98 protein-coding genes and 2 pseudogenes (1 of these 100 cut by a window edge) are annotated in these 106,309 nt (G+C 73.4%); 31 read left to right on the top strand and 69 right to left on the bottom strand.

What is annotated here, in order from left to right:
- Window positions 1–240: 240 nt before the first annotated feature.
- The 4 genes from AB0I89_RS17260 to gltB all read right to left on the bottom strand — a co-directional run bounded on the left by AB0I89_RS17260 (window position 241) and on the right by gltB (window position 8,589).
- Window positions 241–756: a hypothetical protein gene (locus tag AB0I89_RS17260; protein ID WP_357127103.1), complete on the bottom strand. Its 516-nt coding sequence runs from the start codon at window positions 754–756 to the stop codon at window positions 241–243.
- A 58-nt stretch (window positions 757–814) separates the two neighbouring features.
- Window positions 815–2,200: an MFS transporter gene (locus AB0I89_RS17255; protein ID WP_357127100.1), complete on the bottom strand. Its 1,386-nt coding sequence runs from the start codon at window positions 2,198–2,200 to the stop codon at window positions 815–817.
- Between the two features lie 172 nt (window positions 2,201–2,372).
- Complete coding sequence (locus tag AB0I89_RS17250; protein WP_357127097.1) at window positions 2,373–3,893, bottom strand: glutamate synthase subunit beta; 1,521 nt, start codon at window positions 3,891–3,893, stop codon at window positions 2,373–2,375.
- Window positions 3,886–8,589 carry a glutamate synthase large subunit gene (gene gltB / locus AB0I89_RS17245; RefSeq protein WP_357127094.1) on the bottom strand — a complete coding sequence of 1,568 codons (4,704 nt, stop codon included), beginning with the start codon at window positions 8,587–8,589 and terminating at the stop codon, window positions 3,886–3,888. The genes AB0I89_RS17250 and gltB overlap by 8 nt, the downstream gene beginning before the upstream one ends.
- A gap of 154 nt (window positions 8,590–8,743) precedes the next feature.
- On the opposite strand from gltB, the gene AB0I89_RS17240 reads away from it, so the two are divergent.
- Window positions 8,744–9,580, top strand: a complete 837-nt coding sequence (locus AB0I89_RS17240; protein WP_357127342.1) for a GNAT family N-acetyltransferase — start codon at window positions 8,744–8,746, stop codon at window positions 9,578–9,580.
- Between the two features lie 43 nt (window positions 9,581–9,623).
- On the opposite strand, the gene AB0I89_RS17235 is transcribed toward AB0I89_RS17240, so the two are convergent.
- The 5 genes from AB0I89_RS17235 to trpC all read right to left on the bottom strand — a co-directional run bounded on the left by AB0I89_RS17235 (window position 9,624) and on the right by trpC (window position 15,114).
- Window positions 9,624–10,811: an NAD(P)/FAD-dependent oxidoreductase gene (locus AB0I89_RS17235; RefSeq protein ID WP_357127090.1), complete on the bottom strand. Its 1,188-nt coding sequence runs from the start codon at window positions 10,809–10,811 to the stop codon at window positions 9,624–9,626.
- 14 nt (window positions 10,812–10,825) lie between these two features.
- Window positions 10,826–11,992 (bottom strand): prolipoprotein diacylglyceryl transferase, encoded by a 1,167-nt coding sequence (gene lgt / locus AB0I89_RS17230; protein WP_357127087.1) that lies wholly within the window; start codon window positions 11,990–11,992, stop codon window positions 10,826–10,828.
- A 237-nt stretch (window positions 11,993–12,229) separates the two neighbouring features.
- Window positions 12,230–13,033: a tryptophan synthase subunit alpha gene (gene trpA, locus AB0I89_RS17225; protein ID WP_357127084.1), complete on the bottom strand. Its 804-nt coding sequence runs from the start codon at window positions 13,031–13,033 to the stop codon at window positions 12,230–12,232.
- Window position 13,034: 1 nt separating this feature from the next.
- Window positions 13,035–14,273 carry a tryptophan synthase subunit beta gene (trpB, locus tag AB0I89_RS17220; RefSeq protein WP_357127081.1) on the bottom strand — a complete coding sequence of 413 codons (1,239 nt, stop codon included), beginning with the start codon at window positions 14,271–14,273 and terminating at the stop codon, window positions 13,035–13,037.
- Window positions 14,274–14,310: 37 nt separating this feature from the next.
- Window positions 14,311–15,114, bottom strand: a complete 804-nt coding sequence (gene trpC, locus AB0I89_RS17215; RefSeq protein ID WP_039906616.1) for an indole-3-glycerol phosphate synthase TrpC — start codon at window positions 15,112–15,114, stop codon at window positions 14,311–14,313.
- A gap of 486 nt (window positions 15,115–15,600) precedes the next feature.
- Between trpC and AB0I89_RS17210 the strand changes: the two genes are divergently transcribed.
- Window positions 15,601–15,894, top strand: a complete 294-nt coding sequence (locus AB0I89_RS17210; protein ID WP_357127078.1) for a hypothetical protein — start codon at window positions 15,601–15,603, stop codon at window positions 15,892–15,894.
- On the opposite strand, the gene AB0I89_RS17205 is transcribed toward AB0I89_RS17210, so the two are convergent.
- From AB0I89_RS17205 to AB0I89_RS17190, 4 genes and pseudogenes are all read right to left on the bottom strand, one after another.
- Window positions 15,895–16,461, bottom strand: coding sequence for a Trp biosynthesis-associated membrane protein (locus AB0I89_RS17205; protein WP_357127075.1), 567 nt, complete (start codon window positions 16,459–16,461; stop codon window positions 15,895–15,897).
- A complete protein-coding gene (locus AB0I89_RS17200) occupies window positions 16,458–18,011 on the bottom strand; it encodes an anthranilate synthase component I (protein ID WP_357127073.1) in 1,554 nt (517 codons plus the stop codon). The genes AB0I89_RS17205 and AB0I89_RS17200 overlap by 4 nt, the downstream gene beginning before the upstream one ends.
- Before the next feature lie 46 nt (window positions 18,012–18,057).
- The gene (gene hisI, locus AB0I89_RS17195; RefSeq protein ID WP_357127339.1) at window positions 18,058–18,489 is read right to left on the bottom strand and encodes a phosphoribosyl-AMP cyclohydrolase; all 432 of its coding nucleotides are present in this window, start codon (window positions 18,487–18,489) and stop codon (window positions 18,058–18,060) included.
- Window positions 18,490–18,669: 180 nt separating this feature from the next.
- A pseudogene (locus tag AB0I89_RS17190) lies at window positions 18,670–18,993 on the bottom strand (phosphoribosyl-AMP cyclohydrolase); the annotation flags it as partial.
- Window positions 18,994–19,549: 556 nt separating this feature from the next.
- Here AB0I89_RS17190 and AB0I89_RS17185 point away from each other — a divergent pair.
- From AB0I89_RS17185 to AB0I89_RS17175, 3 genes are all read left to right on the top strand, one after another.
- Window positions 19,550–20,290, top strand: coding sequence for an ABC transporter ATP-binding protein (locus tag AB0I89_RS17185; protein WP_357127070.1), 741 nt, complete (start codon window positions 19,550–19,552; stop codon window positions 20,288–20,290).
- The gene (locus AB0I89_RS17180; RefSeq protein ID WP_357127067.1) at window positions 20,287–21,042 is read left to right on the top strand and encodes an ABC transporter permease; all 756 of its coding nucleotides are present in this window, start codon (window positions 20,287–20,289) and stop codon (window positions 21,040–21,042) included. Before AB0I89_RS17185 ends, AB0I89_RS17180 begins: the two co-directional genes overlap by 4 nt.
- A gap of 83 nt (window positions 21,043–21,125) precedes the next feature.
- Window positions 21,126–21,722 (top strand): TetR family transcriptional regulator, encoded by a 597-nt coding sequence (locus AB0I89_RS17175; protein ID WP_357127064.1) that lies wholly within the window; start codon window positions 21,126–21,128, stop codon window positions 21,720–21,722.
- A 12-nt stretch (window positions 21,723–21,734) separates the two neighbouring features.
- Here the strand turns inward: AB0I89_RS17175 and AB0I89_RS17170 are convergent, their stop codons facing one another.
- The 3 genes from AB0I89_RS17170 to AB0I89_RS17160 all read right to left on the bottom strand — a co-directional run bounded on the left by AB0I89_RS17170 (window position 21,735) and on the right by AB0I89_RS17160 (window position 26,246).
- Window positions 21,735–22,484 carry a DUF2470 domain-containing protein gene (locus tag AB0I89_RS17170; RefSeq protein WP_357127061.1) on the bottom strand — a complete coding sequence of 250 codons (750 nt, stop codon included), beginning with the start codon at window positions 22,482–22,484 and terminating at the stop codon, window positions 21,735–21,737.
- Between the two features lie 94 nt (window positions 22,485–22,578).
- Window positions 22,579–24,354: an ABC transporter ATP-binding protein gene (locus tag AB0I89_RS17165; protein ID WP_357127336.1), complete on the bottom strand. Its 1,776-nt coding sequence runs from the start codon at window positions 24,352–24,354 to the stop codon at window positions 22,579–22,581.
- Window positions 24,355–24,362: 8 nt separating this feature from the next.
- On the bottom strand, window positions 24,363–26,246 hold the full coding sequence (locus tag AB0I89_RS17160) for an ABC transporter ATP-binding protein (protein ID WP_357127058.1): 1,884 nt from the start codon (window positions 26,244–26,246) through the stop codon (window positions 24,363–24,365).
- A gap of 170 nt (window positions 26,247–26,416) precedes the next feature.
- On the opposite strand from AB0I89_RS17160, the gene AB0I89_RS17155 reads away from it, so the two are divergent.
- The 3 genes from AB0I89_RS17155 (at window position 26,417) to AB0I89_RS17145 (ending at window position 30,087) form a co-directional block, all read left to right on the top strand.
- On the top strand, window positions 26,417–27,046 hold the full coding sequence (locus AB0I89_RS17155) for a TIGR03085 family metal-binding protein (protein WP_357127055.1): 630 nt from the start codon (window positions 26,417–26,419) through the stop codon (window positions 27,044–27,046).
- Window positions 27,047–27,175: 129 nt separating this feature from the next.
- On the top strand, window positions 27,176–28,123 hold the full coding sequence (locus AB0I89_RS17150; protein WP_357127053.1) for a terpene synthase: 948 nt from the start codon (window positions 27,176–27,178) through the stop codon (window positions 28,121–28,123).
- Between the two features lie 137 nt (window positions 28,124–28,260).
- Entirely contained in the window at window positions 28,261–30,087 is a 1,827-nt protein-coding gene (locus AB0I89_RS17145) for a long-chain fatty acid--CoA ligase (RefSeq protein ID WP_357127050.1), read from the top strand.
- 62 nt (window positions 30,088–30,149) lie between these two features.
- Here the strand turns inward: AB0I89_RS17145 and AB0I89_RS17140 are convergent, their stop codons facing one another.
- Window positions 30,150–31,607 (bottom strand): PLP-dependent aminotransferase family protein, encoded by a 1,458-nt coding sequence (locus AB0I89_RS17140; RefSeq protein WP_357127047.1) that lies wholly within the window; start codon window positions 31,605–31,607, stop codon window positions 30,150–30,152.
- A gap of 59 nt (window positions 31,608–31,666) precedes the next feature.
- On the opposite strand from AB0I89_RS17140, the gene AB0I89_RS17135 reads away from it, so the two are divergent.
- Window positions 31,667–32,341: a hypothetical protein gene (locus AB0I89_RS17135; RefSeq protein ID WP_357127044.1), complete on the top strand. Its 675-nt coding sequence runs from the start codon at window positions 31,667–31,669 to the stop codon at window positions 32,339–32,341.
- 102 nt (window positions 32,342–32,443) lie between these two features.
- Window positions 32,444–32,905, top strand: coding sequence for a hypothetical protein (locus AB0I89_RS17130; RefSeq protein ID WP_357127041.1), 462 nt, complete (start codon window positions 32,444–32,446; stop codon window positions 32,903–32,905).
- Between the two features lie 64 nt (window positions 32,906–32,969).
- Here the strand turns inward: AB0I89_RS17130 and AB0I89_RS17125 are convergent, their stop codons facing one another.
- Window positions 32,970–33,512 carry a GNAT family N-acetyltransferase gene (locus AB0I89_RS17125; protein WP_357127038.1) on the bottom strand — a complete coding sequence of 181 codons (543 nt, stop codon included), beginning with the start codon at window positions 33,510–33,512 and terminating at the stop codon, window positions 32,970–32,972.
- Window positions 33,513–33,572: 60 nt separating this feature from the next.
- Entirely contained in the window at window positions 33,573–33,884 is a 312-nt protein-coding gene (locus AB0I89_RS17120; protein ID WP_357127035.1) for a hypothetical protein, read from the bottom strand.
- A gap of 380 nt (window positions 33,885–34,264) precedes the next feature.
- On the opposite strand from AB0I89_RS17120, the gene AB0I89_RS17115 reads away from it, so the two are divergent.
- Both AB0I89_RS17115 and AB0I89_RS17110 read left to right on the top strand, forming a co-directional pair.
- On the top strand, window positions 34,265–34,957 hold the full coding sequence (locus AB0I89_RS17115) for a helix-turn-helix transcriptional regulator (protein WP_357127032.1): 693 nt from the start codon (window positions 34,265–34,267) through the stop codon (window positions 34,955–34,957).
- A 10-nt stretch (window positions 34,958–34,967) separates the two neighbouring features.
- The gene (locus AB0I89_RS17110) at window positions 34,968–35,675 is read left to right on the top strand and encodes a 5-formyltetrahydrofolate cyclo-ligase (RefSeq protein WP_357127029.1); all 708 of its coding nucleotides are present in this window, start codon (window positions 34,968–34,970) and stop codon (window positions 35,673–35,675) included.
- A 116-nt stretch (window positions 35,676–35,791) separates the two neighbouring features.
- On the opposite strand, the gene hisF is transcribed toward AB0I89_RS17110, so the two are convergent.
- From hisF to hisD, 12 genes are all read right to left on the bottom strand, one after another.
- Window positions 35,792–36,559 (bottom strand): imidazole glycerol phosphate synthase subunit HisF, encoded by a 768-nt coding sequence (hisF, locus tag AB0I89_RS17105; protein ID WP_357127026.1) that lies wholly within the window; start codon window positions 36,557–36,559, stop codon window positions 35,792–35,794.
- Between the two features lie 73 nt (window positions 36,560–36,632).
- Window positions 36,633–37,631, bottom strand: a complete 999-nt coding sequence (locus tag AB0I89_RS17100) for an NADP-dependent oxidoreductase (protein ID WP_357127023.1) — start codon at window positions 37,629–37,631, stop codon at window positions 36,633–36,635.
- 47 nt (window positions 37,632–37,678) lie between these two features.
- Window positions 37,679–38,110 carry an organic hydroperoxide resistance protein gene (locus AB0I89_RS17095; protein ID WP_357127020.1) on the bottom strand — a complete coding sequence of 144 codons (432 nt, stop codon included), beginning with the start codon at window positions 38,108–38,110 and terminating at the stop codon, window positions 37,679–37,681.
- A gap of 5 nt (window positions 38,111–38,115) precedes the next feature.
- Window positions 38,116–38,562 (bottom strand): MarR family transcriptional regulator, encoded by a 447-nt coding sequence (locus AB0I89_RS17090; RefSeq protein WP_357127017.1) that lies wholly within the window; start codon window positions 38,560–38,562, stop codon window positions 38,116–38,118.
- Between the two features lie 79 nt (window positions 38,563–38,641).
- Window positions 38,642–39,031: a RidA family protein gene (locus tag AB0I89_RS17085; RefSeq protein ID WP_357127014.1), complete on the bottom strand. Its 390-nt coding sequence runs from the start codon at window positions 39,029–39,031 to the stop codon at window positions 38,642–38,644.
- The gene (gene priA, locus AB0I89_RS17080; protein WP_357127011.1) at window positions 39,028–39,753 is read right to left on the bottom strand and encodes a bifunctional 1-(5-phosphoribosyl)-5-((5-phosphoribosylamino)methylideneamino)imidazole-4-carboxamide isomerase/phosphoribosylanthranilate isomerase PriA; all 726 of its coding nucleotides are present in this window, start codon (window positions 39,751–39,753) and stop codon (window positions 39,028–39,030) included. Before priA ends, AB0I89_RS17085 begins: the two co-directional genes overlap by 4 nt.
- A 14-nt stretch (window positions 39,754–39,767) precedes the next feature.
- The gene (locus tag AB0I89_RS17075; protein WP_357127008.1) at window positions 39,768–40,091 is read right to left on the bottom strand and encodes a hypothetical protein; all 324 of its coding nucleotides are present in this window, start codon (window positions 40,089–40,091) and stop codon (window positions 39,768–39,770) included.
- 39 nt (window positions 40,092–40,130) lie between these two features.
- On the bottom strand, window positions 40,131–40,766 hold the full coding sequence (hisH, locus tag AB0I89_RS17070; protein WP_357127005.1) for an imidazole glycerol phosphate synthase subunit HisH: 636 nt from the start codon (window positions 40,764–40,766) through the stop codon (window positions 40,131–40,133).
- The gene (locus AB0I89_RS17065; protein WP_266244462.1) at window positions 40,763–40,936 is read right to left on the bottom strand and encodes a hypothetical protein; all 174 of its coding nucleotides are present in this window, start codon (window positions 40,934–40,936) and stop codon (window positions 40,763–40,765) included. Before AB0I89_RS17065 ends, hisH begins: the two co-directional genes overlap by 4 nt.
- Window positions 40,937–40,994: 58 nt before the next feature.
- A complete protein-coding gene (gene hisB, locus AB0I89_RS17060) occupies window positions 40,995–41,606 on the bottom strand; it encodes an imidazoleglycerol-phosphate dehydratase HisB (protein ID WP_355049484.1) in 612 nt (203 codons plus the stop codon).
- Window positions 41,606–42,676, bottom strand: a complete 1,071-nt coding sequence (locus tag AB0I89_RS17055; protein ID WP_357127000.1) for a histidinol-phosphate transaminase — start codon at window positions 42,674–42,676, stop codon at window positions 41,606–41,608. Before AB0I89_RS17055 ends, hisB begins: the two co-directional genes overlap by 1 nt.
- The gene (gene hisD, locus AB0I89_RS17050; protein WP_357126997.1) at window positions 42,673–43,995 is read right to left on the bottom strand and encodes a histidinol dehydrogenase; all 1,323 of its coding nucleotides are present in this window, start codon (window positions 43,993–43,995) and stop codon (window positions 42,673–42,675) included. Before hisD ends, AB0I89_RS17055 begins: the two co-directional genes overlap by 4 nt.
- A gap of 106 nt (window positions 43,996–44,101) precedes the next feature.
- Between hisD and AB0I89_RS17045 the strand changes: the two genes are divergently transcribed.
- The gene (locus AB0I89_RS17045; protein ID WP_357126994.1) at window positions 44,102–44,806 is read left to right on the top strand and encodes an LON peptidase substrate-binding domain-containing protein; all 705 of its coding nucleotides are present in this window, start codon (window positions 44,102–44,104) and stop codon (window positions 44,804–44,806) included.
- Here the strand turns inward: AB0I89_RS17045 and AB0I89_RS17040 are convergent.
- From AB0I89_RS17040 to mraZ, 25 genes and pseudogenes are all read right to left on the bottom strand, one after another.
- A complete protein-coding gene (locus AB0I89_RS17040; protein ID WP_357127333.1) occupies window positions 44,721–45,515 on the bottom strand; it encodes a DUF2567 domain-containing protein in 795 nt (264 codons plus the stop codon). The two genes, AB0I89_RS17045 and AB0I89_RS17040, sit on opposite strands and share 86 nt — an antisense overlap.
- A gap of 95 nt (window positions 45,516–45,610) precedes the next feature.
- Window positions 45,611–47,281, bottom strand: a complete 1,671-nt coding sequence (locus tag AB0I89_RS17035) for an AAA family ATPase (protein ID WP_357126991.1) — start codon at window positions 47,279–47,281, stop codon at window positions 45,611–45,613.
- Between the two features lie 74 nt (window positions 47,282–47,355).
- Window positions 47,356–48,384 carry a hypothetical protein gene (locus AB0I89_RS17030; protein ID WP_357126988.1) on the bottom strand — a complete coding sequence of 343 codons (1,029 nt, stop codon included), beginning with the start codon at window positions 48,382–48,384 and terminating at the stop codon, window positions 47,356–47,358.
- A gap of 42 nt (window positions 48,385–48,426) precedes the next feature.
- Window positions 48,427–49,371, bottom strand: coding sequence for an RluA family pseudouridine synthase (locus AB0I89_RS17025; RefSeq protein ID WP_355049478.1), 945 nt, complete (start codon window positions 49,369–49,371; stop codon window positions 48,427–48,429).
- Window positions 49,368–49,982 carry a signal peptidase II gene (gene lspA / locus AB0I89_RS17020; RefSeq protein ID WP_357126984.1) on the bottom strand — a complete coding sequence of 205 codons (615 nt, stop codon included), beginning with the start codon at window positions 49,980–49,982 and terminating at the stop codon, window positions 49,368–49,370. Before lspA ends, AB0I89_RS17025 begins: the two co-directional genes overlap by 4 nt.
- Window positions 49,983–50,048: 66 nt before the next feature.
- On the bottom strand, window positions 50,049–50,468 hold the full coding sequence (locus tag AB0I89_RS17015) for a TraR/DksA C4-type zinc finger protein (RefSeq protein ID WP_355049476.1): 420 nt from the start codon (window positions 50,466–50,468) through the stop codon (window positions 50,049–50,051).
- 224 nt (window positions 50,469–50,692) lie between these two features.
- Window positions 50,693–52,192, bottom strand: coding sequence for a potassium/proton antiporter (locus AB0I89_RS17010; RefSeq protein WP_357126980.1), 1,500 nt, complete (start codon window positions 52,190–52,192; stop codon window positions 50,693–50,695).
- Between the two features lie 22 nt (window positions 52,193–52,214).
- Window positions 52,215–52,526, bottom strand: coding sequence for a DUF167 domain-containing protein (locus tag AB0I89_RS17005; protein WP_357126977.1), 312 nt, complete (start codon window positions 52,524–52,526; stop codon window positions 52,215–52,217).
- Between the two features lie 6 nt (window positions 52,527–52,532).
- Window positions 52,533–53,264 (bottom strand): hypothetical protein, encoded by a 732-nt coding sequence (locus AB0I89_RS17000; RefSeq protein WP_357126974.1) that lies wholly within the window; start codon window positions 53,262–53,264, stop codon window positions 52,533–52,535.
- Between the two features lie 80 nt (window positions 53,265–53,344).
- Window positions 53,345–54,148: a DivIVA domain-containing protein gene (locus AB0I89_RS16995; protein ID WP_357126971.1), complete on the bottom strand. Its 804-nt coding sequence runs from the start codon at window positions 54,146–54,148 to the stop codon at window positions 53,345–53,347.
- 44 nt (window positions 54,149–54,192) lie between these two features.
- Window positions 54,193–54,498, bottom strand: a complete 306-nt coding sequence (locus AB0I89_RS16990) for a YggT family protein (RefSeq protein ID WP_355049471.1) — start codon at window positions 54,496–54,498, stop codon at window positions 54,193–54,195.
- A gap of 30 nt (window positions 54,499–54,528) precedes the next feature.
- Window positions 54,529–55,260 carry a cell division protein SepF gene (sepF, locus tag AB0I89_RS16985; RefSeq protein WP_357126967.1) on the bottom strand — a complete coding sequence of 244 codons (732 nt, stop codon included), beginning with the start codon at window positions 55,258–55,260 and terminating at the stop codon, window positions 54,529–54,531.
- Window positions 55,261–55,448: 188 nt separating this feature from the next.
- Window positions 55,449–56,192, bottom strand: coding sequence for a YggS family pyridoxal phosphate-dependent enzyme (locus tag AB0I89_RS16980; RefSeq protein ID WP_357126964.1), 744 nt, complete (start codon window positions 56,190–56,192; stop codon window positions 55,449–55,451).
- A 9-nt stretch (window positions 56,193–56,201) separates the two neighbouring features.
- Window positions 56,202–57,317 (bottom strand): cell division protein FtsZ, encoded by a 1,116-nt coding sequence (ftsZ, locus tag AB0I89_RS16975; protein ID WP_357126961.1) that lies wholly within the window; start codon window positions 57,315–57,317, stop codon window positions 56,202–56,204.
- A 247-nt stretch (window positions 57,318–57,564) separates the two neighbouring features.
- Window positions 57,565–58,383: an FtsQ-type POTRA domain-containing protein gene (locus AB0I89_RS16970; RefSeq protein WP_357126958.1), complete on the bottom strand. Its 819-nt coding sequence runs from the start codon at window positions 58,381–58,383 to the stop codon at window positions 57,565–57,567.
- Window positions 58,380–59,942, bottom strand: coding sequence for a UDP-N-acetylmuramate--L-alanine ligase (gene murC / locus AB0I89_RS16965; protein ID WP_357126955.1), 1,563 nt, complete (start codon window positions 59,940–59,942; stop codon window positions 58,380–58,382). Before murC ends, AB0I89_RS16970 begins: the two co-directional genes overlap by 4 nt.
- The gene (gene murG / locus AB0I89_RS16960) at window positions 59,939–61,045 is read right to left on the bottom strand and encodes an undecaprenyldiphospho-muramoylpentapeptide beta-N-acetylglucosaminyltransferase (protein WP_357126952.1); all 1,107 of its coding nucleotides are present in this window, start codon (window positions 61,043–61,045) and stop codon (window positions 59,939–59,941) included. The genes murC and murG overlap by 4 nt, the downstream gene beginning before the upstream one ends.
- Window positions 61,045–62,457 (bottom strand): putative peptidoglycan glycosyltransferase FtsW, encoded by a 1,413-nt coding sequence (locus tag AB0I89_RS16955; protein ID WP_357127330.1) that lies wholly within the window; start codon window positions 62,455–62,457, stop codon window positions 61,045–61,047. Before AB0I89_RS16955 ends, murG begins: the two co-directional genes overlap by 1 nt.
- 399 nt (window positions 62,458–62,856) lie before the next feature.
- Window positions 62,857–63,981, bottom strand: a complete 1,125-nt coding sequence (gene mraY, locus AB0I89_RS16950; protein ID WP_357126949.1) for a phospho-N-acetylmuramoyl-pentapeptide-transferase — start codon at window positions 63,979–63,981, stop codon at window positions 62,857–62,859.
- Window positions 63,978–65,375, bottom strand: a complete 1,398-nt coding sequence (gene murF, locus AB0I89_RS16945; RefSeq protein WP_357126946.1) for a UDP-N-acetylmuramoyl-tripeptide--D-alanyl-D-alanine ligase — start codon at window positions 65,373–65,375, stop codon at window positions 63,978–63,980. Before murF ends, mraY begins: the two co-directional genes overlap by 4 nt.
- On the bottom strand, window positions 65,372–66,934 hold the full coding sequence (locus AB0I89_RS16940) for a UDP-N-acetylmuramoyl-L-alanyl-D-glutamate--2,6-diaminopimelate ligase (protein WP_357126943.1): 1,563 nt from the start codon (window positions 66,932–66,934) through the stop codon (window positions 65,372–65,374). Before AB0I89_RS16940 ends, murF begins: the two co-directional genes overlap by 4 nt.
- Before the next feature lie 52 nt (window positions 66,935–66,986).
- The gene (locus AB0I89_RS16935) at window positions 66,987–69,215 is read right to left on the bottom strand and encodes a penicillin-binding protein 2 (protein ID WP_357126940.1); all 2,229 of its coding nucleotides are present in this window, start codon (window positions 69,213–69,215) and stop codon (window positions 66,987–66,989) included.
- Between the two features lie 3 nt (window positions 69,216–69,218).
- Window positions 69,219–69,824 carry a hypothetical protein gene (locus AB0I89_RS16930; protein WP_357126937.1) on the bottom strand — a complete coding sequence of 202 codons (606 nt, stop codon included), beginning with the start codon at window positions 69,822–69,824 and terminating at the stop codon, window positions 69,219–69,221.
- Window positions 69,814–70,923 (bottom strand): annotated as a pseudogene (rsmH, locus tag AB0I89_RS16925) (16S rRNA (cytosine(1402)-N(4))-methyltransferase RsmH). The gene AB0I89_RS16930 and the pseudogene rsmH overlap by 11 nt, the downstream one beginning before the upstream one ends.
- A 206-nt stretch (window positions 70,924–71,129) precedes the next feature.
- Window positions 71,130–71,561, bottom strand: coding sequence for a division/cell wall cluster transcriptional repressor MraZ (gene mraZ, locus AB0I89_RS16920; RefSeq protein WP_355049459.1), 432 nt, complete (start codon window positions 71,559–71,561; stop codon window positions 71,130–71,132).
- 355 nt (window positions 71,562–71,916) lie between these two features.
- On the opposite strand from mraZ, the gene AB0I89_RS16915 reads away from it, so the two are divergent.
- The 3 genes from AB0I89_RS16915 to AB0I89_RS16905 are packed head-to-tail and all read left to right on the top strand — an operon-like array spanning window position 71,917 to window position 74,553.
- Window positions 71,917–73,164 carry a MurT ligase domain-containing protein gene (locus AB0I89_RS16915; protein ID WP_357127327.1) on the top strand — a complete coding sequence of 416 codons (1,248 nt, stop codon included), beginning with the start codon at window positions 71,917–71,919 and terminating at the stop codon, window positions 73,162–73,164.
- A complete protein-coding gene (locus tag AB0I89_RS16910) occupies window positions 73,154–73,873 on the top strand; it encodes a glutamine amidotransferase (protein WP_357126932.1) in 720 nt (239 codons plus the stop codon). Before AB0I89_RS16915 ends, AB0I89_RS16910 begins: the two co-directional genes overlap by 11 nt.
- The gene (locus AB0I89_RS16905; RefSeq protein WP_357126929.1) at window positions 73,870–74,553 is read left to right on the top strand and encodes a VTT domain-containing protein; all 684 of its coding nucleotides are present in this window, start codon (window positions 73,870–73,872) and stop codon (window positions 74,551–74,553) included. Before AB0I89_RS16910 ends, AB0I89_RS16905 begins: the two co-directional genes overlap by 4 nt.
- Before the next feature lie 142 nt (window positions 74,554–74,695).
- Here the strand turns inward: AB0I89_RS16905 and leuS are convergent, their stop codons facing one another.
- Window positions 74,696–77,536 carry a leucine--tRNA ligase gene (gene leuS, locus AB0I89_RS16900; protein WP_357126926.1) on the bottom strand — a complete coding sequence of 947 codons (2,841 nt, stop codon included), beginning with the start codon at window positions 77,534–77,536 and terminating at the stop codon, window positions 74,696–74,698.
- Between the two features lie 403 nt (window positions 77,537–77,939).
- On the opposite strand from leuS, the gene AB0I89_RS16895 reads away from it, so the two are divergent.
- Genes AB0I89_RS16895 through AB0I89_RS16885 form a run of 3 tightly spaced genes read left to right on the top strand, consistent with a single transcriptional unit; the run spans window position 77,940 to window position 82,783 of the window.
- Entirely contained in the window at window positions 77,940–78,992 is a 1,053-nt protein-coding gene (locus tag AB0I89_RS16895; RefSeq protein ID WP_357126923.1) for a MoxR family ATPase, read from the top strand.
- Window position 78,993: 1 nt separating this feature from the next.
- Complete coding sequence (locus AB0I89_RS16890; protein ID WP_357126920.1) at window positions 78,994–80,292, top strand: DUF58 domain-containing protein; 1,299 nt, start codon at window positions 78,994–78,996, stop codon at window positions 80,290–80,292.
- A gap of 16 nt (window positions 80,293–80,308) precedes the next feature.
- Window positions 80,309–82,783, top strand: a complete 2,475-nt coding sequence (locus AB0I89_RS16885; RefSeq protein ID WP_357126917.1) for a transglutaminaseTgpA domain-containing protein — start codon at window positions 80,309–80,311, stop codon at window positions 82,781–82,783.
- Between the two features lie 436 nt (window positions 82,784–83,219).
- Here AB0I89_RS16885 and AB0I89_RS16880 read toward each other — a convergent pair whose 3' ends face one another.
- The 6 genes from AB0I89_RS16880 to AB0I89_RS16855 form a co-directional block, all read right to left on the bottom strand.
- Window positions 83,220–83,615, bottom strand: coding sequence for a DUF3040 domain-containing protein (locus AB0I89_RS16880; protein ID WP_234590673.1), 396 nt, complete (start codon window positions 83,613–83,615; stop codon window positions 83,220–83,222).
- A gap of 115 nt (window positions 83,616–83,730) precedes the next feature.
- The gene (locus AB0I89_RS16875; RefSeq protein ID WP_357126912.1) at window positions 83,731–84,990 is read right to left on the bottom strand and encodes a DNA polymerase IV; all 1,260 of its coding nucleotides are present in this window, start codon (window positions 84,988–84,990) and stop codon (window positions 83,731–83,733) included.
- Window positions 84,991–85,052: 62 nt separating this feature from the next.
- Window positions 85,053–86,312 (bottom strand): nucleotide pyrophosphatase/phosphodiesterase family protein, encoded by a 1,260-nt coding sequence (locus AB0I89_RS16870; protein ID WP_357126909.1) that lies wholly within the window; start codon window positions 86,310–86,312, stop codon window positions 85,053–85,055.
- Entirely contained in the window at window positions 86,309–87,079 is a 771-nt protein-coding gene (locus AB0I89_RS16865; RefSeq protein WP_357127324.1) for a methyltransferase domain-containing protein, read from the bottom strand. Before AB0I89_RS16865 ends, AB0I89_RS16870 begins: the two co-directional genes overlap by 4 nt.
- Window positions 87,076–87,255, bottom strand: a complete 180-nt coding sequence (locus AB0I89_RS16860) for a hypothetical protein (protein WP_355049450.1) — start codon at window positions 87,253–87,255, stop codon at window positions 87,076–87,078. Before AB0I89_RS16860 ends, AB0I89_RS16865 begins: the two co-directional genes overlap by 4 nt.
- A 93-nt stretch (window positions 87,256–87,348) precedes the next feature.
- Window positions 87,349–90,714: an error-prone DNA polymerase gene (locus AB0I89_RS16855; protein WP_357126905.1), complete on the bottom strand. Its 3,366-nt coding sequence runs from the start codon at window positions 90,712–90,714 to the stop codon at window positions 87,349–87,351.
- On the opposite strand from AB0I89_RS16855, the gene AB0I89_RS16850 reads away from it, so the two are divergent.
- Together AB0I89_RS16850 and AB0I89_RS16845 are read left to right on the top strand one after the other, a co-directional pair.
- Window positions 90,703–90,879, top strand: a complete 177-nt coding sequence (locus tag AB0I89_RS16850) for a hypothetical protein (protein WP_357126902.1) — start codon at window positions 90,703–90,705, stop codon at window positions 90,877–90,879. The genes AB0I89_RS16855 and AB0I89_RS16850 overlap by 12 nt on opposite strands.
- Complete coding sequence (locus AB0I89_RS16845; RefSeq protein WP_357126899.1) at window positions 90,876–91,028, top strand: hypothetical protein; 153 nt, start codon at window positions 90,876–90,878, stop codon at window positions 91,026–91,028. Before AB0I89_RS16850 ends, AB0I89_RS16845 begins: the two co-directional genes overlap by 4 nt.
- A gap of 1 nt (window position 91,029) precedes the next feature.
- Here the strand turns inward: AB0I89_RS16845 and AB0I89_RS16840 are convergent, their stop codons facing one another.
- The 3 genes from AB0I89_RS16840 to AB0I89_RS16830 form a co-directional block, all read right to left on the bottom strand.
- Window positions 91,030–92,694 (bottom strand): DNA polymerase Y family protein, encoded by a 1,665-nt coding sequence (locus AB0I89_RS16840; protein WP_357126896.1) that lies wholly within the window; start codon window positions 92,692–92,694, stop codon window positions 91,030–91,032.
- On the bottom strand, window positions 92,691–93,416 hold the full coding sequence (locus AB0I89_RS16835; protein WP_355049446.1) for a hypothetical protein: 726 nt from the start codon (window positions 93,414–93,416) through the stop codon (window positions 92,691–92,693). The genes AB0I89_RS16840 and AB0I89_RS16835 overlap by 4 nt, the downstream gene beginning before the upstream one ends.
- Window positions 93,417–93,512: 96 nt before the next feature.
- A complete protein-coding gene (locus AB0I89_RS16830; protein ID WP_234589090.1) occupies window positions 93,513–93,962 on the bottom strand; it encodes an SAV_6107 family HEPN domain-containing protein in 450 nt (149 codons plus the stop codon).
- Between the two features lie 453 nt (window positions 93,963–94,415).
- Here AB0I89_RS16830 and AB0I89_RS16825 point away from each other — a divergent pair, with 453 nt between their 5' ends.
- The 6 genes from AB0I89_RS16825 (at window position 94,416) to crtI (ending at window position 99,763) form a co-directional block, all read left to right on the top strand.
- Window positions 94,416–94,904 (top strand): YbaK/EbsC family protein, encoded by a 489-nt coding sequence (locus tag AB0I89_RS16825; RefSeq protein WP_357126892.1) that lies wholly within the window; start codon window positions 94,416–94,418, stop codon window positions 94,902–94,904.
- 161 nt (window positions 94,905–95,065) lie between these two features.
- Complete coding sequence (locus AB0I89_RS16820) at window positions 95,066–95,734, top strand: monooxygenase (protein WP_357127321.1); 669 nt, start codon at window positions 95,066–95,068, stop codon at window positions 95,732–95,734.
- A complete protein-coding gene (locus AB0I89_RS16815; RefSeq protein ID WP_355049443.1) occupies window positions 95,731–96,282 on the top strand; it encodes a GNAT family N-acetyltransferase in 552 nt (183 codons plus the stop codon). The genes AB0I89_RS16820 and AB0I89_RS16815 overlap by 4 nt, the downstream gene beginning before the upstream one ends.
- The gene (locus AB0I89_RS16810) at window positions 96,279–97,127 is read left to right on the top strand and encodes a carotenoid biosynthesis protein (RefSeq protein WP_357126888.1); all 849 of its coding nucleotides are present in this window, start codon (window positions 96,279–96,281) and stop codon (window positions 97,125–97,127) included. The genes AB0I89_RS16815 and AB0I89_RS16810 overlap by 4 nt, the downstream gene beginning before the upstream one ends.
- Entirely contained in the window at window positions 97,124–98,263 is a 1,140-nt protein-coding gene (locus AB0I89_RS16805; protein WP_357126885.1) for a glycosyltransferase, read from the top strand. The genes AB0I89_RS16810 and AB0I89_RS16805 overlap by 4 nt, the downstream gene beginning before the upstream one ends.
- A gap of 12 nt (window positions 98,264–98,275) precedes the next feature.
- Window positions 98,276–99,763: a phytoene desaturase family protein gene (gene crtI, locus AB0I89_RS16800; protein ID WP_357126882.1), complete on the top strand. Its 1,488-nt coding sequence runs from the start codon at window positions 98,276–98,278 to the stop codon at window positions 99,761–99,763.
- Window positions 99,764–99,855: 92 nt separating this feature from the next.
- Here crtI and AB0I89_RS16795 read toward each other — a convergent pair whose 3' ends face one another.
- Together AB0I89_RS16795 and metF are read right to left on the bottom strand one after the other, a co-directional pair.
- The gene (locus AB0I89_RS16795) at window positions 99,856–100,569 is read right to left on the bottom strand and encodes a CDP-alcohol phosphatidyltransferase family protein (RefSeq protein ID WP_357126879.1); all 714 of its coding nucleotides are present in this window, start codon (window positions 100,567–100,569) and stop codon (window positions 99,856–99,858) included.
- 21 nt (window positions 100,570–100,590) lie between these two features.
- Window positions 100,591–101,508 (bottom strand): methylenetetrahydrofolate reductase [NAD(P)H], encoded by a 918-nt coding sequence (gene metF, locus AB0I89_RS16790; RefSeq protein ID WP_355049438.1) that lies wholly within the window; start codon window positions 101,506–101,508, stop codon window positions 100,591–100,593.
- A 241-nt stretch (window positions 101,509–101,749) separates the two neighbouring features.
- Here metF and AB0I89_RS16785 point away from each other — a divergent pair, with 241 nt between their 5' ends.
- Window positions 101,750–102,139, top strand: coding sequence for a helix-turn-helix domain-containing protein (locus tag AB0I89_RS16785; protein ID WP_357126875.1), 390 nt, complete (start codon window positions 101,750–101,752; stop codon window positions 102,137–102,139).
- Window positions 102,140–102,148: 9 nt separating this feature from the next.
- Window positions 102,149–103,231 (top strand): polyprenyl synthetase family protein, encoded by a 1,083-nt coding sequence (locus AB0I89_RS16780; protein WP_357126872.1) that lies wholly within the window; start codon window positions 102,149–102,151, stop codon window positions 103,229–103,231.
- A gap of 149 nt (window positions 103,232–103,380) precedes the next feature.
- Here the strand turns inward: AB0I89_RS16780 and AB0I89_RS16775 are convergent, their stop codons facing one another.
- Entirely contained in the window at window positions 103,381–103,755 is a 375-nt protein-coding gene (locus tag AB0I89_RS16775; protein WP_357126869.1) for an Rv2175c family DNA-binding protein, read from the bottom strand.
- A 191-nt stretch (window positions 103,756–103,946) separates the two neighbouring features.
- On the opposite strand from AB0I89_RS16775, the gene pknB reads away from it, so the two are divergent.
- On the top strand, window positions 103,947–105,935 hold the full coding sequence (pknB, locus tag AB0I89_RS16770) for a Stk1 family PASTA domain-containing Ser/Thr kinase (RefSeq protein WP_357126866.1): 1,989 nt from the start codon (window positions 103,947–103,949) through the stop codon (window positions 105,933–105,935).
- Window positions 105,935–106,309, top strand: partial view of a deoxyribonuclease IV gene (locus tag AB0I89_RS16765; RefSeq protein WP_357126863.1) — the 5' end (the start) only. The gene runs 501 nt beyond the window's last position; 375 of the gene's 876 nt are visible here — the first part of the coding sequence; the start codon lies at window positions 105,935–105,937; its stop codon lies beyond the right edge, outside the window. Before pknB ends, AB0I89_RS16765 begins: the two co-directional genes overlap by 1 nt.

The raw sequence follows: 106,309 nt of genomic DNA, 5'->3' as shown, positions 1-106,309 counted from the left end.
CGCGGGCACGAGCGCGGGCACAGCGCGACCGCCGTGCGGAGAGCAGCCGTCCCGGCCATTGCCCCACATTCGGGGCAGCTCGACAGGCACCGCACGGGCACAGGCGCGGGCACGAGCGCGGGCACAGCGCGACCGCCGTGCGGAGAGCAGCCGTCCCGGCCATTGCCCCACATTCGGGGCAGCTCGACAGGCACCGCACAGGTAGTGCTCACCCGCCCGGCGGCGTCCGTGCGCGACCGATCACACGGTCGCTGGCAGGCCTGTCGCTTCGACACGATTCGCCTCGACGGCGCGGATGTGCCGGTAGGCGAACCAGAGCGGCGGGAACGCCCCGACCGCGAAGGACAGGTCGACGAGCGTCCAGAACCACGGGATGTCCCGGATCGGGCCGCAGATCAGCGCCAACGGGACGATGCCCACGCAGGCGATCATGCCGACCTGGACCACCCACACGTTGCGCACCGGGTCACGCAGCGGCCCCCAGAACGCGACCGCCAGCACCAGGTGGGCGAAGGCCAGCCAGTCGGTGCCGTAGAGCAGGAACGGGTAGTCCCGGTCCGCCGTCACCAGACCGCTGTGGACCCGTTCGATCCAGTCGACGAGCGCCGGGAACTGGCCGGCGAGCGGGTCCAGCGCACGCAGCAGCCAGCGCACCTCGATCTCCAGTGGAAACGCGGTGGCCCCGCTCAGGAAGAGGCCGATCAGCACGATCCACAGCCACCGGCGGGTACGCCGCAACCGCTCCGCGTTGTCCATGATCGCAGCGTAACGATGATCTTCGTGTCGCCCGGTCCCGGAATCGGTGACCGCTGTCTCAGTGCCGCGCGGTCTCGCCCGCGAGGGCCAGCTCGCCCAGTCGGAGCGGACGCGTGGCGGTGCCACCGGTGGCGACGACGCACACCGCGCCGGCGGGCCGTACGACGCGGGCCGCCCGCCACGCCGCTCGACGTACCGGATGGCGCGGCCGTGGGACGACCAGCGTGAGGGGCGCGGCGCGGCCGTGTTGCCGGTCCAGGGCGACCGCCGCCGCCGTGGTGGCGATCGCGGCGACCGAGCCGGCCAGGACGAGCGTCTGCCGTGGCCCGGCATGCTCGGCCAGCCAGCCCAGCAGCGGGGCGCCGACCGCGGCCGAGATCGAGCCGGTGACCGCGAGCGCGGCGAGCACCCGGCCGCGCATCGCGCCATCGGTGTCGAGTTGGGCACGGGTGCCGACGGTGGTGTCGATGACGACCGCGGCGGCGGCGATCGGGAGGATCACCGCGGCGAAGCTCCAGACGCCCGGGACGAGACCCGCGACGATCTGCAGACCGCTGGCCAGCAGGCCGGCGCCGACCAGGGTCCCGTAGCTCAGCGACCGCCTGCGCGCGGCGGCGAGCGCGCCCACCACCGTCCCGACCGCGAACACCGTGGACAGCAGGCCATAGCCGGAAGCGCCGGCGGCCAGCGGTCCGTCGCTCATCGCCGCCATCGTCACCTGGTAGTTGCGACCGAGGCTGCCCAGCACGAACGACAGGGCGAGCGCGAGCAGCAGGACCGGTTGTCCGCGCAGGTAGGAGAACCCGGCGCGGACACCGTGGCGGGTCGGGCCACCGGGAGCCTCCGCGCCGGCCACGACCCCCGGCCGTACGGCGAACAGCGCCACCACCACGGCGGCGAAGCTCGCCGCGTTGATGCCGAAGAGCAGCGCCGGGCCGACGACGGCGACGCCGACGGCCCCGAGGCTCATGCCGAGGATGCGTCCGGCGGAGTTGGTGAGCGACCCGAGCGCCAACGCGTTGCCCAGCGTCTCGCGGTCCACCAGGGTCGAGGACCAGCGGCCCATGACCGGCCCCTCGATCGCCGAGACAGCGCCGCTGGCCAGGGAGATCGCGAAGATCAGCGGGAGGCCGCCGACCCCGGTCAGGGCGACCGCCGCGAGGCCCGCGGCGAACGCGGCGTGGGCCACCTGGGCGGTGATCAACAGTGGACGGGCGGGGAGACGATCGGCCAGCACACCGCCCCAGACGCTCAACAGCAGCGTGGGGGCCGCCTGGAGCAGCACGGCAATGCCCATCGAGGTCGCCGAGCCGGTCTCCTTCAGCACGTACCAGTTGACTCCGAGCACCTGCATCCAGGTTCCGATGACGGAGACGAAACCGGCGAGCGCCCAGATCCGGTAGTTACGGTGGCGCAGCGCGGCGAAGGTGGCACCCGTGGCCACGACGAACCTCCAGCGATCGACGACAGAACAGCGAGCCGATCGCGGCGCGGTTCGGCAGTCGACAAGTCTTGCCGGCCTAAACCTTTTTGCCCAGATTTGTGAAGGGTCTCACCTCGGGGAATGTCCGGTCGGCACGGCGACTCGCCGTCGCGCCGACCGGACCCCCCTCAGCTCAACGGGCGGCCAGTGGCTGCGCGGCCGGCCCGACCGGGGCGGGCAGCGCGCCGACACCACCGAGGTAGCCGTGGATCGCGGCGGCAACCGCGCGCCCCTCGGCGATGGCCCACACGATCAGCGAAGCGCCCCGGTGCATGTCCCCGGCCACGAACACGCCGTCCGCGTCGGTCTGCCAGTCGTCCCGGGCGTCGACGGCGCCCCGGGCGTTGCGGGCCACCCCGAACTGCTCCAACAGCGGCTGCTGCTCGGTGCCCTCGAACCCGATCGCCAGCAGCACCAGGTCGGCGGGCAACTCCCGCTCGGACCCCGGCACCACGGTCAGCACCCGCCGGCCGTCCACCTTCTCGACCGTCACCTCGGCGATCCGTACCGCACGCACCTGACCGGTTCCGTCGTCCACGAACTCCTGCACCGCCACGGCGAAGACCCGCTCTCCGCCCTCCTCGTGCGCCGGGTAGTTGCGCAGCAGCCACGGCCAGGTCGGCCACGGATCCCGGGCCTCGTCGCGCTCGGTCGGCGGCTGCGGGTACAGGTCGAGCTGGTGCACACCGGCGGCGCCCTGCCGGTGCGCGACGCCGAGGCAGTCCGCCGCCGTGTCACCGCCACCGAGGATCACCACGTGCTTGCCGGCCGCGTCGATCGGGGTGCCGTCCGGCAGCACCGCCTGCGCCAACCGACGCTCGGCGGCCTCCTCGGTGGTCGCGGTCGCGACCGCCCGGTTCGCCGCGACCAGGTGCGCCATCGCCTGGTGTACGCCCCGAAGCGCCCGCCCCGGCGTCTCCGGCGTGTCCCGGCCCTGCAACGCCCCACAGGCCAGCAGCACCGCGTCGTGCTCGGCGCGCAACTGCTCGGCGGTAACGTCGACGCCGACGTGCACGCCGGTGCGGAAACGCACCCCCTCGGCGGTGAGCTGGGCCAACCGGGCGTCGATGTGCCGCTTCTCCAACTTGAAGTCGGGGATGCCGTACCGGAGCAGGCCACCGATCGCGTCGTCGCGCTCGTACACCGTCACGGCGTGACCGGCGCGGGCGAGCTGCTGGGCGGCGGCGAGCCCGGCGGGCCCGGAGCCGACCACGGCCACCGACCGGCCCGACGGCGTCGGGATCGGGCGCGGGGTGAACCCGCGGGCGGCCGCCGCGTCGGCGATCTCCACCTCGACCTGCTTGATCGTCACCGGTTGGCCGCCGGCGATGCCGAGTACGCACGCCGCCTCGCAGGGCGCCGGGCAGAGCCGCCCGGTGAACTCCGGAAAGTTGTTGGTGGCGTGCAGCGACTCGACGGCGGCGTCCCAGTTGCCGGTCCGCACCAGGTCGTTCCAGTCTGGGATGCGGTTGCCCAGCGGGCAGCCGTCGTGGCAGAACGGGATGCCGCAGTCCATGCACCGGGTGGCCTGCTCGCGGACCAGCTCCTCACCGGCCGGCGGGTAGACCTCCCGCCAGTCGCTGATCCGCACCGGCACCGGACGGCGGGCCGGCAGACGCCGGTCGTAACGCAGGAAACCGTTCGGGTCAGGCACGGGCCACCTCCGGGGTGGCCGCCCGCGGCGCGGGCGGCACGGACGCGGCCGGCGCGCTGAGCGCGCTCATCACCGCGTCGTCGACGTCGTGGCCGGCGGCTTCGGCGGCCTTCATGATCTCCAGCACCCGGCGGTAGTCGCGGGGCACCACGGCGGTGAACTCGGCCACCGCCTCCGGCCAGCGCTTGAGCAACTCCTCGGCGACCGCCGAACCGGTCTCGGCGACGTGCCGCTGGATCAGCTCGTGCAGCAGCGTCTGCTCCTGCTCGCTCAGCGGCGCCAGGTCGACCAGCTCCGCGTTGACCCGGGACCGGTCCAACCGGTGCACGAACGCGGTTCCGCCCGACATGCCGGCGGCGAAGTTGCGGCCGGTCGCGCCGAGCACCACCACGGTGCCGCCGGTCATGTACTCACAGCCGTGGTCGCCGACGCCCTCGACGACGGCGACCGCGCCGGAGTTGCGCACCGCGAACCGCTCCCCCACCCGGCCGCGCAGGAAGACCTCGCCCGCCGTCGCGCCGTACAGGATGGTGTTGCCGGCGATGATCTGGTCCTCCGCGCGCTGCCCCGGCTCGGCGTCGGGGTCGAGGAACGGCGCGGCGGCGTCCGGACGGACGACGATGCGTCCGCCGGAGAGGCCCTTGCCCACGTAGTCGTTGGCGTCGCCGTGCAGCCGCAGGGTGACGCCCCTCGGCAGGAAGGCGCCGAACGACTGGCCGGCGGTGCCGTGCAGCACGAACTCGATGGTGTCCTCGGGCAGGCCGTCGCCGCCGAAGCGGCGGGTCACCTCGCCGCCGAGCATCGCGCCGACGCTGCGGTGCTCGTTGCGCACCGCCACCTCGACCCGCACCGGCGCGCCCTCGGCGAACGCCGGGGCGGCCAGCGCGATCAGCTCGTTGTCCAGGGCATGCTCCAGGCCGTGGTCCTGGGCGCGGACCCCGCGTCGGACGGTGCCGGCGGGCAGCTCCGGCAGGTGCAGGACGGGAGCCAGGTCGAGACCGTGGGCCTTCCAGTGCGACAGCGCCGGGGCCACGTCGAGCAGCTCGCTCTGCCCGATCGCCTCCTCGATGGACCGCAGGCCCAGCTCGGCCAAATATCCCCGGACCTCCTCGGCGAGGAACAGGAAGAAGTTCTCGACAAACTCCGGGGTGCCCGTGTACCGCTCGCGCAGCACCGGGTTCTGGGTGGCGATGCCGACCGGACAGGTGTCCAGGTGGCAGACCCGCATCATCACGCAGCCCGAGACGATCAGCGGCGCGGTCGCGAAGCCGAACTCCTCGGCCCCGAGCAGCGCCGCGACCAGGACGTCCCGGCCGGTCTTGAGTTGGCCGTCGACCTGCACGGTGACCCGGTCACGCAGCTTGTTGAGCAGCAGCGTCTGCTGCGCCTCGGCCAGGCCAAGCTCCCACGGGGTGCCGGCGTGCTTGAGCGAGTTCATCGGGGACGCGCCCGTGCCACCGTCGTGACCGGAGATCAGGATGACGTCGGCCTTGAGCTTGGCCACACCTGCGGCGACGGTGCCGACGCCCACCTCGCTGACCAGCTTGACGTGCACCCGGGCCGCCGGGTTGACGCACTTCAGGTCGTGCACGAGCTGCGCCAGGTCCTCGATCGAGTAGATGTCGTGGTGCGGCGGCGGCGAGATGAGGCCGACGCCGGGGGTGGCGTGCCGGGTACGGGCGATCCACGGCCAGACCTTGTTGCCGGGGAGCTGGCCGCCCTCGCCGGGCTTCGCGCCCTGGGCCATCTTGATCTGGAGGTCGTCGGCGTTGACGAGGTATTCGCTGGTCACGCCGAACCGGCCGCTGGCGATCTGCTTGACCGAGGAGCGGCGCAGCGGGTCGTGCAGCCGATCGACGTCCTCGCCGCCCTCACCGGTGTTGGACTTGCCGCCGAGGCGGTTCATCGCGATGGCGAGCGTCTCGTGCGCCTCGGCCGAGATCGAGCCGTACGACATGGCACCGGTGGCGAACCGCTTGACGATCTCGGTGGCCGGCTCGACCTCCTCGATCGGCACTGCCGGACGGACCCCGGTGCGCAGGGTGAACAGGCCCCGCAGCGAGCCGGCCTGCGCGGCGAGCCCGTCCACCTTGGACGTGTACTGGCGGAAGACGTCGTACTGCCGGCTGCGGGTGGCGTGTTGCAGCAGGAAGACCGTCTCCGGGTTGAACAGGTGCAGCTCACCCTCGCGACGCCACTGGTACTCGCCACCGACCTCCAGCCGGTCCGAGTCGGCGGTGCCCGCCGGCGGCCAGGCCAGCGCGTGCCGGGCGGCCACCTCGGCGTGCACACCGGCCAGCCCGACGCCGCCGATCCGGCTCGGGGTGCCCCGGAAGTACCTGTCGATGAGCCGGCTGTCCAGGCCGACCGCCTCGAAGACCTGCGCGCCGCAGTACGACGAGACCGTCGAGATGCCCATCTTGGACATGATCTTGAGGACGCCCTTGCCGAGCGCCTTGGCGTAGTTGCGCACCGCTGCGGCCGGCTCGACCCCGGCGAGCGCACCAGTGGTGATCATGTCCTCCACGGACTCGAACGCCAGGTACGGGTTGACCGCCGCCGCGCCGTACCCGATCAGGACCGCCGCGTGGTGCACCTCGCGGCAGTCGCCGGACTCCACGATCAGCGCCGCCTGCGTACGCGTCTGCTCGCGGACCAGGTGCTGGTGCACGGCGGCGGTGAGCAACAGCGACGGGATCGGCGCGAGATCGGCGTTGGAGTCCCGGTCGGAGAGCACCAGGATGCGCACGCCGTCCTCGATGGCCTCGGAGACGTGCCGGCAGATCTCGATCAGTCGCGCCTTGATCCCGGCCGCGCCGTCGCGCAGGCGGTACAGGCCGGACACCCGAACGGCCTTGAAGCCGGGCAGGTCACCGTCCTCGTCGATGGAGAGGATCTTCGCCAGCTCGTCGTTGTCGATGATCGGGTGCGGCAGCACGATCTGCCGGCAGCTCGCCGCGGTCGGGTCGAGCAGGTTGCCCTCCGGCCCGATCGTCGACGCCAGGCTGGTCACCAGCTCCTCGCGGATGGCGTCCAGCGGCGGGTTGGTGACCTGTGCGAAGAGCTGGTGGAAGTAGTCGTAGAGCAGTCGCGGCCGCGTCGACAGCGGCGCGATCGGGGTGTCCGTGCCCATCGAGCCCAGCGGCTCCGCGCCGGTCCGCGCCATGGGCGCGAGCAGGACCTTCAGCTCCTCCTGGGTGTAGCCGAAGGTCTGCTGACGGCGACGCACCGAGTCGTGGGTGTAGACGGTGTGCTCGCGGGCCGGCAGGTCGTCCAGCTCGATCAGCCCGGCGTGCAGCCACTCGGCGTACGGCTCGGCGGCGGCCAACTCGGACTTGATCTCGTCGTCGTGCACGATCCGGCCGGCCACGGTGTCGACCAGGAACATCCGGCCCGGCTGGAGCCGGCCCTTGGCCACCACGTGGGCGGGGTCGAGGTCGAGCACGCCCGCCTCGGAGCCCAGCACCACGAGACCGTCGTCGGTCTGCCACCAGCGCCCCGGGCGCAGCCCGTTGCGGTCCAGCACCGCGCCGACGATCTCGCCGTCGGTGAAGGCGACCGACGCCGGCCCGTCCCACGGCTCCATGAGGCTCGCGTGGAAGCGGTAGAACGCCCGCTTGTCCGGCTGCATGCCGGGGTCGTTCTCCCACGCCTCCGGGATCATCATGAGCACCGCGTGCGGCAGGCTCCGACCGGCCAGGTGCAGCAGCTCCAGCACCTCGTCGAAGTTCGCCGAGTCCGAGGCGGCGGGGGTGCAGACCGGGAAGACACGCCGGATGTTGCCCGGCACGTTCGGCGAGCGCAGCAGCGCCTCGCGGGCCTGCATCCAGTTCCGGTTGCCGCGGATCGTGTTGATCTCGCCGTTGTGGGCGATGAACCGGTACGGGTGCGCCAGCGGCCACGAGGGGAACGTGTTCGTGGAGAAGCGGGAGTGCACCAGCGCGATCGCGCTGTCGACCCGCTCGTCGCGCAGGTCCGGGTAGAACGCCGGCAGCTGGTCGGGCGTGAGCATGCCCTTGTAAACCATCGTGCGGCTGGACAGCGACGGGAAGTACGCCGGCACGCCCCGCTCGGCGGTCTCCCGCTCGGCCTGCTTACGAAGGCAGAACGCCACCCGGTCCAGCTCGATGCCGCGCAGCGGGGAGCCGGCCGGTCCGGCGGGCGAGTCGGTGAGGCGGTGCGCGGCCACGAAGACCTGGCGGACCCGGGGCATGGCCGCCAGGGCGGTGTCGCCGAGCCCGTCCGGCGCGATCGGCACGTCCCGCCAGCCGAGCAGGTCCGCGCCCTCGACCAGCGCGTACTTCTCGACCACCCGACGGGCGCGCGCCTCGGCGGCGTCGTCGTCGGGCAGGAAGACCAGGCCGGTGGCGTACTCGCCGGCCGGCGGCAGCGGAATGCCGGCGACGGCGCGCAGGAACGCGTCCGGTACCTGGATCATGATGCCGGCGCCGTCGCCGGTGTTGGGCTCCGCGCCCCGGGCACCCCGGTGGTCCAGGCGGCAGAGCGCGCCGAGCCCGTTGGCGACGACGGAATGGGACCGTCGGCCGTACAGGTCCGCCACGAAGGCGACCCCACAGGCGTCGTGCTCCTGCGCCGGGTCGTAGAGGCCCTGGGCCTCGGGGCGGGGGCCGGGCGTCGGGGACGCCTGCGGGCTGTGCGGGTGCGGCTGTGTCGAATCCGCGTACGGCTGAGCCACCGGGCCTCCTGTCGTCACTCAGGTTGGATCATGGGTGGGGACGACGTCGGCCCGTGGGTCTATTGAGTCTACGTTAGGGCTGGGGGGACAAGGCCACTCAAGATTGATCACACCGTCCAGAGTCTGGGACGTGTAGTCTCGCGCGGTGGATTCGGTGCACAAAGACATCTTCGACCAGTTGGAACGTTTCTACGACGCGGTGCCCCGCGACGTCGCCGGTGTCGAGGAGCACGGCGGGTTGGCGCTGTTCGTCCGCGAGGGTGCCGGCTGGCCGTTCTACGCCCGCCCCCGGATCGACGCCACCGAGCCGCCGTCGCTGGCCGACGTGACCTCGGTACGGGAACGCCAGCGCGAGCTGGGCCTGCCGGAGGCGTTCGAGTGGGTGCACGAGACGACGCCGGAGCTGCTCGCGGTGGCCCGCTCGGCCGGGCTGTCCGTGCTGGAGGCCCCGCTGATGGTCCTCGACCCGGCCGCCCTGCCCGACCCGGCGACGCTCTCCGACGTACCCGTGCGGGTGCTGGCGGCGGACTCACCCGACTTCGCCGCGGACGTGGCCGCCCGGCGGGCCGTGGCGGCCGTGGCGTTCGGCGTCCCCGGCACCGCGCCCGGCGAGGCCGGACCGGCCGAGCGGGACGCGGCCGTCACCGAGCTGGAGGTGGCCGCGCTCGACGAGGAGCGGACCCGCATCGCCGACGGTCGACGGATCTCCGCGCTGGCCGGCACGCCGACCGAGGGTGCGCTGGCCAGCGGCATGGCGATGCGCGTGGATGATGTCGCCGAGATCGCCGGAGTGGCCACCCTGCCGGCCGCCCGCCGACGCGGAATGGGCGCCGCGCTGACCGCCACCCTCGCCCGGGAACTGCTCGCCGCCGGGACCGGGCTCGTCTTCCTCTCCGCCGGCAGCGAGGAGATCGCCCGGGTCTACCTGCGGGTCGGCTTCCGCCGCATCGGCACCGCCTGCATCGCCGAACCCGCCGCCCTGATTCCCTGAGCCGCCCGGCCGGCGCCAAGCCGGCCGGGCCAGCGCGAGTCGGTCAGGCCGGCGGACGCCACTGGGCCGCGGAGGCGGCGGCGCTGGAGAGCAGCCGCGAGTTGATCGTGCCGAGCGCGGCGTCACGGGCACGCAGCGCCAACCGGCCCCGGGTCTGCAGCACCGCGGACATCCGCCGGGTCTGCCGGACCACGGTCGCCGCCCGGGGACGGCGCACGCGGTCGTACGTCTGCACGGCGTCGGGTAGCCGGGCCTCGCGCAGCAGGGAGGCGAGGGTGGCGGCGTCCTCGAACGCGAGGCAGGCGCCCTGCCCGAGGTGCGGCGGCATGGCGTGCGCCGCGTCGCCGAGCAGCACCACCCCGCCCGGCCCGACCCCGAAGCCGTACGCGCGCGGCAGCGGGCGGAGCTCGCGCACCTCCTGCTGGACGAGGTCGCTCGGGTCGGTGGCGTCGAGCAGCGCGCCGATCGGCGCGGGCCAGCCGGCGTACCAGCGGCGCAGGAGAGCGAGCTGGGTCTCCGGCGGCTCCGGGCGGGGAGCGCCGGCCGCCGTGGCCACCCAGTAGATGCCACCGCGCGTGGAGCCACCCGAGGAGCCCCGCTCGCCCAGCGAGGCGGCCACGAAGCGGTAGCCCGCGCCGAGCACCTCGCCGCCGATCGGCTGGTCGGCGGGCAGCCGGGGCGCCCGGTACCAGGGGATGACGGCACGCCAGGCGGCGCAGCCGGAGCTGACCACCCGGGACTCGGGGGCCAGCTGGCGGCGGATGACGCTGTCCGTGCCGTCCGCCGCGACCACCAGGTCGGCTTCGATGGTGTGCCGTCCGTCGTTCACACCCGGTCGTTCGCCCGGATCGACGCGGACGTGGCGTACGGTCACCCCGGTTCGCAGCTCGACCCGGTCGCCGAGGCCGGCGATCAGGGCGTCGTGCAGGTCCTCGCGGTGCACCACCACCGGCATCCGGTCGGCCGGCGTCGGCCGGGGCTGCACGAGCCAGTGCCCGTCCGGACGGCGTACCCCGCCATCGGGCAGCGGTGTGGCGATGGCGGCCAGACCGGCGCCCAGGCCGAGGGCCTGCAGGGCGCGCACACCGTTGGGCCAGAGCACCACGGCGGTCGGCTCGGGTCGAACCCGCTCGGCACGGTCCAGCAGGGTTACCTGCCACCCGGACCGGGCCAGCGCGCCGGCGACCGCGAGGCCCCCGACCCCGGCGCCGACCACCACCGCGCTTCGCATCGGGCCGCCCCCGCTCAGCTGTCCCGGTCGGCGGGGCGTACGCCGGTGGCGTCGGCCCGGGCCCCGTCGCGCCCCTCGGGCGTACCGTCCGTCGACTCGGCGGCGCCGTCCCCGTCGGCTGGTGACTCGGCGCCCTCCGGGAGCACGTCGTCGGCCGGCTCCGGTGGCGCCACACCGGTGTCCCGCCAGGTGGCGTACTGCTCCTCGCTGACCACCCGGTAACCCTCGGGGGCGGCGGCGCGTGCGCCGGTCTCGCGTGCGGAGACGTCGACCTGCGACAGGTCGGACGTCGTGGGCGGCGTGGCGGTGGCCGCCGCGCCGATCGGGATCAGGAACTCCCGGGGGCCACGAACCCGCACGAAGTAGGCCAGCGCGCCGAGGAAGACCAGGGCCGCGGTCCACACGTTGAGCCGTACGCCGAAGATCTGGTTCGCCTCGTCGGTACGCATCAGCTCGATCCAGAACCGGCCGGCGGTGTAACCCATGACGTACAGCGCGAACGCCCGGCCCCGCCCGAGCTTCAACCGCCGGTCCAGGACGAGGACCAGCCCGGCCACCCCGACGTTCCACAGCAACTCGTAGAGGAACGTCGGGTGGTAGAGGCCCGGTTCGAGAATCGGCTGGCCGGCGTCGTCGCGCAGGGCGTGCCCGGGGCTGTCCGGGTCCATCCGGTGGATCTCCAGACCCCACGGAAGGGTCGTCCGGCCGCCGAACAGCTCGTTGTTGAACCAGTTGCCCAGCCGGCCGACCGCCTGGGCCAGCGGCAGCCCGGGGGCCAACGCGTCGGCCACCACGCCGAGCGGGATGCCGAGCTGGCGGGCCGCGATCCAGGCGCCGACCGCGCCGCCCGCGACCGCGCCCCAGATGCCGAGGCCGCCCTCCCAGATGTAGAACGCCTTCAGCGGCTCGCCGCCGGCGCCGAAGTACTTCTCCGGCGAGGTGATCACGTGGTAGACCCGGGCGCCGATGATGCCGGCGGGCACCGCCCAGACGGCGATGTCGAGCACCGCCCCGGGCGCGACGCCACGCTGGCGCAGCCGACGCTCGGTCACCCAGCAGGCCAGCACGATGCCGGCGATGATGCACAGCGCGTACGCCCGCAGCGGGAACGGCCCGAGCTGCCAGACGGCGGTGCTGGGACTGGGCAGGGCCGCCTGGGGAGATAGCGAGGCGATGGTCACGGGTGCACACGCTACCGCTGCGCACCCCCGCAGCGGCACCCCGGGCCGCCGTACCGCGCTCGGAATGACGTCTGGTTCGCGGTGCCGGAGCCGCCGGAGAGGCCGGGCGACGGACGGGCGGCACCCGGTCGAGCGTGATGCCTGTGCGTCATCAAGATGACGCACAGGCATCAGAGTTGTCGCACCCGTGCCGCAGAAGCGGCGAGCGACGCGGGCCGGGTCGGCCCGCGGCGGCGCTCAGCGGGCCGGGTTGCGGACGCCCTCGGCGAGTTCGGCGCTCAGGGTACGCAGCGCGGCCAGCCCTTCGGCCTCGGACGAGGCGTCCAGGACGCACCGCACCAGCGCGCTGCCGACGATCACCCCGTCGGCGTACCCGGCGACGGTGCTGGCCTGCGCGCCCGTGCCCACGCCCAGGCCGACCCCGACGGGCAGGTCGGTGGCCCCGCGCACCCGCGAGACCAGGGTGGGAGCGGCGTCGGAGGTACGCGCCCGCGCGCCGGTCACCCCCATCACCGCCGTGGCGTAGACGAAGCCCCGGCAGTGCTCGACGGTCATCGCGAGCCGCGCGTCGGTGGACGACGGCGACACCAGGAAGGTGCGGTCCAGCCCGTGGGCGTCCGAGGCGGCCAGCCACTCCGCCGCCTCGTCGGGAATCAGGTCCGGCGTGATCAGGCCGGTGCCACCGGCGGCGGCCAGGTCACGGGCGAACACGTCCACGCCGTACCGCTCGACGGGGTTCCAGTAGGTCATCGTGACGACCGGCGCGCCGGTCGCCGCGACGGCCTCGATGATGCGCATCGTGTCGGCCGTACGGACCCCGCCGGCCAGCGCGATGTCGCTGGCCTTCTGGATGACCGGCCCGTCCATCACCGGATCGGAGTACGGGATCTCCACCTCGATGACGTCGACGCCGGCCTCGACCATCGCCGTCATGGCCGCGATGCTGCCCTCGACGGTCGGAAACCCGGCCGGCATACAGCCCACCAGCACGGCCCGCCCGTCGGCCCGGGCCTTGTCGAAGGCCACCCCGATGCGACTCACCTCAGCGCTCCTTGTCGAGGATGCCGAAGTAGTCCCCGGCGGTGTGCACGTCCTTGTCGCCCCGGCCGGAGAGGTTCACCACGATGGTGGGCTCCCGGCCCAGCTCGGCGGCGAGCTTCGGGGCCAGCGTCACGGTGCCGGCGAGCGCGTGCGAGCTCTCGATCGCCGGAATGATGCCCTCGGTGCGGCAGAGCAGTTCGAAGGCGGCCATCGCCTCCTCGTCGGTCACGGGCAGGTAGCTGGCCCGGCCGGTGTCGTGCAGCCAGGCGTGCTCGGGCCCGACGCCCGGGTAGTCCAGGCCGGCGGAGATCGAGTGCGACTCCAACGTCTGCCCGTCGGCGTCCTGCAACACGTACGTGCGGGCACCGTGCAGCACGCCCGCCGACCCGCCGGTGATGCTGGCCGCGTGCCGACTGGTGGTCACCCCGTCGCCGCCGGCCTCGAAGCCGTACAGCCGCACGTCCTCGTCGGGAACGAAGGCGTGGAAGATGCCCAGCGCGTTGGAGCCGCCGCCGACGCAGGCGGTGACCGCGTCCGGCAGCGCGCCGGTCAGGTCGAGGCACTGCTGCCGGGCCTCGTCACCGATGCCCCGGACGAAGTCCCGCACCATCGCCGGGAACGGGTGCGGCCCGGCGGCGGTGCCGATCAGGTAGTGGGTCCCGTCGACGTTCGCCACCCAGTCGCGCATCGCCTCGTTCATCGCGTCCTTGAGGGTGCGCGAACCGGTGGTGACCGGTACGACGGTGGCGCCGAGCATCCGCATCCGGGCCACGTTGAGCGCCTGCCGCTCGGTGTCGACCTCGCCCATGTAGACCACGCACTCGAGGTCGAACAGGGCGGCGGCGGTCGCGGTGGCGACGCCGTGCTGGCCCGCCCCGGTCTCGGCGATCACCCGGGTCTTGCCCATCCGCTTGGTGAGCAGCGCCTGGCCGAGCACGTTGCGGATCTTGTGCGCGCCGGTGTGGTTGAGGTCCTCGCGCTTGAGCAGCACCCGGGCGCCGACCTTCGCGGAGAACCGGCGGGCCTCGTAGAGCAGCGACGGCGTGCCGGCGTAGTCGCGCAGCAGCGCGCCGAACTCGGCTCGGAAGGACTCGTCCGCGATCGCCGTCCGCCACGCCCCGTCGAGCTCGTCCAGCGCGGCCACCAGGGCCTCGGGCACGAACCGACCGCCGAAGCGGCCGAAGTGGCCGGCGGAGTCGGGCTGCGAACCGGCCACCGGGGCCAGCGCGTCGGCGCTCATCGGACAATCCTCTCGGTGGGGCGGCACACCGGCGCGGTCAGCGCACCGGCCGGGGCGTCGCCGGGTGGTTACCGGCGTTGACCAACTCGGCCACCGCCTCGCGTGGGCTCTTCTGGGTGACCAGTCCTTCGCCGACCAGGACCGCGTCGGCGCCGGCGGAGGCGTACCGGATCAGGTCGTGCGGCCCGCGAACGCCGGACTCGGCGATCTTGACGACGCTGCTCGGCAGGCCCGGCGCGATCCGCTCGAACACCGAGCGGTCCACCTGAAGGGTACGCAGGTCACGGGCGTTGACCCCGATCACCTGCGCGCCGGCCTCCAGGGCCCGGTCGGCCTCCTCCTCGTCGTGGACCTCGACGAGCGCGGTCATGCCCAGCGACTCGATCCGCTCCAGCAGGCCCATCAGCACGTTCTGCTCGAGGGCGGCCACGATCAGCAGCACCAGGTCGGCGCCGTGTGCGCGCGCCTCGTGCACCTGGTAGCTGGAGACCACGAAGTCCTTGCGCAGCACCGGCACGGTGACGGCGGCCCGGACGGCGGCGAGGTCGTCCAGCGAACCGCCGAACCAGCGCCCCTCGGTCAGCACGCTGATGGCCCGCGCGCCACCCGCCGCGTAGTCGACGGCGAGGTCGGCCGGATCGGCGATCTCCGCCAGCCGGCCCTTGGACGGCGAGGAGCGCTTGACCTCGGCGATGACCGCGACACCGGGCTTGCGCAGCGCGGCGTACGCGTCCAGCGGCGGCGGCGCCGCCGCGGCCAGTTCACGGATCCGTTCCAACGGAACCTGCTCCTGGCGACGGGCGACGTCCTCGCGCACGCCAGCCAGAATCTCGTCGAGCACGCTTACGGACGCCGCCTGACCGGCCTCGTCCCCCTCCGCGTGCGCATGCTCAGCAGTCACCAACGGACTCCCCTCTCCGGGTGTCATGGGCCGATGCTAGGGGCACCCGACCGAGGCCGGGAGCCGGGGGTATGGCGCTGCTCACGAAAAGGCCTGCGGCATAATGGCCGACTTGCCGTGAAGGGGATGTCACGCAGCGCCACCTCCGTATCGACCGCCGTCACACGACGACAACCCGGCGGCTCCGGTTGAACCGGGCCGACCCATCGATCATGCCACCCACCGCCGATCGCCGCCCGATGACAGCGACAGCAGTCGATGTTGTGAGCAAGCTCAAGGCCGAACGGCCCCTCCCAGGTCGCGGGCGCGGCGGGACAGTTGACGGGGTGGTCACCCGGACGAAACGTCGGCCGGTGAGCATCGTCCTCGGGCAGACTCGATGACGCGCCTGCCCGACCGTCGCCGACTCCTCGTGTGGAGTGAGCCATGAACACTGCCGAGTCGAACTCCAGCATCGGACTGACCACCATCTCGCGGACCATGGCGTCGTTCGCCGTCGGGGTGGTGCACACCCTGGAACGGGCCGTCGTCGGTGAGGGCCGGATGCGCACGGCACGCGGTAACGCCTGGGAGGCGGTCTGCGCCGACCGGGCCCGCGCCGACCGACGCGCCGAGCTGGACCGCCTGGTGGCCGAACTGACCGCCACCCGCGCCGCCGCGCGCCCGCAGCGGGACCGTCAGCCGGTCGTCCGGGAGCGGGACCGTCAGCCGGTCGGCTGATCAGCCGGCCGTGGGGTCCTCGCCCCGGTCCAACGCGTCCCACGCCTCGGTGGTCCGCCGACCGGCCATCGGGCCCGGGGCGGCAGCCGTGCTCGGCCTACTCTCCGTGACGGTCCGCGTCGGCCGTTCGTACCGGGCGCCCATCGCCGGCCACCCGCCGCCGCGCAGTGCCGTCCACCCACCACCCACGGCGACGAGCAGACCGCCGACCAGGCAGAGCGCCGGCCACTGCCGACTCACCACACCGTCGAGGTCGGCGACCAGTCCGTAACCAGCGCCGGCCGACACCGCCAGGCCCAGCGCGCCGAGCAGCACACCCAGCAGCCGCCGTACCCGACCCCGGGTGGCCAGCACCGCGCCGCCACCGGCCAACGCCACCACGGCCAGCGCCGGCAGCCACGGCAGCAGGGCGGCCCCGCTGCGCGCCTCGCGCACCGGCGGCAGCGGCGCCGGCCGCGCGGTCAGCTCGACCGACCAGCCCCGGGTCGCCATCCACAGCGCCAGGCCCGCGCCGGCGAGACAGAGCAGCATCGCGTACGTCAGCTCGCGCCGACCCTTCACGTTCATCGGGCCGCCCGCAGCGTTTCGGCGGCGGCGATCGCGGCCAGCACGGCGGCGGCCTTGTCGCGGGTCTCCTGCTCCTCGGCGGCCGGATCCGAGTCGGCGACCACTCCGGCCCCGGCCTGCACGTAGGCGCGGCCGTCACGGATCAGCGCGGTCCGGATGGCGATCGCCATGTCCAGGTCGCCGCCGAAGCCGAAGTAGCCGACCGTCCCTCCGTAGACGCCACGGCGTACCGGCTCCAACTCCTCGATGATCTCCATGGCGCGCACCTTGGGCGCGCCGGAGAGCGTCCCGGCCGGGAAGGTCGCGGCGAGCGCGTCGAACGCCGAACGGTCGTCACGCAGCGTGCCGGTCACGGTGGAGACGATGTGCATCACGTGGCTGTACCGCTCGATGGTCGCGAACTCGGGCACCTGGACGCTGCCCGGCTCGCAGACCCGGCCCAGGTCGTTGCGGCCCAGGTCGACCAGCATGACGTGCTCGGCGCGCTCCTTGGGATCGGCGAGCAGCTCGGCGGCGAGGCCCGCGTCGGCCGCCGGGGTGCCGCCGCGCGGGCGGGTGCCCGCGATCGGGTGCAGCAGCACCCGCCGCCGCCCGTCCGCGCCGGCGGTGACCTTCAGGTGCGCCTCCGGCGACGAGCCGACGATGTCGAACCCGTCGAAGCGCAGCAGGTACATGTACGGGCTGGGGTTGCTGGTGCGCAGCACCCGGTAGACGTCCAGCGGGTCGGCGTGCGTGGCCCGCTCGAACCGCTGGGACAGCACGATCTGGAAGCACTCGCCCGCCCGGATCGCCTCCTTGGCCGCCTCCACGGCCTTGACGTAGCCCCCCTCGGGCGTACGACAGACGACCTCGCCGGCCGGTGGACGCGCGACCGTCGAGATCATCGGCGGGATGGGTCGGGACAGCGCGGTGGTCATCGCGTCGAGGCGACCCACCGCGTGGTGGTACGCGGCGGTGACGTACGCGGCGCGGTCCGTCGCGTCCAGCGGTGGCAGTACCGCGTTGGCGACCAGGATCGCGGAGCCGTCGTAGTGGTCGAGCACCACCAGGTCGGTCGCGAGCATCATGCCCAGCTCCGGCACGCCGAGGTCGGACTCGGTCAGCTCGGGCAGCCGCTCGAAGCGACGGACGAGGTCGTACCCGAGGTAGCCGACCATGCCCCCGGTCAGCGGTGGCAGGCCGTCGCCGGGGCCGGGCGGCGGCCCGGCGAGCGCCGCCACGGTGTCCCGCAGCACCCGCACCGGGTCGCCGTCGGTGGGCAGCCCGGCCGGGGGCTGCCCGAGCCAGGTCGCCGCGCCGTCGCGCTCGACGAGGGTGGCGCTGCTCCGGACGCCGATGAACGAGTACCGCGACCAGGCCATGCCCGCCGAGCCGACCCCCTGCTCGGCCGATTCGAGCAGGAAGGTGCCGGGCCCGCCGGCGAGCTTGCGGTAGACCCCCACCGGAGTCTCGGCGTCGGCCAGCAGCCGGCGGGTGACCGGTACGACACGCCAGCCGGCGGCCAGTTCGGTGAAGGTGGCCAGGTCGGGGCTCACCGCGCCGTCGGTCATGCGTCGGCCCGCCTCTCGGTCCCGGCGGGGCTCCGCCGCACCGTGCTCACCGGGCGTCCGGCGCGGTGACCGGCAGCTCGGTGAAGAAGCACGTCCGGTGCCCGGTGTGGCAGGCCGCGCCGACCTGGTCGACGCTGACCAGCAGGGCGTCGCCGTCACAGTCCAGGGCCACCGAGCGCACGTACTGGTGGTGCCCGGAGGTGGCGCCCTTGACCCAGTATTCGCGGCGGCTGCGCGACCAGTAGGTGGCCCGGCCGGTGGTGAGGGTGCGGTGCAACGCCTCGTCGTCCATCCAGGCGACCATCAGCACCTCGCCGGAGTCGTGCGCGCGTACCACCGCGGCGACCAGGCCGTCGGCGTTGCGGCGCAACTGGGCCGCGATGGCCGGATCGAGCCGGGACGGACGGACCGGCGTCGAGGCCACCGGGCCGCTCGGTTCGCTGGGGACGCCGGTCACCGGCGCGTCAGGTACGGGCACAGTTGCCCATTGTCCCGCACGTGGGGTGGGCACCGGCGACGGCTCCCGCCGAGGGTTCGGCCGGTCGGCCACGGGCCGCGCGAGCTGGGCCACGTAACGGTCGAGGCGGCCGTCGACCAGGGCCTCGGCCAGGTCGGTGCCGGAGGATTCGGCGATCTCCCCGGCGTACGGGCGGATCAGCGCCACGGTGCCGGCGACCAGCCGCACGGCGGCGGCCCAGAGCTGGCCGGTGGCGCCCGGGCGCAGGCCGAGGCAGCGGAGCATGTCCTCGCGGTAGCCGGCCGGGGCGACCGGCAGCTCCAGGGCCGCCGCGAACGCCGCGCGGCGGGACGACACCCGCACCGACGGGTTCGCCGGGCGCAGCACCGACGGGCAGATCCGGGCCAGGTCCGCCACGGCGAGCCGGACCCCGAGGCGGTCGGTGGCGGCGCGGGCGGCAGCGGCCTTGCCGAGCAGGGCGATCAGCTCCTCCAGCCGGGGCGGCTCGGCGGGCTGGCAGAGCACCGGCAGGTCGATCCGGGGCCGCCAGTGCGGGTCCGCCCAGAGCAGCCGGGCCGGCGCGGTGACCGGCAGTCCGAACGCCCAGTCGGCCGGCTCGCCGAGCCGGTGCACCCAGGAGCGGACGTCCCGCGCCGCCACCGACACGTGGGTGACCCGACCGGCGGTTTCGGCCAGGTACGCGCGACGGGCGGCGTACGGCGAGCCACCGACGAGCACGTCGAGGTCGACGTCGCTGTGCGCGGTGGCCGCCCGCCGGGCGTGACTGCCGCGCAGCAGGATGCCGACGACCGGCCGTTCGGCGGCGTCCCGCAACCGCGCGGCCCAGTCCTCGAGAAATCCGCTGTGCGGTAACGGAGCGTGACCCACGGCGTCATCGTGCCGTACGTCCGATCGGCACGCAATGCCCGTTGCCGGACCTGCTGTCCGGTCCGAAGCCTACTGCCCGTTGTCACGCTGGGCGCGAGGGCGGGCACCAGAGGACAGGCCGGCCGTTGCGCGGGCCGCACACTCCTCTCTAGCGTTGGAATTCAACGAGCGATGAGTTTCTTGGAGGTGCGCGATGGACGACGCGATAGGCGTCCACGACCTGGTGGTCGATCGGGGCGGGCGGCGGGTGCTGGACGGCATCACCTGCGCCGTCCCGCGGGGCGCCGTCACCGGTCTGCTGGGGCCCAGCGGCAGCGGCAAGACCACGTTCATGCGCGCCGTGGTCGGCGTGCAGGTGGTCACCTCGGGGACGGTGACCGTGCTGGGCCAGCCGGCGGGGGCCCCGGCGCTGCGGCACCGGGTCGGCTACCTCACGCAGGCGCCGAGCGTCTACGCCGACCTGACCGTGCGGGAGAACGCCCGCTACTTCGCGGCCCTGTACGGGCGTGGGCGGGCCGAGGCGGACGAGGCGGTGAGCGCCGTCGGGCTGGCCCAGGCGGCCGGTCAGCTGGTCGCCACCCTCTCCGGCGGCCAGCGCAGTCGGGCCTCCCTGGCCTGCGCCCTGGTCGGCGACCCGGAGCTGGTCATCCTCGACGAGCCGACCGTCGGTCAGGACCCGGTGCTGCGGGCCGACCTGTGGGCCCGGTTCCACGCCATGGCCGCCGCCGGCACCACCCTGCTGGTGTCCAGTCACGTGATGGACGAGGCGGCCCGCTGCGACCGGCTGCTGCTGATCCGCGAGGGCCGGCTGATCGCCGACGACAGCCCGGACGCGATCCGGGCCGCCGCCGGTGTGGACGACCTCGACGAGGCGTTCCTGCGGCTGATCCGGGCCGGCGAGACGAAGGCGTCAGCCGGGCGGGAGAACTCATGAACGTGCGGATCCTGGCGGCCACCATCGGCCGCGTCCTGCGCCAGCTCCGGCACGACCGGCGGACGATCGCGCTGCTCGTGGTGGTGCCGACCGTCCTGCTCACGCTGGTCTACTACATGTACGCCGACAAGCCGACACCGCTGGGGCAGCCGTCGGTGTTCGACCGGGTCGCGCTGGTGATGCTGGGAACCTTCCCCTTCGTGATCATGTTTCTCGTGACCAGCATCGCGATGCTGCGCGAGCGCACGTCCGGCACCCTGGAGCGGCTGCTCACCACCCCGCTGGGCAAGCTCGACCTGCTCTTCGGGTACGGCATCGCGTTCGGGCTGGCCGCCGCCGTGCAGGCCACGTTGGCGGCCGGTCTGGCGTACTGGGTCTTCGATCTGCGGACTCTCGGCAGCAGCGGTCTGGTGATCGGGATCGCGGTGCTCGACGCGGTGCTCGGGGTCGCCCTCGGCCTGCTGTGCAGCGCCTTCGCCCGCACCGAGTTCCAGGCAGTACAGTTCCTCCCGGTCGTGGTGATCCCGCAGCTCCTGCTGTGTGGGCTGTTCGTGGCCCGGGACGAGATGGCCGGCTGGCTCCAGGGCCTCAGCGGCGCCCTGCCCCTGACGTACGCCATCGAGGCGTTGCAGGAGGTCGGCGCCCACGCCGAGCCGACCGCGACCATGTGGCGGGACGTGGGCGTGGTGTTCGGCGCGGTGGTGTTGGCGCTGGTGCTCGCGGCGGCGACCCTGCGTCGGCGCACCGGCTGACCGACCGGCGGCGACCCGCGCGGGGCGGGTCGCCACCCGCCGCCGGGAGACCGGCGGCGTCAGCGGACGAACGAGGGGCGGCGATGACGCGGCGTACCGGCCGGCGACCCGGCAACCCGGACACCCGGGAGGCGATCCTCGACGCGGCGCGGGCGACGTTCGCCGAACGGGGTTTCGACGCCGCCCCGATCCGCGCCATCGCCGCCACCGCCGGGGTGGACCCGGCTCTGGTGCACCACTACTTCGGCACGAAGGACCAGCTCTTCCGGGCCGCGATGAACTTCCCCGTGGACCCCGCCGAGCTGCTGCCGGCGGTGCTCGCCGGTGACCAGGACGGCGTCGGCGAGCGGCTGGTACGGGCCTTCATCGGCATCTGGGACTCACCGGCCGGCAGCGCCGGAGTGGCGCTGGTGCGCTCCGTCCTCAGCAGCGAGTGGACCGCTCGGCTGCTGCGGGAGTTCGTCACCACGCAGGTGTTGCGCCGGGTGCTCGACCAGCTCGACGTCGACCCGGCCGAGGTCCCGCTGCGCGGCTCGCTGGTCGCCACCCAGCTCATCGGCCTCGCCATGATCCGACACGTGGTACGGCTGGAGCCGGTCGCGTCGGCCGATCCGGAGCTCCTGGTCGCCACCATCGGCCCCAGCGTCCAGCGGTACCTCACCGGGTCGCTGCCGATCTAGGGCCGGGCACGGTCAGCGGGGCGGGTGCACGTCGGCGGGGCGGCGCAGCGGCGGGAGCAGCCGGCCCAGCTCGTCGGGGCCGGTGAGCGGGCACGGGAACGCCAGCCGGACGCGCCGCCGTGCGCCGGGGCGTCCGAGAGCGACCACCAGCCCGTAGCGGTCGACCCGCACCACGCGCGGCGGGCCGTCCGGGGCCTCTTCGGTCAGGCCGAGCTGCCGGCACAGGTAGTCGGTGACGGCGGCGGGCTCGCGCTGGGCGAAGTCGGCGAGCAGCAGGGCCTCGAAGGGGTGCACCGGATCCGGCTCCGCCTCGGCGTACTCCACCGGGTCGATCCGGTGCACGACGCCGGCCCGCTCCCAGCGGACCTCGGCCACCTCGAAGCGGAACAGCCGGAACCGGGCGCCGACGTCGAGCAGGTCGCCGGTCGGCTCGACGGCCGCGAAGTCGACCGCGGCGCGGCGTGCCTCGTCGTCGTGCAGTTCGGCGGCCCAGCCGGAGACCCAGGCCCGCCCGAGCCCGGGAGCGCCGGCCGCGGGCGGCAGGTCGAGGACGTCCAGGACCACCGCGACGTCGTCGACCCCGGCGGCGGGCTGTAGCGCGGCGCCCAGGTGGCTGGCCACCGGCACCAGCAGCAACACGCGGCCGTCGGGGTCGGTCACGTGCCGGGCGTGGTGCGGACCCGGGCGGCGAGCCAGGTGGACGAGGCCGGGCAGGCGACCGGCGACGAGGGTACGGACGATCTCGGCGGGGCTGGGCCGCATGGCGCAACCTCCTTCAAAGGTTAGCCTTACCTAACCGGAGCGTAGAGCACCAGCACCACCGCGTCCACCAGCCGATGCCATGGACATCGACCCGTTACCTGGTCTGCTCCAGCCAGGAGGCGTACAGCAGCCCGTAGACCGAGTCGGCGTCGCGCACCAACTCGTCGTGCGGGCCCCGCTGCACGACGCGCCCCCGGTCCACCACGATGACCTCGTCGGCGGCCTGGGCGGTGGAGAGCCGGTGCGCGATGGCGAGGGTCGTACGCCCCCGCGTGACCGCGTCCAGGGTGCGCTGCAAGCGCACCTCGGTCGCCGGATCCACCGCGCTGGTCGCCTCGTCCAGCACCAGCAGGTCGGGGTCGGCCACGTACGCGCGGGCCAGCGCGACGAGCTGCCGCTCCCCCACGCTCAGCGCCTCGCCGCGCTCCCCGACCGGGGTGTTGAGGCCGGCGGGCAGACCGTCCAACCAGTCCGCCAGGCCCAACTCCGTAAAGGCGGCCCCCAGCTCCTCGTCGGTCAACTCCGGCCGGGCGAACCGCACGTTGTCCCCCACCGTCGCGTCGAAGAGGAACCCGTCCTGCGGGACCATCACCACCCGGGCGCGCAGCGAGTCGAAACGCACCTGCGCCAGCGGCACCCCGGACAGCAGCACCGCCCCCGCCGACGGATCCATCAGTCGGGTCAGCAGCTTCGCGAAGGTCGTCTTGCCGCTGCCCGTCTCGCCGACCACCGCCACCCGGCTCTTCGCCGGGATCTCCAGGTCGATGTCGTGCAGCACCGGCGGGCCGCCGGGATAGGCGAACCGTACGCCCGAGAACCGGATGTCCAACGGACCGATCGGCAGGTCCCGGCCCTGCTCCCCGGGATCCGCGACGTCCGGGGCGACGTCCAGCACGTCCAGCACCCGGCGCCAGCCCGCGATCGCGTTCTGCGCCTCGTTGAGCACCTCGGTGGCGATCTGCACCGGCTGGATGAACAGCGTCACCAGGAAGAGGAACGCGGTCAGCTGACCGATCGACAGCGTGCCGTCCACGCCCAGCGTCACCCCGAGCACCACCACCCCGGCCAGCGCCAACCCGGCCGCCAACTCACCGACCGAGCTGCCCACGATGCTGATCCGGATGGCCCGCTGCTGCGCCATGCGCTGCGCGTCGATGGCCTCGTCCAGCCGCCGCTCGGTACGCCCCGCGATGCCGTACGCCCGGATCACCGGCGCGCCCACGACGCTCTCGCCGATCGCGCCCAGCAGCGCGCCGGTGCGCTGGCGCACCGTCGCGTACGCCGCGCCGAGTCGGCGCTGCAACTGCCGGATGACGAGCACCGCCGGCAGGAACGCCACCAGCACCACCAGGGTCAACTGCCAGGAGTACGCCAGCATGACGGCCGTCGTCACCACGAGCTGGCCCAGGTTGACCAGCAGGATCACCCCGCCCCACTGGAGGAACTGGGTGATCTGGTCGACGTCGCTGGTCACCCGCGAGACCAGCGAGCCGCGGCGCTCCGACTGCTGGTGCAGCATCGACAGGTCGTGCACGTGCCGGAACGCCCGCGTCCGCACGTTCGCCAACGCGGTCTCGCTGACCGTGAACAGCCGGCGCATCATCAGGTAGCCGCAGGCCGTGGTGACCACGAGGATCGCCGCGGTGACCGCCACCACCCACCAGACGACGTCCAGCCTCAGGCCGCCGACGATGCCGCGGTCGATGCCCTGCTGCACCGCCACCGGAACGGCCACCCGGCCCACCATGTAGACCAGCGCCAGGGCCAGGGTGGCGGCCAGCCCGGTCCGCAGCTCGGGCGAGAGGGCCAGCCCCCGCCGCAACGTCCGCCAGGTCGTCTCCGGCCGCTCGTCGCGCTCGTCGGTCGTCACCGTCGTACTCAATGGTCCACCTCGATCTCCAGGCCCGACGGCAGCGGCGCCACCTCGTCGTCGTACGCGCGCTCCTGCGCGCGGTCGACCTCCGCCTGCTCGTAGGCGGTGACCAGGTCCACGTACCCGGGCACGGTGGCCAGCAGCTCGGTGTGCGTGCCCCGCGCGATCACCCGCCCCTGCTCGACGTAGATGACCTCGTCGGCGAGGGCGATGGTGGCCCGGCGGTACGCCACGACGAGGATCGACGCGGCGGGAACCCCCGGCTCGCCGGCCGAGGAGCGCAGGCCGGCGAGGATGGCCGCCTCCACGCGCGGGTCCACGGCGCTCGTCGCGTCGTCGAGCACCAGCAGGCGTGGCCGCCCGGCGAGGGCGCGGGCCAGGGTGAGCCGCTGCCGCTGCCCGCCGGAGAGCGAGGTGCCCCGCTCGCCGACCATCGTGTCCAGCCCGTCGGGCAGCGCCGCGACGAAACCGTCCGCCTCGGCCAGGCGCAGTGCCGCCCACACGACCTCGTCGTCGATGCCCGGCCGGTCCAGGGCGATGTTGGCCCGTACGGTGTCGTCGAAGACGAACGGCACCTGCGCCACGAGCGCGACCGTGCCGGCCAGCGACGCGGCGGTCAGGTCGCGCGTGTCCACGTCGTCCAGGGTGACGGTGCCCGAGTCCGGGTCGACCAGGCGTACGGCCAACGAGGCGATGGTGGACTTGCCCGCGCCGGTCGGCCCGACCAGGGCGACCGTGCGGCCCGCCGGGACGGTGAAGCCGACCTCGCCGAGCACCTGCGCGCCGGGCTGGTGAGCCTCGGCGGGCGGATAGGAGAAGTGCACGTCGGTGAAGGTGAGGCTGGCCGGGCCCGGGGTGGCCGGGTCGAGCACCCGCTGTCCGTACGGCATCTCGCCGGTGGCGTCGAGGACCCGGCGCACCCGGTCCCAGCCCGCGACGCTGCGCGGCAGCTCGGCGAGCACCCAGCCGATGGCCCGTACCGGGAAGGCCAGCACGGTGAAGAGGAAGGCGACGCTGACCAGCTCGGTGACGCTGATCGCGCCCTGGCGCAGCCGGAACGCCCCGACCACCAGGACGGCCAGGGTGCCGAGGCTGGGCAGTGTCTCCAGCAGCGGGTCGAAGACGCCCCGCAGCCGGCCGACCGCGATGAGGGCGTCGCGCAGCTCACCGGCGCGGCCGGCGAACCGGGCGGTCTCCTGCGCCTCGCGGCCCATGGTCTTGACCACCAGCGCGCCGTCGAAGCTCTCGTGCGCGATGCCGCTGACCTCGGCGCGCAACCGCTGCGCGCGGGCCTGGCGGGGCGCCATCCGGCGGGAGTAGACCACGTTGAGCGCGAACAGCGCGGGGAACACCGCGAGGCCGACCAGGGCCAGGGCCCAGTCGGTGGCGAACAGCGAGACGATCGCGCCGACCAGCATCACCAGCGTGCCCACCGCGAAGGGCAGCGGGGCGATCGGATACCAGGCCGCCTCCACGTCGGAGTTGGCGTTGGACAGCAGCGTGCCGGTGGCGTTGCGGTGGTGCCAGGACAGCGGCAGGTCCAGGTAGCGGCGGGTGACCCGACGGCGGTAGGCGGCCTGGAGCCGGTACTGCATGTAACCGGCGCCGAGCCGGCGGCCGAAGATGCCGACCACCCGCAGCACGCTGATCCCGAAGAGGGCCACCGCCGCCAGCACCAGCGCGCCGACGCCGACCTCGCCCCGGGCGATCGCCGGCACCACCACGTCGCCGACGACCGCGCCCACCACGTACGCGCTCACGATGACCATCGAGCCGAACAGCACGCTGCCGACCACGGCGACCGTGAAGATCCGTGGCTGCTCGCGGATCGCCTGCCGCAGCACCCCCAGCCCTCTGCCGAGCACGTCCCGGCTTGTCCTGCTCGCCACGCTCTCCCCCGCCGTAAGCCACAATTATCTACCTCATCCTTACCGGTGCGGGCCTGCGCCGCCGACCCGGACGGGATATGTCGACCATCACGTATTCCACGCCCGCGCCAGCGGTACGACCCGGTCCCGCTCGCCGCGCGGCCGCCAGGGTCCGGGCCTACGATCGGCCCATGTCGCGGTACGCCCGAGCCGAGCGCGAGACGCTGGCCGATCTCCTCCTGGCCCTCGGGCCCGACGCACCGACGATCAACGAGGGCTGGGCGACGCGCGACCTCGCCGCGCACCTGGTGCTGCGCGAGCGCCGTCTGGACGCCGCCGGCGGGATCCTGCTGCCGCCTCTGCGGGGGTACGCCGAACGGGTCCGCCGCCGGCTCGCCGCCGGGCCCTACCCGGAGCTGGTGGCGAAGGTACGCCGGCCACCGGTGTGGAGCCCGGTCAGCAACCCGCTGACCGACGAGCTGGTCAACACCATGGAGTTCTTCATCCACCACGAGGACGTTCGGCGGGCCGTCGGGGGATGGCAGCCGCGTGAGTTGCCGCGTGGCCTGCAGGCCACCCTGTGGAAGCGGGCCGCACCGATGGCCCGGCTGACGCTGCGGCGCTTCCCGGCGGACCTCTACGTGCAGGCGCCGGGGTACGGCGAGGTCTCCGTCGGCCGTGGCGGCGAACGACTGCGCCTGGTGGGTGCCCCGGCCGAGTTGGCCCTGTTCCTGTCCGGACGGCAGCGGGTGGCCAGGGTCCAGCTGGACGGCCCGGCGTCGTCCGCGCGGCAGCTGCGCAACGCCAGCCTGGGCATGTGACTTTCTGCGCCTAATCGGTCACAGCAACGTCGGACGAATGCCCCAGTCCCAACGATGCATACCGATACCTCCTCCCGTACGCTTCACCGCGCCGTTCCGCGCCGGGGCGGCACGATGTGGGGGCACACGATGCGAAGTTTCGCAATCTCGGCGCTACGGGAACCCTCCTTCACGGCGGGGCGCCACAAGTCCACAGATCTGGTAGCCAACGAGAGCGTCGATTGGGCGCGCGCTTTCGGCCTGGTCAACTCCGGTCAAATTCATCGACTGCAACGGGCGGACGCCGCCGGCCTGGCGGGCCGAGCCTGCCCGGACGGGCCGGCACGGGGGCTGCGACTCCTCACCGACCTGATCTCCTGGCTGTTCGTCATGGACGACGCCTGCGACGAGGACGGCCTCGGGGCCGATCCGAGCCGGCTGGCGCCGGTCATCGCCGCCCTGCTCAACGTGTTGGACCGGGCCGGCGACCCGCGCGCCGTACCACCGCCGGAGGCCGGCCCGCTGGGCGCCGCGCTGCACGACCTGTGCCGCCGGACCCGGGCCGAGGGCCGGGCGCCGATGCTGCTGCGGTTCGTCAGCCAGGTCCGCCAGTACCTGCTGGCGCTGCTCTGGGAGGCCAGCAACCGGGAGCGCCGCCGGGTACCGGGGGTCACGGAGTACGTCCAACTGCGTCGGCACATCGGCGGCGTACACCCCTGTCTCACCCTGACCGACCTCGCGTCGGAGCAGCCACCCGGGCCGGCGCGGCGGGCCGATCCGGCGCTGACCGCCCTGGACCTGCTGGCGGTGGACCTGGTGTGCTGGTGCAACGACCTCTTCTCGTACGGCAAGGAGAGCCGGTCCGGCCCGGACGCGCACAACCTGGTGACGGTCATCGCCCAGGAGAGCGGCCTCGACGAGGCGGGCGCGTTACGGGCCGCCGCGGAACGCTTCAACCGGGGGTTGGCGGCGTACCAGGCGGCGGAGGAGGGCCTGCTGGCGAGCGGTGTCGCGGCGTTGCGCTCGCCGCTGGCCACGCGGCGCAACTGGGTCCGGGCCACCTACGACTGGTCGGTCGTGGCTGCCCGCTACGCCTGATTCAGGGCGCCGGTCGGCGCGGCAGGGTCGCCGGACGATCACCGGCACTAGCCGATGCCCGGTATCAGGCAATACTCTTCGGTAACCACTATGACGTGACGACCGTCACGTCGCCACCCCCGAAGGCGGCTACAGCGATGGCTCTCGATGTACCGTACCGTTCCATCCCGGACATGTTCCTCAAGCGCGTGGCGGCCACCCCCGACCGGCACGCGTTCGCGTCCCCGACCCCTGACGACTCGGGGCCCAACTGGTTGACCTGGGCGCAGGTCGGCCAGCGCGCCAAGGCCGTCGCCGCCGGCCTGCACGCGCTCGGCGTCGGCCAGGAGAACCCGGTCGCGATCCTCGCCAACACGCGACTGGACTGGGTGGTCGCCGACCTGGGCATCATGTGCGCCGGCGGGGCGACCACCACCGTCTACCCGACCACCGAGCCGGCGGACGCGACGTACATCATCGCCGACTCCGGCTCGCGGGTCCTCTTCGCGGAGAACCCGGCGCAGGCGGCCAAGATTGCCGGAGCGGAGCTGCCGGCGCTGACCCACGTGGTGCTCTTCGACGGCGCCCCCGACCCGAACGCCGCGATCCCCCAGCTCACCCTCACCGAGCTGGAAGAGCGGGGCAGCCGGGCGCTGGCCGCCGAACCCGATCTGATCGACATGCTCGTGGCCGGCATCGGCCCCGACCACCTGGCCACGCTGATCTACACCTCCGGCACCACCGGCCAGCCCAAGGGTGTCGAACTGTTGCACGGTGGGTGGTGCTGGGAGGCGGTGGCGCAGGCCGACGGCGGGCTGCTGCGCGACGACGACCTGCAGTACCTGTGGCTGCCGCTGGCGCACTCGTTCGGCAAGACGCTGCTCTGCGGCGCGATCCACGTCGGCCTGCCGACGTACGTGGACGGGCGGGTGGAGAAGCTGGTCGACCTGCTCGCGGTGATCCGCCCGACGCTGATGTGTGGCGCCCCCCGCGTCTTCGAGAAGGTCTACAACCGGGCGGTCACCACCGCGCAGGGCGCCGGCGGCGCGAAGGCGAAGATCTTCGCCTGGGGTGTCCAGGTCGGTAAGGAGAAGGTCGCGCTGGAGCAGGCCGGCAAGCCGGTGCCGGCCGGGCTCAAGCTGCGCTACGGGCTGGCCGAGAAGCTGGTGTTCAGCAAGCTCCAGGCCCGCCTGGGCGGCCGGATGCGGGTGCTGGTCTCCGGCGCCGCGCCGCTCAGCCCGGAGATCGCCACCTTCTTCGCCGCGGCCAACCTGCCGATCTCGGAGGGCTACGGCCTCACCGAGACCAGCGCCGGCAACTTCGTCAACCCACCGGACGGGCTGCGCATCGGCACGGTCGGGAGGGCGATGGGCGACCTGGAGTGCCGGGTCGACACCGACGGCGAGATCCTCGTGCGGGGTCGCCCGGTGATGCGCGGCTACCACAACCTGCCCGAGGAGACCGCCGCCGCGTTCACCGAGGACGGCTTCTTCCGCACCGGCGACATCGGCACGCTCGACGAGCAGGGCTACCTGCGGATCACCGACCGCAAGAAGGACCTGGTCAAGACCTCGGGCGGCAAGTACATCGCGCCGTCGCACATCGAGGGCATGTTCAAGGCCATCTGCCCGTACACCTCGCAGGCGGTCGTGATCGGGCAGGCCCGCAACTTCTGCACGATGCTCGTCACGCTCGACGCGGACGCCATCCGCGGCTGGGTGGCCGGCGGCCCGCTGGAGGGCCGCGACTACACCGAGATCGTCGCCTCGCCGGAGGCGCAGGCGATGGTCGAGGAGTACGTCGCCCAGCTCAACGCCAAGCTGAACCGCTGGGAGACGATCAAGAAGGTGGCGATCCTGCCGCGTGACCTGACCATCGAGGACGGCGAGGTCACCCCGTCGTTGAAGATCAAGCGACGGGGCGTGGAGAGCAACTTCGCCGCCGAGATCGACAAGATGTACGCCGGCTCCCTCGCCGAGCTCTAGGAACGTGTCGTCGTGGCCCCGCACCCGCCCAGGTGTGGGGCCACCGGCGTCCTCGGGTCCGCTCAGGCGATGACCGACGGCTCCGGCCACCGCTGGCGGCCGCTGCGGTCCAGGTCGTAGCGGACCGTGGCGATCCGCTCCACGGCCTCCACCAGCTCGGCGGCCGGCAGGGTGAAGGGCAACCGCAGGAAGCGTTCCAGGGTGCCGTCCAGACCGAACCTCGGCCCGGGCGCGAGCCGTACGCCGACCTCCTCGGCGGCCCGCGCGAGCGCGCTGGAGACCGGGCCGTCCAGCTCGGCCCAGAGGGTCACGCCGCCGCGCGGCACGGTCACCCGCCAGTCCGGTAGTCGGTGCGCCAGCGCGCCGAGCAACGCGTCGCGCTGGGCGGCGAGCTGCGCCCGACGGTCGGCGACGATGGCCGCCGCGTCGGCGAGCAGGCGCACCGCGACCAACTGGTCGAGCACCGGGCTGGACATGTCGACGCCGACCCGGACCGCCGCCAGCCGCTGCACCTGCGGCGCGGAGGCGCGGACCCAGCCGATCCGCAGACCACCCCAGTAGGGCTTACTCATCCCTCCGATGCTGACCACCCGGGAGTGCCGGTCGAACGTGGCCGTGGGCGGGGGCAGCTCGACGCCGTCCAGCGGGAGGTCCACGAAGGACTCGTCGACGATGAGATCGGTGCCCACGGCGTGGGCGGCGGCGACCACCCGCTCGCGCAACGCGGCGGGCATCAGGTGGCCGGTCGGGTTCTGGAACTCCGGGATCAGGTACGCCAACTTGGGGCGGGTCTGCCGCAGGCTGCCCAGCAACAGGTCGGGCTCCCAGCCGCCGGCGTCGGCGGACAGACCGTGCGTGGCGATCCGGGCCCGCCGGCCGGCCAGCGCGGCGAGCGCGTTGGGGTAGGTCGGTGACTCGACCAGCACGTTCCCGCCGGGGGCCAGGGCGAGGCGCAGCACCAGGTCCAGGGCGTGCTGGGTGCCGCTGGTGACCATGATCTGGTCGGCCGAGGTGGGTAGCCCGCGCGCGGTGTAACCGGCGGCCACCGCCTCGCGCAGCTCACCGATGCCGGTCGGGTGGTAGCCGGCGCCGCCCAGGTAGCGGGGCAGGTCCTCGACGGCGGCCCGGGCAGCCCCGAGCAGTTGCGGCGGGGCCGCCAACGCGGCGACGCCGAGGTCGATCATGTCCCGGTCGTCCAGTGGGGTCCACAGGCCGGTGCTGGCGACCCGGTGGTTGCCCGGCAGCATCGTCCAACTGCCGGCGCCCCGCCGGCTGGCCAGGTGGCCGGTCTCACGCAGCTCCCGGTACGCGGCGGTGACCGTGGTACGGCTGATCCGCAGCGCCTCGGCCAGCTCACGTTCCGCCGGCAGCCGCACGCCCAGGGGAAGCCGGGCGTCGGCGAGCAGCCCGCGTACCGCACCGGCGAGCGCCGCGTAGTCGGGGCTGCGGCGACGGCCCGGCAGGGCGTGCCACTGCCCCAGCAGGCGCGCTAATTGGACCCCTCGCACCTGACCAGTCATGACCACTCCTCGGATATTGGCCTCTTCCTCCGGGAGGATTGGCACCTAGGGTGGCATGCATGGCACTGATTGGCAATCTGCGGGAGCGGCCGGTCCGACGGCTCAGCCAGCTCTACGCCGGGCTCGTCCTCTACGGGGTCAGCATGGCCCTGATGGTCCGCTCCCAGCTGGGCCTGGACCCCTGGGACGTCTTCCACCAGGGGCTGTCCGAGCTGACCGGGCTCTCCTTCGGCACGGTCACCATCGGTGTCGGCGCCCTGGTGCTGCTGCTCTGGATTCCGCTGCGACAGCGGCCCGGCCTCGGCACCGTCAGCAACGTGGTGGTGGTCGGCCTCGTGGTGGACGCCACTCTGGCCCTGCTGCCCGCCGGTGGTCCCCTCGGCGTCCGCATCGCCCTGTTGATCACCGGGATCGTCGCCAACGGCGCCGCCACCGCGCTCTATCTCGGCGCCAGCCTGGGTCCGGGCCCACGCGACGGGCTGATGACCGGCTTCGTCGCCCGTCGGCCCCGCTTCTCGGTGCGACTGGTGCGTACCGTCATCGAGGTCACCGTGCTCGCGCTGGGCTGGCTGCTCGGCGGCACGGTCGGCGTGGGTACCGTCGCGTACGCGCTGGCCATCGGTCCGCTGGCGCAGTTCTTCATCCCGCTCGTCGCGGTGCCCCCGGCCAAGGCCGACGCTGAGGACGAGTCGGCGGTCACCGCCGGTGACCCGTCGCGTGCCCCGGCCGCCTGAACGTTCACCGACCGTTCACGGACCGGCACGCCGCGCTGGTGGAAGTGGGCTCGTTGGAGGGTGGGTGTTCCCTTCCGCGGCGCTCGCCGTCATCATCACTGCATGGGGGAGAACGGTTGGCGCTGGAGCGACGCATGGATCTTCGTGTCGTTGGTCATCGCGAGCGGCGCCGGACGGCACCGCCGTTCCGCGACCAGCCGCCGCCCGGAGGGCGTACGTCTGACCGACGTGCTGTCCACCGCCGACCATCTCAACCACGCGATTCCCGAACGACACGAGGTGGAGGCCGCGGTCCAGCGGCTGGTCGGCGCGGGCCTGGTCACCGTCGCCGACGGGTGGTTCCGCATCACCGCCGAGGGTGAGCAGCTCTGGCGCAGCCGGCCCCGGGCCGGCGTCGCCACGATGGTGGACACCGTGCAGGGGGTCCTGAGCCGCCGGCACGCGCCCGGCAGCGCCGACTGGATCCTGGAGGAGGCCGACCACGCGGCGGCCGTGCAGGAGTACGCGGTCCGCTCGATCCCCACGCCCCGCCGCTCACCCGAGGGGCAGTCCGGCGGCCACTGACCCCCAACGAGATCTTGGACAGTTTCCGTTAGCTACTAACGAAAACTGTCCAACATTGCCACGGTTAGGGCGCGCCGACGGGCGGAGCGGGTAGCGGCAGGACCAGCAGGTGCGTGGGTGTGCCGTCGGGCATCGCCGACCCGCCGACCTGCCGCCAACCCGCGCGCTGGTAGATATCGCGGGCCGGCGCGGCCGGGTTGGACGCGAGAGTCGCCCACCGCTCGGCCCGCCCGTCGAGGAGCCGGTACATAAGCTGCGCGCCAATGCCCTCACCCCGCCGGCCGGGACGCACGATCCATTCCATGACCGCGAACTTGTCGACGGCGCGGAGATCGGCGGGCGGCTCGGCGGTGGCACGCGTCCACCAACGCCCGGCAGCCATCGTCGAACCGTACGCCGCAGCGACCAGTTCCCCCGCGTCGTCCGCCACCACGAGGGTGAACCCAGGGCGCCTCGTCTCAGCAGGCAGGGCGGCGGCGAACGCGGCCACCTGATCCGGTCCCTCGACGTACGGCGGCTCCGCGTAGACGACCGCGTACAGACGTACCAGCGCCGGAAACACGGCCGCGGCCGATTCGGGAGTGTGCATGCGGTACGTGACGGGCATGGCGGAGCAGCTTAGTCCGTTCGACAGCAGATCGGGGACATGTCAGGTTGGTCGCCGCTCTCAAGTGCCGTCCGGTATCTGCGGTTCGACGGCGGATGGGCGACGATGCCGAACCGGCCAGCCGAGGAATCGATCGAACAGATCGGCCGCAGTGCCTGTGACGGCAGGGTTGAGCCGGTGCAGGTCATCGATGGCTTCGTGTAGGCAGCCGGCGAGATAAAGGAACAGGCTCAGCGACATGTCACGGTACTCGACCACGAGAGCGACTTTCGCCGTTCCGCACGGCCACGGCTGTCCGCACCGGCAGCACAGCCACAGCGGACGCATCGGCAGATGCCCGCTCTCCCGAGACCGGTCCCGCCGCACCGTCATGAATGGGCATCCCGTCGGGACGGCCGGCGGTGGGCTCGCCGGGGGATTGGCAAGCCCACCGCCACCGAACGGCGGCTCGGGGAAGGCCGCCGATCACCCACCCGCGCAGCCCCGATGGCGATACGCAGATGGGGAGTAGTCCGGACGCGAGCAGGACCTGAGCGTTCGGCCAGATCGTGAGGTCGATCGCGCTTCCAACAGCTCACCCTGCACCCCAGCTCAGTAGGTCGCTTGATCGCTGGTCTTCACCCAACGGTGCGCCGGCTGATCCCAGTGCGGCATTGGCGCAGTTTCGATGCACTCCCATTGCGACGACTACGGTGAGCTGGATAAATGGATCCGTGATGCACAGTGGCGGCAACGGTCGGCGAGCACCGGGCTTGCGGCGGCACAGGCTCGCGCAACGACGCAAGGCGATCGGCCTCAGCCAGGAACGCCTCGCCGAAGTCCTCGGCGTGGATCGTTCCACCATCGTGCGCTGGGAACGCGCGGAGACCGACCCGCAACCCTGGCTCCGCCCACACCTGGCCAGGGCGCTCAAGGTGTCCGTTGAGGAACTGGCTGATCTGTTGGCCGACACCCGCCGACCACCCGCCACGCTCGACGGACGTCTCGACTACGCGTTGCGGCAGCCCGGTCGCGTCGACCTGATCACCGTGGCACACATACGGGAGCGCGTACGGCATCTGGACGAGCGCTACGACCGAACGCCTTCGACTCTTTTGCTCGCCGAGGCGGCACAGTTGCACGGTCAGGCGGTCTTCCTCCGCCAGCACGCCCAGGTCGGCTCAGTTCAACGGGAACTGGCTGCGGCGGTCGCCGAGGCGGCGACGCTGATGGGCCAACTGGTATGGGACGCCACACAGCGACACGACCACGCGGCCAGCGCGGCCTACTTCGACCAGGCGGCCGACGCCGCGAGGGAGGCCCGCGATCCGGTCGCCGAAGCCAACGCGTTGCTGCGCAAGAGCTACCTCGCGCTCTACGGCACCAAGCGCCCAACCGCTGCCGTCGCGTTGACGACGCAGGCAGTTGCCGTCAACGACCGGCTCCTCACCCTCATGACTCCCTAGGAGGACCAGCGTGACAAGCACCGACGACGCCAAGCAGTCCGTTCGACGACGCGTCTGGGACCTCCTCGAACGCGGAGGCGTCGCACCGCCGGGCGTTCACGGCCACATCCCCGACTTCGCCGGCAAGGAAGACGCGGCCGCCCGGCTCGCGGAACTGGATATCTGGAAACGGGCACGGGTCATCAAGTGCAATCCCGACCGCGCCCAACTGCCCGTCCGGGTCCGCGCCCTCCAGGAGGGCAAGCTGCTCTACATGGCGGTTCCGCGACTCGCCACCCCGGAACCCTTCTACCTGCTCGACCCGGCCGCTCTGCACGTCCCGTTCGAGATGGCCGCCACGAGCAGTGGCGCCCCGGAGGTCGCCCCCACGGTCGGCACCGATGGCATGCGCGCGGTGGATCTGATCGTTTGCGGCAGCGTCGCGATCAACCGACACAACGGCGTACGACTCGGCAAGGGAGCCGGCTACTCGGACCTGGAGATCGCGCTCCTGGCCGAGGCCGGCCTCGTGTCCAAGGAGACGACCATCGCCACCACCGTCCACCAGAGCCAACTCCTCGACGAGGAACTACCGCACGCCGACCACGACTTCAGCGTCGACTACGCGGTCACTCCCGAAGAGGTCGTCGCATGCGTGCCGGACCGGAAGCGACCGTCCGGCATCATCAGGGAGAACCTCCGCCCCGACCAGCTCGACACCATCCCCGTGCTGCGCTGACTGCTCCGCCGGGTCCACGAGATGCCAGCCCGTGGCGTGCGCGTTCGATGCGGGACACGGGCGGGACCGCTCGACGCGTACCCACCGGGGCCGGCGCGGACGACGGCTCGGCGCGGCTAGCGGACCGGGTGGCCGTTGCGGCGCAGGGCGTCCTTGACCTCGCCCACCGTCAGCTCGCCGAAGTGGAAGACGCTGGCCGCGAGGACCGCGTCGGCCCCGGCTCCGATCGCGGGCGGGAAGTGCGCCACCTCGCCGGCCCCTCCGCTGGCGACGACCGGCACGTCCACCACGGCCCGCACCGCGGCGATGAGTTCCAGGTCGAAACCCGCCTTGGTGCCGTCGGCGTCCATCGAGTTGAGCAGGATCTCCCCCGCGCCCAGCTCGGCCACCCGCCGGGCCCAGTCCACCGCGTCGATGCCGGTGCCGCGCCGGCCACCGTGGGTGGTGACCTCGAACCCGCTGGGCGTGTCGCCCGTGGGCGCGCGGCGTACGTCGAGGGAGAGCACGAGCACCTGCCGGCCGAACCGGTCGGCGATCTCGGCGATCAACTCCGGCCGCGCGATGGCGGCGGTGTTCACGCCGACCTTGTCGGCTCCGGCGCGCAGCAGCGTGTCGACGTCGCCGACCTGCCGGACCCCGCCCCCGACGGTCAGCGGGATGAAGACCGACTCGGCGGTGCGGCGTACCACGTCGAGCATGGTGCCCCGGTCACTTGACGACGCGGTGACGTCGAGGAAGGTCAGCTCGTCGGCGCCGGCCCGGTCGTAGACGGCGGCCAGCTCCACCGGGTCGCCGGCGTCGCGCAGGTCGAGGAAGTTGACCCCCTTGACCACCCGCCCGGCGTCCACGTCGAGACAGGGGATCACCCGTACCGCCACCGTCATGCGGTCAGCCTATCCTCCGCGCACGGCTCGGCGGCCGACCCGAGGGGGCCGACCGCCGTACCGCAGGTGCACGTCACACCCGGACGAGCATCTTGCCCAGGTTTTCGCCGCGGAGCAGGCCGAGGAACGCCGCCGGGGCGTTCTCGATGCCGTCGACGACCGTCTCGTCGTAGGAGAGTTTGCCCTCGCGCAGCCAGCCGGCCACGTCCTGGACGAACGTCGCGCGCACGTTGTTGTGGTCGTTGACCAGGAACCCGCGCAGGGTGAGCCGCTTGCCGATGACCAGCGCCAGGTTGCGCGGCGCGGCCGGCGGCTCGGTGGCGTTGTACTGGGCGATCATGCCGCAGATGGCGACCCGGCCGTGCAGGTTCATGGCCGAGATCGCCGCCTCCAGGTGGTCGCCACCGACGTTGTCGAAGTAGACGTCGATGCCGTCCGGGGCGGCGGCGCGCAACGAGTCGCGGACCGGCCCGTCGTGGTAGTCGAACGCGGCGTCGAAGCCGAGTGCCCGGAGCCGCTCGACCTTGGCGGCCGACCCGGCGCTGCCGATGACCCGGCCCGCGCCCTTGAGCTTGGCGATCTGGCCCACCAGGCTGCCGACCGAGCCGGCCGCGGCGGAGACGAAGACCGTCTCGCCGGGCCGCATCGCGGCGACCTCCAGCAGACCGGCGTACGCGGTGAGTCCGGGCATGCCGAGCACGCTCAGGTACGCGCTGGCCGGGGCGATGCTCGCGTCGACGGTGCGGGCGCGGCCGGCGTCGAGCAGCGCGTACTCCCGCCAGCCGAGCCCGTGCAGGACGGTGGCGCCCACGGCGATGTCGGGTGACTCGCTGGCCACCACCTCGCCGACGGCGGCCCCGTCGAGGGGGGCGTCGAGCGCGAACGGCGGCACGTACGACTTGACGTCGTTCATCCGTCCCCGCATGTACGGGTCGACGGAGACGTACTGGTTGCGGACCACGATCTGGCCCGGTCCGGGCGTCGGGACGTCGGTCTCGACGAGCCGGAAGGTGTCCTCGGTGGGCCAGCCGTCGGGGCGGCGGGCCAGGTGGATCTCGCGGTTGCTGGTCATCGGGGGGTCGTCCTCTCGTACGCGGGTGGGGTCCGGGGCCGCGACGGTCAGGCGGCCAGGGTCTCGCGGACGGTCAGCGCGACGTCGATGTTGCCGCGGGTGGCGTTCGAGTACGGGCAGACCTGGTGGGCCTGCTCGACGAGCTGCTCGGCGGTCTCCCGCGCAACGGCGGGCAGGTCCACGATGAGCTGGGCGGTGAGCCCGAAGCCACCGCTGCCGTTGGGGCCGATGCCGACCTCGGCGGAGACGACGGAGCCGGTCACGTCGGCCTTGGCGCGGCGGCCGACGATGCGCAGGGCGCTGTGGAAGCAGGCGGCGTAGCCGGCGGCGAAGAGCTGTTCGGGGTTGGTGGCGCCACCCTCGCCGCCCAGTTCCTTCGGCGACGCCAGGTCCATGGCGAAGGTGCCGTCGGAGGTCTCGACGTGGCCGTCCCGGCCGTCACCGGTGGCGGTCGCGGACGCGGTGTAGAGAACCTTCATGATGGTCACTGCTCCTTCTGTCGATGGACGGTCTCGGTGACCCGGGTGAGCGTGTCGCGCAACGCGACGAGCTCGTCGATGCCCAGGCCGGTGGCCTGCGCGATCCGCAGCGGAACGTCGCAGAGCCGCTCGCGCAGCGCCCGACCCCGCTCGGTGAGGCTCACCTCGACCCGCCGTTCGTCGCGCGCCGCGCGTCGGCGCACCACCAGGCCGCCGCTCTCCAGCCGTTTGAGCAGCGGGGAGAGGGTGCCGGAGTCGAGCCGCAGCTCGGCGCCCAGCTCGGACACGGCGGGCGGGTCGTCGGGGCGTTCCCAGAGGACCAGCAGCACCAGGTACTGCGGGTAGGTCAGCCCGACCTCGTCGAGGATCGGCCGGTACACGTCGGTGAGGGCGCGCGACGCGGCGTAGAGCGCGAAGCACACCTGCCGGCGCAGCACCAGGTCATCGGTCACCGCTGAACCGTAGCCCGCAATTAAGTTGTGCACAACTTATCGGCACGGGATGCGGCCGTGACGACCGCCACCGAAGCGGTCAGCGGTCGCCGACGTACGCCTCCAACTCCACCTCGACGAGGTGCTCCGGATCGAGCAGACCGGCCACCACCACGAGCGTCGCCACCGGCCGGACCGCGCCGAAGACCGCGTTGTGCGCCCGGCCCACCTCGTCGGCGTGCAGCCGGTCGGTCACGTACATCCGGGTCCGGACCACGTCACCCGGCTCCGCGCCCACCTCAGCGAGCGCGGCCAACCCGATCCGTAACGCCTGCGCGGTCTGCGCGGCCGCGTCCCCGACGTGCGCCACCCGACCGTCCACGGTGGCCGTACAGCCGGCCGTCAGGGCCAGGTCACCGGCGCGGACCACCCGGGAGTAGCCGTAACTCTGCTCCCACGGCCCGCCCGAGCCCAGCCGGGTGACCGTCACGCCTCGGCCAGGGTGCGCAGCGCCTCGGACACCGTGAACGCGCCCGCGTACAGCGCCTTGCCGGCGATCACGCCCTCCACACCCAGCGGCTCCAGCGTGGCCAGCGCCCGCAGGTCATCCAGGGTGGACACGCCGCCGGAGGCGATCACCGGCCGGTCGGTGCGGGCGCACACGTCCCGCAGCAGGTCCAGGTTCGGCCCGCGCATCGTGCCGTCCTTGGTGATGTCGGTGACGACATACCGGGTGGCGCCCGCCTTGTCCAGGCGCTCCAGCACCTCGTACAGGTCACCGCCGTCGCGGGTCCACCCCCGCGCGGACAGCGTCTGACCCCGGACGTCCAGCCCGATGGCGACCCGGTCGCCGTACTCCCCCACCACCCGGTCGCACCACTCCGGGTTCTCCAGCGCGGCGGTGCCGATGTTCACCCGGGCCGCCCCGGTGCCCAGCGCGGCCCGCAGCGACTCGTCGTCGCGGATCCCGCCCGACAACTCGACCTGCACGTCCATCTGGCGCACCACCTCGGCGAGCAGGTGCGCGTTGCTGCCCCGACCGAACGCCGCGTCCAGGTCGACCAGGTGGATCCACTGGGCGCCGTCGCGCTGCCACGCCAGCGCCGCGTCCAGCGGGTCGCCGTAGACGCTCTCGCTGCCGGCGGCGCCCTGCACGAGCCGGACGGCCCGGCCGTCGGCGACGTCCACGGCGGGTAAAAGGGTGAGGCTCAACGTCTTCTCCTCGATCAGGTACGACGGTCCAGGGCGATCACCACGATCGCCGGCAGTACGAGTAGCAACAACACGATCAACGCGACCCGCAGCGCCAGATCGTCGACGAACGTCCAGATCAGAATCATCGCCGCCCCGGTGAGCAGCACGATCGCCGCGCGCTCACCCCGCGAGTGCCGGGCCAGTCGGCCCGAACGACCCCGCCGGACCTGTGGCGTCAACCGGCGCAGAACCGCGCGGCGGCGCTGCCGACGGGCCACCCGGCGCTGCCGGACCGCCCGCTCCCGCGCCTGCTCCGCCTCACGTTCCGCCCGCCGGCGGGCCCGCTCGCGGCTCACCGCGACGCCCGCTGGGCGAACGCCGGGCGGCGTCGACGCTCAGTCACCGGCGGGCAGCGTGGCGAGCCAGTTGCGCAGCAGCGCGGCACCGGTGTCGGCGGACTTCTCCGGGTGGAACTGCGCCGCCGACAGCGGCCCACGCTCCACCGCCGCCACGAAGTCGGTGTCGTGGTGGGCCGTGGTCACCAGCGCGCCCGCGCCCGCCAACGCCGCCGGCTCGCCCATCGCGTACGAGTGCACGAAGTAGAAGCGGCTCTGCGCCGGCAACCCGGCGAACAGCACCGAGCCCTGGGGCGCGCGGACCGTGTTCCAGCCCATGTGCGGCAGGCGGTGCGCCGCCAACCGGGTCACCCCGCCGGGCAGCAGCCCGAGGCCCTTCGTCACGACCCCGTGCTCCTCGCCGTACTCGAAGAGCACCTGCATGCCCACGCAGATGCCGAGCACCGGCCGGCCCGCCGCCACCCGCTCCGCGATCACCGGGCCCGCGCCGAGCGCCTCGATACCCGCCATGCACGCGGCGTACGCGCCCACCCCCGGCACCACGAGACCATCGGCGGCAGCCGCCGCGGCCAGGTCGTCGGTCACCCGGACGCTCGCGCCGGCCGCTTCGAGGGCCCGCTCCGCCGAGCGCAGGTTGCCCGAGCCGTAGTCGAGCACCACCACGTCGGCGGTCACGACCCCGACTCCGGGATCAGCCGCAGCACCCCGGCGGCCGTGGCGAGCAGCGCCAGCAGCGCGGTCACCACGACGGCGCCGCGCGGAGCGCCCTGCCGGTGCAGCGACCACGCCCCACCCACCAGCACTCCGGCGAGAATCAACAGCAACGTCGGCAACGCGGCACCCATCAGAGCCACCTTCCATTCGCGACTGCGGGGCTCCGCTGCGCTGCGCTCCTCGCGCTCATCAGAGAGCACCCTTCGTGCTCGGGATCGCGCCCGCCGCCCGCGGGTCGATCGCGGTGGCCTCGCGCAGCGCCCGGGAGACCGCCTTGAACTGGGCCTCCACCACGTGGTGCGCGTCCGGGTGCCCACCGGGACGCGCCGCCCGCAGCACGTCGACGTGCAGGGTCACCCGGGCCGCCTGGCCGAACGACTCCCAGATGTGCCGGGTCATGCTCGTCGCGTAGACCGGCCCGATGTACGGCGCGAGCAGCGGCTCGTCGTGCACCACGTACGGGCGGCCGGACAGGTCCACCGCGGCCCGGACCAGCACCTCGTCCATCGGGACGGTCGCCGACCCGTACCGCCGGATGCCGGCCTTGTCGCCCAGCGCCTGATCGAACGCGGCGCCCAGCGCGAGAGCTGTGTCCTCCATCGTGTGGTGCGCGTCGATCTCCAGGTCGCCCACCGTGCGGACGGTCAGGTCGTAGCCGCCGTGCCGGGCGATCTGGTGGAGCATGTGGTCGTAGAAGCCCACGCCGGTGCTGATCTCGGCGGCGCCGGTGCCGTCGAGGTCGATCTCGACGAGGACCTTGGTCTCCTTGGTGATCCGCTCCACCCGGGCGGTCCGGCTCATCACAGGGTCTCCATCGCAGTCAGAAAAGCATCGGTCTCGGCCGGCGTGCCGGCGGTCACCCGTAGCCAGCCGGGCAGGCCGACGTCACGGACCAGCACCCCCTGCTCCAGCAGGGCGTGCCAGACGGTGGCCTGGTCGCCGCCGACCTCGAACAGCACGAAGTTGGCGTCACTGTCGGCCACCCGCAGCCCGCGAGCGCGCAGCGTCGCCACGATCCGGTCCCGCTGTGCCATCACGGCGGCCACCGTACCGAGCAGGGCGTCGCGGTGGGTCAGCGCCGCGCGGGCGGCGGCCTGGGTCAGCGCGGACAGGTGGTAGGGCAGGCGGACGAGCTGCACCGCCTGCACCACGGCCGGGTCGGCGGCCAGGTAACCCAGCCGGCCCCCGGCGAAGCCGAAGGCCTTGCTCATCGTGCGGGTCACCACGAGCCGCGGATGGCCGGGCAGCACCGCGAGGGCGCTGACCGTGCCGGGCCGGGCGAACTCGGCGTACGCCTCGTCGACGACCACCATCCCGGGCGCGACGTCGAGCACGGCCGCGACGACCGCCGGGTCGAGAGCGGTGCCGGTCGGGTTGTTGGGTGAGCAGAGGAAGACCACGTCGGGCCGGTGCTCGCGGACCTGGGCGGCCGCCTCGTCGGCGGTCAACCCGAAGTCGACGCCGCGCCGCGCCGGCACCCACCGGGTGCCGGTGCCGAGGGACAGCAGCGGGTGCATCGAGTACGACGGGACGAAGCCCAGCGCGCTGCGCCCCGGCCCACCGAACGCCTGAAGGATCTGCTGCTGGATCTCGTTGGAGCCGTTCGCCGCCCAGACGTGCTCGACGGTGAGCCCGTGCCCCAGGTATTCGGCCAGGTCGGCGCGCAGCGCCACCGCGTCCCGGTCCGGGTAGCGGTTCAGGTCACGCAGCTCGGCGGCGAGCGCCTTGCCGATGGCGTCCACCACCGACTCGGGCACCGGGTAGGAGTTCTCATTGGTGTTGAGCCGCACCGCCACGTCGAGCTGGGGTGCCCCGTACGGCGACAGGCCACGCAGGTCGTCGCGGATCGGCAGATCGTCGAGGCCGCTCACGCCGACTCCTGCGGGAACCGGGCCTGGACGGCCTGGCCGTGCGCCGGCAGGTCCTCCACGGTCGCCAGGGTCACCACGTGCGGCGCCACGTCCCGCAGCGCGGCCTCGGTGTACTCGATCAGGTGCACCCCGCGCAGGAAGGACTGCACCGACAGTCCCGAGGAGTGCCGGGCGCAGCCGCCGGTGGGCAGCACGTGGTTGGAGCCGGCGCAGTAGTCGCCGAGTGACACCGGCGACCACGCGCCCACGAAGATCGCCCCGGCGTTGCGGACGCGCAGCGCCCACTCCCGCGCGTCGACCGTCTGGATCTCCAGGTGCTCGGCCGCGTACGCGTCGACCACCCGCAGCCCCGCCTCAAGGTCGTCGACCAGGACCACGCCGCTCTGCTCGCCGGTCAACGCCGTGGTCACCCGCTCGGCGTGCTTGGTGGCCGGTACCTGCCGGGCCAGCTCGGCCTCGACCGCGTCGACGAGCGCCAGCGACGGGGTGACGAGCACGCTCGCCGCGAGCGGGTCGTGCTCGGCCTGGCTGATCAGGTCGGCGGCGACGTGCGCCGGGTCGGCGGTGTCGTCGGCCAGGATGGCGATCTCGGTCGGACCGGCCTCGGCGTCGATGCCGACCACACCGCGCAGCAGCCGCTTGGCGGCCGTCACCCAGATGTTGCCGGGGCCGGTGACCAGGTCGACGGGCTCGCAGCGCAGCTCACCAGCCGGGTCGACGGCGGAGCCGTACGCCAGCATCGCGACCGCCTGGGCGCCGCCGACCGCGTACACCTCGTCGACGCCGAGCAGCGCGCACGCGGCGAGCACCCGGGCGTCGGGCAGGCCGCCGTTGTCCTTCTGCGGCGGGCTGACCACCACCAGCGAACGCACTCCGGCCGCCTGGGCCGGCACCACGTTCATCACCACCGTCGACGGGTACATGGCCAGGCCGCCGGGGACGTAGAGGCCGACCCGGTCGACGGGCAGCCACCGTTCGGTGACCGTGCCGCCGGGCACCACCTGGGTGACGTGGTCGGTACGCCGCTGGTCGGCGTGCACCCTGCGGGCCCGACTGATCGACTCCAGCAGCGCCTCGCGCACCGCCGGGTCGAGCATCCCCTCGGCCTCGGCGATCGCCTCGACGGGCACCCGCAGCACCTCCGGCGAGATGCCGTCGAACCGCTCGCTGGCCTCCCGGATCGCCGGGTACCCATGCTTGCGGACCGCCTCCACCAGCGGGCGGATCCGCTCGACGGCAACGGACACGTCGAGCTGGGCACGGGGCAGCAGACGGCGCGGGTCACCGAGACCGTCGCGCAGGTCGATCCGATTCAGCACCCTTGCGAGTCTAGGCGGCCCGCCCGTCGCCCACCCGGGCCGTCCGGTCGGCGGGACGGTGAGCCGGGCCACGCCGTCGCGGACGGGATTGGTTAGGCTCGACGGCGTGACCGCACGGCTGCCGGTGTTCCCGCTCGCAACGGTGCTCTTTCCCGGGTTGGTGCTGCCACTGCACATCTTCGAGGAGCGCTACCGGGCCCTGGTCCGGCACCTCGTCGACCTGCCCGAGGGCGCGCCGCGCGAGTTCGGCGTGGTGGCCATCCAGGCCGGCTGGGAGGTGGCCCCCACCGGACCCGGCGCCCGCGCCGGCAACGGGGTCGGCGACGTCACCCTGCACGAGGTGGGCTGCACCGCCGAGCTGCGCCAGGTCACCGAGCTGGCCGACGGCGGCTTCGACATCGTCACGGTCGGCCGACGTCGATTCCGGATCGCCGACGTCGACGACGACACCGCGCCGTACCTGACGGCCGCGGTGGAATGGCTGCCCGAGGCCAGCGGGCCGGACGAGGTGGCCGACCTGCTGGCCGCCCGCGTGATCGCGGTGTTCCGGCAGTACCTGAGCCTGATCCGGCCCGACCCGGAGGAGATCTCCGAGCAGCTTCCGGAGGATCCGACGGTGTTGTCGCACCTGGTGGCGGCCACCGCCGCCCTGACCGTCGACGACCGGCAGCGGCTGCTCGCCATCGACGACACCGCGGCCCGGCTGCGCGCCGAGCTGCGGCTGCTCAACCGCGAGGCGGCTCTGCTGCGCCAGGTGCGGGCGGTTCCGGTGTCGTTGTCGGAGCTGGCGTCCCCGCCGACACCCAACTGAACGACGCCGGGTCGGGCTCCGGGCGCAGCGACGGCCACCGCGACCAGCCGGCCAGCAGGGTGTACGTGACGGCGGCACCGAAGGCCGGCAGCAGCAGGTTGCCGTGCGGCACCGGCAGCACGTGCCCGAGCCAGTCGATCCCGCCGGCCCGCAGGTCGGCGGGTTTGGTGAAGGCCTGCCCCGCCGGGGCGCTCTCCAACAGCCGGTCGAACGTCGCCAGCCCGACCCGACGCCCCACCTGCCAGGCCACCGGGGCCGCGGCGAGGGCGCCCAGCACCGCGCCGAGCAGTCCGACCGGGCCGCGTCGCCGACGCAGCAGGAACCACAGGGCCAGCGCGGCGAGCACGCCGAACGCCAGCCCGAGCAGGCTGAACCAGCCGTCGGCGGCGATCGGCTGCTCCGGCTGGGGCTCGGCGTAGATCGCCCCCTCGGCGGTCTTGAGCACCGGGGTGTCCGGCGCGAACGCCGCCCAGAGCAGCCCGAGCGGCGCACCCAGCACGGCCAGGGCGAGCGCCGCGCCGAGCACCGTCGCCACCGCCCGCACCGGCCGGCGCGGCTCGTCGGGGGTCAGCTCCACCCCGCTCGGGTACGCCGTCACGGCGGCACTCCCGTCGGGAACCGACCCGAACGCCGACCCGGCGGGCGGGGCGGACTCGCTCGGCGGCGGCACGGCCGACGGTCGGGGTGGCGCGGGGCGGTCGTCGGAGATGTCCGCGTGCCGCTCAGGGTCGGGGTTGTCCGGGCTCACCCGATGATCCTCTCAGGCCGCGCGACGGGCCGGGGCGCCGGTGGCGGCGAACCAGCTCACCGGGCGAACGGCTCCGCCATGGCCGCGGCGGCGCGCAGCCACGCCTGGCGGGTCTCCGGCTGGAGCTGGTGATACTCGATCGACGAGCCGGTCTCCAACGCCGGGTCGTACGGCACCACGGCCACCGCGCGGGTACGCGTGGCGAAGTGCCGTTCCAGGTCGTCCTGTAGTGCCGAGCGGCCGGGGGTGGGGCAGGAGATGAGGGTGATCGCGTTGTCGGCCAGCTCGCCCATCCCCTCCTCGTGCAACAGGTCGAGCATCCAGTCGGCGCTGAACGCCGCGTCCTCGCGGGGCACGGTGGTGACCACCAGTTGGTCGGCGGCGTGCATCACGGTGCGCCAGTTGGGGCTCTCCACGTTGTTGCCGGTGTCCACGCAGATCACGTCGTGCGTGCGCCGCAGCAGCTCGAGCACCCGCTTGACGGTGAACTGGTCGAGCCGCTGGGCGAAACGGGGGCTCTCCTCGCCGGCCAGCACGTCGTATGAGCCGTCGGAGGCGTGTCGCAGGTAGTCGTCCAGCCGCTCCAGCAGGGTCGCGCCCTCCAGGATCTCGATCTGGGCGAGGTCGCTGACCAGGTGTCGGATGGTGCGGGCGTGCCGGGCGCTGCCGGCGCGCAACCCGAGGGTGCCCCGCAGTTCGTTGTCGTCCCAGGCCAGTACGCCCCGCCCCCGCACGCTGCCGACGGTGGCGGCGGCGAGCACGGTGGCGGTGGTCTTGTGCACCCCGCCCTTGGGGTTGGCGAACGCGAACACCCGGGGCGTGCCCAGGTCGCGGCGGAGCACCCCGGTGGCGCGCTCGGACTCCTGGTCGACGCCCTGCGGGCGCCACTCGACCCGGGCCGGGTAGCCGCGCTCGGCGAGGGCCGAGCCGGGTGGGGTGACCACCGCGACCGGCGGCGGCGCGACCGGCGGGGCGGGGGGTGGAACGACCGGCGGTGGCGCGATCGGGGGGGCGGGTGTCACCGGCGGCGCGGGCGCCGGGTAGCCGGTCTCCGGCTGGTAACCGGTCTCCAGCAGCGCGTAGCGGGACTCGCCGACGGGATTGCCCGGCCGGTAGCCGTTGTCCAGGATGGCGTAGCGCGACTCCGGCTCGGCGCGGCGCGGCGGCTCGGGCTCCGCCTGGTAACCCGGCTCCACCTGATAACCCGGCTCGGCCCGGTAGGTCGGCTCGGCCCGGTAGCCGGGCTCGGCGCGGTACGTCGGATCGGCACGGTAGTCCGGCTCGGACCGGTACCCGGGCTCCGCGCGGTACGCGGGCTCGGCACGGTAGTCCGGCTCGGACCGGTACGCCGGCTCGGCGCGGTAGTCCGGCTCCGAGCGGTACGCCGGCTCGGCACGGTAGTCCGGCTCGGACCGGTATCCCGGTTCGGCCCGGTAGGCGGGGTCGACCCGGTACGTCCCCTCGGCCCGGTAACCGGGCTCCTGGCCGTACGACAGATCGGCCGGATGCCCGATGGCCGACGCGCGCCCCGCGTAGCCGTTGGGGGCCGCGCGTCGCGGCAGTGGGTCCGGGGCCGCCTCGTCGGCACGGCGCTCGGGCTCGGGCTGCTCCGCCGCCCGACCGCCCAGCCGGGCACGGTCGAGCAACGCCCGCCACCTCGGCGCTGGTTCGGCCGGCCGGCCCCAGCCGGTCTCACTGCCCTCCACGGCCCGCCCTCCCAGCGCCATCGATCTCTGCCTGACAGGCTACGAACCAAACCCTATTCGGACCACTCCTGTGGGCGCACGCCGCCCGGCGTAGATCACGGCGGGGAGGTTGCCAGCAACCCGGCGTCGGTCGCGTCCGGGGAGGTGGTGAGCGCCGGCGGGGCAGGCGCGGTGGACTGCGCCGGGGTCGGCTCGGGTGACGCAATCGTTACGAGCGGTGCGGGTTCCGACGATTCGCCCATCGGCACCGGCGGCATTGGCGTGCTCGACGTCGACCCGGCGCTCGGGCGCGGCGTCGACGACGGACTCGGCCCGGTGTCGGCCGGCGGGCGGACCACGTCGCGCTGCTCGGGCAGCGGCGGCGTGAAGACCGTACGGTCGAGCCGGTACACCTCGGGCGCCGGATCGACGGCCCGCACGTCCGGGCGGGCGGCCACCCGGCGCAGCGCCTCCGGCGCGGCCCGCACCACCGCCGCGTAGACGCAGGCGCAGCCGGCCCGGTACGCCCGAGCCTCGGCGCCGGCCACGTCCGCGTCGACGGCGTACCGCTCCCGCAGCTCGCGCTCGGCGACGCCGTCGCCGCGCACCGCGGCGGCCCGCGCCCGGTAGTCGGCGGCCTCGCCGTCCTTGCGGGCGGCCACGCGTTCCATCTGGGCGACCACGTCGTCGGGCACCCGCAGGGCCGGGATGCGGACGATCTCGGTCTGCCGACCGGGCAACGGGACCCGCCCGAAGACGGCCGAGACCGACACGTCGCCGAGGACCGTGGCCAGGCGCTGTGGCGGCAGGTACGTGCCGAGCGTGACCAACGCGTACGTCCCGTCCCCGGTGGCCGGCGCGGTCGGACCCAACGCGGCCAGGTCGGCCGCCGCGGAGCTGAGGTAGCCCGGCACGGAGTCGCCGTCGGCCACCCCGACGCGGGTCACCTCGCCCACCGTCGGGTCGCTGACCGGTGCGTCGTCGACGGCCCAGACGGCCGTGCCCAGCACCGCCGCCGCGGAGAGCACCGCGGCCCAGCTGAGCACGCCGGACCGCGTCGGGGTGTCACCGAGACGGGCCACCGCCCGGGTCAACGGCGGCAGCAGCCGTTGGTCCAGCTGCCGCAGCAGGTCGCCGGCGCGCACGGGCGGGATCCCCTCGTCGGATCGATGTCGGGTGGTCGCCGCTCAGTCACGCAGGATCTCAAGCGCACGTTCCAGATCGTCAGGGTAGTCGCTGACGAACCGGACCTCGTCCCCCGAACGGGGATGCAAAAAGCTCAGTTCGCGGGCGTGCAGCCACTGACGGGCCAGGCCGAGACGGGCCGAGAGGGTGGGGTCGGCGCCGTACGTGAGGTCACCCACGCAGGGGTGCCGCAGGGTGGAGAAGTGCACCCGGATCTGGTGGGTCCGGCCGGTCTCCAACCGGACGTCGACCAGGCTGGCGGCCGGGAACGCCTCGAGAGTGTCGTAGTGGGTGATGCTCGGCTTACCGCCGGACACCACGGCCCAGCGGTAGTCGTGGGTGGGGTGCCGGTCGATCGGCGCGTCGACGGTGCCCCGCAACGGGTCCAGGTGGCCCTGCACCACGGCGTGGTAGCCCTTGTCGACCTCGCGGTACTTGAAGGCCCGCTTCAACGCGGTGTACGCCTGCTCGCTCTTGGCCACCACCATGATCCCGGTGGTGCCCACGTCGAGGCGGTGCACCACGCCCTGGCGCTCGGCGGCGCCGCTGGTGGAGATGCGGTGGCCGATCGCGGCGAGCGCGCCGATCACCGTCGGGCCGGTCCATCCCGGGCTGGGATGCGCGGCCACCCCGACGGGCTTGTCCACCACGACGATGTCGTCGTCGGCGTACACGACGCGCAGGCCCGGGACCGCCTGCGGCACCACGGTCGGCGGCGCGACCGGAGCGGGCAGCGTGACGTCCAGCCAGGAGCCGGCCTTGACCTTGTGGGAGTTGGGTCGGGCGGCGCCGTCGACGAGGGCGTCGCCCGCGTCGACGAGGGCCGCCGCGGCGGTCCGGGAGAGACCGAAGAGCCGGGACACCGCCTGGTCCAGGCGCATGCCGTCGAGACCGTCGGGTACGGGCAGGGAACGGTGGTCGCCGCCGGCGGCGAAGGCGGAGGTCATGCCCGCTCCCGCTGCTCGGCATCGGCGGTGGCGTTCGCGTCGCCGCTGGCGCCGTCACCGCCGGCCCGCCGGCCGTCGCGCTGCCGACCGGTCAGCTCGAGCAGCACGGCCAGCACCACGCCACAGACGAGCGAGCTGTCCGCCAGGTTGAACACCGGAAAGTACTCGCCGTACGGCCCGAAGACGCTGATCATGTCGACCACGTGCCCGTGGAAGGGCGCGGGCGCCCGGAAGATCCGGTCCATGAGGTTGCCCAGCGCGCCGCCGAGCACCAGGCCGAGGGAGATCGCCCACGGCAGCGAGCGCAGCCGCAGCGCCATCCAGACGATCCAGCCGACCACGCCGATGGTGATCAGCGGGAACACCCAGGTGTAGTCCGCCCCGATGCTCCACGCGGCGCCGCTGTTGCGGGTCAGGCTCAGGTAGACCAGCCCGCCCAGGATCCGGACCGGCTCGCGGTCGGTGAGGCCGGCCAGGGCGAGGTGTTTGGTCACCAGGTCGGCCAGCAGGGCCACCAGGGCCACTGCGGCGAGGATCGCGACAGCCCGGGGACGGGCCTTGCCGCCGTCCGGGTCGGTGCGGCCGGGTTCGGCGGGCGGTGCTGCGGTCATGCGCTCCCCATCGAGGTGTCTCGGCGGTGATCGCTCACCGTCTCGTCGCAGACGGGGACCGGGCTTTCAGCGCCGCTCCTCCAACTGCTTGCACGTCACACACAGGGTGGCCGACGGGAAGGCGGCGAGGCGCTCGACCGGGATCGGGTTGCCGCACCGCTCGCACCAGCCGTAACCACCCTCGTCGAGGCGCTCCAGGGCGCGCTCGACCTGCGTGATCCGTTCCAGAATGCTGTTGGCGAGAGAGATCTCCTGCTCCCGCTCGAAGGTCTTGGTGCCGGTGTCGGCCTGGTCGTCCCCGGCCGAGTCCGTCAACCGCTCGCGCTGCAGCTCGGTGATCTCGCTCAGCGTCTGATCGTACTCGGCGCGAAGCTCGTCCCGGCGCGCCGCCAGCGCCGCCCGGATCTTCTCGGTCTCCGCCGCGCTGCGGGTGGCCTTGGCCACCGGCTTGCGGCCGGCGGTCCTGGTGTCGGCTGGCTTCGCCATGGGTCGCTCCCTCGGCCGGGGAGCCGCGCGGTCGCGGCACCTGGTCAGGGGGCGCCGACGAAGGCGTCCCCTGAGTACGAAAAGGGGCGCACGGCGACAATGGCCGCGCACTCCCGAGGTTGGCAAGAATACGGAACGTACAGGCGTCCGACAACGTGGCGCACCGTCGCACCGCTCAACTGCCCCTAGCCCTGCCTAACTGGGGCAAAGGGAACGCTAGCAGATCAACCGACCGCTTCATCTCCGTACTCGCCAAACCATCGGGCCAGCCGACCCCGTCGGCTGACGGCCCGCAGCCGCCGTTCGGCGGCGTCGCGTACCCCACCGGTGGCGACGATCAGCAGGCTGTCGCCGGTCTTCAGCCGGGTGTCCGGGCCGGGCACGAAACCCACCCCGTCGCGCAGCACCAGGGTCACCGAGGCGCCCAGCGGCAACCGCAGCTCGTCGACGTGCACGCCGGCCAGCCGGGAGCCCGGCGGCACCTCCAGTTGCAACAGGTCGGCGCGCATCCGCTCAAGCGGCGCCGTCTCCACGTGGATCTCGGCGGCCTCCGCCGGCGCGGTGGTCCCCAACCGGCGGGCGAGCGGACCGAGCGTGCCGGTCTGCACCAGCGTGAAGATCACCACCAGCACGAAGACCGCGTCGAAGAGGCGTTCCGCGCCCGGCACCCGTTGCGAGAGCGGGATGGTGGCCAGCACGATCGGCACCGCCCCGCGCAGTCCGGCCCAGGACAGGAACGCCTGCTCCCGAAGGCCGACCCGGAACGGCAACGCCGAGACCGCCACCGACAGCGGCCGGGCCAGCAGCACCAGCGCCAGACCGGCGACCACCGCCGGCAGCACCGCGGCGTCCAACCGGCCGGGCGCGACCAGCAGGCCGAGCAGCACGAACAGGCCGATCTGCGCGAGCCAGGCCAGCCCGTCGGCGAAGCCGAGGATCGCCTGTCGGTGCGGCAGGCGGGCGTTGCCCAGCAGCACCCCCGCCACGTATACGGCGAGGAAGCCCGAGGCGTGCAGCACGGCGCCGGCGGCGTACGCCAGGACGGTGATCCCCACCGCCGCGATCGGGTACAGGCCGGCCGAGGGCAACGCCGCCCGGCGCAGCGCCCAGGTGCCGGCGAGGCCAGCGCCCACACCGACGGCCGCGCCGACGCCCAGCTCGTAACAGACCAGCGCGACCTCGTACCACCACGGGTGCGCCCAACCCTCGTGGGACAGCAGCACCACCAGCAGCACCACCGGGGCGTCGTTCATGCCCGACTCGGCCTCGAGGGTGGCCACCAGCCGGGGTGGCAACCGCAGCCGCCGCAGGGTGGCGAACACCGCCGCCGCGTCGGTGGAGGAGAGCACCGCGCCGTAGAGCAGCGCCAACCGCCAGTCCAGGCCCAGCAGCAGGTGTACGGCGACGCCGACCACCACGATGCTCACGACCACGCCGACCGTGGAGAGCGCGGACGCCAGCGCGAGCACCGGACGCAGCGTGCTCCACCGTGCGGTGAGGCCGCCCTCGGCGATGATCACGATCAGCGCGCAGAAGCCGAGGGTCCGGGTCAGGTCGACGTCGTCGAAGCGGATACCGAGCCCGGCCTCGCCGATGGCCACGCCGAGCGCCAGGTAGACCAACAGGCTGGGCACCCCGAGGCGGGTCGAGAGCCGGACCGCGCCAACCGCCACCAGCAGCACGGCCGCGCCGAGCAACAGCGCGATGTCCAGGCCGGGCGTCACGGTCGCCGGGCCCGGGCGATCCTCACCCCGCGGCTCCGTCGCGCAGTCGGCGCAGCACGTCGGGCAGCTCGGGGGTGGGCCGGTCGACGAGGAAGAGCTTGTCCCGGCTGGTCGCGCCGGTCCGCAGCGACACCGCCGCCGGCCGGACGCCGAGCGCGGCGGCGAGGGCGCGGCGGGCCGCCTCGGTCGCCCGACCGTCCACCGCCGGAGCGTGGACGGCGATCACCAGGGAGGGGCCGTGCGGGCCGTCGAAGCGACCGCCGACGGCATCGCGGGAGGCGCCCGGCTTCACCCGTACCGCCACGGTGAGCGCGTCCTGCGGGGGCACCGGCACCGCTTTTCAGAACGGCCGGGCGTCGATGAGCAGGGCGGTGGCCGGCGCGCACGCCGCGCATGGCGTGAAGCCCAGCTCGACCGCCTCGGCGACGGGAAGCGTCTCCGGGGTCCGGCCGATCAGGTGCGGGCACGCGGCCAGGTGGTAGCGGGGCCGTCCGTCCACCACCTCGACGGAGTCGGGCAGCCGGGAGATCCGGGCCGCCTCGGCGGGGGTGACCGGTTGCTCCGCGGGCTCGTCGGCCAGCGGGTCGGCGGTCACGGCGTCGGCCCGGTACGCCTCGTCGGCGCGGGCCACGAACGGGGACGCCGGGCTGACGGGCGAGGTGTGTGCACCGCCGTCGGCCGCCGCGTCGGGCTCGTACGGCGAGGCCACGTCGTACGCCGGCTCGGGGTCGGACGGCGGCTCGGGTGGTTGCCGCCACCCGGTGCCGCCGTCGCCGACCGTCGAAGGTACGTGCTGGACCGGCACATCCGGCTCGGCCAGCGGTGGCCCGTACGCGGCACCCGGCTCGGCCCGGCTGGCCGTGCGGAATGCCCCGCGGTCCCGCGGGCCGGCCCGGCCGGGATCCGCCGAGGCGCGGTTGGCGGCTGCCTGGCGGGCGCCCACCACCAGCGCCACGGCGGCCAGCAGACTGGCCGCGATGGAGATGGTCAACAGAGTGCTGGAGCCACCGGCCAGGCCGAACACCAGCAGCACCACGGCGACGAGGATGAGCAGGAGACTCGCGACTATCACGGCTCACCCCTGCCGCGTCGTACCGTCCAGGCGGGGCCGGCGACCGTCACCATCTGCGGAGAGCGATCGCCGGCCGGTGCTCAGCGTCCGGCTTCGAGGGCGCCGGAGCGCCCGCCGCCGTACGAACCGGCGAGGCCCGCCGCGGCCAGCCCGTTGCCGCCGCCGACCCGGCCCGCCTCGGAGCGGGTCATCTCGGCTTCGAGGCCCTGGCCGCGACCGTCGAGGTCCCGCAGCTGGCTCTCCAGGTACGCCTTGAGCCGGGTGCGGTACTCGCGCTCGAACTGCTTGAGCTCCTCGATGTGCTTCTGCAGGGCCGTGCGCTTGGCGTCCAGGCCGCCCATGGCCTCCTGGTGCCGCTGGCGGGCGTCCCGCTCCAGGGCGTCGGCCTTCGCGCGAGCCTCGCGGGTCACCTCCTCGGCCTTGCTCCGCGCCTCGGACAGCAGCGAGTCGGCCTCGCGGCGCGCGTCGGACACGTGGTCGTCGGCGGTGCGCTGGGCCATCATCAGCACCCGCAGCGCCTGCTGCTCACCGTCACCGGTGACGCCGGCCGGGCCGCCGGTCGCGCGGACCTGCTCCAGCTCGGCCTGCATGGCGCGGGCGGCCTGCTCGGCGGCGGACTTGTCGCGCTGGACCCGGTCGAGCTGGGCCTTGACGTCGTTGAGCTCCGCCGCCAGTCGGGCGTCGCCGCCGGGGCCGGCGGGGGCACCGCCACGGCCGCCGCGCTCCACCTGGGCGCGCAGCTCGTTGTTCTCCTCGATGAGACGGGCGAGCTCGCGCTCGACCTCGTCCAGGAAGGCGTCGACCTCCTCCTCGTCATACCCCCGCTTGCCGATCGGCGGCTTTTTGAAGGCGACGTTGTGTACGTCGGCCGGGGTCAGCGGCATCGAAACTCCTCGGGTCAGTTGCGGCCGCGAAAGCGCGTCGGTCATCAGGCAGATGCCCTGATCGACGGCCCTAACACGAACTCCATCAGCACGAACAGGATAACCAGGAGCACAAGGGAGGCCAGGTCGATGCTCACGGTACCAATTCGCAGCGGAGGGATCACACGCCTCAACGCGTTGAGAGGGGGATCAGTGACGCTCCACACGGATTCCAGTCCTGCCGCCGCTCCGCGCCCCGGCTGCCACCGGCGGCCGTACTGCAGGACGGCGCTCAACACGAACCGGGACAGAAGAAGAAGCAGGAAGACATAAAGGACCAGGTACAACACTTGCAGCAAGATCGACAACACGGTCAGCGACGTCCCTCGGGTCGGGCGGGGTCAACTCAGGCTGAAAAAACCGCCCTCAGCGATCTTGGCCTTGTCCTCAGCGGTGACCTGGACATTGGCCGGTGAGAGCAGGAACACCCGATTGGTCACGCGCTCGATCGTACCGCGCAGCCCGAACGCCAGGCCGGCCGCGAAGTCAACCAGACGGCGGGCGTCGGCCTCGTCCATCTCGGTGAGGTTGATGATCACCGGTACGCCGTCGCGGAAGTGCTCACCGATGGTGCGCGCCTCCCGGTAGGTGGTCGGGTGCAGGGTGGTGATCTGGTAGCGCTGCTCCTCCTCGGGCACGACCACGCGCTCCCGCGTCACGGCCTGCGGCGCGAGGGCCAGGTTGTCGCGGGTGTGGTAGGTCAGCGCGCCCGACGTCTCGCTCGCCGAGGACCGCGTGATCGACCGTACGCTGGAGCGCTCGGCCCGCTCAGCCCGCTCGGAGCGCTCAGCCCGCTCGGCTCGCTCAGCCCGGTCGGAGTCGCCACGGTCGGAGTCGGCGAGCCGCCCGGCCGACCGCTCGGAGAGCCGGCCCCGCTCGCTCGCGCGCGTCCGGGGAGCCGGCGGCTCCTCGGTGTCGTCGTCGTCCTCGTCGGCGAACTCCTCGGCGTACCGGCTCTGCCGGTAGCGCGAGTCACGGTAACCACCCTTGTCGTAGTCACCGTCGTCGTAGGCCCGCTCGTCGTCTTCCTCGACGAGACCGAGCCAGACCCCCGCCTTGCGCAGTGCACCCATCCCGCGCCCTTCCGTCCGCCGTGCGGCACTCGCCCCCGTGCCATGTCGCCCGTCGCGAGTGGACAACCATGCCCATCGGACCGGGACGGCAATCCCGTGACATGCGATTCGCGTCGCGTGTCACGACCCCCACAGGATCAGCCGTCCCTGAAACAACACTGATGTAATTTGCCTGTCTCGCGGTCAGGCTACCGCAGCGTGGGACGCATTCCGAGCAACGCGCTACCGACGCGGACATGTGTCGCGCCGTAACGGATCGCGATTTCCAGATCGCCGCTCATCCCCGCCGACAACGCTGTCGCTCCCGGATGGACCGATCGGAACACCTCGGCGATCTCGGCCAGCCGGGCGAAGGCGCGATCCGGCGGCCAGCCCAGCGGCGCGACCGCCATGAGGCCGGCCAGGCGCAGCGCCGGCGACTCGGCGACCGCCGCGGCGACCGTGTCCAGGCCGGACTCCGGGTCGGCCGACCCGGGCAGAGCGCCGCCCCGCGCCGGGTCACCGTCGATGCTCACCTGCACCAGGGCGTCCAACGGCCGTTCCCGCTGCGCCGCCGCGCCGTCCAGTGCCCGGGCCAGCCGTACGCTGTCCACCGAGTGCACGACGTCGGCGTAACGGACCACCGAACGGGCCTTGTTGCGCTGCAACTGCCCGATGAAGTGCCAGCGTGGACGTATCCCCGCGGCGGCCACCTCGGCCGCCTTACCGGCGGCCTCCTGGTCGCGGTTCTCCCCCATGTCGGTCACCCCGAGCCCGGCCAACGCCAGCACGTCCCCGGCCGGGTAGGTCTTGGTCACGGCGATCATGGTGACGTCGGCGGGATCCCGGGCCGCCTCGGCGCAGGCTTCGGCGATCCGGGCCCGTACCGTCGCCAGACCGGCCGCGAGTTCGGCGCTCCGGTCCGGTCGTACCGTGGCTGAGCTGTCGGTCATCGGCGGCGCTCAGGAGCCGTTCTTGAGGAAGTCGGGCACGTCCACGTCGTCGAAGAGCACCCGGCGGGGCGACTGCGTCGGGGCCGGCAGGGTGGCCGGCGGCGGCACCGGGGTGGTCTGCGGCGCCGGCTGGTTGGTGTTGGTCTTGCGGGACGGCTCGGCCGCCTTGTAGGCCGGCGTGCCGCCGTCGAAGCCCGCCGCGATGACCGTCACCCGCACCTCGTCACCGAGCGCGTCGTCGATGACCGCGCCGAAGATGATGTTGGCGTCCGGGTGGGCCGCGTCGGTGACCAGCTGCGCCGCGTCGTTGATCTCGAAGAGGCCCAGGTCGGAGCCGCCGGCGATGGAGAGCAGCACGCCGCGCGCGCCGTCCATGCTCTGCTCCAGCAGCGGGCTCGAGATGGCCGCCTCGGCCGCCTCGACCGCGCGGTTCTCCCCGCGGGCGCTACCGATGCCCATCAACGCGCTGCCCGCGCCGCTCATCACGCTCTTGACGTCGGCGAAGTCCAGGTTGATCAGACCCGGGGTCGTGATCAGGTCGGTGATGCCCTGCACACCGGAGAGCAGCACCTGGTCGGCGGTGCGGAACGCGTCCATCATGCTGATGTTGCGGTCGCCGAGCGCCAGCAGCCGGTCATTCGGGATGACGATCAGGGTGTCGCACTGGTTACGCAGTTCGTCTATCCCGGACTCGGCCTGCACCTGCCGGCGCTTGCCTTCGAACGAGAACGGCCGGGTCACCACGCCGATGGTCAGCGCGCCGAGCTTGCGGGCGATGTTCGCCACCACGGGCGCGCCGCCGGTGCCGGTGCCGCCGCCCTCGCCGCAGGTCACGAAGACCATGTCGGCGCCCTTGAGCACCTCCTCGATCTCGTCGCGGTGGTCCTCGGCGGCGTTCTTGCCGACGTCCGGGTTGGCGCCCGCGCCCAGCCCGCGGGTCAGCTCGCGGCCGACGTCGAGCTTGACGTCGGCGTCACTCATCAGCAGCGCCTGGGCATCGGTGTTGATCGCGATGAACTCGACGCCCTTGAGCCCAACCTCGATCATCCGGTTGACGGCGTTGACGCCGCCACCCCCGATGCCGACGACCTTGATGACCGCCAGGTAGTTGTGCGGAGGTGTCATCTCCGGTCCTTTCCCTTCGAGATTGGCTTCGGCCGACCGGGTACGGCGTGGCCAGCCCAGCGGCCGACGACAGCGCCACCAGCGAGGATCAGAGGTGAACCCTCACCCTCTACTAGAGGCTTACAGTTATGTCAACCACTGAACCTCTTCGGGGCAACGTAAGCGCCGCCGCGCCATGAGCCAAGGACCCGGTCGGCGTGTCGCCGGCCGGAGCGCGACTCGTCACGTCCACGGCCCGCTCAGTCGGTCAGCGGAAGGTCACCACGTCCGGCGCGCTCACGTCGATCCGCTCGCTCTCCTCCCCGAGCAGCGCGGTGGCCACCCGGGCCTTGTCCGCGCTCCGCGTGGCGTCTCCCCAGACCACCGTGCGGTTCCCCCGCAGCCGCAGGCTGATCCGGGCCAGACCCGCCACGCTCACGTCCACCAACTCGGCACGCAACTGCGGGGTCAGCGCGCCGAGCACCTCCAGCGCGGCCCGGGTGTCCGGGTCGGCCGCGGCGGGTCGGACCACCCGCACCAGCGGCAGCCCGGCCGGGCGGCGGTCCACCGTCTGGAACGCCACACCGCTGCCGTCGATCACGGCGAACGCGTCCGCCTGCGGCACCACCGCCACCGGCGTCCGCTCGGTAACCTTCACCACCAGCGTGCCCGGCCAGTCCCGCGACACCGTGGCCCGCTCCACCGGCGCCAACCCACCGACCCGACGCGCGGCGGCCGCGAGGTCCACCCGCGCCAGCGGCACCCCGTCGGCAACCCCCACCGCGTCGCGTACCTGCACGTCCGTGACCAGCTTGGCGCCCTGGACGCTGACCGACCGGACACCGAACAGTCCGGTGCCGAGCACCGTCCAGGCGATCAGCCCGAGCAGCGCCAGCACGCCGGCAGCCACCGCCCACGGCATCGCCGCCCGCATCCGGCGCTGGCGGGCGCGGGCCATGAACCGGCGGGTCGACGCCGGCACCGCGTCGCTGCCGGCCCGGACCAGCTGCCAACGCCGGACCGGACCGCGCCGCGCAGAGCCGCCGTCGGGAGGGCTGGTCCGCCCGCGGGCGGGGCCGGGGCTCATCCGGCCGTGGGCGTCGCGCCGTCCGGTGCGGCGGCGCCGAGGGCCGCCCCGTCGCCACCCGCCGTGGACCCGCCCGGCACCGGCTGGCCGATCGCCGGGGTCGTCGCCAGCGGATCAACGGCCGCGGCCGCCGAGGAGCCGGCGGTACGCGCCCCCAGCGCCGCCAGCAGCTCGTCACCCATCAGCGAGATCGGTGGGGCGCCCATGGTGACCACGACGTCGCCCGTACCGGCCCGCCGGGCCACCTCGCCCGGCACGGCCTCCCACGAGTCGACGAACACCTTGCGGTCGGCTGGCAGGTCCACCGCCGCGATCAGCGCCGCCGAGCCCTCGCCGGGCTGGCGCAGCTCGCCCGGCCCGAAGACCTCCAGCAGCACCACCTCGTCGGCGATGGCCAGCGCCTCGGCGATCTCCGCCTGGTTGTCGCGGGTGCGGTACAGCCGGTACGGCTGGAAGACGACGATCAGCCGCCCGTCCCCGGCCACCTCGCGCAGCGTCTGCAACGCCAGCCTGATCGAGGTCGGGTGGTAGGCGTACTCGTCGTAGACCAGCACGCCGTCCGCGACGCCCTTGCGCTCGAAGCGCCGCCGCACCCCGGGGAAGACCGCGAGCGCGGCCTCCGCCGCCTCCAGGGGCAGTTCGAGCAGGTACGCCGTCAGCACCGCCGCGGCGCTGTTGAGCCCCATGTGCCGCCCGGGCACCGGCAGCCGGAACTCGCCCAGCGACCGTCCGTCGATCGCGGCCAGGTAGCGCACGCCGCGCGCGGAGGAGGCGATGTCGGTCAGCCGCAGGTCGGCGTCCTCGGCCGCGCCGTAGGTGAACACCCGCCGTCCCTCGGCGCGCAGGGTCTCGGCCAGCCGCCGACCGCCCGGGTCGTCGGCGCAGGTGATGATGAACCCGCTCGGGTCGGTGAGCCGCGCGAACTCCGCGAACGCCGCCTCCAGCGTCGCGAGGTCGCCGTAGGTGTTCAGGTGGTCCGGCTCGACGTTGGTGATGACCGAGACGTACGGGCGGTAGATGAGGAACGAGCGGTCGCTCTCGTCGGCCTCGACCACGAAGTGCTCGCCGGTGCCGTGGTGGGCGCCCGAGCCGACCTCGGAGATCTCCCCGCCGATCACGAAGGACGGGTCCACACCGGCCTGCTGGAGCACCATCGTCACCATCGACGTGGTGGTGGTCTTGCCGTGCGTACCGGCGACCGCGATCGCCCGGCGGCCGGTCATCGCCGCCGCGAGGGCCTCCGAGCGGTGCAGCACCCGCAGGCCACGGCGACGGGCCTCGACCAACTCCAGGTGGTCCTTCGGAATGGCCGAGGAGTAGACCACCGTGTCCACCCCGTCCAGGTTGGACGCCTCGTGGCTGAGGTAGATGGTGCCGCCGAGCGCCCGCAGGCCTGCCAGCGACGGCCATTCGCGCAGGTCGCTACCGGAGACCTGGATGCCCCTCGTGAGCAGCAGCCGGGCCACTCCGAGCATGCCCACCCCGCCCACGCCGATCAGGTGCACCGCGCCCAGGTCCTCGGCGGTCAGCGTGCCGGCCGGGGTGAACTGCGCGGTCATCGGGCCACCGCCTCGAGGACGAACGAGCGCAGCGCCTCGTCACCGTCGCGCCGCCCGTACGCGGACGCCGCCGCGCCCATCGCGTACAGCCGCTGCGGGTCACGGATCAGCGGGATGACCGCACGCTCCAGCCAGTCCGGAGTCAGCTCCGCGTCGTCGACCAGCAGACCGCCGCCGGCCTCCACCACGGGCAGGGCGTTGCGCCGCTGCTCCTGGTTGCTGTGCGGGTACGGCACGAAGATCGTCGGCAGGCCGATCGCGGCCACCTCGGCGACGGTCATCGCCCCGCCCCGGGCCAGCATCAGGTCGGCGGCGGCGTAGCCCAGCTCCATCTCGGACAGGTACGGCAGCGTCACGTACGGAACCGGCAGGTCGGTGGGGATCGGCACCGGCTCGTTGCGGGCGCCCATCACGTGCAGCACCTGCACGCCGTTGCGGGCCAGCTCCTTGGCCGCGCCGGAGACCGCCAGGTTGACCGAGCGGGCGCCGGACGACCCGCCGGCCACGAAGAGCACCGGCAGATCCGGGCGGAGGCCGAACCGGGCGCGGGCGGCGTTGCGCAGCGCGTACCGGTCCAGCGCGGCGATGCTGCGGCGCAGCGGCACACCCACCACGGTGGCGTCCCGCAGCGACTCGGCCTGACTCGGCTGGTGCGGGAAACCGACCGCCACGTTCTTGGTGAACTTCATGCCGAGGCGGTTCGCGACGCCCGGCGGCACGTTCACCTCGTGGATCACCATCGGCAGCTCACGCCGCCACGCGGCGAGGTAGGCCGGCACCGAGACGTACCCGCCGAAGCCGACCACCGCGTCGGCGCGCACCTCGTCGATCACCTTGCCCGCCGCGCGGGCCGCGGTCCACATCCGGCCCGGGGTACGCACCAGGTTCATGTTGACCGACCGGGGTAGCTGGTACGCCGGGATCTGCCGCAGGTCGTAGCCGTGCGGTGGGATCAGCTCGTTCTCCATGCCCTTGGGTGTGCCGAGACAGGTGATCCGGACGCCCGGGTCGTGTCGGCGCAGGCAGTCGGCGAAGGCGAGCAGCGGGTAGATGTGCCCCCCGGTGCCACCTCCCGCGAGCACCACCGAACGCAGCGGACCCATCAGCGTCTCCTCTCGCTCGCCGTACCCTGACGGCTCCGGCCCTGCCGGACACCGCGCGGTACGGCCTGGTCGTCCTTCCGCCGCTCCCGCGCCCGGGGCACTGGCCCTCGGGCCGCCGGTGGCGTCGCCGGTCGGCGACGCCGGCCGGGAAGCGGCGGCAACGGGGCCCAGAGTAGTCGGACCCACCGGGCCGGCGGACGGGCATGCAGTGCTCTGGCCGCATCGGGTTCGGCGCGGGCGAAGGACGCCAGCATCCCGATCGCCGCCAACGTCACGACCAGGGCACTTCCGCCGTCGGAGATGAACGGCAGCGGCAGACCGGTGATCGGCAGCAGCCCGACCACGCCGCCGATGTTGATCACCGCCTGGCTCACCAGCCAGGTCGTGACGGCGGCGGCGGCGAGCCTGCGGAACGGGTCGTCGACCCGCCGGGCGATCCGCAGACCGGTGTACGCGAGCACGGCGAACAGGGCGAGCAGCACGGCGCAGCCGATCACGCCCAACTCCTCGGCGATGATCGCGAAGATGAAGTCGTTGTGGGCCTCGGGCAGCCAGTCCCACTTGACGCTGCCCTTGCCCAGCCCGACTCCGAACCAGCCACCGTGCTCGATGGCCAGCCGACCCTGGTAGAGCTGGAGGCAGCCGTCGAGCTTGCACTCCTGCGGGTCGGGCGGGTTGATGAACGACGTCAGCCGCGCCAGCCGGTAGTTGTCCGCGCCGCGCTCGCCGGAACCGGCGCCCAGCGAGGCGACCGCGATGAGCAGGCCGACGCCGAGCAGACCGGCCACGGTCAGCGCGCCGAAGACCCGCATCCGCACGCCGGCGGCCCAGAGCAGGCCGACCACCAGGGCCAACAGGCAGAGCATCGTGCCGGTGTCGTTGTAGCCGACCAGCACGAAGAGCAGGCCCATCACCGGGAAGAGCGGGGTGGCCAGCTCCCGCAACCAGCCCAGCGCGGCCCCCTTGCGGGCGATCACGTGCGCGCCCCAGAGGACCAGCGCGAACTTGGCCAACTCGGAGGGCTGGAGCTGGATCCCGCCGACGAACAGCCAGTTCAGCCGCGCCTCGATCGGCCCGAACGAAACCGACTTCAGGTGGGCGAGCCGGCCGTACGCGACCAGCAGGTTGAGCACCAGCAGCAGGGCCACCGCGGTGAACAGCAGCGGCCGGCCGAGCGAGCGGTAGGTGCTGGCGGGCAGCCGCTGACACACCCAGAACGCCCCGATGCCAATCACCGCGAAGATGGCCTGCTTGGTCAACGAGGCCGACGCGTTGCCGTCCTCGGCGTAGTCCTTCACGCTGGTCGCCGAGAAGACCATGGTCAACCCGATGAGCAGCAGCAGGCCGGCGCTGGACAGCAGCAGGTAGTAAGAGGCCAGCGGCCGGTCCAGCAGGCCCCGCAGCGCGGCCAGTCCACCGGCCGCGTCCAGCCCGCGCAGTGACGCCGACGCCCCGGCGGCGCTCTCCGCCGCACTGCTCTCCCGCGCCGCGCCGCTCTCCCGCGGAGCCGCCCCCGGCTCCGGCCCACGCGCGCCGTCGGGCCCGCGAGCGCCACCGGTCAGCGCGGTACGCGCCGCGCTCGGTGACCGACGCCGCCGGCCGTCAGCTCTGTCCTCAGTGCCGATGTCCTCCCCCACCCCGACATCATCACCGCTCGACACCCCCGACGGCTCCAGAACGCCACCCCGGGCGTGTCGAGCCCACTCCCCGCCGATCTTGCACTTTCTGTCCCGACCTAAGCCGCAGAGCGGGACATTCCACCGACAGAAGGTGCAAGATCGGCGGGGCAGGGCAGGCCCCCCCGGGGGGGGTTAGGTCATGTTGGCGAGGAACTCGCTGTAGAACAGGCCCAGGGCGATGGCCACGCCGATGCCGGCGATGATCCAGAACCGGACCACGATGTTGACCTCGCTCCAGCCGGCCAACTCGAAGTGGTGCTGCAACGGGGACATCCGGAACACACGTTTACCGGTGGTCCGGAAGGAGATGATCTGGATCACCACGGACATCGTGATGATCACGAAGAGCCCGCCGATGATCGGCAGCAGCAGGATCGTCCGGGTGGACATGGCCATGCCGGCGATCAGGCCGCCCAGCCCCAGCGCCCCGGTGTCGCCCATGAAGATCCGCGCCGGGGACGTGTTCCACCACAGGAAGCCCACACACGCCCCGGCGGCGGCCCCGGCTATCAGCGCGATCTCCAACGGGTCACGGACCTCGTAGCAGTACGGCTGGCGGTAGCTCGGGTCGGCGCACCAGTGGCGGTACTGCCAGAACGCGATCAGCGCGTACGCGGCGAGCACCATCACTGAAGCGCCGGTCGCCAGACCGTCCAGGCCGTCCGTGAGGTTGACGCCGTTCGTCGCGGCCATCACCACGAAGATGAAGATGATCACCGCGCCGACCTTGCTGACCTCCAGGAAGTCGATGTCCCGGATGAAGCTCAGCGTGGTGCTGCCCACGGTCTGGGTGTTGGTGGCCCGGCCCGTCGCGTCGGTCATCGTGCTCGGGAACCACAGCGCGATCACGCCGAAGACCGCGCCGACCAGGATCTGACCGAGCAGCTTGCCGCGCTTGTTGAGGCCGGCGCTGTTGCGCTTGCGCACCTTGAGGAAGTCGTCGAGGAAGCCCACCGCGCCGGAGAACACCATCAGCCCCAGCAGCACCAGCGCCGTGATGGTCGGCTCCACCTGCGCGATCTGCGCGTCCGGCAGCGTGGTCAGGGCCAGGTGGCCGGCCACGTACGCGATCACCGTGGCCAGGATGAAGACCACGCCGCCCATCGTCGGCGTGCCCTTCTTGCCCTGGTGCATGGCCGGGCCGTCGGACCGGATCGGCTGGCCGGCCTTGAGCCGGGTGAACACCTTGATCGCGATCGGGGTGCAGAACAGCGAGACGACGAAGGCCACCCCGATGGCGACGATGATGGCCCTCATCGAGTGGCCTCCTCGGCGGCGTCGGCGCGCAGGGCGTCAGCCACCTCCCAGGTCCGGTACCGGGAGCCCTTGACCAGGACGACGTCGCCCGGCCGTAGCTCGCCCCGCAGCACCTCGACGGCCGCCGCCTGATCGGTGAGCAGCACCGACTCTCCTCCCCAGTTCGCTACCGCTGTCGCGCCTTCGTGGATCGGCGCGGCCGGCTCGCCCACCACGAGCAGCCGGTCGACACCCAGCTCGGCCGCTAGCCGGCCGACCTCGGCGTGGCCGTCGCGCTCGAACGGGCCCAGCTCGGCCATGTAACCGAGCACCGCGACGGTACGCCTCTCGCGTCCGAGGCTGCCAAGCGCCCGGAGCGCGACCGCCATCGAGGCCGGGTTGGCGTTGTACGAGTCGTCAATGACCGTCACCCCGTCGGGCCGGTCGAAGACGTCCATCCGCCGGGTGGACTTCAGCCCCAGCTCGCCGAGCGCCGTGGCCAGCTCGGCCAGCGGCATGCCCAGCTCCCGGGCGACCGCGGCGGCGGCGAGCGTGTTGCCGACCTGGTGGCGGCCGGTCAGCGCGAGCCGCACGGCCGCGCGCCCCTCCGGCGTGACCAGGGTGTACGACGGGTGCCCCCGCGCGTCGAGCGTGACGTCCTCGGCGCGCAGGTCGGCGTCCGGCGCCTCGCCGTACCGGACCACCCGGGCCCGCGTACGGCTCGCCATGGCGTCCACCCGGGGGTCGTCGGCGTTCAGCACGGCCAGCCCGTCGGCCGGCAGCGCCTCGACCAGCTCGCCCTTGGCCTGGGCGATCGCCTCCTGTGAGCCGAACTCACCGATGTGCGACGTGCCGACGTTGAGCACCACCGAGATCCGCGGCGGCACCAGCTCACACAGGTAGCGCACGTGCCCGATGCCCCGCGCGCCCTTCTCCATGACCAGGTAGCGGGTGTCCGGCCCGGCCAGCAGCGCCGTGTACGGGTGACCCAGCTCGTTGTTGAACGAGCCGGGCGGCGCGACCGTGGCGCCGAGCCGGGCGGTGAGCTGACCGATCAGGTCCTTCGTGGTGGTCTTGCCGGACGAGCCGGTCACCCCGACCACGGTCAGCTCGGGCAGCCGGTCCACCGCCGCGCGGGCCAGCCGACCCATCGCGGTCAGGGCGTCGTCGACCAGCACCATCGGCACCCCGGGAACCGCACGGGTGCCGAGCACCGCCACCGCGCCGGCCTCGATGGCCGTCGCCGCGTAGTCGTGCCCGTCGACCTTCTCCCCCGGGAACGCCACGAAGAGCGAACCGGGTCCGACCTTGCGCGAGTCGAACTCGACCGAACCGGTGACGGTGGCGGCCGGATCGGCGGCGACGAGCCGCCCGTCGACGGCCGTGGCCACCTCGGCCAGGGTCAGGGCGATCACCGCTGACCCGCCCGGTCCGCGAAGCGGGCCCGCAGCGCGTCGGCCAGCTCGGTGCTGTCGTCGAACGGGAACACCTCGCCCGCCACCTCCTGGCCCCGCTCGTGGCCCTTGCCGAGCAGAGCGATCACGTCGCCCGGCTCGGCCAGTCGGACCGCCTCGTCAATCGCGTCCCGCCGACCGGCCACCTCGATGATCCGGGCGGCGGTGTCGGCCCGGTACGCCCCGGCGAGCACCTCGGCGCGGATCTCGGCCGGGTCCTCGGTGCGCGGGTTGTCGTCGGTCACCAGCACCACGTCGGCCCCCTCGGCGGCGGCGGCGCCCATCACCGGCCGCTTGCCCCGGTCACGGTCCCCACCGGCGCCGATCACGCAGATCAGGCGTCCGACGCTCAGCTCCCGCAGCGCGGCCAGCGCCGCCACGATCGCGTCCGCCTTGTGCGCGTAGTCGACGACCCCACGCACCGGCCCGGCGACGTCGACGAGTTGCAGGCGACCGGGCACGCCACCGCAGGCGGCCACCCCGTCGGCGGCGGTCCGCGGGTCCACCCCGGCGCCCACCAGCGCGGCGATGGCCAGCAACGCGTTTGCCACGTTGTGTCGGCCGGGCAGCGCCACCCCGGCGGACACGACCACGCCGTCCGGGCCGTGGGCGGTGAACCGCTGCGCGTACCCCTCGCCGTCGACGCCGTCGGCCCACCACGTCGCGGTGGGGTCGCCGGCCGCCGAGTAGCTGACCGTCGCCGGCTGGTAGAGCGGCGTGAGGGCCGGATCGTCGCGGTTGAGCACCTCGACCGCGCACCGGCCGTCGAAGAGCTGCGCCTTGGCGGCGAAGTAGTCGGCGCTGTCGGCGTGGAAGTCCAGGTGGTCGGAGCCGAAGTTCGTGTAGCCACCCACGGCGAAGCGCACCCCACCGACCCGGCCCATGGCCAGGGCGTGGCTGGAGACCTCCATGACGACGGCGGTGACCCCCCGCTCGCGGGCGGTGGCCAGCATCGCGTGCAGGTCGGTCGCCTCCGGGGTGGTCCGTACGCTGTCGATCACGAGATCGCCGAGGCGGGTCTCCACGGTGCCGATCAGTCCGGTGGTGTGTCCGGCGGCGCGCAGCCCCGACTCCACCAGATAGGCCGTGGACGTCTTTCCGGCCGTGCCGGTGATGCCGATGACGGTCAGGTCGGCGGTCGGGTCGCCGTACACGGCCGACGCCAGTTCGCCGAGCACCGCGCGCGGGTCGGGGACCACCAGGGCGGGCAGGCCGCTCGCCGCGGCCAGCTCCGCGCCGGCCGGGTCGGTCAGCAGGGCCACCGCGCCGGCCTCGGCCGCGCCGACGGCGAACTCCGCGCCGTGGCGGCGGGCACCGGGCAGGGCCGCGTACAGGTCGCCGGGGCGGACCTCCTGGCTCGCGTGGGTGGCACCCGTGACGAGCACGTCGGCGGCGTCCGCCGGCAGGTCGACGGCGAGCCGGGCGGCGAGATCACCGAGCCGGACGCCGGTCACGGTACGTGGACGTGGATTGCCGGGCACGGCGTCAGACCCTACCCGGTCGTCCGGTTCCGGCCGCACAGCCGCCCCGGTGGTTCGTCGGCACTCACCGATGATGTCGCGCCCACGCCGCTCAGCGCGGATAGACCACGAACTTCGGTGCGGAACCACTCGGGGACGGCGGCACCCGGTAGTGACGCAGCGTGAACTGCATCATCTCCCGGAACGCCGGGTTGGCGATCGCCGCGCCACCACCACCGGGGGCGTACACGAAGACCGCGATCACGTACCGGGGCTTCTCGGCGGGGGCCATGCCGATGAACGAGGACACCTCGCCCGGCTGCCTCTTGCCGTCGACCCGACGCCACCCGGTGCCGGTCTTGCCGGCGACCCGGTAGCCGGAGACCGCGGCCGTGGTGCCGGTGGCGCCCTCGACGGTGGTGACCGCCTCCAGCATGGTGCGCAGCGCCGCCGCGTTCTGCGGACTGAGCACGGAGCGGGTGACCGGCGGGGGTGCGGGGGTCCGCTTGCCGTCCGGGCCGATCGTCTCCTTGACCAGGTGCGGCTGCACGTACGTGCCGTCGTTGGCGATCGCGGCGTACGCGGCGGCCATCTGCAACGGGGTGGCGTCGACGCTGTGCCCGATCGGCACCGAGCCGTACGACGAGTCGCTCCACTCGTCGGCCGGCAGCAGCCGGCCGCTGGCCTCGCCGGGCAGGCCCTCGCGGGTGGGCTGCCCCAGCCCGAACCGCTTCTGGTAGTCGATCAGCCGGTCCTTGCCGAGCTTGTCGCCGACGGTGATGGCCCCGACGTTCGACGAGAAGGCCAGCATTCCCGGAATGCTCATCTTCTTACCGTTGGCGGGGTGCGTGTCCGAGAACCAGGTGTCGCCCATCTTGATGCTGTTCGCGATCGGCAGCGTGGTGTCCGGGGTGATCACCCCCTCCTGGAGCGCGGCGGCGTAGGTGATGGCCTTGTGCACCGAGCCCGGCTCGACCACGAAGCTGGTCGCGGCGTCCTCCCGGGCGACCGGGTCGCTCGGGGTCGGCTTGGCGGCGTTGTAGGTGGGGTCGCTGGCCTGGGCCCGCACCTCCCCGGTGGCGACGTCGATGATCACGGCTGCGGCGGTCGCGCCCTTCTGCCCCGCCATCCCCGCGCTGAGGATCTGCTGGCAACGGAACTGCAGGTCCCGGTCGATGGTGAGGGTCAGCGAGCTGCCCGGCTTCGCCGGAGTCGTCTTGCTGTAGCCGCCGGGGATCGGCGCGGCGAGGTCGCCGAGGCCGGCCTCGTACACCCGCCGGCCATCCTGCCCGGAGAGCAGGTCGTCGTAGCGGGCCTCCAACCCCTCCAGGCCGTCCATGTCCTGGCTGGTGAAGCCGATCAGGTTGGCCGCCAGGTCGCCGCCGGGCACCTCCCGGCGCTCGTCGCGGTGCACGCCGATGCCGGGCAGGTCCAGGTCCAGCACCTGCTTGGCCGTCGGGATCTCCACCCCCCGGGCCAGGTACTCGAAACGCGACGCGTTGCCGTTCTCCAGTTTGCGGGGCTTCATCAGCTCGGTCAGCTTCGACGCGGGAATGCCGAGCAACGGGGAGAGCGCCTTGGCGGTGGCCTCCGCCCCGATCCACCCGGGGCTGGACCGGTCTTCGATCAGCGTCGGATCGGCGAACACGTACCGCGCCTCGACGCTGTGCGCCAGCGGCTCGCCCCGGAAGTCGTAGATCGCGCCGCGCGGCGCGGGCAGCTCCACGGTGCGCGTCCGGTCGGCGACGCCACCACCGGCGTAGGCGGGGGTATCGACCGCCTGCAGGAAGATCAACCGCACCCCGATGGCGACGAAGAGCGCCAGGGTGAGCACGGTGCCCAGGCGCAGCCGCAGCCGCGGGTCGGCGAGCTTCGGCGGGCGAGGCGGTTTGCGGGACGGCCGGCGGGCCGTCGGACGGTCGCCGCGACCGGGCGCGCGGGGCGTGGTGCGGCGACGCGGCGGCGGGACGTCACCGGGGGCGCCGCGCGGGGTCCGGGGCGCGACGGTGCGCACGACGCCGCTGCGGCCGGCCGCCGGAGCGTCACGCCGGCCGGCGCGGGCGGCGGCCCGGCCGCCGTCGAGCACCTGCAACGCCGGCCGGAACGGGTCGCCGGACCGCGTGCTGCCCCGAGGGGTACGCCGCTGCTCGGCGTTCCCGCCGCGCGCGGGCGTGCCGCGCTCCTCACGGACCGTCCGCCCCCTCGGGGTGTACGCCCGAGCGCCGGAGATGCCACCGATCCCCGGCTCACCCGTGCGGGACTCGGAGTCGGCAACGTCCCGGCGAGAACCGCGCCGGGACCCCGTGGGGTCCCGGCGCGGCTCGTCCGACTTCGGTGGCACCGGTCAGCCTCCCGCGCCCTGGCTGGTGACCGACGGCTCGCCGGTCGCCGGCTTGGGCACGCCGATCGGCTTGCCGTCCGGCATCCGGATGTACGCCGGCTCACCGGCGTCCACCAGACCCAGCCGACGTGCCTCGGCGGTCAGGTTCCCCGGCGCCTTGGCGTCGGCGATCTGCTTGTCGAGCTGCTGCTTCTCCAGGTCCAGTCGGGCCTGCTGCTGCTGCAGCTTCTCCAACCGGAACGCGTTCTCATTGATCTTGGTGTTGACCGCCAGGATGCCGAACACCCCGCCGACCACCAGCACCACGATCAGCGCCGCGAACGGCGCGCGCGGAACGGACACCGGCGGCGGAGGCGCCACCCGCAGCCGCGGCGAGCGGGCTGCCGCCGTGGCGGCAGCCTTCTCGGCCGGACGCAGCGCGGCACTGCCCTGGGTCGGGAACTCGCGCGCCCCCCGGGCGCGAGTCTCCCCCTGCCGACTCACTCGATCGATGCGTGGCGTACCGTTTTCCACGCGCGGAGCTCGCTCCGCCGCGGTCCGGCCCCCCGACCGCGGTGCGCGCTGCCCGCCGCCGGTGACGTCCCGGCGGTCGCGCTTGTCAATGCTCATGTCCCTCCCCCTCAACGTCCGTCCCTCGCCGGTCGCGGCGCCCCTGACCCCCCACGGATCAGGCGGACCCCGTGCCCGGTTGGTGCATTCCCTTCACCCGTCGGCGAGACCGTTCGCGGTCGGTCCGCCCCTGCTCTGTCGCGTTCGGGTCGAGTCGCTCCGCGGCCCGCAGCCGCACCGAAGCGGCGCGCGGGTTCGCGGCGACCTCCGTCTCCCCGGGCAGTTCGGCGCCCCGGCTGAGCAGCCGGAACGTCGGACCGGACCCGGGCAGTTCGACCGGGAGGTCGATCGGGCCCTTACTGCGGACCCGGTCCGCGAGCGCCGCCTTGGTGAGCCGGTCCTCCAGCGAGTGGTAGGACAGGACCACCATGCGACCGCCCACGGTCAGTGCGTCGAGCGCGGACGGCAGCGCTGTCTCCAGCGCTGCCAGCTCTCTGTTTACCTCGATCCGTAAAGCCTGAAACGTTCTCTTTGCCGGGTGCCCGCCCGTTCGTCGGGCTGGTGCCGGAATCGACTCCCGGACCAGCTCGGCCAGCCGGGCCGACGAGGTGATCCGGGCCCGTTCGCGCTCCCGGATGATCGCCGAGGCGATCCGCCCGGCGAACTTCTCCTCGCCGTACACCCGCAGCACCCGGGCCAGATCCGGATGGGCGTACGTGTTGACCACCTCTTCGGCGGTCGTCCCCCGCGTCTGGTCCATCCGCATGTCCAGCGGCGCGTCCTGCGCGTACGCGAACCCGCGGTCGGGCGCGTCCAGTTGCAGCGACGAGACACCCAGGTCGAACAGGATCCCGTCGATGCCCGGATAACCCAGCCGCTGGAGCACGTCGGGCAGCTCGTCGTAGACGGCGTGCTCCAGGTGCACCCGGTCGGCGAACCGCGCCAACCGCACCCGTGCGTGGGCGAGCGCCTCGGTGTCCCGGTCGAGCCCGATCAGGACGGTCTCCGGATGCGCTTCGAGCACCGCCTCCGCGTGCCCGGCCAGGCCGAGCGTCGCGTCGACGTGCACCGTCCGGCCGCCTCGACCCAGCGCGGGGGCCAGTAGCTCGAGACACCGCTCGAGCAGCACCGGCACGTGCGTGCCGCGCAACTCCCCCATGATGACCCCCACTGGTTGAAACGTCCGTTCTTCTCGCGCGCCTGCCGTTGGAGACGGCGCTCCCGTCGTACCGCCAGATCCCCATCCGCTCCCGCCGGACACCGACTTCCGCCGGATTACTGGATCGTGCGCCTGGCACCGGGGAAGTGATGCCAGGAACTCGAAAGCGGCTGGAGATCTCGCAGTACGTCGGACGCCGTTCCGCCCTACAGACCGCCGGGCAGCACCCCCTCCTCAATGTCGGCGAAGTCGTCTTCGCTCTCGGCGAGGTAGGTCTCCCAGGCGACCTTGTCCCAGATCTCGACCCGGGTGCTCGCGCCGATGACCACCAGGTCCCGGTCGAGCGCCGCGTACTCACGAAGATGCGCGGGGATCGTCACACGGCCCTGCTTGTCCGGCACCTCGTCGTGCGCGCTGGCGAAGAAGACCCGGCTGTAGGCCCGGGCCGCCTTGTGCGTCATCGGCTGCGCGCGCAACTGCTCCGCGATCCGTTGGAACTCGGGTGTCGGAAAGACATAGAGGCAGCGATCCTGCCCTTTGGTGACCACGACACCCCCCGCCAGCTCATCCCGGAACTTGGCCGGAAGGATCAACCGGCCCTTCTCGTCCAGGCGCGGGGTATGGGTGCCGAGAAACATCGGCCCAACCCCCTCGCCCTTGAGCGGCGTTCGCGGCGCCGCTGACCCCCCGGGCCGGTGAGCCCTCCCGGCCTCACCATTGGGCCCCACTCTACTCCACTTCCCTCCACCTGCAACCAGATTCGCCCGCGTGGCGCGTCCGATCCGCGCGTGAAACCGCACGTCACAGGGGGTGGAGCGGAGTGGAGGGCCGGCGCGCCCGCCCGGTGTGGTCCGCTTTCCGACATTGATCGACTCCGTCCGGCCGAGCGCGCGCCGACCGCCCGCCGGGATGCCACGGCCGAACGGTTCACCGTCGGCGGCGATCTGGCGAGGTGGGCGGTCCGGTAACCTCGCTCGCGTGACGGACGCGAAAATGCCCCTACGGGCCAAGGTGGCCAGCTCCGTGTCACGGACCGCCGCGGCGCTCTCCCGGGCCGCCGGCCGTGGCGACGGTTCGGTGATCGGCGGGTGGATCGGGTTGAAGATCGACCCGGACCTGCTGGCGCACCTGTCGGCCGGCCGCGCCATCGCGCTGGTCTCCGGCACCAACGGCAAGACGACCACCACCCGGTTGACCGCCGCCGCGGTCGGCGTGCTCGGGCGGGTCGCCACCAACTCGTTCGGCGCCAACATGCCCAGCGGGCACACCTCGGCGCTGGCCAAGGCCGGCAGCACCCCGTACGCGGTGCTGGAGGTCGACGAGCACTACCTCGCCCAGGTGCTCGAGTCGACCGAGCCGCACGTGGTCGCGCTGCTCAACCTCTCCCGCGACCAGCTCGACCGCGCCAAGGAGGTCGCCATGATGGCGCAGCTCTGGCGCGCGGCCCTGGTCCGGCACACCGACGTACGGGTGGTGGCCAACGCCGACGACCCGATGGTGGTGTGGGCGGCCACCCCGCCGGCCGACCCGGCCCGCGGCATCAGCCCACCGCACGTGACCTGGTTCAGCGCCGGCCAGCGCTGGCACGACGACTCCTGGGTCTGCCCGGAGTGCGGCTCCACCATCGCCCGCTCCGGCGAGCAGTGGTGGTGCACCGGCTGTGCGCTGCGCCGCCCGGAGCCGCACTGGGTCGTCGAGGACGAGGGAGTGCTCGACCCCACCGGGGCCTGGCACAAGGTCTCCCTCCAGCTACCCGGCAAGGTCAACCTGGGCAACGCGGCGACCGCGCTGGCGGTGGCGGCCGAGTTCGGCGTACGCCCCGTCGACGCGGTGAGCCGTCTCGGCATCGTGACCTCGGTCGCCGGCCGGTACGCGCAGGTCGACCGGGACGGCCGCAACATCCGGCTGCTGCTGGCGAAGAACCCGGCCAGCTGGCTGGAGGCCTTCGACATGGCCGACGAGGCGCCCACCCTGCTCTCCATCAACGCGCGTGACCCCGACGGGTTGGACACCTCCTGGCTGTTCGACGTCGACTTCGCCCCGCTCCGCGGCCGGCAGGTGTTGATCACCGGTGACCGGGCATACGACCTGGCGGTTCGGCTGGACGTCAACGACGTGCCCTTCCAGCACGTCCGCACGTTCGACGACGCCGTCCGGGCGGTACCGCCCGGCCGGCTCGAGGTCATCGCGAACTACACCGCGTTCCAGGACATCCGAGCGGAGTTGGACCGTGTCAACTGAGAGCCTGCGTATCGTCTGGATCTACCCCGATCTGCTGTCCACCTACGGTGACCGGGGCAACGCGCTGATCCTGGCCCGGCGGGCCCGCCAGCGCGGCATGCCGGTCGAGGTGCTGGAGGTCCGCTCCGACCAGCAACTGCCGTCGACGGCCGACATCTACCTCGTCGGCGGCGGCGAGGACGGCCCGCAGGCGCTGGGCGCGCAGCGGCTCATCGCGGACGGCGGTCTGCACCGGGCGGTCGCACAGGGCTCGGTGGTCTTCGGTGTCTGCGCCGGTTACCAGCTGCTCGGGACGTCCTTCTTCGCCAAGGGCGTGCAGTGCCGCGGCCTGGAACTGCTGGACCTGCGGTCCGACCGGGGCGAGAGCCGGGCCGTCGGCGAGCTGGCCGGCGAGATCGACCCTCGGCTGGGCCTGCCGCCACTGACCGGTTTCGAGAACCACGGTGGCCGTACCCACCTCGGCCCGGAGGTCGCCCCCCTGGCCCGGGTCACCGCCGGGATCGGCAACGACGGCGCCACCGAGGGCGCCTGGCGCGGCAAGCTGCTCGGCACCTACTCGCACGGTCCCGCGCTGGCGCGCAACCCGGCCCTGGCCGACCTGCTGCTGCGCTGGGCCACCGGGGCACACCAGCTCCCGCCGCTGGACGACACCTGGCCCGACCGGCTCCGCACCGAGCGCCGTTCAGCGGTGGCCGCCGCCCGGGCATGATCCACGCTGTCCGGCGGCTGCTCCGGCAGCCGTCGGCCGCCCGGTTCGCCCTGCTGGTCGCGCTCATCGGCGGCTGCGGGCTGCTGCTGCTCCTGGCGCCCCGCCCGGACCCGGCGCGGCTACCGGCGCTCGCCGACCAGCTGGGCGACCTCGCCCCGGTGGCGGCGATCCTCGGCGGCGCGCTGCTCCTGGTCGCGTTGGTCCCCCGCACCTTCGTGACGCTCGCCGCGGGCGCGATCTTCGGCCCGCTGGAGGGCGCCGCGTACGCCCTGGGCGCGGCGTTGGTGGCCGCGGCGATCGGGTTCACCGTCGGCCGGCTGCTCGGCCGGGAGTTCGTCGCCGAACGGGTACGCGGTCGATTGGCCCGCCTCGACGGTTGGTTCGCCCGGCAGAGCGTGTTCGGCGTGGTCACCGTCCGGCTGCTGCCGATCGCGGGGTTCGGCCTGGTCAGCTACGGCTACGGCACGACCGGCACGCGGGTGTTGCCGTTCCTGGCCGGCAGCGTGATCGCCTCCGCGCCGACCGCGTTCGGCTACGCGGCGATCGGCGCGGCGGTCAGCTCACCCGGTCACGTCAACTGGTACGCCGCCGCTCCCGCCAGCCTCGGCCTGATCGCCAGCCTCGTCCTCGTACACCAGTGGTGGCGCGCCAACCGCCACCGCCGCTCCACCCCAACCTGACCCCCGCGCCCCGCCCGCGCCCGCGCCCGCGCCCGCCGATCTTGCACTTTCTGTCCCGACAAACCGTCGCATAAAGGGGTGGAATGTCGAGCGAAACTGCAAGATCGACGGGGCGGAGCGGGGCGACAGGGTGGGGTGGGGGTCAGGCGACGACCGAGACCATCCGGCCCTTGACCACGATGACCTTGCGGGGTTCCCTGCCGGCCAGCGTCGCGGCCACCGCCTCCAGGGCCGCCGCGCGGACGGTCTCGTCGGCGGCGTCGGCGGGCACCTCGACGCGTCCCCGGACCTTGCCGTTGACCTGCACCGGGTAGGTCACCGTGTCGGCCACCAGCAGCGCCGGATCGGCCACCGGGAAGTCCGCGTACGTCAGCGAGGTGTCGTGGCCCAGCTTGCGCCACAGCTCCTCGGCCAGGTGCGGGGCGAACGGCGCCACCATCAGCACCAGCGGCTCGGCCACCTCGCGGGGCGTCGCCGACAACCCGGTCAGCCCGTTGGTCAACTGGATCAGCTTGGCGATCGCGGTGTTGAACCGGATGCCCTCCATGTCGCCACGGACCCCGTCGATCACCGTGTGCAGCAGCCGGCGGGTCGTCTCGTCAGCCGGGTCGTCGGTGACGCGCACCTCGCCGGTCTGCTCGTCGACGACCGCCCGCCAGACCCGCTGCAGGAACCGGTACGAGCCGATGACCGCCCGGGTCTCCCACGGGCGGGACACCTCCAGCGGGCCCATCGACATCTCGTACACCCGGAAGGTGTCCGCGCCGTACGCCGCGCACATGTCGTCGGGGGTCACCACGTTCTTCAGCGACTTGCCCATCTTGCCGTACTCGCGGTTGACCACCAGGTCTTCCAGGTAGTACGCGCCGTCGCGCTCGACGACGTCCTCGGCCTGCACGTAGCTGCCCCGCGAGTCGGTGTACGCGTACGCCTGGATCATGCCCTGGTTGAACAGCTTGCGGAACGGCTCGAACGACGACACGTGACCCAGGTCGAACAGCACCTTGTGCCAGAACCGCGCGTACAGCAGGTGCAGCACGGCGTGCTCGGCGCCACCGACGTACAGGTCGGTGCCGCCGCAGTCGCCCTCGCCGCGCGGGCCCATCCAGTACCGCTCGTTCTCCGCGCTGACGAACCGCTCGGTGTTGGTCGGGTCCAGGTAGCGCAGCTCGTACCAGCAGGAGCCGGCCCACTGCGGCATCACGTTGGTCTCGCGGGTGTAGCGCTGCGGCCCGTCACCCAGGTCCAGCTCGACTTCGACCCAGTCGCGGCGACGTGACAGCGGGGTCTCCGGGTTGGAGTCGGCGTCGTCCGGGTCGAACGTCTTCGGGGAGAAGTCGTCCACCTCGGGCAGCTCGACCGGCAGCATCTCCTCCGGCAGGGCGATGGCCGCGCCGGTGGAGTCGTACACGATCGGGAAGGGCTCACCCCAGTAGCGCTGCCGGGAGAACAGCCAGTCCCGCAGCCGGTAGGTCACCGCGCCGGTACCGTGTCCGTTGGCCTCCAGCCACCCGATGATCGCCGCCTTGGCGTCGACGACCCCCAGGCCGTTCAGGTCCAGGCCGCGCTCGGGCGCGGCGCTGTTGATGGCCGGGCCGTCGCCGGTGTACGCCTTGCCGTCGAAGCCCTCCGCCGGCTGCACGGTCCGCACGATGGGCAGCTCGAAGACCTCGGCGAACGCCCAGTCCCGCTCGTCCTGCGCCGGCACCGCCATGATCGCGCCGGTCCCGTAGCCGGCCAGCACATAGTCCGCGACGAAGATCGGGATCTGCCCGCCGGTGACCGGGTTCGTGGCGTACGCGCCGACGAAGACGCCGGTCTTCTCCTTGGAGTCGGACTGCCGCTCGACGTCGGTCTTCGCGGCCGCGGCCCGGCGGTACGCCTCGACGGCCTCGGCGGGGCTGGCGTGCCCGCCGGTCCAGGCGTCCCGGGTGCCCTGCGGCCAGGCGGCCGGCACCAGGGCGTCGACCAGCTCGTGCTCGGGCGCCAGCACCACGTAGGTGGCCCCGAAGATGGTGTCCGGACGGGTGGTGAACACCCGGATCGGCGCCTCCGCCGTGGCGAAGTCGATGTGCGCGCCCTGCGACCGGCCGATCCAGTTGCGCTGCATCAGCTTGATCGGCTCGGGCCAGTCCAGGCTGTCCAGGTCGTCCAGCAGCCGGTCACCGTACGCGGTGATCCGCATCATCCACTGCTTCAGGTTGCGCTTGAAGACCGGGAAGTTGCCCCGGTCGGAGCGGCCGTCGGCGGTGACCTCCTCGTTGGCCAGCACGGTGCCCAGCCCCGGGCACCAGTTCACCGGCGCCTCCGAGACGTACGCCAGCCGGTGGTCGTCGACGACCTGGCGACGCTCGGCGACGCTCAGCTCGGCCCAGGACCGGCCGTCCGGGGTCGCCCGGTTACCGCCCTCGAACTCGACGATCAGCTCGGCGATCGGACGGGCCCGGCCGGCGTCCCGGTCGTACCAGGAGTTGAAGATCTGCAGGAAGATCCACTGCGTCCAGCGGTAGAAGTCAGTGTCGATGGTCGACACCGAGCGCCGCTCGTCGTGCGCCAGCCCCAGGCGGCGCATCTGCGCCTTGTACCGCTGAATGTTTTGCTCGGTAGTGGTCCTGGGGTGGGTGCCGGTCTGCACGGCGTACTGCTCCGCGGGCAACCCGAACGCGTCGAACCCCATCGCGTGCAGCACGTTGTGCCCGGCCATCCGCTGGTAACGGGCGTAGCAGTCGGTGCCGATGTAGCCCAGCGGGTGGCCGACGTGCAGGCCGGCGCCCGACGGGTACGGGAACATGTCCAGCACGTACAGCTTCTGCGCGTCGAAGCGCGGGTGGCTCGGATCGGCCAGCGGACCGGTCGGGTTGGGCGCGTGGAAGGTGCCCTCGCGTGCCCAGGTGTCCTGCCAACGAGTCTCGATCTCGTCGGCCATGGCCGCGGTATACCGGAACGGGGGGATGTCGCCCGCCGGTGCGGCTGCCTTGCTCATCGTCTCTCCTCGCTTCGCTTCGCTTCGTCTCGGCACCGCCGGGCCGGACCGGCGGCGGGCACAAAAAAAGCCCCTCGCGCAGGAGGGGGCCGCCGTGCTGTCGCGCGCTCAGCGCATCAGCACGGCCCGATAAGAAGCAGGAAGACTCCGGCCATATCCGGCAGTCTACCCCCTCACCTGCGGCATTAATGCGTCCGTCAGCGCGCCCGCACCGATCCCCCGACTCGGCGAATATCCATCCGTAACCGACGGACTACCTGCGGGGGTCGGCGATAACGACAAACATGGTTAGCCTGAGAGGCCAGTGAGCTCCCTGCGGCAAACGAGGCTCGGCGTCGCATACCCAACGGCGGGTCCAGGTGCTCTCGACAGAGCTGCCGTGACGGCGACGAGGAGGAGGCCCGTGACACAACAGACCTGGGACGAGGTGGGCGGCCTGTTGCCGCACGACGAGTTCCGCGCCGCCAGCGAGGCCATCGTGGCCAACATCGAGCAGGTCATCGAGGGAAAGACCGCCACCGTGCGGCTGGCCCTGGCTGTGCTGCTCGCCGAGGGCCACCTCCTCATCGAAGACGTCCCCGGCGTCGGCAAGACCAAGCTGGCCAAGGCCCTCGCTCGGTCCATCGACTGCACGGTCCGCCGGATCCAGTTCACCCCCGACCTGCTGCCCAGCGATGTCACCGGCGTCAGCGTCTACAACCAGGAGACCCACGACTTCGAGTTCCGGCCGGGCGCGGTCTTCGCCAACCTGGTGGTCGGCGACGAGATCAACCGGGCCTCGCCGAAGACCCAGTCCGCGTTGCTGGAGTGCATGGAGGAACGGCAGGTCACCGTCGACGGCGTGACCTACCAGCTCCAGACCCCGTTCATGGTCATCGCCACCCAGAACCCGATCGAGATGGAGGGGACGTACCCGCTGCCGGAGGCGCAGCGCGACCGGTTCACCGCCCGGATCGCGATGGGTTACCCGGACGCCGGCGCGGAGCTGGCGATGCTCGACGGCCACGGCGCCACCGACCCGCTGCACGAGTTGCGTCCGGTCTCCGACGCCGACATGGTCCGGCAGCTCATCGCCACCGTCCGGCAGGTGCACGTAGCGGACGCGGTCAAGCAGTACGCGGTCGACCTGGTCACCGCCACCCGTGAGGCCCACGACCTGCGCCTCGGCGCGTCCCCCCGGGCGACGCTGCAACTGCTGCGCACGGCCCGGGCGGTCGCCGCGCTGGAGGGCCGCGACTACGTCCTGCCCGACGACCTGCAGGCCCTGGCGGTGCCGGTGCTGGCGCACCGGATCATCCCGACGGCCGACGCGCAGCTCGCCCGGCGGACCACCGACGCGATCGTCTCCGAGCTGGTGCACCGGCTGCCCCTGCCGCACGACCGTCAGCGCAACCCGTACGACACCCGGCCCGCCACCGGCAACGGCCGCGCGCCCTACGAGCCGCGGAGGCCGTGACGTGCGTGCCGGGCTGCGCGGGCTGACCACCCGCGGGCGCTCGTTCCTGGCCGCCGCGGTCGCCGCGGCGGTCTCGGCCGTCATCCTGGGCGAGAAGGACCTGCTCCGGGTGGCCCTGCTGTTGGCCATCCTGCCGCTGCTGGCCGCCGCCTACGTGGGTCGCAGCCGCTACAAGCTGGCCTGCAACCGCTCGCTGGACCCGCACCGGGTCCCGGTCGGGGCCAACTCGAGGATCGTGCTGCGCCTGCAGAACCTCTCCCGGCTGCCCACCGGCACCCTGCTGCTGGAGGACCGGCTGCCCTACGCGCTGGGCAGCCGGCCCCGCGTCGTGCTGGAACGGCTCGGCGCGCAACAGGCCAGCTCCGTGGCGTACACGGTCCGCGCGGACGTGCGCGGTCGCTACGACGTGGGTCCACTGGTGGTCCGGATGACCGACCCGTTCGGTCTCTGCGAGCTCACCCGCTCCTTCCCCAGCACCGACCACCTCACGGTCATCCCGCAGGTCACCCCCCTGCCGTCGGTCCGGCTCCCCGGGGAGTACGCGGGCAGCGGCGACAGCCGGGCTCGTTCGGTGGCGGTCCACGGCGAGGACGACGCGGCGACCCGGGAGTACCGCCGGGGCGACGACCTGCGTCGGGTGCACTGGAAGTCCACGGCGCGCACCGGCGAGCTGATGGTGCGCCGGGAGGAGCAGCCCTGGGAGAGCCGCGCCACCGTCGTGCTGGACACCCGGGCGTACGGCCACCGGGGTGACGGGCCGACAGCGAGCTTCGAGTGGGCGGTCTCGGCCGCCGCGAGCATCGCCGTACACCTGCGCCAGGCCGGCTACAAGCTGCGCCTGGTCACCGGCTCGGGGGTCGACGTGGACGCCTCGGAGGGCGGTGGCGACGGCGTGCTGCTCGACCATCTGGCCGAGGTGCGGTTGGACCAGCGGGCCGACGTCACCGGGCTGGTGCAGCGGGTGCGGCAGCGCGCCGACGGCGGGCTGATCATCGGGCTGTTCGGCGCGGTGAGCGTCGCCGAGGCCGAGCTGCTGGCCGGGCTGCGCGGCAACGGCGCGACGTGTGTGGGTTTCCTGTTGGACAGCTCCACCTGGCTCAGCCTCCCCGAGAAGGCTCGCGCCGAGGCGGAGCACGCGCACGGCGCCGCCGTGCTCACCATGGTGCGCAGCGGCTGGCGCGTGGTCGGCGCCGACCACGGCAGCCGACTGCCGGCGCTGTGGCCGCAGGCGGGCCGCGGTTCCCAGGGCTTCGCCCTGCGGGCCGCGCTGGCCGAGACGGTCGCTGGCCGCGTGCGATGAACGGAAGGTCCCCCTCATGATCGCCAGCCGGAACACCGGTCTGGTCGCGGCCGCCGCGACGCTGCTCGCCGCCGCGCCGCTGTCGGCCATCTTCCAGACCTGGACGTGGCTGATCCAGTGCGCGATAGCGGTCGCCGTGGTGGCCGGGGTCGCCGCGCTGACCCGGCTCGTCCGCGCGCCGCTCTGGGGCCAGGTGCTCGGCATGCTGGCCGCCCTGCTGCTCGCGCTGACCTGGCTGTTCCCGAGCGGCAGCGAGCTGCTGGCCCTCCTGCCCACGCCGAGCACGATCGGGCACTTCGCCGATCTGCTCGCCGGTTCGGCGCAGGACATGCGCTCGTACGGCGTCGAGGTCCCGGACACCGATCCGCTGCTGTTCATCACCGTGCTCGGCGTCGGCGGGGTGGCCGTGCTGGTGGACGTACTGGCCGTGGGACTTCGCCGGCCGGCGCTGGCCGGGCTGCCGATGCTCGCGATCTACTCGGTGCCGGTCGCCGTCTACGTGGACAGCGTTCCCCCACTGCCGTTCGTGGTGGGCGCCGCCGGTTACCTGTGGCTGCTGGTGACCGACAACATCGACCGGGTGCGTCGGTTCGGGCGGCGGTTCACCGGCGACGGCCGGGACGTGGACGTGTGGGAGGCGTCGCCGCTGGCGTCCGCCGGACGTCGGCTCGCCGTGGTCGGCGTGGTGCTGGCCGTGGTGCTGCCGCTGGCGGTGCCCGGCCTGAGCGGTGGGCTGCTCGACCGGATCACCGAGGGCACGGGTAACGGCACCGGCAACGGTCGGGGGGTGGGTGGCTCGTCCGGCCGGATCGACCTGTTCGCGTCGCTCGCCGGCCAGCTCAACCAGTCCGAGGTGGTGGACCTGGTCAAGGTGACCACGTCGGAGCAGACCCCGTTCTACCTGCGCTACGCGGTCGCCGACGAGCTGCGCCCGAACGGTTTCCAGGCCCGCGCCGCGAGTGGCCGGCCAGCCAACCGCGATCTGCCCGACCCGGGCGAGCGGGTCGGGCCGGGGGTGCAGCAGGCCGAGTACCGGGCGACCGTCGAGGTGACCAAGAGCCTCAGCATGTCCCTGATGCCGGTGTACGCCGAGCCGGTGCGCACCCAGGACCTGAACAGCAACTGGCTGTACGACCCCAACCAGCAGATCGTGTTCTCCAACCGGGAGAGTTCGCGGGGGCGTAAGTACTCGTTCGACTACATCCGCTCGACGTACACCCCGGCGACCCTGCGGGCCGCGAAGTCGCTGCCGGCCGAACACCCGCTCCGCCGGCAGCAGACCGCCACCCCTGGGCCGGTGCCCGAGGTGGAGGAGCTGGTCCGAGGGCTGATCCAGGGCAAGCGGACCGACTACGACCGGGTGCTGGCCATCTACCAGCACTTCTCCGCGAACAACGGGTTCACGTACCGGTTGAGCACCGCGAGCGGCAGCAGCGGCCAGGACATCGTGAACTTCCTGACCAACAAGGTCGGTTACTGCCAGCAGTACGCCGCCGCGATGGCCTGGCTGGTCCGGTCGGCCGGCATCCCGGCGCGGGTCGCGTTCGGGTTCACCAACGGCAGCAGGCGCGACGGCGACACGTACACGCTGACGAACCTCAACCTGCACGCCTGGACCGAGGTCTTCTTCGACGGGATCGGCTGGGTGCCGTTCGACGCCACCCCGGCGTCCGGCGTTCCCGGCTCCACCCGATCGGCCTGGGCGCCGGACACGGACGCCCCCGAGCCGTCCACTCCGGAGGCCGGCGCCACGGACAGCCCGAGCGGCGCGGACTCGTCGGCCGAGCCGACCGGCCCGGACAACGCCGACCGGGACACCGACTCCGGGCTCTCGCTGGGGGATTCGCGGCCGACTGAGCGGGCGCCGGTGTGGCCGTGGTGGCTGGCGGCCGTACTGGCGCTGGTGGCGCTGCTGGCGGTGCCGGCGCTTCGTCGGCGGGCGCTGCGTCGGCGGCGGGCCGGCCGGGCGGACGTCGCGGCTGCCACCACCGCTGTGGGCGACGGGCCGCCGACCGACGACACGCGGGTGATGGTGGTCGAGGCGGACCCGGGTCGCGCTCGCGCCGACGCCCACGCCGCCTGGGCCGAGTTGCTCGACACGCTCGTCGACTACAAGGTACGGGTGGACCTGACCGAGACGCCCCGGGCGACCGCGGACCGGCTGGTCCGGGACGCTCTCCCCGACGACGCCGAGGCCGTCGGGGCGGCGCGGCTGCTCGGCCGCGCCGAGGAGCGGGCCCGGTACGCGCGGGCTCCGCTGACCGGTGAACCGTTGCCGTCGGCGCTCCGCGCGGTCCGTGGGGCGCTCTCGTCCCGGGCGGATCGACGGACCCGGCTGCTCGCCGCCGTGTTGCCGCCCTCGGTGCTGCTGCGCTGGCGGATCGCACTGGCGGACTCCTCCGGCCGCCTGGTGGCGCTGACCACGCGGATGCGCTACCGGCTGCTGCGCTGGAACCCGCGCCGGTTGCTGGCCGATCGAGCCGCCCGCTGACCGACGCCCGCCAGCGCGCTGCGGCGGCGCCCCGGCCTAACGACGGGGCGCCGCCCCAGTAGCAGGTCCCAGTAGCAGGTCCCAGTAGCAGGTCCCAGCCCCAGCCCCAGCCCCAGCCCCAGCCCCAGCCCCAGCCCCAGCCCCAGCCCCAGCCCCAGCCCCAGCGATCTTGCACTTTCTGTCGCGACATAAGGGGTATCCCACTCATACGGACGACAGAAACTGCAAGATCGGCGCGATCTCGGAGGGACGCGCGGCGCGGGGCGCGGGGCGCGGGGCGCGGCGGCGCGGGGCGCGGCGGCGCGGGGCGCGCGAGCACGGCGGCGCGGGGCGCGGGGCGCGATGTTCGGGGCATGACGGAGCGACGGCGGCCATCGGGGGTGTCCCGATGGCCCGCTCGTCGCGGTGGTCGGCCCGCCTCAGCGGCGGGACGCGCTCAGCGGTGCCCCTCCGGGCGCTGCCGCCATCGGTCTTCCATCCGGTCCAGGATCGACCGTCGGCGACCGGACCGGCCACCGCGGGGACGACGACTCGTCGTGCCACCCACCACGTGCAGGTCGGGTGACTGCGCCCGCCGGTGCGACTGCACCGCGAACGCGGCCGACGCCAGCATGACGACGAAGCCCGCCACCGCCAGCGGTGGAGTCTTGATCACCGCGCCGTAGACCAGTAGGGCCAAGCCAGCGATGATCACGCCGGCTGCGACGAGCAGGCGACGCCGCGCGTGGAAGCGCGGATCGCTGGCGCGCACGGCCGAGGCGAATTTGGGGTCCTCGGCAAGCGACCGCTCGATCTGCTCGAACAGCCGCTGCTCGTGCTCCGAGAGCGGCACGGCACTCCTCCCCGGTCACGTTGGTCGGCCCACTCGGGCCGACAGACCGTGGCAGCCAACCGGCTGCTTACCCGCAAGTCTACGAGGGGGGTCGCGCGTCGGAAAGCGGGACGACCTACGGGTGGGGTGGATTTTCCTTTCGATGAGCGTCACGGTCGGCTAACAGACTGGCCGGACCTATGACGGACCGCCCGAATCGGGCAGCGGCGGCGTCCGCGGCGGCTTCCGCCTCCCGCCAACCACGCTCGGGCGCGCCGAGGGTGAGCTGTCGGGGCGCGCCCTGCGCCGAGGTGAGCCCCTCCACCCGGACACCGACGAGGCGGATCCGCTCAGCCGGGTCCAGCGCGGTGTAGAGCGCCCAGACCGTGTCGAACATCTCCCGGGCCGTGTCGGTGGGTACGTCGAGGGTGCGGGAGCGGTTGACGGTGCGAAAGTCGGCCAGTCGTACCTTCAGGGTGATCGTGCGCCCGACGTGGCCGGCGCTGCGCAGCCGGACGCCGACCTTCGCGCTGAGCGCGAGCAGGGTACGGCGGATCTCCGTCGGGTCCGCCACGTCGGCGTCGAAGGTCACCTCGGCGCCGATCGACTTGTCGACGTGTTCGGGACTGACCCGGCGCGGGTCACGCCCCCACGCCAGCTCGTGCAGGTGCGCCGCGGACGCCGCGCCCACCGCTCGGCGCAGCATGCCCACCGGGGCCTCGGCGAGGTCCCCCACGGTGGCCAGACCCAGCCGACGCAGCGTCTCGGCGGCCCGCTCCCCCACCCCCCACAGCGCGTCCACCGGGAGCGGGTGCAGGAAGTCGAGGACCTGCCCGGCGGGTACGACCAGCAGGCCGTCGGGCTTGGCCCGGGTGGAGCCGAGCTTGGCCACGAACTTGCTCGGCGCCACCCCGACCGAACACGTCAGTCCCTGCTCGTCGGCGACCCGCTGGCGGATCAGCCGGGCGATGGTGGCCGGCGGGCCGAACAGCTTGCGGGCGCCCCTGACGTCGAGGAACGCCTCGTCGAGGGAGAGCGGCTCGACCAGCGGGGTGACGTCCCGGAAGATCTGCATGACCGCCCGCGAGGCGGCCGAGTACGCGGCGAAGTTCGGCGGCAGGTAGACGGCGTGCGGGCAGAGGGCTCGGGCCCGGGAGGTCGGCATGGCGCTGCGCACGCCGTAGCGGCGAGCCTCGTAGCTGGCCGAGCTGACCACGCCACGCGAGCCCACGCCACCCACCACGACCGCGCGGCCGCGCAGCTCGGGTCGGGCGCGCACCTCCACCGAGGCGAAGAACGCGTCCATGTCGACGTGCAGGATGCCGCTGGCGGAGTCGTCGGCGTCCGGCCCGAAGCGCGGATCACCGCCTCGGGGCAACGACTGACTGCGGCCCATCGGTGCAGGTTATCCCCGAGGTACGACACCAGCACCGGCCGGCTGGCCGGACCGCGCCCCGGTCAACCCCGCACGACCAGCAGCGGCACGGTCAGCTCGGCGGCGGTGTCCGCCCCGTGGTACGCGACCAGCTTCGACACCTTCGGCGGTTCGGTGCGGCTGGCCAGGACGGCGTACGTGTCGTTGCAGGTCACCACGACGTCACCGATCCGGCCCAGGTGCTCCTCGGGCACCGGCCCGAACCAGCCGGTGGCGACCACCTCCGCGCGGGTACGCACCCGGGCCGCGTCGCCGAGCACCGCCGACCAGGCGGCCACCACGTCGTCCACCGCTCCCGGCTCGGTGTGCAGGTAGCGCACCCGGGCCTCGCCGGCAACCACCCGCAGGCCGTCGCGCAGCCGTGGATCGGTGTCCAGGTCGAAGCGGTGCGCGACGGGGATGTCGAGTTGCCCGTGGTCGGCCGTGACCAGCAGCGCCGCGTCCGGCGGTAGCCCGTCGACCAGCCGGGCGAGCAGCAGGTCCACCTCTGCGGCGGCGCTTCGCCACGGCGCCGAGTCGACCCCGCTGAGGTGCCCCTGCCGGTCGAGGTCGGGGTGGTAGCCGAAGACCAGGGTTGGTCCGTCGCCGGCGGACAGCGCGGCGCGCATGGCGGTGGCCAGCTGGTCCGCGCCGGCGGCGCCCCGGAAGTCGCCGCCCCGGTTGGCGGCCAGGGTCAACCCGCTGCCGCCGTACTCCGGCCGGCTCACCACCGTCGTCGCCACCCCGGCGGCCCGGGCCCGTTGAAGCTGGGTGGGCACCGGCTGCCAGCGCAGCGGCGACGGGTCGGCGGCCCAGTCGGTGTGGGTGAGTACCCGGTCGGTGCCGGGCACCCGCACCGTGAAGCCGAGCACCCCGTGCGCGCCGGGCGCGACGCCGGTGCCCAGCGTCACGAGGCTCGTCGGGGTGGTGGACGGGAAGCCGGCGACGAGGGGCCGACCCACCGTCGCGGCTAGCCCGGCGAGCGTCGGCGCGTACGGGGCGGCGGTCGGCACCTGGTACCAGCCGAGCCCGTCGACGAGCAGGACGGCGATCCGGCGTACCCCGGCCAGCGCGGGCGTCAGGCCGAGCGGGTCGGGCGAGCCGGGCACGCCCAGTACGGCGAGCGCGCTGGGCAGCACGTCGGCGATCCGTCCGCCGGTTCGATCGGGTGCGAGGACCGCCAGCGGCGGGTCGAGGCCGGTCACCGGACCGCTGGCAGCCGGTGTACGCCCGTCGGCGGTCAGCTCGGGGCCGGACGAGCCGGCCGACGTACCCCCGTCGACGGGCCGGACCGGACGGGTCATGCCGGTCGGCGGGCGAACAGGTGCAGTTGGGCGGCCAGATCCCGGTAGGGGGGCTGAGCGGCCAGGGCCAGTTCCAGCTCGACCAGGGCCGCGGGCTGCCCGTCGGAGACGGCGGCCGGCAGCAGGTCGGCGAGCACGCGTACCCCGTGGATGTCCTCGACCTCCAGCCCGGCGGCGGTGAGCAGCGCGACGGCCTCGGGGGCGTCGTAGCGGCGGCGCAGGGTGTCGCGCGGCCCGGCGCTGCCGGCCGGGTCGGCGGCCACCGACGCCGCGACGTCCAGATGCCCGTTCATGGCGCGGCCCAGCACGGCCGCCGCCCGGCCGGCTACCAGCACGCTCGCCGCGCCGCCGGGGCGCAGCGCGGTGGCCAGCGCGGCGACCACCGGCGTCGGGTCGTCGACGACCTCCAGGACTGCGTGGCAGAGCACCAGGTCGACCCCGGCCGGCTCGACCAGCCCGGCGAGGGCGTCGCCGTCGCCCTGCACGGCGACGACCCGATCGGCGACCCCGGCCTCGGCGGCCCGGCGGGTGAGCGCGGCGAGCGCGTCGGGGCTGGCGTCGACCACGGTGACGCGGTGCCCGGCCCGGGCCAGCGGGACGGCGAAACCGCCGGTGCCCCCGCCGATGTCCAGCACGGTCAGCTCGGCGTCGCCGCGCCGGTCCAGCTCGGCGCGCAGCACCGACCAGATCACGGCGGTACGGGGGGTCAGCGGCGGCGCGGCGAACCGGCCTCGGGTCTGCTCCACCCGGTCGAGCCTAGTGGTCAGGACTGGGTGCCCTCGACCGCGTCCTCAGCCCGGGATCGACGCTCGTTGGCGACCGGACCGTTTGTCACCTCGTACTCGCGGGGGTCGGTGAGGTGCGACGGCATCCAGCCGGCACCCAGCCGGGTCCGCCGGACGTTGGCGATTCCGCCACCGGTGTACGCGTGGTTTCCCATCACTTGTCAGTCCCCCTCACGGATCACGGGCCGCTCTGCCCGCTCAGGAGGAGTCTCCCGCTCCGCGGCGACAGAAACCGTAATGTGGATCACTGTTCAGCGGAAGTCGCGGGAGGCGGGACTGACCGGCGGCTCGATGGCGTCCAACCGGTCGGCGACCAGGTTGGTCACTCCCTCGTGGCGTTGCAGTCGTCCCCGGACCACCAGCGCGGCGCTGGTGCGGGCCACCCGCCGATAACGCTGCCACAGACCCGGCGAACAGGTCACGTTCAACATCCCGGTCTCGTCCTCCAGGTTGAGGAAGGTCACCCCACCAGCGGTCGCCGGGCGCTGTCGATGGGTGACGATGCCACCGACCCGGATCCGCTGGCCCGGCTCCACCCGGCCGAGCCGGGCGATCGGCACCGCCCCCAGCACGTCGAGCTGCCCCCGGATGAACCGGGCCGGATGGCTCTCCGGCGACAACCCGGTGGCCCACACGTCCGCTACCAGCCGATCCACGGCCTCCATGCCGGGCAGCGTGGGCGCCGTCGCGCCGGTCACCGTGCCGGGCAGCCGGCCCGGTCGGTCCTGGGCCGCCGCGCCGGCGGCCCACAGCGCCTCCCGCCGGGTCAGCCCGAAACAGGCGAAGGCGTCCGCGGTGGCCAGCGCCTCCAGCTGCGCGGCGGTCAGTCCGACCCGCCGGGCCAGATCCGGCATGTCACGGTACGCCCCACCGGCCGTCCGCTCGGCCTCGATCCGCTCGGCCACGTCCGATCCGAGGGTACGTACGCTGGACAGCCCCAGTCGGACGGCCGGACCGCCCAGCCCCCAGGCGTGCGGCGGCTCCCCCGGCTCGCTGCCCCACCGGGTGTCCGGGGTGGACTCGAGCACCGCCAGAGCACCGCTGGCGTTGATGTCCGGACGGCGGACCTCCACCCCGTGCCGGCGGGCGTCGTCGACCAGGGTCTGCGGCGAGTAGAAGCCCATCGGCTGGGCGTTGAGCAGCGCCGCCAGGAACGGGGCCGGGTGGTAGCGCTTGAGCCACGAGCTGGCGTACACCAGGTAGGCGAAGCTCATCGCGTGGCTCTCCGGGAAGCCGTAGCTGGCGAACGCGGTGAGCTTGCGGTAGACGTCGTCGGCCAGCTCGCCGGTGATGCCCCGCTCGGCCATCCCGGCGTAGAGCCGGTCGGCGATGCGGGTCATCCGCTCGACCGACCGTTTCGCGCCCATCGCCCGGCGCAACTGGTCGGCCTCGGCCGCGTCGAAACCGGCCAGGTCGATGGCGAGCTGCATCAACTGCTCCTGGAACAGCGGCACCCCCAGGGTCTTCTCCAGCGCGTTACGCATCAACGGGTGGGCGAAGGTCACCGGCTCCTGACCGTTCTTACGCCGGATGAACGGGTGCACCGAACCGCCCTGGATCGGGCCGGGACGGATCAGCGCCACCTCGACCACCAGGTCGTAGAACTCGCGGGGCTTGAGCCGCGGCAGGGTGGCCATCTGGGCGCGGCTCTCCACCTGGAACACCCCGACCGAGTCCGCCCGGCAGAGCATGTCGTAGACCTCGGGATCGTCAAGCGTCATGTCGCCGAGATCCAGCCGGGACCCGATCATGTCGTAGCCGTAGTGCAGGGCGGAGAGCATGCCCAGGCCGAGCAGGTCGAACTTCACCAGGCCCACGGCGGCGCAGTCGTCCTTGTCCCACTGCAGGACGCTGCGTCCGGGCATCCGCCCCCACTCCACCGGGCAGACCTCGATCACCGGACGGTCACAGATCACCATCCCGCCCGAGTGGATACCCAGGTGCCGGGGGAACGTCTGCAACTCGTTGGCGTACTCCACCACCTGCTCCGGGATGCCCTCGACGTCGACCGTGGCGACCGAACCCCACCTGTCGATCTGCTTGCTCCAGGCGTCCTGCTGACCGGGTGAGAAGCCGAACGCCTTGGCCACGTCCCGCACCGCGGACCGGGGCCGGTAGGAGATGACGTTGGCGACCTGGGCGGCGTGCTCCCGGCCGTAGCGGGTGTAGACGTGCTGGATCACCTCCTCCCGCCGGTCGGACTCGATGTCCACGTCGATGTCCGGCGGGCCGTCCCGCTCCGGGGCGAGGAACCGCTCGAAGAGCAGCCGGTGCCGGACGGCGTCCACGTTGGTGATCCGCAGCGCGTAGCAGACCGCCGAGTTGGCCGCCGAGCCCCGGCCCTGGCAGTAGATGTCCTTCTCGCGGCAGAACGAGACGATGTCGTAGACCACCAGGAAGTAGCCGGGGAAGCCCAACTCCTCGATCATGTTCAGCTCGTGGTCGAGCTGCGCGTACGCCGCGGGGTGCGCCTGCGGCGGACCGTAGCGCTCCCGGGCGCCGTCGGCGGTCAGCTTGCGCAGCCAGCTCATCTCGGTGTGCCCCGGCGGCACCGGGTACGCCGGCAGCTGCGGCGCGACGAGTTGGAGGTCGAAGGCCAGTTCGGCGCCGAACTCGGCGGCCCGCGCCACCGCGCCCGGGTACGCGGCGAACCGCGCCGCCATCTCCGCGCCGCTGCGCAGGTGGGCGGTGGCCGCCGCGGGCAACCAACCGTCGATCTCGTCCAGGCTGCGCCGGGCCCGCACCGCGGCGACCGTGGTGGCCAACCGCCTCCGGCCGGGACTGGCGTAGTGCACGTTGTTGCTGGCCACCGTCGGCAGCCCGGCCGCGGCGGCCAGCTCGGCGAGCGCGTCGTTGCGGTCGGCGTCGACCGGATGACCGTGGTCGGTCAACTCCACCGCCACCGTCTCCGCGCCGAAGAGCGCGGTCAACCGGTCCAGCTCGCGGGCCGCCGCGTCCACCCCCTCGGTGAGCAGCGCGCCCGGCACGTGCCCCTTGCGGCAGCCGGTCAGCACCAGCACGTGGTCGCGCAGCTCGGCGGCGACCTCCTCCAGCTCCCCGTAGACCGGGCGGCCCTTCTCCCCGCCGCGTAGCTGGGCGCGGGCGATGGTGGTGGCCAGCCGGGCGTACCCCTCATGGCCGTGCGCCAGCACCAGCAGGTGCGCGCCGTGCGGGTCGGGTTCGCCGTTCTGCGGGCCCGGTAGCCCGAGGGACAGCTCCGCGCCGAAGATGGTCGGCAGGCCCAGCGTACGGGCCGCCTCGGCGAACCGGACCACCCCGTAGAAGCCGTCGTGGTCGGTGACGGCCAACGCGGTGAGCCCCAACCGGGCCGCCTCCTCGGCCAACTCCTCGGGGTGGCTCGCGCCGTCGAGGAAACTGAAGTTGGTGTGCGCGTGCAGCTCGGCGTAGGGCACCACGCCGTCGGGACGGGCAAGCTCCGGCGGCTCGTACCGCTCGCGGTGGCGACTCCAGGCCGGCGAGTCACCGCCGTCGGCGTCCACGGCGAGCGGATCCACCACGTGCAGGTGCCGCTCGGCGCGCGGCCGTCCGCCGCCGGCCCGGCCGGAGAGCACGCTCTCCAGCTCCGACCAGGGCATCTTCGGGTTGTGAAAACTCATCCGGCCACCCCGGCCACGCTGGCGGCGCTGGCGGCGCTGGCGGCGCTGGTCCGTCCGACGCTGGCCGAGACGTTCCAGGCGTCGCTGGCGTTGGCGTTGGCGCTCCCCGCCCGCGGCGAGAGGTGCGATGAGCGTGATGACTCACAGGCATCAAGATGCCGGTGAGTCATCACGCTCATGAGGACATCTGCTCTCCGGCCAGCGCCGGGCCGGCCAGCGCCGGGCCGACCAACACCGGACTCGCCGACACCGAGCCCGCCGACGCCGCGCCAGGCGACGCCGCGCCAGGCGACACCGGTCAGGGGCCGATCTGACTCAGTCATAGATCGCCTCCACCAGCCACTGCCCCGACTCCACGGCGAGCAGCAGAGCGGCACCGTCGGCGAGGCTGACCTGGAACCGGGCCCGGCGGTGGGCCTCGGCCGGCGCCCACCAGCGCTCGTCCACCGGCCACGGCCCGGCCCAACCCACGATCTCCGCCGGCTGACCGGCGCCGACCACCAGTCGGGCCGGTGGGGCGCTCACCGCCAACCGCGCGCTGATCACCACCGGCTCGCCGGCGGCGTCGTGCACGGTCGCGGCGAGTGGGCTGGGCAGCACCACGGCGGGCGCGGGCGGCGGCAACCGACCCGGCCACGGCGGAATACCCGCACCCATGCCTGCGCCCGCACCCATGCCTGCGCCTGCGCCGGTGTCCGCACCGGCACCGGCACCAGTACCCATGCCCACGCCGGCGACGGCCGGTGGGCCGGGTCGGGTCGGGAGCCGCTCGTCGCCCCACGGCACGAGGCGCACCTGGTCGGCCGGAGAACGCCCGCCACCGAGCACCGCCGTGACCACCGCCTCCGGGCCGAGGATGCCCTGTACGCGGCTCAATGCCCGGTGCGCCCGCTCCCGCTCCTCGCCGGTCTCCCCCCAGAGGCCGGTCTGCAGGCCGGCCTGGGCGACCACCCCGTCCGGGATCAGCCGCAGTCGGATGATCCCGGACGTCGGGCGGGCCGGGCGGGCGCCGGCGCGACCGCTGCTGCCGGAGAGCCAGCCGTCGAGCTGCCAACGCACCCGGTCGGCGATGGCGGCGGCGGTGAGCAGACCGTCGTGCCGCCACACCCGGTGCAGCTCCTGCCCGTGCTCGGTAACCGCCTCGATGCCGAGTCGGGTGCAGGCCAGCCCGTGCCCGGCGAGCCGGGCGTGCAACTGCTCGGCCAGGGCACGGGCGGCGAACGCCGCCGCGTCGACCCGGTCGATCGGATCGTCGTACCCGGCGGTCACCGTCAGGTCGGCCGGCGGCTGCCGGACGGCGAGCGGGCGGTGGTCCCGGCCGGCGGCCAGCCGGTGGGCCAGCGCGCCGTCGAACCCGAAGCGGGCCAGCACGTCGCCGGCCGGTAGCGCGGCGAAGTCACCGAGGGTCCGCACCCCCAGCCGGCGCAGCAGGTCAGCCAGCGCGGACCGACCGAGCGCCTCGACCGGCATCCCGGCCAGGAACGCCGGCGTCCCACCCGGTGCCACCACCCGGCCGGTGCGGGCGGCCAGCCCCGCGGCGAACACCCCGTCGGCGATGCCCACCTGGCTCTCCACCAGACACGACTGGGCGACGTGCTCGATGAGCCGTTCGGCGGCCGCCTCCTCACCGCCGAGGTAGCGACTCGGGCCCCGGGCGGCAACCGCACAGGCGCCCGGCCGGACCACCTCGACACCGGCCACCAGTTCCTCCAACGCGGCGACCACCGGCTCGAACGCCCGGGCGTCCCGGCCAGGGTCGTAGTCCACGACGGTGAGCTGCGGGCAACGACCCTGCGCCTCCCGCTTGCGCAGCCCTCGGCGTACGCCTTCGGCGCGGGCCCGCTCGGAGCACGCGACCACCCGGTTGGCGTGCAGGACGGCGACCGGGCCGGTGGCTGGTATCCCGTCGACGATCTCGGCGGCGAGCACCGGCCAGTCCGGGCACCACAGCAGCAGGGTCCGGGTCGGCGAGCCGGTCACCCCGACCCGACCAGGGCGAGCGGCCCGGACGGTCGGCCCACGGTCGATCGCACCGTCCGGGGAATGACGCGGGTGAGCTCGGCGTCGGGGAGCCAGACCTTGATCTCCTTGGGGCGGGCGGCTGCTCCCCGCCCGCGCGCCGACACGGTGACCTCCCGGCGGCGCAGCCGCCCCCGACCCTGACCGAGCCCTTCCCAGACCCCGCGGACCACCTGCAGCGTCACGTCCGCGCCGTCCCACCGGCCGTACGGGACGAGCACGCTGCCGCGCTGCCGGGCCCGGGCGGCCAGCCGGGTGGCGACCGAGGCGGAGACCGCGGCCGGTACGGCGGTGACCACGACGTCCACCCCGTCGATCAACGCGGCGACCACGGTGGCCCACTCGGGACCCGGATTCGGCACCAGGGCGAGCCGGTCCAGGGAGATGCCCAGCTCGGCCGCCGCACCCGCGCCGAACGTCGGCACCCCGACCACCGCACACCACGAGCCGGCCCGGGACGCCTCGGCCAGCAGTGCGAGCACCAGCGAGGTACCCCCACTGCGGCGGGGCTGACCGGCGGCGACAGCGATCGTGCTGCCCCGGCGTAGACCCCGGTTGGGCAACAGGCCGGTCAGCTCAGGCGTCACCGGTAGCACGCGGTGGCCGCCCACCGGATCGGGCGCGCTCGCTGGGCGTACCAGATCGGCCAGCGCGGCGGAACCCACCACCATGCGGCCCGCCATTGGACCAACCCCCCGTCGTTGCTGTGGAACAGATCAGGCCGCACCGTGACGCCGGCCGCCCGGCTTCCCTTCCAGGCGGCCGGCGTCACGGCGGTCTCACGCCGCGAGGCCGTCCAGGGCTGGTTGGTGCGCCACGCCGAGCGCGGTCTCCACCACCGTGACGAACTGTTCGGCGGCGCGGAGCAGGTCATCGGCCTCCCGGGCGCTGACCACCCGGGGGATGCCGGCTTCGGCGGCGGCTCGCTTGCTGGCCCCGGCCGCGAAGAACCGGGCCCACTCGTCGAGCTCGGGGGCGACGGCGCAGAGCAGGACCCAGACGCTGGTGATCCGGTTGCGCCGGCTCGGGGCGGGACGGGCCCGGGCGGCGAGCAGGGCGGCCGCCGCGCGCAGCGCCGCCAGGTGGGCGGCCGCGTAGCGCAGGCCGTCGGGTCGGGTCTGGCCGGCCTCGACCAGCCCACGGCGGGCCAGGGTGAGGAGCTGGGCAGGGGTGCGGTGCGGCAGCACGTGCGCCGGCACCGTCGGTGCCTGAGCCGGGTTGGTCGGCATGGACTGTCTCCTCCACGTGGCCGGGGTGTCAGTCGGGGCGGTGGTGCCGCCGACGAGACGCCGAGGTCGGGTGGGTGCGGAGGAAGACGCACCAGGGGTGGCCGGCCGGGTGTGGATGCTTCCCCACACCACACCCGGCCGGCGTACCGGCGGGTTCGTCGCCCGCCGCCCGGGGGTCGTGGGCGGCGGGCGACGCTCCTGCCTGATGGGACCGGGCTCGCGACTGCCCGGAAACCCAGGTGCGGCCCGCGGAGCCGCACCGGCCGGAACTGGCGCCGCGAAACACCGCGCTCCGGCTGGTTGGAACGAGCGTTCGAGACAATCGAACACTCGTTCTAACTGCTGCTGACAGTACACCTCCCCTCCGACGAAAATGCAACGTGTGACGCGCCAGGACTCGCCGTGACGTGTGCCGACGTGAACCGGCGCACACAGACCGGGAAGAATGACGGGATGCAGCCACACCCGAACGTACGGGCGGTGCAGGACGCGCTGGACGGCGCCGGCGCGCTCGACGACGCCGGTCAGCCCAGCACGGTCCGACTCCTGCCCGACGCGGTGCACACCGCGGTAGCCGCCGCCGAGACGCTCGGCGTCGAGGTGGGCCAGATCGCCAACTCGCTGATCTTCGACGCGGACGACGCGCCGCTGCTCGTGCTCACCTCCGGCGCGCACCGGGTGGACACCGCCGGTCTGGCCGCGTCCATCGGCGTCACCCGGCTGCGCCGGGCCACCCCGGAGTTCGTCCGCGAGCACACCGGCCAGCCGATCGGCGGGGTCGCCCCGCTCGGGCACCCTCGGGCGCTGCGCACCCTGGTGGACACGGCGCTGGCGACGTACCCACAGATCTGGGCGGCGGGCGGCGTGCCGCAGGCGGTCTTCCCGACCACCTACGCCGAACTGCTGCGCGTCACCGCCGGCATCCCGGCCGAGGTGGCGTGAGCGAGCGAAGCGAGCGAACCAGCCGGCACAGCAGCGATGCGCTCGCGCCGCCGCGAAGCGGTGGCGTGAGCGAGCGAACCAGCCGGCCCAGCAGCGCCGTACCGGAGCTGGTCACCCTGCACGTGTGGCGGACCGCCCGGAGCGCGCTGCCCCGGGCGCTGATGAGGATGGCGGTGGATCCGCGTCGGCTGCGCGCCCTGCCGGGCGTCCGGTTCGGCAAGCTGCTGGGCACCGGGACGGGCACCGGCTTCGGCCCGGGTGACGCCGACCTCACCAGGTGGGCGACGCTGACCGTCTGGGACTCCCCCACCGCGGCGGCCGGCTTCGACGACTCGCCGGTCGGGCGGGCCTGGGCGCGCATCGCCCAGGCGCAGGTCCGGGTCGACCTGCGTCCGCTGAGCAGCCGTGGCGAGTGGTCGGGCGAGCGGCCGTTCGGCGAACCACCGGGCGGTCGGGTGGCCGGGCCGGTGTTGGCGTTGACGCGGGCCCGGTTGCGGGCACGTCGGGCGGCCACCTTCTGGCGGGCGATCCCGCCGGTGGCGGCGGCCCTGCGCGACGCGCCGGGGTTGCTCGCCCGGTTCGGCGTGGGCGAGGCCCCGTTGGGCTGGCAGGGCACGGTCAGCGTGTGGCGCGACCCGACGGACCTGGTGGCGTTCGCGTACCGTCACCCGGAGCATCGGGCGGCGATCATGCGAACCCCCACCGCGGGTTGGTACGCCGAGGAGCTGTTCGCCCGGTTCGAGGTACGTGACGTGGTCGGCGACCGGACGGTCCTCGGGTGGGTCGCCGACGACGGCGACCAGGCGACAGGGAAGGGTGGACGGGCATGAGGTTGGTGCGCTGGACGCCGGACGACCTCGTCCGACGACTGGACGATGTGGTGGCCGTCTACGGCGAGGCGATGGGGTACCGCACCGACCTGTTGGAGGCCCGGCGCGGCTACATCGCCACCCACGTCCGCCGGCCGGGGTTCCGGGCCGTGGCCAGCCTGACCAGCGAGGGTCACCTCGCCGGCTTCGGGTACGGCTATCTGGGCAGCGCCGGCCAGTGGTGGCACGACCAGGTGCACCGGGCGCTGGACGGCCCGACCCGCAAGCGCTGGCTCACCCACTGCTTCGAGGTGGTCGAGCTGCACGTCCGCCCGCCCGCGCAGGGGCACGGCCTGGGCGCCGGCCAGTTGCGGGCGCTGCTCACGATGGCCGAGGGCGACACCACGCTGCTGTCCACCCCGGAGGCGGAGGAGCAGACCTCGCGGGCCTGGCGGCTGTACCGGCGCTTCGGCTTCGTCGACGTGCTGCGCGACTTCCACTTTCCGGGTGACGAGCGGCCGTTCGGCGTACTCGGTCGGGACCTGCCGCTCGATCCCCCGGCGTCATGACCCGGCGGATCTCCTGGACGCTGCTCGGCGTCCTGGTGTTCGCCCAGATCTGCTACCCGCTGACCACCGGCGCGACCCGGGCCGGGCTGACCGTGGCCACCGTCGTGCTCGGCTGGCTGCTCTCGGTCGGTCACGCGCTGCTCAGTCGGGGCCCCCGGGTGGCGGCGGCGTTGGTCGCGGTGGCCACCGGCGGTGGGTTCGCGATCGAGGCGATCGGGGTGGCCACCGGTGTGCCGTTCGGCAGCTACGACTACTCGGGCGAGCTGGGTCCCAAGCTGGCCGGCGTACCGCTGATCATCCCGCTGGCCTGGACCTGGATGGCCTGGCCGGCCTGGCTGGCCACGGTCCGCCTGACCGGCGGCGGCACGGCAGGTGGTGGCACGACGGCCGGGCGGTGGGTGGGCAGGATCGCGCTGGCCGCGCTGGGGCTGGCGGCGTGGGACCTCTTCCTCGACCCGCAGATGGTCGCCGAGGGCTACTGGGTCTGGCGTGACGCCACCCCCGCGCTGCCCGGCCTGACCGGCATCCCGGTCAGCAACTACCTGGGTTGGCTGCTCTTCGCGGTGCTGCTGATGAGCGCGCTGCGCCCGCTGGCCGGTCCGACCGCCGAACGCACCGACCGGCGGGACCACCCGATGGTCGCGCTCTACCTGTGGACGTACTTCTCCAGCATCCTGGCCCACGCCGTCTTTCTGGACCTGCCCGCCTCGGCGCTCTGGGGCGCCGCCGGCATGGCGGTCACCGCCGTGCCGCTGACGGTGACGCTGCTGCGTGCCCGCCGGGACGGCGAGACCCGCCAGGAGGATCACCGGCCGGACCGTACCGGCGTCGACGCGACCCGATGACCGTCCTGTCCGCCCTGCTGTCCGTCCTGCTGGTCGCCGTCGCCGCGTTGACCGCGCACACCTGGGTCAACGCGGCCCGCTGGCTGCGCCGGCCCACCGACGCACCGGACGTGGTCGGCGAGTCGGTGGCCGTCCTGCTGCCGCTGCGCGACGAGGCCACCCGCGTCACGCCCTGCCTGCGCGCCCTGCTCGCCCAGCGGGGCGTACCCGGGCTGCGCATCGTGGTCCTGGACGACGGGTCCACCGACGGCACCGCCGACGTGGTCCGCGCGGTGGCCGGCGACGACCCCCGGGTCACAGTGCTCACCGGGGTCGCCCCGCCACCGGGCTGGCTGGGCAAACCGCACGCCTGCTGGCAGCTCGCCACCCGGGCCGCCCCGGGGGCCACCGCGCTGGTCTTCGTCGACGCCGACGTGGTGCTCGCCCCGCACGCCGTCGCGGCGGCCGTCACCGAGTTACGCGCCGCCGGCGCGACGTTGCTGTCGCCGTACCCCCGGATCGTGGTGGCGACGGCGGCCGACCGGCTGGTCCAGCCGTTGTTGCAGTGGCTCTGGCTGACCTTCCTGCCGCTGCGGGCGATGGAACGCTCGCCGCGGCCGTCGCTGGCCGCGGCGGGCGGCCAGTTCCTGGTGGTGGACCGGGCCGGCTACACCGCCGCCGGCGGGCACGCCGCGGTCGCCGACAAGATCCTGGAGGACGTCGAGCTGGCCCGCGCGGTCAAGCGGGCCGGCGGTCGGATCGCCCTGGCCGACGGGTCGCGGCTGGCCACCTGCCGGATGTACGACGACTGGCCGCAACTGCGCGACGGGTACTCGAAGTCGCTGTGGGCGTCGTTCGGGCACCCGGGCGCGGCGGCGGCCGTGGTGGCGGCGCTGCTGCTGCTCTACACCGCCCCGCCGCTGGTCGCGCTGGGAGGGCTGGTGGCCGGCGCGCCAGGGGTGGCCGCCGTGGGCCTGGCCGGCTACCTGCTCGGAGTCACCGGGCGGGCGCTCACCGCCCGCGCGACCGGGGGCCGGTGGTGGCCCGACGCGCTCGCACACCCCGTGTCGGTCGTGGTCCTCGGCTGGTTGACCCTGCGGTCGTACCATCTGCGCAAGCGACGCCGCCTCACCTGGCGGGGCCGTCCGGTCAGCTAGGGAGGGCACGGCATGGCGCGGATCGTGGTCGTCGGCGCCGGGGTGGGTGGCCTCGCCACCGCCGCCCGGCTGGCCGCCACCGGACATCAGGTGACCGTCTTCGAGGCGGCCGACGCGGTCGGCGGCAAGCTCGGCCGGTACGCGCACGACACCCCGGCCGGGACGTTCCACTTCGACACCGGGCCGAGCCTGCTCACCCTCCCCGAGGTGTTCCACGACCTGTTCGAGGCGACCGGGGCGAAGCTCGACGAGTACCTGGACCTGGTCCCGCTAGACCCGATCGTCCGGCACGTCTTTCCCGGCGGCGGCCCGACCCTTGACTCGTGCGCCGACCCGGCGGAGTTCGCCGCGCGGATCGGGGCCGCCTTCGGTGACCGGGCGGCGGCCGACTGGCAGCGGCTGTGGCGCCGAGCCGAACGGGTGTGGCGCGCCTCCGAGCGGGACATCCTGCGCCGCACCGTCGACTCCCCCCGCGACCTCGCGTCGCTGGCCTGGCGGCTCGGCGACCTGGCCGCCATCGCGCCGGGCCGCAGCCTGCGCGGCCTGGGCCGCCGGCACCTGTCCGACCCGCGGCTGCGAATGCTGCTGGACCGGTACGCCACCTACACCGGCGCCGACCCACGCCGGGCGCCGGCGGCGCTGGTCGCGGTCCCCTACGCCGAGCTGGCCTTCGGCGGTTGGTACCTGCGCGGCGGGCTGGGCACGCTCGCCGACGCGCTGCTGACCCGCTGCCTGGACCTCGGCGTGGTCGTGCAGACCGACACCCGGGTCACCCGGATCGACGCGACCGGCGGCCGGGTACACGGGGTACGCCTCGCCGGTGTCGCCGCTCCGGTCCCCGCCGACGTGGTGGTGGCCAACGTGGACGCCCTCACCGTCTACCGTGACCTGTTGCCGCACCCGCGCCGGCTGGCCGGCCTGGCCGACCGCAGCCTCGCCGGTTTCGTGCTGCTGCTCGGCGTCTCCGGCGACACCGGGCTGGCCCACCACAACGTGTTCTTCCCGCGCGACTACGACGCCGAGTTCGACGCGGTCTTCGGCGACCCGGGTCGGGGCGTACGGGCCCGGCCGGCTGTCGACCCGACGGTGTTCGTCACCGTGGCCGACGACCCGATGGTCCGCCCGGCCGGGCACGAGGCGTGGTTCGTGCTGGTCAACGCCGCCCGGCAGGGCACCACCGGTGGGGCGGTCGACTGGCGACGCCCGGGGCTCGCCGACGCGTACGCCGACCGGATCCTGGACGTGCTGGCCGAGCGCGGCGTGGACGTGCGGGACCGGCTGCTGTTCCGTGAGGTCCGCACCCCAGCCGACCTGGACACCGCGACCGGGGCGCCGGGCGGCACGATCTACGGGACCGCCGGCGGTCTGCTCCGCCCGGCCAACCGGGGCCCCGCGCACGGACTGTGGCTGGTGGGCGGCTCCAGCCACCCCGGCGGCGGGCTGCCCATGGTGACCCTCTCCGCGCAGATCGTCGCCGACGAGATCGGCCCCGCCTGGTAGGTCGTAAGGAAGGGCACCTTACTAACGCCTGCGGTAGAGGAAGGGCCCCTTGCTAACGCTGCGGGAGATCAGCCGGCTAACGCTGCGGGAGATCAGCCGGCGTCGAGGAGCGCGCGGCGGACGGTGGACAGCAACTGCCCCAGCCCGAAGCCGGCGAGCAGCACCCAGACCGCGGTCGCCATGGTGATAGTGCCGGCGGCCAGGTCCGGCTCGATCAGACCGGCCAGCCCGGCGACCACCAGACCCGCCAGCGCGACCGAGACCCGGGTCGGTCGTTCGCCGACGGTCACCGCGCCGATCTCACGCATGCCGGCCAGGGCCGCGCGGGCCCGGACGTACTCGTGCAGCCAGGACAGCGCACCGGCCGCGACGACCAGCGCGCCGGGCGCGCCGACCAGCCAGAACGCCAGCAGCCAGGCCACCTCGCCGAGCCGGTCGGCCAGCGAGTCGTAGACGTAGCCGAGCCGGGTGGTGCGGTCGGTGGCGACGGCCACGGCGCCGTCCACACTGTCGGCCACGGCGGCGAGCAGCACGAACAACGCGCCGAGGAACGGGCCGTCGCCCGGCCGGGTCGCCAGCAACGGTACGCAGAAGCAGAGCAGCACCCCGACGACGGTGACCGGGGTGGGGCCGACCCGAAGCCGGCCCAGCACGTACCCGACGTGGTAGGCGAACCGCAGCCAGGCGCGTACCACCGGCGCGGCGACCCGTGGGTCGAACCCGCCGTGCAGCCGCGCCCACGCCGTGGCGTACTGGTCCCAGTTCAGCTGTGTGCCCACCTGGGGATCAACCGTCGTGCCGGGCATCAGGTGTCGCCGACTCCGCGTTCACACCCGCGCGCCGGCCTTGAGGTTCTGCCAGACCTCCCGCGTGGCGGTGGACCGGTTGAGGGTGATGAAGTGGATTCCGGGGACGCCCTCGTCCAGCAGCCGGCGGCACATCTCGCTGGCCTGCTCGATGCCGAGCTGGCGCACCGCCTCCGGATCGTCGGCCACCCGCTCGAAACGCGCCGCCAGCGCGGGCGGGAAGGGCGCCCCGGAGAGCTGCACGGACCGCTCGATGGTGCCGATCTGGGTCACCGGCATCACCCCGGCCAGGATCGGGGTGGCGCAGCCGGCGGCGGCCACCCGGTCACGCAGGCGCAGGTAGTCGTCGGCCTCGAAGAACATCTGGGTGATCGCGAACTCGGCGCCGGCCCGGCACTTGCGGACGAACTGCGCGGTGTCGCTGGCCACGTCGGGTGAACGGGGGTGCTTGTACGGGAAGGCCGCCACCCCGACGCTGAAGTCGCCGGAGTCACGGACCAGCCGGACCAGGTCCTCGGCGTAGTCGACGCCCTCGGGGTGCCGGACCCACTCGCCGCCGGGGTTGCCGGGCGGGTCACCGCGTACGGCCAGGACGTTGCGCACCCCCACCCCGGCGAGCCGCCCGATGACGTGTCGCAGCTCGGCCACGGAGTGGTTGACGGCGGTCAGGTGGGCCATCGGCAGCAGGGTGGTGTCGGTGGCGATCCGCTCGGTCACCGCCACGGTGGTGTCCCTGGTCGAACCGCCCGCGCCGTAGGTGATCGACACGAACGACGGACGCAGCGACTCCAGCTCGCGGATCGCCTGCCAGAGCAGTCGCTCCCCCGCCTCGGTCTTGGGCGGGAAGAACTCGAACGAGAACGTCGGCTGACGGTCACGGATGAGCGCCCCGATCGCCGGCTGCGGATTGGGGAGTACCGAGGGAAGACCGAGCGCCACGACCCGACTCTAGCGGGCGGCGCCACCGTGACCCAGAAGCTTCCCACCGTGCGCACGAGTCGACCGGTCCCGAACGCGGCGCGGCCGGGCGGGCAGAGTCGTCGTACCCCAGGGGTAGGAATGAGGGGCGCGGAAGAGGCGGCGGGGGCGGCCGGTTCCGGCGTGGGGGTCACACAGCCGAGGTGCGCCCGGCCGTCGAGCGGCGGGGTGGCACCGCGTCGACGTCCCGCTGGGAGGGCCCGTGACCTCGTCTCCACCGCCGTACCGCACGCAGCTCGGGCCACTGCTGGTCCGGCATCGGCTGGCCCGGGGGTGGAGTCAGCGGCGCGCCGCCGCCGAGTTGTGCGCCGCCGCAGGTGTGCCGACGTTGAGTCGGAACGAGGTGTCCCGGTGGGAACGGCAGCGACGCGTACCCGGTGAATTTTGGCTCGGCTGGCTTGCCGTCGTGCTGGACGTACCGGCGGGGGTGCTCACCGAGGCGGCCGTGCGCGCCCGGCGGACCGGGCCGCCCACGACGGCCGGGTCGGGCCGACACGGCGCGGCCGGTGCGCGGCCGGGCGGGCGGACCGGGCCGGGCCGGGCCGGCGGGACTACGCGTGGCGGTGGGGCGCGGGACGTGGCGAACCGCTAGCGTCGTGGCGTGACCCATGCTGCTCCCGTGTCCCCCGTCGACCGCGCCGGCCTGCGGCAGCGGGTCGACGAGGCGCTCACCGAGTTCCTGGCCGGCCAGCGGGCCCGGTTGACCCGAGTTGACCAGGCCCTCGTTCCGGTGGCGGAGGCGATCGAGGCGTTCGTGCTCGGTGGCGGCAAGCGCCTGCGTCCGGCGTTCGCGTACTGGGGATTCCGAGGCGCCGGCGGGGTGGACGGCGACGAGGTGCTCACCGCGCTCGCCGCGCTGGAGTTCGTGCAGGCCAGCGCCCTCATCCACGACGACCTGATGGACCGTTCCGACACCCGGCGGGGCGAACCGGCGGTGCACCGGCGGTTCGCCAGTCGGCACCGGGCGGCCGGCTGGGGTGGCGACGCGGACGGGTTCGGCGACGCCGCCGCGATCCTGCTCGGCGACCTGTGCCTGGTGTGGTCCGACGAGCTGCTGCACTCCGCCGGCCTGGACCTGCGGGCGCTGGCCCGGGCCCGGCCGGTCTTCGACGAGATGCGCACCGAGGTCACCGTCGGGCAGTACCTCGACGTGCTGACCCAGGCCACCGGGGACACCTCACTGGAGCGGGCCGGCAAGGTGGCCCGGTACAAGTCGGCGAAGTACACCGTCGAGCGTCCGCTGCTGCTCGGCGCCGCGCTGGCCGACGCGGGCGAGGAGATCCGGACGACCTACTCGGCGTACGGGTTGCCGTTGGGTGAGGCGTTCCAGCTCCGCGACGACGTGCTGGGGGTCTTCGGCGACCCGGCGCAGACCGGCAAACCTGCCGGGGACGACCTGCGCGAGGGTAAGCGCACGTATCTGGTGGCGGCGGCCGTGGAGACCACCGACGACGCGGGCCGGGAGCTGCTGCTCGGTCAGCTCGGCAACCCGGACCTGGACGAGCAGGGTGTGGCCCGTCTGCGCGAGCTGATCCACGCGAGCGGGGCCCTGACCCGCACCGAGCAGCGCATCGTGACGCTCACCGACACGGCCCTGGCCGCCCTGAGTGCCGTAGACCTGGACACCGAAGCCCGCCAAGCCCTGGTGGACCTGGCCATAGCCGCCACCCGCCGAGCCGACTAACCCCCTGCCTGTCCCCGTCCCCGTCCCACGCTGCGTCGATCTTGCACTTTCGGTGGCGACATAAGGGGCAGACCAGCCCATCACGGCAACACAAAGTGCAAGATCGGCGCAGCGTGGGCCTGGGGGCTTCCCCACACCACGCGGGTCGGTCAGAAGCCCAGGGCTTGGGCGCGGCGTTTGATCTCGCGGGCCTGGTCGCCGGAGAGGGCCGCGGCGGGAGTGTCGCCGGGGAGCGTGTCGTCCCGCTCGTAGAGCCAGCGCAGCGCCGCCTCGTCGTCGTAGCCGTTGTCGGCCAGCAGGTTGAGCACACCGGGCAGGTGTTTGAGGGCTGTCGCGTTGGCCACCAGGTCCGCGGGTATCCGGCGTACGCCGTCGCGGCGGACCGCCAACAGCTCCCGGTCGCGGATCATCTGGTGGACCTTGCTGATCGACACGTCGAGCCGCTCGGCGACGTCGGGCAGGGTGAGCCAGCCGGACGGGTCGGTGGGGCCGGCGAGCTCGGGGTCGGGTACGGATTCGGTCACCCGATCACCCTGCCACGCCGTCGGCGGCGGGAGCCATCGGCACCCCGCACGACCGGTCCGGGTCCGCGGGGCGGGCACCACCGGTGAGCAGCAGCTCAGGGCGGGCGGTCACGACGGGACGGACCAGGTGCGTCTCCGGGCTGTAGCATCCTGTTCAACTCTCACCCCCTGGACACATAGACTCCCTGCCGATGGACACACAGGTCGCCGACACGTTGCTGGGCTCGCTGATCGACGGGCGCTACCGCATTCGCGGTCGCGTGGCCCGTGGTGGCATGGCGACCGTGTACACCGCCACCGACGAGCGCCTCGAGCGCACCGTCGCAGTCAAGATCATTCACCCGACCCAGGCGCCCGAGGCGCGGGCCCGGGTCGCCAACTTCGTGGCCCGGTTCACCGACGAGGCCAAGACCATCGCCCGGCTGACCCACCCGAACGTGGTCGCGGTCTACGACCAGGGCACCCACGCCGGCCTGCCGTACCTGGTGATGGAGTACGTGCGTGGCCGCACGCTGCGCGACGTGCTGGCCGAACGACGCCGACTCAACCCGGACGAGGCGCTGGCCATCGCCGAGCAGATGCTCGCCGCGATCGCCGCCGCGCACCGGGCCGGCCTCGTGCACCGCGACGTCAAGCCCGAGAACGTCCTGGTCGCCGAAGCGCCCACCGGCGGTGTCGCCAACCTGGTGGACAGCGTCGTCAAGGTGGCCGACTTCGGGCTCGCCCGCGCGGTCGAGGCCAGCGCCGACGACGAGCAGGGCAACCAACTGATGGCCACCGTGGCGTACGTCGCCCCGGAGCTGGTCACCGAGGGTCGGGCCGATCCGCGTACCGACGTCTACTCCGCCGGCATCGTGCTGTTCGAGATGCTCACCGGTCGGGTGCCGTACGACGGGGGCCGTCCCGTGGACGTCGCCTGGCAGCACGTCGACCGGGACGTGCCGGCGCCCTCGACGCTGGTGCCCGGCCTGCCGCCGGCCCTCGACACCCTGGTGCAGCGCGCCACCCGGCGTGACCCGTCCGCCCGGCCCGCCGACGCCGGCGCGCTGCTGGCCGAGGTCCAGGTGGCCCGGGACCAGTTGGGCAACGTCAACAGCACCAGCACCGCCGTCCTGCGGCGGATCACCGACGAGCCGCCGGCCTCCCAGCCGACGATGATGGTCGCCGCGATCCGCCCGGCGCAACGGCCGACCTGGGCGCGGCTGCCCGAGGGCGGCGCGCCGGGCCCGGGTCGTCGGCGGGCCGCCCCGGAGCCCGCCGAGGGTCTGGCCGCGCGGTTCACTGAGCTGCGCACCAGGATCCTGGGCACGTCCCAGGGTCGCCTGGCGTTCGCGGCCGTGGTCGTGGCGCTGGGCCTGGTGGCCGCGCTGGGTGGCTGGTGGTTCGGCGTCGGCCGCTACACGTCCGCCCCGCAACTGGTCAGCCTGAACAAGGCCGAGGCACAGGCCCAGGCCGAGCGCGCGGGCCTGACCCTGGCGTACGGGGAGCCCCGCTTCGACGAGAAGGCCCCGAAGGACAGCGTGCTGGGGCAGAGCCCGGCGTCGTCGAGCAAGATCGTCAAGGGCGGCACGATCACCCTGACCCTCTCGCTGGGCCCGGAGCGCTTCCCCGTGCCGGACGTGATCGGCAAGGAGTACGAGCTGGCCGAGGCGGATCTGGTCAACGCCCAGCTGGTGGTCGCCAAGGGCACCGCCCGCTATGACGACACCCTGCCGGCCGGCGTCGTCCTGGACAGCAATCCGAAGGTGGGCGCCGAGGTCAAGCCGGGCACGAAGATCACGCTGATCCTGAGCCGTGGCCGGGCGCCGGTGACGGTGCCGAACCTGGTGGGCAAGAGCCTGACCGAGGCGCGCACCAAACTGGGCCAGCTCGGCCTGGTCCCCGTGGAGAGTTTCAAGGACTCCGACAAGCCCAAGGACGAGATCCTCGGGCAGAGCCCGGCCGACGGTGGGGGCGTGGAAAAGGGCACCGAGGTCAAGCTGGAGATCAGCAAGGGTCCGCCGCTGGTCGTGGTGCCCCGGGTGATCGACCTGCCCTGCCAGCAGGCCAAGCAGGTGCTGGAGAGCCAGGGCTTCCCGGTGACGGTCGCCGTCAACCCGAACGCCGTGGCCCGCATCCAGGCACCCGGGGAGAATTCGCAGGTGCCTCCGGGCACCCCGGTCGTCATCACGTGCTTCTGATGACGTCGATCTCGGCGCGGCCGGTGGGCGCGCACACCCCGACCTCCGGCGGGCTGGCCAGGGCGGCTCTGCCGTACCTGGACGCGACCGGCGCCGCGGCCGTGCAGGTGTACGTCTCGAACTCGCGGGGCTGGGCGCTGCCACCGGGTGACCCGGCGCAGGACGCGCTGTTCCGCGACGGCTGCGCCGAGCGGGGCATCCCGGCGTTCATCCACGCCTCGCTGCTGGTCAACCTCGGCTCGCCCACCCCCGCGACCGTCGAGAAGTCGGCGCTGACACTGGCGCACGCTCTGCGCCGGGGCGTGGCCATCGGCGCGCGGGCGGTGGTGTTCCACGCCGGCAGCGCGGTCGACGAGGGGTACGCCGAGGAGGCG

The sequence above is a fragment of the Micromonospora sp. NPDC049801 genome (assembly GCF_040656575.1).
GTDB lineage: Bacteria > Actinomycetota > Actinomycetes > Mycobacteriales > Micromonosporaceae > Micromonospora.
This window is presented reverse-complemented; position numbering and strand designations above follow the sequence as displayed.

Bases quoted from the DNA above. Each gene is read 5' to 3' on its own strand.
- trpB (WP_357127081.1), bottom strand. From the start codon at position 14,273: ATGAGCGCCGACGCGCTGGCCCCGGTGGCCGGTTCGCAGCCCGACTCC.
- AB0I89_RS17155 (WP_357127055.1), top strand. From the start codon at position 26,417: ATGTCGCGGTACGCCCGAGCCGAGCGCGAGACGCTGGCCGATCTCCTC.
- AB0I89_RS17185 (WP_357127070.1), top strand. From the start codon at position 19,550: ATGGACGACGCGATAGGCGTCCACGACCTGGTGGTCGATCGGGGCGGG.
- AB0I89_RS17235 (WP_357127090.1), bottom strand. From the start codon at position 10,811: ATGCGAAGCGCGGTGGTGGTCGGCGCCGGGGTCGGGGGCCTCGCGGTC.
- AB0I89_RS16835 (WP_355049446.1), bottom strand. From the start codon at position 93,416: ATGGCGGGCCGCATGGTGGTGGGTTCCGCCGCGCTGGCCGATCTGGTA.
- sepF (WP_357126967.1), bottom strand. From the start codon at position 55,260: ATGGGTGCACTGCGCAAGGCGGGGGTCTGGCTCGGTCTCGTCGAGGAA.
- AB0I89_RS16805 (WP_357126885.1), top strand. From the start codon at position 97,124: ATGACCGTCCTGTCCGCCCTGCTGTCCGTCCTGCTGGTCGCCGTCGCC.
- AB0I89_RS17035 (WP_357126991.1), bottom strand. From the start codon at position 47,281: ATGGCGCTGGGAGGGCGGGCCGTGGAGGGCAGTGAGACCGGCTGGGGC.
- AB0I89_RS16870 (WP_357126909.1), bottom strand. From the start codon at position 86,312: ATGACCCGTCCGGTCCGGCCCGTCGACGGGGGTACGTCGGCCGGCTCG.
- AB0I89_RS16930 (WP_357126937.1), bottom strand. From the start codon at position 69,824: ATGAGCATTGACAAGCGCGACCGCCGGGACGTCACCGGCGGCGGGCAG.
- AB0I89_RS17120 (WP_357127035.1), bottom strand. From the start codon at position 33,884: ATGACGGTGCGGCGGGACCGGTCTCGGGAGAGCGGGCATCTGCCGATG.
- AB0I89_RS16885 (WP_357126917.1), top strand. From the start codon at position 80,309: ATGATCGCCAGCCGGAACACCGGTCTGGTCGCGGCCGCCGCGACGCTG.
- pknB (WP_357126866.1), top strand. From the start codon at position 103,947: ATGGACACACAGGTCGCCGACACGTTGCTGGGCTCGCTGATCGACGGG.
- AB0I89_RS17150 (WP_357127053.1), top strand. From the start codon at position 27,176: ATGCGAAGTTTCGCAATCTCGGCGCTACGGGAACCCTCCTTCACGGCG.
- AB0I89_RS17175 (WP_357127064.1), top strand. From the start codon at position 21,126: ATGACGCGGCGTACCGGCCGGCGACCCGGCAACCCGGACACCCGGGAG.
- crtI (WP_357126882.1), top strand. From the start codon at position 98,276: ATGGCGCGGATCGTGGTCGTCGGCGCCGGGGTGGGTGGCCTCGCCACC.
- AB0I89_RS17015 (WP_355049476.1), bottom strand. From the start codon at position 50,468: ATGGCGAAGCCAGCCGACACCAGGACCGCCGGCCGCAAGCCGGTGGCC.
- AB0I89_RS17140 (WP_357127047.1), bottom strand. From the start codon at position 31,607: ATGACTGGTCAGGTGCGAGGGGTCCAATTAGCGCGCCTGCTGGGGCAG.
- AB0I89_RS16815 (WP_355049443.1), top strand. From the start codon at position 95,731: ATGAGGTTGGTGCGCTGGACGCCGGACGACCTCGTCCGACGACTGGAC.
- AB0I89_RS17180 (WP_357127067.1), top strand. From the start codon at position 20,287: ATGAACGTGCGGATCCTGGCGGCCACCATCGGCCGCGTCCTGCGCCAG.
- AB0I89_RS16820 (WP_357127321.1), top strand. From the start codon at position 95,066: ATGAGGATGGCGGTGGATCCGCGTCGGCTGCGCGCCCTGCCGGGCGTC.
- mraY (WP_357126949.1), bottom strand. From the start codon at position 63,981: ATGAGGGCCATCATCGTCGCCATCGGGGTGGCCTTCGTCGTCTCGCTG.
- murG (WP_357126952.1), bottom strand. From the start codon at position 61,045: ATGGGTCCGCTGCGTTCGGTGGTGCTCGCGGGAGGTGGCACCGGGGGG.
- AB0I89_RS16825 (WP_357126892.1), top strand. From the start codon at position 94,416: ATGCAGCCACACCCGAACGTACGGGCGGTGCAGGACGCGCTGGACGGC.
- AB0I89_RS16855 (WP_357126905.1), bottom strand. From the start codon at position 90,714: ATGAGTTTTCACAACCCGAAGATGCCCTGGTCGGAGCTGGAGAGCGTG.
- AB0I89_RS17065 (WP_266244462.1), bottom strand. From the start codon at position 40,936: ATGGGTGCCGCGTTGCCGACGTTGCTGTTGATTCTCGCCGGAGTGCTG.
- AB0I89_RS16995 (WP_357126971.1), bottom strand. From the start codon at position 54,148: ATGCCGCTGACCCCGGCCGACGTACACAACGTCGCCTTCAAAAAGCCG.
- murC (WP_357126955.1), bottom strand. From the start codon at position 59,942: ATGACCGCGCAGTTCACCCCGGCCGGCACGCTGACCGCCGAGGACCTG.
- AB0I89_RS17135 (WP_357127044.1), top strand. From the start codon at position 31,667: ATGGCACTGATTGGCAATCTGCGGGAGCGGCCGGTCCGACGGCTCAGC.
- AB0I89_RS16905 (WP_357126929.1), top strand. From the start codon at position 73,870: ATGATCCACGCTGTCCGGCGGCTGCTCCGGCAGCCGTCGGCCGCCCGG.
- AB0I89_RS17170 (WP_357127061.1), bottom strand. From the start codon at position 22,484: ATGCGGCCCAGCCCCGCCGAGATCGTCCGTACCCTCGTCGCCGGTCGC.
- AB0I89_RS16875 (WP_357126912.1), bottom strand. From the start codon at position 84,990: ATGGGCCGCAGTCAGTCGTTGCCCCGAGGCGGTGATCCGCGCTTCGGG.
- mraZ (WP_355049459.1), bottom strand. From the start codon at position 71,561: ATGTTTCTCGGCACCCATACCCCGCGCCTGGACGAGAAGGGCCGGTTG.
- AB0I89_RS17095 (WP_357127020.1), bottom strand. From the start codon at position 38,110: ATGAAGGTTCTCTACACCGCGTCCGCGACCGCCACCGGTGACGGCCGG.
- AB0I89_RS17260 (WP_357127103.1), bottom strand. From the start codon at position 756: ATGGACAACGCGGAGCGGTTGCGGCGTACCCGCCGGTGGCTGTGGATC.
- AB0I89_RS16970 (WP_357126958.1), bottom strand. From the start codon at position 58,383: ATGAGCCCCGGCCCCGCCCGCGGGCGGACCAGCCCTCCCGACGGCGGC.
- AB0I89_RS17200 (WP_357127073.1), bottom strand. From the start codon at position 18,011: ATGACCGACGGCGCGGTGAGCCCCGACCTGGCCACCTTCACCGAACTG.
- AB0I89_RS16915 (WP_357127327.1), top strand. From the start codon at position 71,917: ATGCCCCTACGGGCCAAGGTGGCCAGCTCCGTGTCACGGACCGCCGCG.
- AB0I89_RS17145 (WP_357127050.1), top strand. From the start codon at position 28,261: ATGGCTCTCGATGTACCGTACCGTTCCATCCCGGACATGTTCCTCAAG.
- AB0I89_RS16810 (WP_357126888.1), top strand. From the start codon at position 96,279: ATGACCCGGCGGATCTCCTGGACGCTGCTCGGCGTCCTGGTGTTCGCC.
- ftsZ (WP_357126961.1), bottom strand. From the start codon at position 57,317: ATGACACCTCCGCACAACTACCTGGCGGTCATCAAGGTCGTCGGCATC.
- AB0I89_RS16980 (WP_357126964.1), bottom strand. From the start codon at position 56,192: ATGACCGACAGCTCAGCCACGGTACGACCGGACCGGAGCGCCGAACTC.
- AB0I89_RS17210 (WP_357127078.1), top strand. From the start codon at position 15,601: ATGAACACTGCCGAGTCGAACTCCAGCATCGGACTGACCACCATCTCG.
- hisB (WP_355049484.1), bottom strand. From the start codon at position 41,606: ATGAGCCGGACCGCCCGGGTGGAGCGGATCACCAAGGAGACCAAGGTC.
- leuS (WP_357126926.1), bottom strand. From the start codon at position 77,536: ATGAGCAAGGCAGCCGCACCGGCGGGCGACATCCCCCCGTTCCGGTAT.
- lspA (WP_357126984.1), bottom strand. From the start codon at position 49,982: ATGACCGCAGCACCGCCCGCCGAACCCGGCCGCACCGACCCGGACGGC.
- AB0I89_RS16830 (WP_234589090.1), bottom strand. From the start codon at position 93,962: ATGCCGACCAACCCGGCTCAGGCACCGACGGTGCCGGCGCACGTGCTG.
- AB0I89_RS17100 (WP_357127023.1), bottom strand. From the start codon at position 37,631: ATGACCAGCAACCGCGAGATCCACCTGGCCCGCCGCCCCGACGGCTGG.
- AB0I89_RS17130 (WP_357127041.1), top strand. From the start codon at position 32,444: ATGGGGGAGAACGGTTGGCGCTGGAGCGACGCATGGATCTTCGTGTCG.
- AB0I89_RS17205 (WP_357127075.1), bottom strand. From the start codon at position 16,461: ATGAACGTGAAGGGTCGGCGCGAGCTGACGTACGCGATGCTGCTCTGT.
- hisF (WP_357127026.1), bottom strand. From the start codon at position 36,559: ATGACGGTGGCGGTACGGGTGATCCCCTGTCTCGACGTGGACGCCGGG.
- AB0I89_RS16795 (WP_357126879.1), bottom strand. From the start codon at position 100,569: ATGCCCGGCACGACGGTTGATCCCCAGGTGGGCACACAGCTGAACTGG.
- AB0I89_RS17025 (WP_355049478.1), bottom strand. From the start codon at position 49,371: ATGACCTCCGCCTTCGCCGCCGGCGGCGACCACCGTTCCCTGCCCGTA.
- AB0I89_RS17125 (WP_357127038.1), bottom strand. From the start codon at position 33,512: ATGCCCGTCACGTACCGCATGCACACTCCCGAATCGGCCGCGGCCGTG.